The organism is Kitasatospora sp. NPDC058032 (genome assembly GCF_042885845.1).
In the GTDB taxonomy this organism is placed as follows: Bacteria; Actinomycetota; Actinomycetes; order Streptomycetales; family Streptomycetaceae; genus Kitasatospora.
The window spans coordinates 388962-501659 of record NZ_JBHVRK010000002.1 but is presented as its reverse complement, the minus strand read 5'-3'; the positions used below and the strand labels follow the sequence as shown (position 1 = coordinate 501659).

General features: G+C 73.4%; 102 protein-coding genes and 3 riboswitches (1 of these 105 cut by a window edge). Of the genes, 63 read left to right on the top strand and 39 right to left on the bottom strand.

Annotation, left to right across the window (positions count from 1 at the left end; translation table 11 throughout):
• The 6 genes from sucB to cobU all read right to left on the bottom strand — a co-directional run.
• Nucleotides 1–88, bottom strand: the 5' end (the start) of a protein-coding gene (sucB, locus tag ACFVUH_RS05200) for a 2-oxoglutarate dehydrogenase, E2 component, dihydrolipoamide succinyltransferase (RefSeq protein ID WP_387911273.1). It extends 1724 nt beyond the left edge of the window; only the first 88 of its 1812 coding nucleotides appear in the window; its start codon is at nucleotides 86–88; the stop codon falls past the left edge of the window.
• Nucleotides 89–144: 56 nt separating this feature from the next.
• Nucleotides 145–1533, bottom strand: coding sequence for a dihydrolipoyl dehydrogenase (gene lpdA, locus ACFVUH_RS05195; RefSeq protein WP_355361841.1), 1389 nt, complete (start codon nucleotides 1531–1533; stop codon nucleotides 145–147).
• 411 nt (nucleotides 1534–1944) lie between these two features.
• Nucleotides 1945–3453 (bottom strand): leucyl aminopeptidase, encoded by a 1509-nt coding sequence (locus ACFVUH_RS05190; RefSeq protein ID WP_355361839.1) that lies wholly within the window; start codon nucleotides 3451–3453, stop codon nucleotides 1945–1947.
• A 299-nt stretch (nucleotides 3454–3752) separates the two neighbouring features.
• Nucleotides 3753–4526 (bottom strand): adenosylcobinamide-GDP ribazoletransferase, encoded by a 774-nt coding sequence (locus ACFVUH_RS05185; RefSeq protein ID WP_387911272.1) that lies wholly within the window; start codon nucleotides 4524–4526, stop codon nucleotides 3753–3755.
• 72 nt (nucleotides 4527–4598) lie between these two features.
• On the bottom strand, nucleotides 4599–5714 hold the full coding sequence (locus tag ACFVUH_RS05180) for a nicotinate-nucleotide--dimethylbenzimidazole phosphoribosyltransferase (RefSeq protein WP_387911271.1): 1116 nt from the start codon (nucleotides 5712–5714) through the stop codon (nucleotides 4599–4601).
• 28 nt (nucleotides 5715–5742) lie between these two features.
• Nucleotides 5743–6315 carry a bifunctional adenosylcobinamide kinase/adenosylcobinamide-phosphate guanylyltransferase gene (gene cobU / locus ACFVUH_RS05175; RefSeq protein ID WP_387911270.1) on the bottom strand — a complete coding sequence of 191 codons (573 nt, stop codon included), beginning with the start codon at nucleotides 6313–6315 and terminating at the stop codon, nucleotides 5743–5745.
• Nucleotides 6316–6421: 106 nt separating this feature from the next.
• On the opposite strand from cobU, the gene ACFVUH_RS05170 reads away from it, so the two are divergent.
• Nucleotides 6422–6625 (top strand): hypothetical protein, encoded by a 204-nt coding sequence (locus tag ACFVUH_RS05170; protein ID WP_387911269.1) that lies wholly within the window; start codon nucleotides 6422–6424, stop codon nucleotides 6623–6625.
• A 39-nt stretch (nucleotides 6626–6664) separates the two neighbouring features.
• Here ACFVUH_RS05170 and ACFVUH_RS05165 read toward each other — a convergent pair whose 3' ends face one another.
• Nucleotides 6665–7360, bottom strand: coding sequence for a methyltransferase domain-containing protein (locus ACFVUH_RS05165; RefSeq protein WP_355362115.1), 696 nt, complete (start codon nucleotides 7358–7360; stop codon nucleotides 6665–6667).
• A gap of 242 nt (nucleotides 7361–7602) precedes the next feature.
• On the bottom strand, nucleotides 7603–8202 hold the full coding sequence (locus tag ACFVUH_RS05160) for a DUF3043 domain-containing protein (RefSeq protein WP_355361831.1): 600 nt from the start codon (nucleotides 8200–8202) through the stop codon (nucleotides 7603–7605).
• Nucleotides 8203–8502: 300 nt separating this feature from the next.
• Here ACFVUH_RS05160 and ACFVUH_RS05155 point away from each other — a divergent pair, with 300 nt between their 5' ends.
• A complete protein-coding gene (locus ACFVUH_RS05155) occupies nucleotides 8503–9312 on the top strand; it encodes a PspA/IM30 family protein (protein ID WP_387911267.1) in 810 nt (269 codons plus the stop codon).
• 60 nt (nucleotides 9313–9372) lie between these two features.
• Nucleotides 9373–9666, top strand: coding sequence for a hypothetical protein (locus ACFVUH_RS05150; RefSeq protein ID WP_387911265.1), 294 nt, complete (start codon nucleotides 9373–9375; stop codon nucleotides 9664–9666).
• A gap of 93 nt (nucleotides 9667–9759) precedes the next feature.
• On the opposite strand, the gene nadA is transcribed toward ACFVUH_RS05150, so the two are convergent.
• Nucleotides 9760–10944, bottom strand: coding sequence for a quinolinate synthase NadA (gene nadA / locus ACFVUH_RS05145; protein ID WP_387911263.1), 1185 nt, complete (start codon nucleotides 10942–10944; stop codon nucleotides 9760–9762).
• A gap of 201 nt (nucleotides 10945–11145) precedes the next feature.
• Between nadA and ACFVUH_RS05140 the strand changes: the two genes are divergently transcribed.
• From ACFVUH_RS05140 to ACFVUH_RS05130, 3 genes are all read left to right on the top strand, one after another.
• Nucleotides 11146–12069, top strand: coding sequence for an NADP-dependent oxidoreductase (locus ACFVUH_RS05140; RefSeq protein WP_387911261.1), 924 nt, complete (start codon nucleotides 11146–11148; stop codon nucleotides 12067–12069).
• Nucleotides 12070–12220: 151 nt separating this feature from the next.
• Nucleotides 12221–12685 (top strand): Lrp/AsnC family transcriptional regulator, encoded by a 465-nt coding sequence (locus ACFVUH_RS05135; protein ID WP_355361823.1) that lies wholly within the window; start codon nucleotides 12221–12223, stop codon nucleotides 12683–12685.
• A gap of 193 nt (nucleotides 12686–12878) precedes the next feature.
• Nucleotides 12879–14246 (top strand): pyridoxal-dependent decarboxylase, encoded by a 1368-nt coding sequence (locus tag ACFVUH_RS05130; RefSeq protein ID WP_355361821.1) that lies wholly within the window; start codon nucleotides 12879–12881, stop codon nucleotides 14244–14246.
• Between the two features lie 86 nt (nucleotides 14247–14332).
• On the opposite strand, the gene ACFVUH_RS05125 is transcribed toward ACFVUH_RS05130, so the two are convergent.
• On the bottom strand, nucleotides 14333–15202 hold the full coding sequence (locus tag ACFVUH_RS05125; protein ID WP_387911259.1) for a GNAT family N-acetyltransferase: 870 nt from the start codon (nucleotides 15200–15202) through the stop codon (nucleotides 14333–14335).
• Nucleotides 15203–15444: 242 nt separating this feature from the next.
• On the opposite strand from ACFVUH_RS05125, the gene erpA reads away from it, so the two are divergent.
• Nucleotides 15445–15798: an iron-sulfur cluster insertion protein ErpA gene (gene erpA, locus ACFVUH_RS05120; RefSeq protein WP_355361817.1), complete on the top strand. Its 354-nt coding sequence runs from the start codon at nucleotides 15445–15447 to the stop codon at nucleotides 15796–15798.
• 114 nt (nucleotides 15799–15912) lie between these two features.
• Here erpA and ACFVUH_RS05115 read toward each other — a convergent pair whose 3' ends face one another.
• The gene (locus ACFVUH_RS05115) at nucleotides 15913–16611 is read right to left on the bottom strand and encodes a hypothetical protein (RefSeq protein WP_355361815.1); all 699 of its coding nucleotides are present in this window, start codon (nucleotides 16609–16611) and stop codon (nucleotides 15913–15915) included.
• Nucleotides 16612–16726: 115 nt separating this feature from the next.
• Nucleotides 16727–16945 (bottom strand): hypothetical protein, encoded by a 219-nt coding sequence (locus ACFVUH_RS05110; protein ID WP_355361813.1) that lies wholly within the window; start codon nucleotides 16943–16945, stop codon nucleotides 16727–16729.
• A gap of 275 nt (nucleotides 16946–17220) precedes the next feature.
• Here ACFVUH_RS05110 and ACFVUH_RS05105 point away from each other — a divergent pair, with 275 nt between their 5' ends.
• The gene (locus ACFVUH_RS05105) at nucleotides 17221–18198 is read left to right on the top strand and encodes a carbohydrate kinase family protein (RefSeq protein ID WP_355361811.1); all 978 of its coding nucleotides are present in this window, start codon (nucleotides 17221–17223) and stop codon (nucleotides 18196–18198) included.
• Here ACFVUH_RS05105 and ACFVUH_RS05100 read toward each other — a convergent pair.
• Nucleotides 18191–19771, bottom strand: a complete 1581-nt coding sequence (locus ACFVUH_RS05100; protein WP_387911256.1) for a cysteine desulfurase/sulfurtransferase TusA family protein — start codon at nucleotides 19769–19771, stop codon at nucleotides 18191–18193. The genes ACFVUH_RS05105 and ACFVUH_RS05100 overlap by 8 nt on opposite strands.
• Nucleotides 19772–20106: 335 nt before the next feature.
• Here ACFVUH_RS05100 and coxB point away from each other — a divergent pair, with 335 nt between their 5' ends.
• The 4 genes from coxB (at nucleotide 20107) to ACFVUH_RS05080 (ending at nucleotide 24583) form a co-directional block, all read left to right on the top strand.
• Nucleotides 20107–20961 (top strand): cytochrome c oxidase subunit II, encoded by an 855-nt coding sequence (coxB, locus tag ACFVUH_RS05095; RefSeq protein WP_355361807.1) that lies wholly within the window; start codon nucleotides 20107–20109, stop codon nucleotides 20959–20961.
• Nucleotides 20958–22733, top strand: a complete 1776-nt coding sequence (ctaD, locus tag ACFVUH_RS05090; RefSeq protein ID WP_380687175.1) for a cytochrome c oxidase subunit I — start codon at nucleotides 20958–20960, stop codon at nucleotides 22731–22733. Before coxB ends, ctaD begins: the two co-directional genes overlap by 4 nt.
• Nucleotides 22733–23149, top strand: a complete 417-nt coding sequence (locus tag ACFVUH_RS05085) for a cytochrome c oxidase subunit 4 (protein WP_350549522.1) — start codon at nucleotides 22733–22735, stop codon at nucleotides 23147–23149. The genes ctaD and ACFVUH_RS05085 overlap by 1 nt, the downstream gene beginning before the upstream one ends.
• Nucleotides 23150–23320: 171 nt before the next feature.
• Nucleotides 23321–24583: an Ig-like domain-containing protein gene (locus ACFVUH_RS05080; RefSeq protein WP_387911255.1), complete on the top strand. Its 1263-nt coding sequence runs from the start codon at nucleotides 23321–23323 to the stop codon at nucleotides 24581–24583.
• Between the two features lie 9 nt (nucleotides 24584–24592).
• On the opposite strand, the gene ACFVUH_RS05075 is transcribed toward ACFVUH_RS05080, so the two are convergent.
• From ACFVUH_RS05075 to ACFVUH_RS05055, 5 genes are all read right to left on the bottom strand, one after another.
• A complete protein-coding gene (locus tag ACFVUH_RS05075) occupies nucleotides 24593–24976 on the bottom strand; it encodes a GntR family transcriptional regulator (protein ID WP_355361803.1) in 384 nt (127 codons plus the stop codon).
• 130 nt (nucleotides 24977–25106) lie between these two features.
• Nucleotides 25107–26765, bottom strand: coding sequence for a ubiquinol-cytochrome c reductase cytochrome b subunit (locus ACFVUH_RS05070; RefSeq protein WP_355361801.1), 1659 nt, complete (start codon nucleotides 26763–26765; stop codon nucleotides 25107–25109).
• Nucleotides 26762–27832, bottom strand: a complete 1071-nt coding sequence (locus ACFVUH_RS05065) for a Rieske 2Fe-2S domain-containing protein (protein ID WP_380687300.1) — start codon at nucleotides 27830–27832, stop codon at nucleotides 26762–26764. The genes ACFVUH_RS05070 and ACFVUH_RS05065 overlap by 4 nt, the downstream gene beginning before the upstream one ends.
• Nucleotides 27829–28638, bottom strand: a complete 810-nt coding sequence (locus ACFVUH_RS05060) for a c-type cytochrome (protein ID WP_355361797.1) — start codon at nucleotides 28636–28638, stop codon at nucleotides 27829–27831. Before ACFVUH_RS05060 ends, ACFVUH_RS05065 begins: the two co-directional genes overlap by 4 nt.
• Before the next feature lie 187 nt (nucleotides 28639–28825).
• Nucleotides 28826–29446 (bottom strand): heme-copper oxidase subunit III, encoded by a 621-nt coding sequence (locus tag ACFVUH_RS05055; RefSeq protein WP_355361795.1) that lies wholly within the window; start codon nucleotides 29444–29446, stop codon nucleotides 28826–28828.
• Between the two features lie 393 nt (nucleotides 29447–29839).
• Here ACFVUH_RS05055 and ACFVUH_RS05050 point away from each other — a divergent pair, with 393 nt between their 5' ends.
• From ACFVUH_RS05050 to ACFVUH_RS05040, 3 genes are all read left to right on the top strand, one after another.
• Nucleotides 29840–30265, top strand: a complete 426-nt coding sequence (locus tag ACFVUH_RS05050; protein ID WP_355361793.1) for a hypothetical protein — start codon at nucleotides 29840–29842, stop codon at nucleotides 30263–30265.
• Between the two features lie 164 nt (nucleotides 30266–30429).
• Complete coding sequence (gene trpD / locus ACFVUH_RS05045; protein WP_355361792.1) at nucleotides 30430–31506, top strand: anthranilate phosphoribosyltransferase; 1077 nt, start codon at nucleotides 30430–30432, stop codon at nucleotides 31504–31506.
• A 107-nt stretch (nucleotides 31507–31613) separates the two neighbouring features.
• A riboswitch (SAM riboswitch) is annotated at nucleotides 31614–31731 on the top strand.
• Nucleotides 31732–31782: 51 nt separating this feature from the next.
• A complete protein-coding gene (locus tag ACFVUH_RS05040; protein WP_387911251.1) occupies nucleotides 31783–33147 on the top strand; it encodes an aminotransferase class V-fold PLP-dependent enzyme in 1365 nt (454 codons plus the stop codon).
• Nucleotides 33148–33163: 16 nt separating this feature from the next.
• Here ACFVUH_RS05040 and ACFVUH_RS05035 read toward each other — a convergent pair whose 3' ends face one another.
• Together ACFVUH_RS05035 and ACFVUH_RS05030 are read right to left on the bottom strand one after the other, a co-directional pair.
• A complete protein-coding gene (locus ACFVUH_RS05035; RefSeq protein WP_355361788.1) occupies nucleotides 33164–33445 on the bottom strand; it encodes an Lrp/AsnC ligand binding domain-containing protein in 282 nt (93 codons plus the stop codon).
• Nucleotides 33442–34263: a rhomboid family intramembrane serine protease gene (locus ACFVUH_RS05030; RefSeq protein WP_387911250.1), complete on the bottom strand. Its 822-nt coding sequence runs from the start codon at nucleotides 34261–34263 to the stop codon at nucleotides 33442–33444. The genes ACFVUH_RS05035 and ACFVUH_RS05030 overlap by 4 nt, the downstream gene beginning before the upstream one ends.
• Before the next feature lie 202 nt (nucleotides 34264–34465).
• Between ACFVUH_RS05030 and ACFVUH_RS05025 the strand changes: the two genes are divergently transcribed.
• The 6 genes from ACFVUH_RS05025 (at nucleotide 34466) to ACFVUH_RS05000 (ending at nucleotide 41874) form a co-directional block, all read left to right on the top strand.
• Nucleotides 34466–34729 carry a hypothetical protein gene (locus ACFVUH_RS05025; protein ID WP_387911249.1) on the top strand — a complete coding sequence of 88 codons (264 nt, stop codon included), beginning with the start codon at nucleotides 34466–34468 and terminating at the stop codon, nucleotides 34727–34729.
• A 134-nt stretch (nucleotides 34730–34863) separates the two neighbouring features.
• Nucleotides 34864–36381: an NYN domain-containing protein gene (locus tag ACFVUH_RS05020; RefSeq protein ID WP_387911248.1), complete on the top strand. Its 1518-nt coding sequence runs from the start codon at nucleotides 34864–34866 to the stop codon at nucleotides 36379–36381.
• Between the two features lie 210 nt (nucleotides 36382–36591).
• Nucleotides 36592–37635, top strand: a complete 1044-nt coding sequence (locus ACFVUH_RS05015) for an NlpC/P60 family protein (protein WP_387911247.1) — start codon at nucleotides 36592–36594, stop codon at nucleotides 37633–37635.
• A 345-nt stretch (nucleotides 37636–37980) separates the two neighbouring features.
• Nucleotides 37981–38137: riboswitch (cyclic di-AMP (ydaO/yuaA leader) on the top strand.
• A 10-nt stretch (nucleotides 38138–38147) separates the two neighbouring features.
• A complete protein-coding gene (locus ACFVUH_RS05010; protein ID WP_387911246.1) occupies nucleotides 38148–39368 on the top strand; it encodes an NlpC/P60 family protein in 1221 nt (406 codons plus the stop codon).
• A 248-nt stretch (nucleotides 39369–39616) separates the two neighbouring features.
• Nucleotides 39617–40681, top strand: coding sequence for an NlpC/P60 family protein (locus tag ACFVUH_RS05005; protein ID WP_355361778.1), 1065 nt, complete (start codon nucleotides 39617–39619; stop codon nucleotides 40679–40681).
• A 236-nt stretch (nucleotides 40682–40917) separates the two neighbouring features.
• Entirely contained in the window at nucleotides 40918–41874 is a 957-nt protein-coding gene (locus ACFVUH_RS05000; protein ID WP_387911245.1) for a hypothetical protein, read from the top strand.
• On the opposite strand, the gene ACFVUH_RS04995 is transcribed toward ACFVUH_RS05000, so the two are convergent.
• Entirely contained in the window at nucleotides 41875–43314 is a 1440-nt protein-coding gene (locus tag ACFVUH_RS04995; RefSeq protein ID WP_387911243.1) for a glycosyltransferase 87 family protein, read from the bottom strand.
• A gap of 253 nt (nucleotides 43315–43567) precedes the next feature.
• On the opposite strand from ACFVUH_RS04995, the gene ACFVUH_RS04990 reads away from it, so the two are divergent.
• The gene (locus ACFVUH_RS04990) at nucleotides 43568–44704 is read left to right on the top strand and encodes a glycosyltransferase family 4 protein (protein WP_355361772.1); all 1137 of its coding nucleotides are present in this window, start codon (nucleotides 43568–43570) and stop codon (nucleotides 44702–44704) included.
• A gap of 68 nt (nucleotides 44705–44772) precedes the next feature.
• Here the strand turns inward: ACFVUH_RS04990 and ACFVUH_RS04985 are convergent, their stop codons facing one another.
• Nucleotides 44773–46566, bottom strand: a complete 1794-nt coding sequence (locus ACFVUH_RS04985) for an AMP-dependent synthetase/ligase (RefSeq protein WP_387911242.1) — start codon at nucleotides 46564–46566, stop codon at nucleotides 44773–44775.
• 347 nt (nucleotides 46567–46913) lie between these two features.
• Between ACFVUH_RS04985 and ACFVUH_RS04980 the strand changes: the two genes are divergently transcribed.
• The 5 genes from ACFVUH_RS04980 (at nucleotide 46914) to ACFVUH_RS04960 (ending at nucleotide 51103) form a co-directional block, all read left to right on the top strand.
• The gene (locus tag ACFVUH_RS04980) at nucleotides 46914–47369 is read left to right on the top strand and encodes an SRPBCC family protein (RefSeq protein ID WP_355361768.1); all 456 of its coding nucleotides are present in this window, start codon (nucleotides 46914–46916) and stop codon (nucleotides 47367–47369) included.
• A gap of 50 nt (nucleotides 47370–47419) precedes the next feature.
• A complete protein-coding gene (locus ACFVUH_RS04975) occupies nucleotides 47420–48595 on the top strand; it encodes an ArsA family ATPase (RefSeq protein ID WP_387911239.1) in 1176 nt (391 codons plus the stop codon).
• 93 nt (nucleotides 48596–48688) lie between these two features.
• Nucleotides 48689–49063: a DUF5304 family protein gene (locus tag ACFVUH_RS04970; protein ID WP_387911237.1), complete on the top strand. Its 375-nt coding sequence runs from the start codon at nucleotides 48689–48691 to the stop codon at nucleotides 49061–49063.
• A gap of 192 nt (nucleotides 49064–49255) precedes the next feature.
• On the top strand, nucleotides 49256–50200 hold the full coding sequence (locus tag ACFVUH_RS04965; protein WP_355361762.1) for an ROK family glucokinase: 945 nt from the start codon (nucleotides 49256–49258) through the stop codon (nucleotides 50198–50200).
• Nucleotides 50201–50350: 150 nt separating this feature from the next.
• Nucleotides 50351–51103, top strand: a complete 753-nt coding sequence (locus ACFVUH_RS04960) for an endonuclease/exonuclease/phosphatase family protein (protein WP_387911235.1) — start codon at nucleotides 50351–50353, stop codon at nucleotides 51101–51103.
• A gap of 25 nt (nucleotides 51104–51128) precedes the next feature.
• On the opposite strand, the gene ACFVUH_RS04955 is transcribed toward ACFVUH_RS04960, so the two are convergent.
• A complete protein-coding gene (locus ACFVUH_RS04955; protein ID WP_387911234.1) occupies nucleotides 51129–51914 on the bottom strand; it encodes a hypothetical protein in 786 nt (261 codons plus the stop codon).
• 10 nt (nucleotides 51915–51924) lie between these two features.
• Nucleotides 51925–52719: an alpha/beta hydrolase gene (locus tag ACFVUH_RS04950; protein ID WP_387911232.1), complete on the bottom strand. Its 795-nt coding sequence runs from the start codon at nucleotides 52717–52719 to the stop codon at nucleotides 51925–51927.
• Between the two features lie 264 nt (nucleotides 52720–52983).
• Between ACFVUH_RS04950 and ACFVUH_RS04945 the strand changes: the two genes are divergently transcribed.
• The 3 genes from ACFVUH_RS04945 to ACFVUH_RS04935 all read left to right on the top strand — a co-directional run bounded on the left by ACFVUH_RS04945 (nucleotide 52984) and on the right by ACFVUH_RS04935 (nucleotide 55863).
• Nucleotides 52984–53808, top strand: a complete 825-nt coding sequence (locus tag ACFVUH_RS04945; protein WP_387911342.1) for a lysophospholipid acyltransferase family protein — start codon at nucleotides 52984–52986, stop codon at nucleotides 53806–53808.
• A gap of 35 nt (nucleotides 53809–53843) precedes the next feature.
• Nucleotides 53844–55082: a MacS family sensor histidine kinase gene (gene macS, locus ACFVUH_RS04940; protein ID WP_387911231.1), complete on the top strand. Its 1239-nt coding sequence runs from the start codon at nucleotides 53844–53846 to the stop codon at nucleotides 55080–55082.
• 82 nt (nucleotides 55083–55164) lie between these two features.
• Nucleotides 55165–55863: a response regulator transcription factor gene (locus tag ACFVUH_RS04935; protein ID WP_355361753.1), complete on the top strand. Its 699-nt coding sequence runs from the start codon at nucleotides 55165–55167 to the stop codon at nucleotides 55861–55863.
• Nucleotides 55864–55915: 52 nt separating this feature from the next.
• Here the strand turns inward: ACFVUH_RS04935 and ACFVUH_RS04930 are convergent, their stop codons facing one another.
• Nucleotides 55916–57874, bottom strand: coding sequence for an anthranilate synthase family protein (locus ACFVUH_RS04930; protein WP_387911228.1), 1959 nt, complete (start codon nucleotides 57872–57874; stop codon nucleotides 55916–55918).
• Between the two features lie 309 nt (nucleotides 57875–58183).
• Here ACFVUH_RS04930 and ACFVUH_RS04925 point away from each other — a divergent pair, with 309 nt between their 5' ends.
• Together ACFVUH_RS04925 and ACFVUH_RS04920 are read left to right on the top strand one after the other, a co-directional pair.
• Nucleotides 58184–59521 carry a class II 3-deoxy-7-phosphoheptulonate synthase gene (locus ACFVUH_RS04925; protein ID WP_355361749.1) on the top strand — a complete coding sequence of 446 codons (1338 nt, stop codon included), beginning with the start codon at nucleotides 58184–58186 and terminating at the stop codon, nucleotides 59519–59521.
• 189 nt (nucleotides 59522–59710) lie between these two features.
• Nucleotides 59711–59989: a bacterioferritin-associated ferredoxin gene (locus ACFVUH_RS04920; protein ID WP_387911226.1), complete on the top strand. Its 279-nt coding sequence runs from the start codon at nucleotides 59711–59713 to the stop codon at nucleotides 59987–59989.
• A 10-nt stretch (nucleotides 59990–59999) separates the two neighbouring features.
• Here the strand turns inward: ACFVUH_RS04920 and bfr are convergent, their stop codons facing one another.
• Complete coding sequence (gene bfr, locus ACFVUH_RS04915) at nucleotides 60000–60479, bottom strand: bacterioferritin (protein ID WP_355361745.1); 480 nt, start codon at nucleotides 60477–60479, stop codon at nucleotides 60000–60002.
• Between the two features lie 249 nt (nucleotides 60480–60728).
• Between bfr and ACFVUH_RS04910 the strand changes: the two genes are divergently transcribed.
• Nucleotides 60729–61358 (top strand): molybdopterin-dependent oxidoreductase, encoded by a 630-nt coding sequence (locus ACFVUH_RS04910; RefSeq protein WP_355361743.1) that lies wholly within the window; start codon nucleotides 60729–60731, stop codon nucleotides 61356–61358.
• Between the two features lie 58 nt (nucleotides 61359–61416).
• Here the strand turns inward: ACFVUH_RS04910 and pknB are convergent, their stop codons facing one another.
• The 4 genes from pknB to thiO form a co-directional block, all read right to left on the bottom strand.
• The gene (gene pknB, locus ACFVUH_RS04905; protein WP_387911340.1) at nucleotides 61417–63204 is read right to left on the bottom strand and encodes a Stk1 family PASTA domain-containing Ser/Thr kinase; all 1788 of its coding nucleotides are present in this window, start codon (nucleotides 63202–63204) and stop codon (nucleotides 61417–61419) included.
• A 139-nt stretch (nucleotides 63205–63343) separates the two neighbouring features.
• Nucleotides 63344–64141 (bottom strand): thiazole synthase, encoded by a 798-nt coding sequence (locus ACFVUH_RS04900; protein ID WP_355361741.1) that lies wholly within the window; start codon nucleotides 64139–64141, stop codon nucleotides 63344–63346.
• A gap of 3 nt (nucleotides 64142–64144) precedes the next feature.
• Entirely contained in the window at nucleotides 64145–64366 is a 222-nt protein-coding gene (gene thiS / locus ACFVUH_RS04895; protein WP_350549453.1) for a sulfur carrier protein ThiS, read from the bottom strand.
• Nucleotides 64363–65526, bottom strand: a complete 1164-nt coding sequence (gene thiO / locus ACFVUH_RS04890) for a glycine oxidase ThiO (protein ID WP_387911224.1) — start codon at nucleotides 65524–65526, stop codon at nucleotides 64363–64365. Before thiO ends, thiS begins: the two co-directional genes overlap by 4 nt.
• Nucleotides 65521–65627, bottom strand: a riboswitch (TPP riboswitch). It overlaps the preceding gene by 6 nt.
• A 107-nt stretch (nucleotides 65628–65734) precedes the next feature.
• Here thiO and ACFVUH_RS04885 point away from each other — a divergent pair.
• Genes ACFVUH_RS04885 through thiE form a run of 3 tightly spaced genes read left to right on the top strand, consistent with a single transcriptional unit; the run spans nucleotide 65735 to nucleotide 68030 of the window.
• Nucleotides 65735–66964, top strand: coding sequence for an NAD(P)/FAD-dependent oxidoreductase (locus ACFVUH_RS04885; RefSeq protein WP_387911222.1), 1230 nt, complete (start codon nucleotides 65735–65737; stop codon nucleotides 66962–66964).
• Between the two features lie 59 nt (nucleotides 66965–67023).
• Nucleotides 67024–67389: an Rv2175c family DNA-binding protein gene (locus tag ACFVUH_RS04880; protein ID WP_355361735.1), complete on the top strand. Its 366-nt coding sequence runs from the start codon at nucleotides 67024–67026 to the stop codon at nucleotides 67387–67389.
• Nucleotides 67386–68030 (top strand): thiamine phosphate synthase, encoded by a 645-nt coding sequence (thiE, locus tag ACFVUH_RS04875; protein ID WP_387911220.1) that lies wholly within the window; start codon nucleotides 67386–67388, stop codon nucleotides 68028–68030. The genes ACFVUH_RS04880 and thiE overlap by 4 nt, the downstream gene beginning before the upstream one ends.
• A gap of 50 nt (nucleotides 68031–68080) precedes the next feature.
• Here thiE and ACFVUH_RS04870 read toward each other — a convergent pair whose 3' ends face one another.
• Nucleotides 68081–69187, bottom strand: a complete 1107-nt coding sequence (locus ACFVUH_RS04870; RefSeq protein ID WP_355361732.1) for a polyprenyl synthetase family protein — start codon at nucleotides 69185–69187, stop codon at nucleotides 68081–68083.
• 221 nt (nucleotides 69188–69408) lie between these two features.
• Between ACFVUH_RS04870 and metF the strand changes: the two genes are divergently transcribed.
• Both metF and ACFVUH_RS04860 read left to right on the top strand, forming a co-directional pair.
• Nucleotides 69409–70323 carry a methylenetetrahydrofolate reductase [NAD(P)H] gene (gene metF / locus ACFVUH_RS04865; protein WP_387911217.1) on the top strand — a complete coding sequence of 305 codons (915 nt, stop codon included), beginning with the start codon at nucleotides 69409–69411 and terminating at the stop codon, nucleotides 70321–70323.
• Nucleotides 70324–70446: 123 nt separating this feature from the next.
• Entirely contained in the window at nucleotides 70447–71340 is an 894-nt protein-coding gene (locus ACFVUH_RS04860; protein ID WP_387911215.1) for a hypothetical protein, read from the top strand.
• 151 nt (nucleotides 71341–71491) lie between these two features.
• On the opposite strand, the gene ACFVUH_RS04855 is transcribed toward ACFVUH_RS04860, so the two are convergent.
• Together ACFVUH_RS04855 and ACFVUH_RS04850 are read right to left on the bottom strand one after the other, a co-directional pair.
• Nucleotides 71492–72997, bottom strand: coding sequence for a phytoene desaturase family protein (locus tag ACFVUH_RS04855; protein ID WP_387911213.1), 1506 nt, complete (start codon nucleotides 72995–72997; stop codon nucleotides 71492–71494).
• A gap of 10 nt (nucleotides 72998–73007) precedes the next feature.
• Complete coding sequence (locus ACFVUH_RS04850) at nucleotides 73008–73667, bottom strand: DUF4126 domain-containing protein (protein ID WP_355361724.1); 660 nt, start codon at nucleotides 73665–73667, stop codon at nucleotides 73008–73010.
• A 486-nt stretch (nucleotides 73668–74153) separates the two neighbouring features.
• Here ACFVUH_RS04850 and ACFVUH_RS04845 point away from each other — a divergent pair, with 486 nt between their 5' ends.
• The 3 genes from ACFVUH_RS04845 to ACFVUH_RS04835 all read left to right on the top strand — a co-directional run bounded on the left by ACFVUH_RS04845 (nucleotide 74154) and on the right by ACFVUH_RS04835 (nucleotide 76445).
• The gene (locus ACFVUH_RS04845; protein WP_387911211.1) at nucleotides 74154–74771 is read left to right on the top strand and encodes an SAV_6107 family HEPN domain-containing protein; all 618 of its coding nucleotides are present in this window, start codon (nucleotides 74154–74156) and stop codon (nucleotides 74769–74771) included.
• Between the two features lie 89 nt (nucleotides 74772–74860).
• Nucleotides 74861–75613: a methyltransferase domain-containing protein gene (locus ACFVUH_RS04840; RefSeq protein ID WP_355361720.1), complete on the top strand. Its 753-nt coding sequence runs from the start codon at nucleotides 74861–74863 to the stop codon at nucleotides 75611–75613.
• A gap of 442 nt (nucleotides 75614–76055) precedes the next feature.
• A complete protein-coding gene (locus ACFVUH_RS04835) occupies nucleotides 76056–76445 on the top strand; it encodes a DUF3040 domain-containing protein (protein WP_355361718.1) in 390 nt (129 codons plus the stop codon).
• Nucleotides 76446–76581: 136 nt separating this feature from the next.
• Here the strand turns inward: ACFVUH_RS04835 and ACFVUH_RS04830 are convergent, their stop codons facing one another.
• The 4 genes from ACFVUH_RS04830 to ACFVUH_RS04815 form a co-directional block, all read right to left on the bottom strand.
• Nucleotides 76582–79041 (bottom strand): transglutaminaseTgpA domain-containing protein, encoded by a 2460-nt coding sequence (locus tag ACFVUH_RS04830; protein ID WP_387911208.1) that lies wholly within the window; start codon nucleotides 79039–79041, stop codon nucleotides 76582–76584.
• A complete protein-coding gene (locus tag ACFVUH_RS04825; protein ID WP_387911206.1) occupies nucleotides 79038–80360 on the bottom strand; it encodes a DUF58 domain-containing protein in 1323 nt (440 codons plus the stop codon). Before ACFVUH_RS04825 ends, ACFVUH_RS04830 begins: the two co-directional genes overlap by 4 nt.
• Before the next feature lies 1 nt (nucleotide 80361).
• Nucleotides 80362–81330, bottom strand: a complete 969-nt coding sequence (locus ACFVUH_RS04820) for an AAA family ATPase (protein WP_387911338.1) — start codon at nucleotides 81328–81330, stop codon at nucleotides 80362–80364.
• A 391-nt stretch (nucleotides 81331–81721) separates the two neighbouring features.
• Nucleotides 81722–82261: a carbonic anhydrase gene (locus tag ACFVUH_RS04815; protein WP_355361712.1), complete on the bottom strand. Its 540-nt coding sequence runs from the start codon at nucleotides 82259–82261 to the stop codon at nucleotides 81722–81724.
• Between the two features lie 507 nt (nucleotides 82262–82768).
• Between ACFVUH_RS04815 and rsmH the strand changes: the two genes are divergently transcribed.
• The 16 genes from rsmH to ACFVUH_RS04735 all read left to right on the top strand — a co-directional run bounded on the left by rsmH (nucleotide 82769) and on the right by ACFVUH_RS04735 (nucleotide 101244).
• A complete protein-coding gene (gene rsmH, locus ACFVUH_RS04810) occupies nucleotides 82769–83743 on the top strand; it encodes a 16S rRNA (cytosine(1402)-N(4))-methyltransferase RsmH (RefSeq protein ID WP_387911204.1) in 975 nt (324 codons plus the stop codon).
• 154 nt (nucleotides 83744–83897) lie between these two features.
• Nucleotides 83898–84422 (top strand): septum formation initiator family protein, encoded by a 525-nt coding sequence (locus ACFVUH_RS04805; protein ID WP_387911202.1) that lies wholly within the window; start codon nucleotides 83898–83900, stop codon nucleotides 84420–84422.
• Entirely contained in the window at nucleotides 84419–86632 is a 2214-nt protein-coding gene (locus tag ACFVUH_RS04800; RefSeq protein ID WP_387911200.1) for a penicillin-binding transpeptidase domain-containing protein, read from the top strand. The genes ACFVUH_RS04805 and ACFVUH_RS04800 overlap by 4 nt, the downstream gene beginning before the upstream one ends.
• 6 nt (nucleotides 86633–86638) lie before the next feature.
• The gene (locus ACFVUH_RS04795) at nucleotides 86639–88291 is read left to right on the top strand and encodes a UDP-N-acetylmuramoyl-L-alanyl-D-glutamate--2,6-diaminopimelate ligase (RefSeq protein ID WP_387911198.1); all 1653 of its coding nucleotides are present in this window, start codon (nucleotides 86639–86641) and stop codon (nucleotides 88289–88291) included.
• Complete coding sequence (murF, locus tag ACFVUH_RS04790; protein WP_387788496.1) at nucleotides 88288–89688, top strand: UDP-N-acetylmuramoyl-tripeptide--D-alanyl-D-alanine ligase; 1401 nt, start codon at nucleotides 88288–88290, stop codon at nucleotides 89686–89688. The genes ACFVUH_RS04795 and murF overlap by 4 nt, the downstream gene beginning before the upstream one ends.
• The gene (mraY, locus tag ACFVUH_RS04785; protein WP_350544130.1) at nucleotides 89688–90749 is read left to right on the top strand and encodes a phospho-N-acetylmuramoyl-pentapeptide-transferase; all 1062 of its coding nucleotides are present in this window, start codon (nucleotides 89688–89690) and stop codon (nucleotides 90747–90749) included. The genes murF and mraY overlap by 1 nt, the downstream gene beginning before the upstream one ends.
• A complete protein-coding gene (gene murD, locus ACFVUH_RS04780; RefSeq protein ID WP_387911196.1) occupies nucleotides 90746–92194 on the top strand; it encodes a UDP-N-acetylmuramoyl-L-alanine--D-glutamate ligase in 1449 nt (482 codons plus the stop codon). Before mraY ends, murD begins: the two co-directional genes overlap by 4 nt.
• A gap of 46 nt (nucleotides 92195–92240) precedes the next feature.
• Nucleotides 92241–93617, top strand: a complete 1377-nt coding sequence (gene ftsW, locus ACFVUH_RS04775; RefSeq protein WP_387911194.1) for a putative lipid II flippase FtsW — start codon at nucleotides 92241–92243, stop codon at nucleotides 93615–93617.
• A 6-nt stretch (nucleotides 93618–93623) separates the two neighbouring features.
• The gene (gene murG, locus ACFVUH_RS04770; protein ID WP_355361699.1) at nucleotides 93624–94730 is read left to right on the top strand and encodes an undecaprenyldiphospho-muramoylpentapeptide beta-N-acetylglucosaminyltransferase; all 1107 of its coding nucleotides are present in this window, start codon (nucleotides 93624–93626) and stop codon (nucleotides 94728–94730) included.
• On the top strand, nucleotides 94723–95496 hold the full coding sequence (locus tag ACFVUH_RS04765) for a cell division protein FtsQ/DivIB (RefSeq protein ID WP_387911192.1): 774 nt from the start codon (nucleotides 94723–94725) through the stop codon (nucleotides 95494–95496). Before murG ends, ACFVUH_RS04765 begins: the two co-directional genes overlap by 8 nt.
• A gap of 367 nt (nucleotides 95497–95863) precedes the next feature.
• A complete protein-coding gene (gene ftsZ / locus ACFVUH_RS04760) occupies nucleotides 95864–97105 on the top strand; it encodes a cell division protein FtsZ (protein ID WP_387911190.1) in 1242 nt (413 codons plus the stop codon).
• A complete protein-coding gene (pgeF, locus tag ACFVUH_RS04755) occupies nucleotides 97102–97833 on the top strand; it encodes a peptidoglycan editing factor PgeF (RefSeq protein ID WP_355361693.1) in 732 nt (243 codons plus the stop codon). Before ftsZ ends, pgeF begins: the two co-directional genes overlap by 4 nt.
• The gene (locus ACFVUH_RS04750; RefSeq protein ID WP_387911188.1) at nucleotides 97833–98639 is read left to right on the top strand and encodes a YggS family pyridoxal phosphate-dependent enzyme; all 807 of its coding nucleotides are present in this window, start codon (nucleotides 97833–97835) and stop codon (nucleotides 98637–98639) included. The genes pgeF and ACFVUH_RS04750 overlap by 1 nt, the downstream gene beginning before the upstream one ends.
• 228 nt (nucleotides 98640–98867) lie before the next feature.
• Nucleotides 98868–99470, top strand: coding sequence for a cell division protein SepF (locus tag ACFVUH_RS04745; RefSeq protein WP_350544118.1), 603 nt, complete (start codon nucleotides 98868–98870; stop codon nucleotides 99468–99470).
• Nucleotides 99471–99562: 92 nt separating this feature from the next.
• The gene (locus ACFVUH_RS04740) at nucleotides 99563–99844 is read left to right on the top strand and encodes a YggT family protein (protein ID WP_030301231.1); all 282 of its coding nucleotides are present in this window, start codon (nucleotides 99563–99565) and stop codon (nucleotides 99842–99844) included.
• 59 nt (nucleotides 99845–99903) lie between these two features.
• Nucleotides 99904–101244, top strand: a complete 1341-nt coding sequence (locus ACFVUH_RS04735) for a DivIVA domain-containing protein (RefSeq protein ID WP_387911187.1) — start codon at nucleotides 99904–99906, stop codon at nucleotides 101242–101244.
• Nucleotides 101245–101390: 146 nt separating this feature from the next.
• Here ACFVUH_RS04735 and ileS read toward each other — a convergent pair whose 3' ends face one another.
• Nucleotides 101391–104522, bottom strand: a complete 3132-nt coding sequence (gene ileS, locus ACFVUH_RS04730; protein ID WP_387911186.1) for an isoleucine--tRNA ligase — start codon at nucleotides 104520–104522, stop codon at nucleotides 101391–101393.
• Between the two features lie 580 nt (nucleotides 104523–105102).
• Between ileS and ACFVUH_RS04725 the strand changes: the two genes are divergently transcribed.
• The 6 genes from ACFVUH_RS04725 to ACFVUH_RS04700 all read left to right on the top strand — a co-directional run bounded on the left by ACFVUH_RS04725 (nucleotide 105103) and on the right by ACFVUH_RS04700 (nucleotide 111781).
• Nucleotides 105103–105621, top strand: a complete 519-nt coding sequence (locus tag ACFVUH_RS04725) for a TraR/DksA family transcriptional regulator (RefSeq protein ID WP_387911184.1) — start codon at nucleotides 105103–105105, stop codon at nucleotides 105619–105621.
• A gap of 132 nt (nucleotides 105622–105753) precedes the next feature.
• Nucleotides 105754–106473 (top strand): signal peptidase II, encoded by a 720-nt coding sequence (lspA, locus tag ACFVUH_RS04720; RefSeq protein WP_355362097.1) that lies wholly within the window; start codon nucleotides 105754–105756, stop codon nucleotides 106471–106473.
• A 71-nt stretch (nucleotides 106474–106544) separates the two neighbouring features.
• Entirely contained in the window at nucleotides 106545–107483 is a 939-nt protein-coding gene (locus ACFVUH_RS04715) for an RluA family pseudouridine synthase (RefSeq protein WP_355361682.1), read from the top strand.
• Between the two features lie 11 nt (nucleotides 107484–107494).
• The gene (locus tag ACFVUH_RS04710; RefSeq protein ID WP_387911183.1) at nucleotides 107495–107956 is read left to right on the top strand and encodes a GNAT family N-acetyltransferase; all 462 of its coding nucleotides are present in this window, start codon (nucleotides 107495–107497) and stop codon (nucleotides 107954–107956) included.
• Between the two features lie 109 nt (nucleotides 107957–108065).
• The gene (locus ACFVUH_RS04705) at nucleotides 108066–110918 is read left to right on the top strand and encodes an alpha/beta fold hydrolase (RefSeq protein ID WP_387911181.1); all 2853 of its coding nucleotides are present in this window, start codon (nucleotides 108066–108068) and stop codon (nucleotides 110916–110918) included.
• Nucleotides 110919–110935: 17 nt separating this feature from the next.
• Complete coding sequence (locus tag ACFVUH_RS04700; protein WP_355361676.1) at nucleotides 110936–111781, top strand: ABC transporter permease subunit; 846 nt, start codon at nucleotides 110936–110938, stop codon at nucleotides 111779–111781.
• A 104-nt stretch (nucleotides 111782–111885) separates the two neighbouring features.
• Here ACFVUH_RS04700 and ACFVUH_RS04695 read toward each other — a convergent pair.
• Nucleotides 111886–112698 (bottom strand): LPXTG cell wall anchor domain-containing protein (locus ACFVUH_RS04695; protein WP_387911179.1); only part of this gene is annotated, 813 nt, incomplete at its 5' end.

Below are 112698 nucleotides of genomic sequence, written 5' to 3'. Positions count from 1 at the left end.
CGCGCTCACCCTCGGCCTTCAGCCAACGGGTGACGGTGCCCTCGGAAACGCTCTCGCCCAGCGCGGGCAGTGTTACTGAGACCGCCATGGTTTCAGCGACTCCTATCAAGTCTTGCGAACTGGAATGGGGGGTGGGGGGCGCGATCAGTCGTGCGCGTGCAGCGGCTTGCCGGCCAGCGCCAGGTGCGCCTCGCCGAGGGCCTCGGACTGGGTCGGGTGGGCGTGGATGAGCTGCGCGACCTCGGCCGGCAGAGCCTCCCAGTTGTAGATCAGCTGGGCCTCGCCGACCTGCTCGCCCATGCGGGCGCCGACCATGTGGACACCGACGACGGCGCCGTCCTTGACCTGGACGAGCTTGATCTCGCCGGCGGTCTTCAGGATCTTGCTCTTGCCGTTGCCGGCCAGGTTGTACTTGACGGTGACGACCTTCTCCTTGCCGTACAGCTCGACGGCCTTGGCCTCGGAGATGCCGACGGAGGCCACCTCGGGGTTGGAGTAGGTCACGCGCGGGACGCCGTCGTAGTCGATCGGCACCGGCTTGAGGCCGGCCAGGCGCTCGGCGACCAGGATGCCCTCGGCGAAGCCGACGTGCGCCAGCTGCAGGGTCGGGGCGAGGTCGCCGACGGCCGAGACGGTCGGCACGTTGGTGCGCATGTACTCGTCGACGAGGACGTAGCCGCGGTCCATCGCGACGCCGTTCTCCTCGAAGCCCAGGCCGGCCGAGACCGGGCCGCGGCCGATGGCGACGAGCAGCAGGTCGGCGTCGATCTGCTTGCCGTTCTCGGTGGAGACGCGCACACCGGTCTCGGTGTACTCGACGCCCGAGAAGCGGGCCTTCAGTTCGAACTTGATGCCGCGCTTGCGGAAGGCGCGCTCCAGCAGCTTGGAGGAGCCCTCGTCCTCCAGCGGGACCAGGTGCGGCAGGGCCTCGACGATGGTGACGTCGACGCCGAACGACTTCCAGACGGACGCGAACTCGACGCCGATCACGCCGCCGCCGAGGATGACGGCCGACTTCGGGATGCGGTCGAGCTTGAGGGCGTGGTCCGAGGAGATGACGCGGTCGCCGTCGATCTCCAGGCCCGGGATCGAGCGCGGCACGGAGCCGGTGGCCAGCACGATGTGGCGGCCCTCGATGCGCTGGCCGTTGACGTCCACCGAGGTCTGCGAGGAGAGCTTGCCCTCGCCTTGGATGAAGGTGACCTTGCGGGACGCCACCAGGCCCTGCAGGCCCTTGTAGAGGCCGGCGACGACGTCGTTCTTGTACTTGTGGACGCCGTTGATGTCGATGCCCTGGAAGGTGGCCAGCACGCCGAACTCGGCGGCCTCCTTCGTCTCGTCGGCGATCTCGGCCGCGTGCAGCAGGGCCTTGGTCGGGATGCAGCCGCGGTGCAGGCAGGTGCCGCCGAGCTCACCCTTCTCGACCAGGGCGACGCTCAGGCCCAGCTGGGCGCCGCGGAGCGCCGCGGCGTAACCGCCGCTTCCGCCTCCGAGAATGACTACGTCGAAAACGGTGCTGGCGTCGTTCGCCACGTCACGTCCTCCAAGCAAGGGGTGTGGATCGCCGGGCCGGTCGCGGTCCGGTGGGTCGGAAGCCTTTGTGGGGCGCCCAGTCGTGCCGGAAATACATCTTCGCACTTGTTCGCGGCGACTGATGTCCGGGTCCGCCCCGAGGGCGGCCCGAGGGGTGGTGGGAACGCCGGGAACAGTCCATGTCCGGGGCCATCGTCGCAGCTCAGAGCGGGGTTGGCCGGGAGGGCGGCGAGCGGTCGGCGAGCCCTCGGGGCCCCGGGTTCCGCACTGTGGAACAAAGTTTCGCCCGCAGCGAACAGAGGTGCGGTGGCCGCCCCGTGTCCCCTACCGGCAGGTAACCCGCCCCGGATAGCCGGACGGGGCCCGGCGCGGCGTGCGCACCGGACCCCGTCCGTCGGTCGTGCCGGGCCGTCAGGCCTTGCCGCCCGCCGCCTTCTGCTCGGCGAAGCGGACCAGGGTGCGCACCGCGGAGGCGGTGCCGCCCTTGGGGGTGTAGCCGAACGGCGCGCCCTCGTGGAACGCCGGACCGGCGATGTCCAGGTGCGCCCAGTCGATGCCCTCGGCCACGAACTCCTTGAGGAACAGGCCGGCCACCAGGCCGCCGCCCATCCGCTCGCCCATGTTGGCCAGGTCGGCGACGGTCGACTCGGTCATGCCCTTGCGCAGCTCGGCCGGCAGCGGCATCGGCCAGGACTGCTCGCCCACCTCGCCGGCGACCGCGTGCAGGGTGTCGCGCAGCTCGTCGGCGTTGGCCATCACGCCGAAGGTGCGGTTGCCCAGCGCCATCATCATCGCGCCGGTCAGGGTGGCGACGTCGACGATCACGTCCGGGTTCTCCTCGCCGGCGCGCACGATGGCGTCGGCCAGCACCAGGCGGCCCTCGGCGTCGGTGTTCAGCACCTCGACGGTCTTGCCGCCGTACATCCGCAGCACGTCGCCCGGGCGGGTGGCCGAGCCGGACGGCATGTTCTCCGCCAGCGCAAGCCAGGCGGTGACGTTGACCTGCAGGCCGAGACGCTTGGCGGAGACCACGGCGGCGAACACCGCGGCGGCGCCGGCCATGTCGCACTTCATGGTCTCGTTGTGGCCGGCCGGCTTCAGCGAGATGCCGCCCGAGTCGTAGGTGATGCCCTTGCCGACGAACGCCAGGCTGGCCTTGGCCTTCGGGTGGGTGTAGGCCACCTTCACCAGGCGCGGCGGGTTGACCGAGCCGTTGCCGACGCCCAGCAGGCCGCCGAAGCCGCCCTTGAGCAGCGCCTTCTCGTCCAGCACCTCGACCTTGAGGCCGTGCTCCTTGCCGGCCGCCTGGGCGAGCGCGGCGAAGGACTTCGGGTTCAGGTCGTTCGGGGCGGTGTTGACCAGGTCGCGGGCGCGGTTCATCTCCTCGCCGACGACCAGGGCGCGCTCGACCGCGGCCTTGGCGTCCTTGCTGCCCTTGCGGGTCGACAGCAGCACCAGCTCGCCGACCGGCTCCTTGCCGCCGTTGCCGTTGTTCTTGTAGGTGCCGAACGCGTAGGCGCCGAGCAGGGCACCCAGCGCGACCGCCTCGATCTCGTCGGCCGACTCGGCCGGCAGGGCCAGCGCGGCCTTCTTGGCACCGGCCAGGGCGCGGGCAGCCACACCGGCGGCGCGGCGCAGCGCCTCCAGCTCGTACCCGCCCTCGGCGGCGTCACCGAGGCCGACCGCGAGCACGAGCGCGGCCTTGAGACCGGCCGGGGAGGGGACCTTGACGGTCTCGCCCTCGGCGCCGGTGGCGCCCAGCGTGCTGAGAACCTCGGTCAGCTTGCCCTCGAACGCCTCGGCCACGGCCTCGGCGCCGGGGGCCAGCACGATGCCCTTGGGGCCCTTCGCCACGCCGACCACCAGGGCGTCCGCGCGCAGCGAGGCGGCGGAGGAGGTGCTCACAGACAATGCAGTCACGTAAAACGTCCTGTTCTTTCGCGGTCCACGACCGGTCGCGGCGCGTGTGCCGCACCGGCGCAGCCCGGTCCGCCGGCCAGGCCGACCGGCCGGCGTCCGCCGGACCCGGGACCCCTGGCTGCGCGCGCCCACCGCCGCGGCGGTCGCGCACACCAGAGGCCCCGGCGCCTCGACGTGCGCAGGACGGGCAGGACCTGCGGCGGTGCAGGGCTGCGGTGCTCCCCGCATGGTAGTCCGCATGCTGGGATCACGCGCCGCCCGGTGTACCGCCTTTCGGCGCACGGGCCTTGGCGTCCTCCTCAGCGCAGCAGCGCGACTGCCAGCAGGGCGCCGGTCGCGGCGGTCTCCGCCATCGCGCCGAGCACGTCCCCGGTGATCCCGCCGAACCGCCGCACGCAGCGCCGCAGCAGCAGCCAGGATCCACCGAGGCCAAGAACAACGGCCGTCGGCAGCACGGCAGCTGACCATCCGTCCGTCATGCCGGCGAGAGCGAGCAGGGCCGCCGCCGCGCCCGTCGAGACGACGGCCGCACCCGGCGTCACCGTGCTCGCCACCATCGCGCCCAGCCCGCCCGGCCGGGCCGCCGGCACCGACCGCAGACACCCCCAGGCGAGCGCGCACCGCGCGGCCACCGCCGCCGCGAGCACCGCGAGCGCACCGCGCAGCGGGGAGGCGGCGAACTGCCCGGCCAGCGCCGCGACCTGCGCCAGCAGCACCAGGACGAGGGTGAGCACGCCGAACGGGCCGATGTCCGACTGCTTCATGATCCGCAAGGCGTCCTCGGCGGGCTTCCCGCTGCCCAGGCCGTCCGCGACGTCCGCGAGCCCGTCCAGGTGCAGCCCACGGGTCAGCGCCGCGAGCACCCCGACCGCCGCCACCGCCCCGAGCGGCCCGCCCGCCCGCCAGGCGACCAGGGCCCCCGCACCCGCGGCGAGCGCCCCCAGCACCACCCCGACCACCGGAGCGAGCACCATCGCCCGCCCCCCGGCCTCCCGGTCCCACCGCTCGACCCGCACCCGCAGAACCGACAAGGTCCCGAACGCGAACCGCAACCCGTCCCGCACACCGACCACCCACCGACCACTCGGAACAGCCGAAGGGCCCGGACCCGTCGTCACCGACCGGACCCGGGCCCCCGACCCGTCCTACAGCTTCCCCAGCAGCTCCGTCGCCGTCGGCAGCCGCGCCGGCTCCCTCGGCGCCGCCGACACGAACACCTCCGGCACCTCCTCGGCCAGCGTGTCCGCCGCGGCCTGGAGCAGCGGCAGCGCCATCAGCGCGCCGACCCCCTCGCCCATCGTGATGCCCTGCTCCTGCAGCGGCGTCAGCGTCAGCCGGTCGTAGGCCTTCGCCTGCGCCGGCTCACCGCTGGTCTGCCCGGCCCGCCACCACTCCGGCGCCCGGAACGCGATCCGCTGCGCGACCAGCGCGCACGCCGCCGAGACCACCCCGTCCAGCACCACCGGCAGCTTGCGCACCGCGGCCTGCAGCAGGAATCCGGTGATCGCCGCGAAGTCCGCCCCTCCGGTGGCCCCGAGCAGCGCCAGCTGGTCGCCCAGCACCGGGCGGGCCCGGCGCAGCGAGTCCCGCACGGTCGCGCACTTGACCATCCACACCCGGTCGTCGATGCCCGAGCCGCGCCCGGTGACCGCCGCCGCGTCCGTCCCGCAGAGCGCGCCGACCAGCACCGCCGCCACCGTGGTCGAGCCGACCCCGAGGTCGCCCAGCACCACCAGGTCGGTCCCGGCGTCGGCCTCCTCGTCGGCCACCGCCATGCCGGCCCGGAACGCCCTGGCGGTCTCCTCGGGGCTCAGCGCGTCCTCGACGTCGATCCGCCCGGAGCCGCGCCGCACCCGGTGCTCGGTGACCTCGCCGGGGAAGCCGTCGGCGTCGGCGTCGACCGCGACGTCCACCACCCGCACCCCGGCGCCGAAGCGGCGGGCGAGCAGCGCGACCGGCGCGGTGCCGTCGAGCACGGCGCGCACCCGCGCCGCCGTACCGCCCTGCGCGGGCAGTCGGGACACCCCGAGGCGGGCCACCCCGTGGTCGGCGGCGAACAGCACCACCTTGGGCGCCGACAGCGGCCGTACCGGGGAGCGCCCCTGCACGGACGACAGCCAGGCGCCCAGCTCCTCCAGCCTGCCGAGGCCGTTGCGAGGCCGGTCCAGCTCCTGCCACCGTTCCTCGGCGGCGCGCCGGGCGCTCTCGTCGGGGCGCTCGACGAGCGAGGAGAACGTATCGAGATCCACGGTCGTGTCCATCGTCCGGAAGGCTACACGCCGCCGTCGTTCAGTCGGCGGCGGGCTTGACGGTGAGAACCTGCCCCGCGACCACCAGCAGCACACGCTCGGAGGCGTCGGCGATCGCCATGTTGAGCCGGCCCAGGGTGTCGCGGAACCGGCGGCCGGCGGCGGTGGCCGGGACGACGCCCATGCCGACCTCGTTGCTGACCGCCACCGCCTGCCGCGGGGTACCGGCCCAGGCCCGGGCCAGCGCCGCGCAGCGCCGCTGCACCGCGGCCTCGCCGCCGTCCGCCCAGACCGCGTCGTCCCAGGCGCCGCACTCGTCCATGACGGCGGTGAGCCACAGCGCCAGGCAGTCGACCAGCACCGGTGCCGGGTCGGCGGGGTCGGCCAGGACAGCCTCCAGGTCGCAGGTCTCGGCGGTGCGCCAGCCCGCCGGTCGCCGCTCCCGGTGCAGCGCGACCCGCTGCGCCCACTCGGTGTCGCCGTCCCGGGTACCGCCGGTGGCGACGTACAGCACGTCCTCGTGGTGGGCGAGCAGCTGCTCGGCCCTGGTGGACTTGCCGGACCGGGCGCCGCCGAGCAGCAGGGTGCGGGGGAGTGGGGCGTCGGATGTCATGCACCCCATCCTCGCGCACCGCGCATAGCGAAGATCCGGCCGGGCAACCTGAGGGCTTAGGGTGCGCACACAGCGCATCGCTGATCGTCGGCGGGAGGAGCCGGGCATGGTCTGGACATGGCGGTACGAGAAGGCGGACGGCACCGTGGTGGCCACGGACAGCGGCCAGGCGGAGGAGTTCGCCGGCCAGGGGGACGCGGAGACCTGGATCGGGGAGAACTGGAAGCAGCTGGCCGAGGACGGCGTGGACCGCGCGGTGCTGCTGGACGACGGCCGCGAGGTCTACACGATGGGCCTGCACGAGGACTGAGCCGCCGGAGGTGGCCCCGGAGCCGGCCCGGCTCCGGGGCTACTTCATGCCGACGACGTGCAGCAGCGCGGCGACCTGCCGGTACGGGTCGGTGCGCCCGCCGCGCTCCTCGGCCTCCAGCAGCTGGGCGAGCTGCCGGCCGTCGACCGGCGCCGCGTCGTCGGGGGCGTGGTCGGTGAAGACCCGCACGCCGTACCAGCGCCGCAGCGGCACGGACACCTCGGAGAGGGTGACGGCGAGGTCGGCGATCCGGTCGGCGCGGGCCGCCAGCCCGAGCCGGTTGTAGTACCGGTCGCTCTCGAAGGCCTCCAGGGCGGCCCGCCAGTCGCCGGCGGCCGCGGGCCGCAGGGCGAGCGCGTCGCGGTTGCGCACCACCAGGGAGAGCAGTCCGCCGGGGGCGAGCAGCCGGGCCAGCGAGGCGATCATCGGATCGGGGTCGGGCAGGTACATCAGCACACCGTGGCAGAGCACGACGTCGAAGCTGCGCGCCCCGAACCAGCGCCCGCACTGGTGGCCGTCGCCGATCAGCAGCTGGACCCGCTCCCGCACCGCCTCGGACTCCTCGGCGAGTGCGCCCTGGGCGGCGCCGAGCGCGGCCGGGTCGGAGTCGATGCCGGTGACGTAGTGCCCGGCCCGGGCCAGCCGCAGCGCCTGGGTGCCCTGGCCGCAGCCGATGTCGAGGACGCGCTGCGCGTCGCGGCCGGCCAGCTGCTCGGCGAGCTGCCGGGCGACCATCTCCTGCCGGACGAGGTTGCGCAGCGAGCCGGACCGCCCGGCGGACGGGCCGGCGCCGGCGAAGGAGCCGCTGCGCGAAGGCAGCCGCCGCTCGTACCCGGTCAGCTCGTACCCGCCGCGGTCGTACCCGGCGCGCTCCTGGGCGAACCGGTCGTGGCCGCCGCCGCCCTGGCCGGGGAGCGCGTAGAGGCCGGGCCCGTCCCAGACGGGAGGGGCCCAGCCGGAGTCCACCGGTTCGGCGGTCAGGGCTTCTCCCCGCGCCGCACCTGCGGCTTGGGCAGTCGCAGCCGGCGCATCTGCAGGATGCGCATCAGACCGTAGGCGACCGCGCCACGGGTGTTCTGCCCGGCGAAGCGCTCGGCGAGCTGCTTGCGCAGGCCGAAGCCGAGCCGGACGAAGTCCAGCACCACCAGGACGAAGAAGAGCAGGAACAGCAGCGTGGAGAGCAGCTGGAGGGCCGGCACCTTGACGATGCTGAGCACCAGGATCACGACCGCGGCCGGCAGGAAGAACTCGGCCAGCGACCAGCGGGCGTCCACGTAGTCGCGGGTGAACTTGCGCACCGGGCCCTTGTCACGGGCCGGGAGGTGGCGCTCGTCGCCCTCCAGCAGCGCGGTGCGCTGCTTCTCGCGCTCGGCACGCATCCGCTCGCGGGCCTGGCGGGTGGCCTCCTTGCGGTCCTTGGGCACGTTCACCCTGGTCCGCCGGTTGGCCTCGGCCTCACTGCGCTTGGGCGTGGGGCGGCCCTTCTTCGCCTGCGGGTCGCGGGGCTGGGTCGTCTCGTCCTGCTTCTCCAGCACGGCGGCGGAGGCAGCGGCATCATCTGAACGGCGTCGGAACACACCACCAGCCTACGGGGTGCGGGACGGCTTCCTCCGGTCCCCCGGGAACCAAACGCATATCGATCGCGTCCCGGGCGGCCGGCCTCGGGTTTCCCCGGGGTTCCCCGTAGGGGATCACTCCGCTGACCGGCGGGTGGTACGAGAACGGGATCCACCCCGCGGAGGAGGCTTTACGGGACCGACCTGTAGCACTCTTGTTGCAGGCAGGTGCACTGCGGCGACGGGCTCGCTGCACATACACTCGTCGTGTCTGGTAACGAGATAGAGACCGCAGGCCGGAGAAGGGGGCACCCGAGGCCCATGAGCGACGGAATCATGAAGCGTATGGGGCTGATCTTCCGCTCCAAGGCGAACAAGGCCCTGGACCGGGCGGAAGACCCGCGTGAGACGCTGGATTATTCGTACCAGAAGCAGCTGGAGCTGCTGCAGAAGGTACGTCGTGGCGTCGCGGACGTGGCCACCTCGCGCAAGCGCCTGGAGCTGCAGCTGACCCAGCTGCAGCAGCAGTCGTCGAAGTACGAGGACCAGGGACGCAAGGCGCTCTCGCTCGGCCGGGAGGACCTCGCCCGCGAGGCCCTGACCCGCAAGGCGAGCATGCAGTCCCAGATCAACGACCTGCAGGTGCAGTACCAGCAGCTCCAGGCCGAGGAGGAGAAGCTCACGCTCGCCTCCCAGCGGCTGCAGGCCAAGGTCGACGCCTTCCGCACCAAGAAGGAGACCATCAAGGCCACCTACACCGCGGCCCAGGCGCAGACCCGGATCGCCGAGTCCTTCTCCGGAATCTCGGAGGAGATGGGCGACGTGGGCCTCGCGATCCAGCGGGCCGAGGACAAGACCGCGCAGATGCAGGCCCGGGCCGGCGCGATCGACGAGCTGCTGGCCTCCGGCGCGCTCGACGACGCCAGCGGTCTCGGCCGCAAGGACGACATCGAGGCCGAGCTGGAGCGGGTGGCCGGCGGCTCCGACGTCGAGCTGGAGCTGGCCCGCATGAAGGCCGAGCTGACCGGCGGCTCCCCGGCCTCCGGCCCGCAGGCGATCGAGCAGGGCCGCCCGCAGGACGCCGCGCCGCAGCAGCAGCAGGACACCCCGCGGATCAACTACAACAAGTGACCTGAGCTCCACCGAGGAGCAGCTCCGGGAGACATCCCCAGGAACAGGGAGACGCACGGCATGATCATGAGGGTCATGGGTGAGGGGCAGTTCGAGGTGGGCGAGGCCCACCTCAACCGGCTCAACGAGCTCGACGAGGAGCTCCTCACCGCACTGGATTCGGGGGACGAGGAACACTTCCGCCGGGCGCTCGGTGAGCTGCTGGGCGCCGTGAAGAAGTTCGGCACCCCGCTGCCGGACGACTCGCTGGAGCCGTCCGACCTGATCCTGCCGGACGCCGAGGCCTCCATCGAGGAGGTCCGGGTGCTGCTGCGCGACGAGGGCGACGGTCTCATCCCGGGCGTTCCCGAGTAGCCGCCGTCTCGGCCAGACACAGGGGCGGGCCCCCTCCCACCGGGAGGGGGCCCGCCCTTCGTCCGTGCCGCCCGAGCGGCGGACCGCCCCGCGCTACGGCAGGGCCAGCATCCGGTCCAGCGCCGCCTTGGCGTGCTTCTCGGTCTCCGGGTCGACGGTGATCACGTTCGGCACCCGGCCCTCGACCAGCGACTCCAGTGCCCACACCAGGTGCGGCAGGTCGATCCGGTTCATGGTGGAGCAGAAGCAGACCGCCCGGTCCAGGAAGACGATCTCCTTGTCCGGGTGGGCCTTGGCGAGCCGGCGCACCAGGTTCAGCTCGGTGCCGATGGCCCACTTGGAGCCGGGCTCGGCGGCGTCCAGCGCCTTGATGATGTACTCGGTCGAGCCCACCATGTCCGCGGCCGCGACGACCTCGTGCCGGCACTCCGGGTGCACCAGGACGTTGACACCGGGGATCCGCTCGCGCACGTCGTTCACCGAGTCCAGGGTGAACCGGCCGTGCACCGAGCAGTGGCCGCGCCAGAGGATCATCCTGGCGTCCCGCAGCTGCTCGGCGGTCAGGCCGCCGTTCGGCTTGTGCGGGTTGTAGACGACGCAGTCGTCCAGCGAGAAGCCCATGTCGCGCACCGCGGTGTTGCGGCCGAGGTGCTGGTCGGGCAGGAAGAGCACCTTCTGTCCCTGCTCGAACGCCCACTCCAGGGCCCGCTTGGCGTTGGAGGAGGTGCAGATGGTGCCGCCGTGCCGGCCGGTGAAGGCCTTGATGTCGGCGGAGGAGTTCATGTACGAGACCGGGACGGTGACGTCGGCTATGCCGGCGTCGGTCAGTACGTCCCAGCACTCGGCGACCTGCTCGGCGGTGGCCATGTCGGCCATCGAACAGCCGGCCGCGAGGTCCGGAAGGACGACCCGCTGGTCGTCGCCGGTGAGGATGTCGGCCGACTCGGCCATGAAGTGCACACCGCAGAAGACGATGTACTCGGCCTCCGGGCGGGCCGCCGCGTCGCGGGCGAGCTTGAAGGAGTCGCCGGTGACGTCGGCGAACTCGATCACCTCGTCGCGCTGGTAGTGGTGGCCCAGGATGAAGACGCGGTCGCCGAGCGCGGCCTTGGCCGCCCGGGCGCGCTCGACGAGGTCCGGGTCGGAGGCCGGCGGGAGGTCACCGGGGCACTCGACGCCGCGCTCGCTGTTCGGGTCGGCCTCGCGGCCGAGCAGCAGCAGAGCGAGCGGCGTCGGAGTGGGGTCGACGCCGTAGGTCTCGGTGATGGTGGTGGTCACGGGCGGGCGCCCTTCTGTGCGGCCGATCAAGCGGTGCAGCCTTTTCGTCTATCTGACGCAATCTATGATAACCGGTTAGCGTCAGAGTGACGATGGCCATCCTGTCGATGTGACGAGAACCGCTCGCCGGTTCGGAGCCTTCCCGGGCGCTCGCGGCGTGGCCGAAACGGGATCCCGGCGCGTCCGGGTTTCGCTGGTGGCATGAAGGCAATCGCGATCCACCGCTACGGCGGCCCCGAGGTGGTCGAGTACACCGACCTGCCCGACCCGAAGGTCGGTCCCGACTCGGTCCTGGTGCAGGTCAGGGCGGCCGGGGTGAACCCGGTCGACTGGAAGGTGCGGGAGGGCCGGCTGGACGGCCTGCTCGACGCGCACTTCCCGCTGGTGATGGGCTGGGACGCGGCGGGGGTGGTCCGCGCGGTCGGCGGCGGGGTCACCGAGTTCGCCCCCGGTGACGAGGTCTACGGCTACGTGCGCAAGGACGCCGTCGAGCACGGCACCTACGCCGAGCTGGTCGCCGCGCCGGTCCGCACCCTGGCCCGCAGACCCGCCGCGCTGGACTGGGCGCAGGCCGGCGGGCTGCCGCTGGCCGGGCTGACCGCCCTCCAGGGGCTGCGGGCGGTGTGCGTCGGCGCCGGGGACACCGTCCTGGTGCACGCCGCCGCGGGCGGGGTCGGCCACCTGGCCGTCCAGCTCGCCAGGGCCTTCGGGGCCCGGGTGATCGGGACCGCCGGCGAGCGCAACCACGACTACCTGCGCTCCCTCGGGGCCGAGCCGGTCCGGCACGGTGAAGGCCTGGCCGACCGGGTCCGGGCGCTCGCCCCGGAGGGCGTGGACGCCGCGCTGGACCTGGTCGGCGGCGAGGCCGTCGAGGTCTCGGCCGCCCTGGTCGCCGACCCGGCCCGGATCGCCTCGGTCGCCGACTTCGGGGTCAGGGCACGCGGCGGCCGGTACGTCTGGGTCCGTCCGGACGCCGCCGGGCTGGCCGAGCTGGCCGCGCTCGCCGACGAGGGACAGCTGACCGTGACCGTCGCCTCCACCTTCCCGCTCGCCCAGGCCGCCTCGGCCCAGGCGCTCAGCGCGGAGGGCCGCACCCGGGGCAAGATCGTCCTGCTCGTGGACTGACGCCTCCGGGGGCGCGCGGACACCTCCGCGTCATCCGTCAGCGGTGGACTCACTCCTGACATCAGCCAGAATGGTTGCCGAACCGTTTCGGCGGGCCGCCGTCGCCCCGCCGCCGTTCCCGACGCCGCACGACCCGTGGAGCCCCGCACCGATGAGCAGCAGCCGAGCGCACGAGCTGGTCGGGGCCTCCCTGGACGAGACCGACCGCCTCCTCCTCGCCCGGCTGGCCGGGGACGGCCGCGCCTCCTACGCGGAGATCGGCCTCCAGGTGAACCTCTCCGCCACCGCCGTCCGCCGCCGCATCGACCGGCTGCGGGCGCGCGGGGTGGTCCGCGGCTTCACCGTGGTGCTCGACCCCTCGGTGCTCGGCTGGCAGACCGAGGCCTTCGTCGAGGTCTACTGCCGCGAGCGGACCGCCCCCGAGGAGATCCTCGCCAGCCTGCGCCAGTTCCCCGAGGTGATCGCCGCCTGGACGGTCACCGGCGACCCGGACGCGCTGGTCCACCTGCGGGCCGCCGACATGCGGCACCTGGAGGCGGTCATCGAGCGGATCCGCCGAGAGCCGGGCGTCCAGCGCAGCCGCTCCTCCGTCGTCCTCTCCCAGCTCATCGGCTGATCGGCCGGCCGCGTCCCGGGTCGGCGCAGGAATCCTGCGCGCAGCCCGTCGAAGACGCCCGAAAGCTGCCCGACCGGCCGCGTTCCGACGCGCGGACCGGGCCCGTCGCTGCCTACGCTGATCATGTCCGGCCGTGCGGTGCCAACCCCCGCGCCGCCGGACCCCCGACACCCCACAGCCGAGAGGGACACCCGTGTCCGCAGCCCCCGACCGCATGCACCGGCCCGACAGCGACCTGGTCGACCTGGTTTTCGACTACATGCGCGAGCGGCTGCAGTACGACCCCGTCCCGCTCGACCACCCCGGTGACGGCGAGCACCTGCGCACCCAGCTGTCCGGCCTGCTCAACCAGGACGGCAACAACCCGGCCGACGTGCTCAAGCTCTACGACCACGAGCTCTCCCGCGCGGTGATCTCCGCCGACAGCCCGCGCTACCTGTCCTTCATCCCGTGCGCCCCCACCAAGGCCGCGCTGCTCTTCGACATGGTCGTCTCCTGCGCCTCGCTCCAGGGCATCTCCTGGCTGGAGGCGGCGGGCGCGATCGCCGCCGAGAACCAGGTGCTCCGCCTGATAGCGGACCGCGCGGGCCTGCCGGAGTCGGCCGGCGGCACCTTCGTCTCCGGCGGCTCGGCCGGCAACCTCTCCGCGCTGGTGGTCGCCCGCGACACCGCCCGCCGCCGCCTGGGCGTCGGCCCGGAGGCCCGGCTGCGGATCGCCGTCGCCGACCAGGTGCACTCCTCGGTCAAGAACACCTTCAACATCATCGGCGTCGAGGCGTTCAAGGTGCCGACCGTGAACCGCCGCTTCACCGGCGAGGCGCTGCGCGCCGCGCTGGCCGCCGACCCGAACCCGGAGACGGTGATCGGCGTCGTCGGCACCGCCGGCACCACCAACGAGGGCATCGTCGACGACCTCCGGGGCCTGGGCGAGGTCGCCCGCGAGCGCGGGCTCTGGTTCCACGTGGACGGCGCCTACGGCGGCGCGGGCCTGTTCGCCCCCTCCGTCCGGGAGCGCTACAACGGCATCGAGCTCGCCGACTCCTTCGTCGTCGACCCGCACAAGTGGCTCTTCGCGCCGTTCGACTGCGCCGCGCTGGTCTACCGCAACCCCCAGCTCGCCCGCGCCGTGCACACCCAGGACGCCTCCTACCTGGACGTCCTGCACACCGAGGGCGACGAGTGGAACCCCACCGACTACGCCTACCACCTGACCCGGCGCGCCCGCGGCCTGCCGCTCTGGTTCTCGCTCGCCGTGCACGGCGTCCAGGCCTACACCGACGCCATCGAGGCCGGCCTCACGCTCGCCCGGGAGACCGCGCAGCTGATCCGCGACACCGACCACCTGGAGCTGCTGTTCGACCCGCAGCTCTCCGCGGTCTGCTTCAAGCGCACGGGCTGGACCAACGACGACTACTACCGCTGGTCGCAGCAGCTGCTCGCGGACCAGATCGGCTTCGTCACCCCCACCGGCTGGGACGGCGAGACCGTCGCCCGCTTCGCCTTCCTGCACCCCGGCACCACCATGGAGATGGTCAGGGAGATCCTCGACACCATGGTGTGACGCACACCCGACGCGCCCGTGCGCGCACGGACGGACCCCCGCCCGGCCCCGGCCCGGCGGGGGTCCGTCCGTTCCGGCCGCAGCTCCTACAGCAGCCCGCCGTTCGGCACGTACGGCGTCGGCGGGCGCATTCCGCGCAGGCCCACGAAGCCGCGGGTCTCCACCGTCAGGCCCACTTCGAGACCGACGTCCAGGGCCCACTCCTGCTCCGCGGTCAGCGCCTCCACCAGGGCCTCCGCCCCCTCCGGCACCCGGGCCAGCGCCTCGCGCAGCAGCCGGGTGGCGATGCGCTTGGAGGTGGCCGCCAGCAGCTTCACCTCGCCGCCGTCGCGGTAGCAGTAGCCGCTGCCCGCCAGCGCGTCCGCGATCAGCAGCTCCTCGCTGTGGGCGAGCAGCAGCTCGTGGTCCGGGCCGTGCGCGGAGCCGCGCAGCCGGCGGTCCACCGAGTCCAGCAGATGCCGGTGGGTCGCGTTCCCCGGGTGCACCGGGATGTCCCCGGGATCGACCAGCCCGGACCGGTCCACCCGCCCGGTCAGCCGCATCGCCGGGTACAGCGTGAAGCCGGCCAGCCGGTAGCGGCGCACGGCGGCGGGCGACGGCGAGGCGCACAGCATCCCGCGCAGACAGCCGCGCCCGTACGCGAGGGCCCGCTCCAGCAGCAGCCGGCCCACCCCCTTGCCCTGGACCCGGGGCAGCACCACCAGCAGCGCCAGCACCCAGACGCCCTCGCGGCGCAGCGAGAGCACCGCGCCGACCGGCTCGCCGTCGAGTTCGGCGAGCCAGCAGCCCTGCGGATCGGTGCGCGCCAGGTGTCTCGTCCGGGCCAGCTGGTAGACGGCCGGCCGGGGCGGCTCGGTGGCGGGCGGGGCGTCGGGGAGGGAGGCGAACGCTGCACGGGCGACGTACTGGACCACCTCCGCGTCGGCGGCGGTGTCCTGGACCGGGCGCAGGATCATGCCCACCATCCTGGCCGTCCGGGCGCCGCCGCGTGGCCCGTTCACCCGGATCGGCCCCATCGGGCGGTGACCGGGGTCCGCCGGTGTGCGAGCATGGGGAGCGTATGGGGAGCGGGTGCACGCCCGGCCCACGGAATCACGCCGCCACGAATCCTCCGAAAACACCGCCGTCCGGGAAATGAATCCGGGCGACCGTCGGTTGGCACTGGCGGCAGACCGTCGTCAAGACCGGGAGAAAGCAGATGACCGTCCAGGACGAGACCACTGTCGAAAGTGGCATCCTCCTCACCGATGCCGCCGCGGGCAAGGTCAAGGCCCTGCTGGAGCAGGAAGGCCGGGAGGACCTCGCGCTGCGGGTCGCCGTCCAGCCCGGTGGCTGCTCCGGCCTGCGTTACCAGCTGTTCTTCGACGAGCGCTCGCTCGACGGCGATGTGGTCAAGGACTTCAACGGCGTCAAGGTCGTCACCGACCGCATGAGCGCCCCGTACCTGGGCGGCGCCACGGTGGACTTCGTGGACACCATCGAGAAGCAGGGCTTCACGATCGACAACCCGAACGCCACCGGCTCCTGCGCCTGCGGCGACTCGTTCAGCTAACGGCCTGACGCGAAGGCGGCCCCGGATCCCCGGGGCCGCCTTCGTCGTGTCCGGACACCGGCCGTGCCGGTCGTTCCGGTCACACCGGCTGTGCCGACCGCACCGGTCACACCGTCACGGGTTGCCCGGGATGTCCGGGACCACCGGGTCGGGGCCGATCTTCGGGTCCGCCTCCAGCGGCACCTCCTGCCCGGTCGCCAGATCGGTCACCGTCCGGCCCCGCAGCGGCTCCTTCAGGTCGGCCGTCACCGTCTGCCGCTGGGCCACCGCGATGCAGTCCTGCCCGGCGGGCACCGGCGCCGCCGTGGTCACCCGGATGTCCACCCGGCCCGGCTTGGACTCGTCCGCCTTGAGCGCGTACCTCTGGCAGACCCCGCCGTAGAACCAGACCGTCAGACGGTTGCCGTCCGACCGGTAGGTGATCGCGGGGTGCACCTGCGAGCCGGTCCCGGAGCCGTTCGGCGCCGGTTCGCCCACCGCGATGCCGTTGCCGCCCGAACCCGGGGGAGTGGGCGCCGGGGTCGGGGTCAGCGCCGGGCCCGGGCTGGCCGGCCGCGGGTCCGGGGCGGTGGCCGAGGGGTCGGACGGCGGCGTGGTGACCGGAGCCGGCGTGGCCGCGGCGCCGTCGGTGGCCGGGCCGGGAGAGGCGGACGCGCTCGCCGCCGCCGGCTCCGCGGTGGCGGACGTCGCCCCCGAACCCGCCTTCGCCGCGCCGCCGCATCCGGCCAGGACGGTGGCCGCCGCCAGCGCCAGGCCCGCCAGTGCCGTCGCGCGCACCCGGCCGGAACGCCGGGGCATGGTCTCCAGATCCATCTGCACATCCTCCCGAGGGTTCAGCGGTACGCCGTGCCGGCCGCACCGCGCGGATGTGACGTGCCCCGGGCGATTCCGGTTCCCGTCCCGCTTCCCCGGGACCGGACGCCCCGGCTCAGGGTCCGTACTCGGGCATCCCCGCGACCAGCCGCTGAGCCCCGGCGGGGACCCGGAAGCCGGAGCCGGCCGGCGCGCTGTCCTGCCGGCCGGTCGCCAGCAGCGGCCAGAACCGCCGCAGCCGGCGCGAGGAGTCCACCAGCGCGTCCAGCGACTCGCCGTCCGCGTCGCCGCGCAGGGCGGGCGGAACCCGCAGCGGGTGGTGACTGGGCATCATCGGCCATCACTCCGATCCACCGGTGCCGTGGCAGCGTCGCCACGGGCCTGGGCAGGGCCGAAACGGCCCCTCCCTGCCGACCCTAGGCCGGTCGGACCGGAGCCCACCAGAGCTACCGCGGGGTAGTACACCTTCGGGGACGGCGAGTGACAGCGGACGGGGGACCGGTACCCGCTGTCTTGCCGGTGCCCCGCCCCCGCCGGGTACCGTGGGTGGGTTGCACCGCCGTTCCACCCCGCTGTCCCGTGGCCCTGCCGCCATCCTGAGGAGACCTCGTGCGTATCGCCGTCGCCGGCTCGATCGCGACCGACCATCTGATGACCTTCCCCGGCCGGTTCGCCGACCAGCTGGTCGCCGAGCAGCTGCACACCGTGTCGCTGTCCTTCCTGGTCGACACCCTGGACATCCGCCGCGGCGGCGTCGCGCCGAACATCGCCTTCGGCATGGGCGTCCTGGGCCTGCGCCCGGTCCTGGTCGGCGCGGCCGGCGCGGACTTCGCGGAGTACCGCAGCTGGCTGGAGCGCAACAACGTGGACTGCCGCGCCGTCCACATCTCCGAGACCCGCCACACCGCGCGCTTCATGTGCACCACGGACGAGGACCACAACCAGATCGCCTCGTTCTACACCGGTGCCATGGCCGAGGCCCGCAACATCGAGCTCAAGCCGATCGCCGACCGCATCGGCGGCCTCGACCTGGTGCTGATCGGCGCCGACGACCCGCAGGCGATGGTCCGCCACACCCAGGAGTGCCGCACCCGCGGCTACGCCTTCGCCGCCGACCCGTCCCAGCAGCTGGCCCGCCTCGACGGCCACGACATCCGCCAGATCGTCGACGGCGCCGCGTACCTCTTCACCAACGAGTACGAGGCCGCGCTGATCGAGTCCAAGACCGGCTGGGACTCCGAGGAGATCCTCACCCGGGTCGGCACCCGGATCACCACCCTGGGCAGCAAGGGCGTCCGGATCGACCGCAAGGGCGAGGCCCCGGTGGTGGTCGGCTGTGCCCCCGAGACCGCCAAGGTGGACCCGACCGGTGTCGGTGACGCCTTCCGCGCCGGCTTCCTGGCCGGCCTCTCCTGGGACCTGGAGCTGGAGCGCTCCGCCCAGATCGGCTGCATGCTCGCCACCCTGGTGATCGAGACCGTCGGCACCCAGGAGTACGAGCTGCGCCCGCACGACTTCCTGCAGCGCTTCACCGCCGCCTACGGCGACGAGGCCGGCGCCGAGGTCCGCGCGCACCTGGTCAACTGACCCGCCGCACCAGATAGGCCGACCCCCGGTCGCCGCCGTACTCGGCGGCCGGGGCCTCGCCCAGGTACTCCTGGCCGCGCATCCCGCACCAGGCGGGGACGTCCAGCCGGGCCGCCTCGTCGTCGGCCAGCACCGCGACCGTCCCGCCCACCGGCACCTCGCTGATCCGGTTCGCCAGCTCGATCACCGGCAGCGGACACCGCTTGCCCAGCGCGTCGAGCACCAGCAGCCGCCCGGTGATTCGCCCGCTCGCCTCCGGGCGCTCCGACCCGGTGCCGACGCTCCTCGCTCCGGCACTCCCTCCTTCGTCGGTCGCTTGTCGCTCCTCGCCTTCGGCACCGGCGCGCCCTTCGGCTCGGGGCGGGAGGACCTCCCCGGCGGCCGAGGGCGGTGCCAGGTCCAGCCCCAGCGGCGCGCGGACGCCCGCCACCACCTCCGGCAGGACGGCCAGGAACCGCTCGACGTCCGCCTCGGCGGCGCCGAACGGCAGCGAGACCCGGACGTTGCCCTCGGTGAGCACGCCCATCGCCGCCAGCACATGGCTCGGGGTCAGCGTGGAGGAGGTGCACGAGGAACCGGAGGAGACGGCGAACCCGGCCCGGTCCAGCTCGCCCAGCAGCACCTCGCCGTCCACGTACAGGCAGGAGAAGGTGACGAGGTGCGGCAGCCGCCGCACCGGGTCGCCGACCACCTCGACCTCGGGGACCAGCCGCGGCACCCGGGCCCGGATCCGCTCGACCAGCTCGTGCAGCCGGGCGTTCTCCCGCTCCGCCTCGGCCCGCACCGCGCGCAGCGAGGCCGCCGCCGCGACGATCGCCGGCACGTTGACGAACCCCGGCACCCGGCCGCCCTCGCGCTCGTCGGCGGGCAGCGGCGAGGCGTACCGCACGCCCTTGCGCACCGCCAGCACCCCGACCCCGGCCGGGCCGCCCCACTTGTGCGCGCTGGCGGCCAGCAGCGACCAGCCGGCCGGCACGTCCACCCGCCCGGCGCTCTGCGCCGCGTCCACCAGCAGCGGCACCTCCCCGCAGCGCGCGGCCGTCTCGGCGACCGGCTGCACCGTGCCCACCTCGTGGTTGGCGGACTGCAGCACGGCGAGCGCGGTGTCCGGCCGCAGGGAGGCCGCGAACTCCGCCGGGTCGACCCGGCCCTGCCGGTCCACCGGCACCACGGTGACCTCGCCGCCCGCCGTCTGTCCCCCAGCCTCCGGCCGGGGGGACCCCCATCGCTCCGCGGTGTGCAGCACGCTGGAGTGCTCGACGGCGGAGTGCACCAGGTGCCGGCCGCGCCGCCGGTTGCCGTGCAGTGCGCCCAGCACGCCGAGCTGGACGGCCTGGGTGCCGCTGGCGGTGAAGGAGATCTCGTCGGCCCGGCAGCCGAGCACCTCGGCCACGGTCTCCCGGGCCGCGTCCAGCAGCATCCGGGCCTGTCGCCCGGAGCGGTAGAGCCGGGCCGGGTCGGCCCACCCCTCGTCGAGGGCGGCGGTCAGCGCCTGCCGGGCGACGGGGTGGAGCGGTGCGGTGGAGGCCACATCGAAGTACACGGTCACATTTAACGACACTCCCGGGTGCATTCCGGCCTCCGGCGGCGGCTCACCGATCGTCAGTCGATCACCCCGAATGTCCGTATCGTCCGCGTCCGACGGGGCGTCACTCGTGTTGTCCGAGGTCATCCCCCGATCGGGCGTACGGACCCCGAATGCCTAGGATGACCTGCGGCGCAGCCCCTGCCGGGCCTGATCGGGTGCTCGGGCGGCGCGTTACCGGGACCTGCCCGTCAGCAGCGCATAAGGCTGGAGTAGGGTTTGGCCCGCATAAGCATTCAAACCGTGCCCGTGGACGGGTCGCCGAGGAGGGGAAACCTCCCCGGGGCGACGCGAAGGCGGGCGAGACTTCGGGAAGGCGCTACGTGAGTCCCAACGGCTCCGACCGCTCGCCGCGGCGCACGATGCGGCGGAAGCTGCCTCAGGCGCTGGCACTGGGCCTCGTCATCGCGACCGCCACCGGCTGCTCGGCCAACGACCTCCCCAGGCTTGGCCTCCCGAGCCCCGTCACCAAGGAAGGGCCGATGGTCCTCCACATGTGGCAGGGCTCCTGGATCGCGGCGCTGGTGGTCGGCGTACTGATGTGGGGTCTGATCATCTGGAGCGTGATCTTCCACCGGCGCAGCCGCACCGGCGTGCAGGTCCCCCCGCAGACCCGGTACAACGTGCCCATCGAGGCGCTCTACACCGCGGTCCCGATCATCATCGTGTCGGTCCTCTTCTACTTCGTCGCCCGCGACGAGTCGAAGCTGACCGCCGTCTCCGAGAAGCCGCAGCACACCGTCAACGTGGTGGGTTTCCAGTGGAGCTGGGCGTTCAACTACGAGAACACCGAGAACCCGGACCCGGCCAACGAGCAGGCCGCGTACGAGGTGGGTACCCCCGGCCAGCCGCCGACGCTGTACCTGCCGGTCGACGAGACGGTGCAGTTCCGCCTCACCTCTCGTGACGTGATCCACGACTTCTGGCCCATCAACTTCATGATGAAGATGGACGTCGTGCCGGGCGTGGTCAACAAGTTCGAGGTCACCCCGACCGTCAAGGGTGAGTACATGGGCAAGTGCGCCGAGCTCTGCGGCGTCGACCACTCGCGCATGCTGTTCAACGTGAAGGTCGTCGACCGTGCCGAGTACGACCAGCACCTGAAGGACCTGCGGGCCAAGGGTCAGACCGGCGCGGTGCCCTCCGGCATCACGACCATGGGAAGTGAAGAGAAGTGACCATCCTCAACGAGCCCGCCGCGGCCGGCGGGGGCGCCGGGGCCGTCACGGTCGGGGCGCAGCGGACCCGGAAGCCGGGTTCCACCATCATCAAGTGGCTCACCACCACTGACCACAAGACGATCGGCACCCTGTACCTGGGGACGTCGTTCGCCTTCTTCCTGATCGGCGGCATCCTCGCGCTGGTCATGCGTGCCGAGCTGGCTCGTCCCGGGACCCAGATCCTGTCGAACGAGCAGTTCAACCAGGCGTTCACGATGCACGGCACGGTCATGCTGCTGATGTTCGCGACGCCGCTGTTCGCCGGTTTCGCGAACTGGATCATGCCGCTGCAGATCGGCGCGCCGGACGTCGCGTTCCCGCGTCTGAACATGTTCGCCTACTGGCTGTACCTGTTCGGCTCGCTGATCGCCGTCGCCGGCTTCCTCACCCCGCAGGGTGCCGCCGACTTCGGCTGGTTCGCCTACGCGCCGCTGTCGGACGCGGTCCGCTCGCCGGGCATCGGCGCCGACATGTGGATCATGGGTCTGGCCTTCTCCGGCTTCGGCACCATCCTCGGTGCGGTCAACTTCATCACCACGATCATCTGCATGCGGGCCCCCGGCCTGACGATGTTCCGGATGTCGATCTTCACCTGGAACGTCCTGCTGACCGCGGTGCTGATCCTGCTGGCCTTCCCGGTGCTGGCCGCCGCGCTGTTCGCCCTGGAGGCGGACCGCAAGTTCGGGGCACACGTCTTCGATCCGGCCAACGGTGGTGCGCTGCTCTGGCAGCACCTGTTCTGGTTCTTCGGCCATCCCGAGGTGTACATCATCGCGCTGCCGTTCTTCGGCATCGTGTCGGAGATCATCCCGGTCTTCAGCCGCAAGCCGATGTTCGGCTACTCCGGCCTGATCGCGGCCACCATCGCGATCGCCGGTCTGTCGGTGACGGTGTGGGCCCACCACATGTACGTCACCGGCCAGGTGCTGCTGCCGTTCTTCTCCTTCATGACGTTCCTCATCGCCGTCCCGACCGGTGTGAAGTTCTTCAACTGGGTCGGCACCATGTGGAAGGGCTCGCTCAGCTTCGAGACCCCGATGCTGTGGACCGTCGGCTTCCTGGTCACCTTCCTCTTCGGTGGTCTGACCGGTGTGCTGCTGGCCTCCCCGCCGATCGACTTCCACGTCTCGGACTCGTACTTCGTCGTCGCCCACTTCCACTACGTGGTCTTCGGCACCGTCGTCTTCGCGATGTTCGCCGGCTTCCACTTCTGGTGGCCGAAGATGACCGGCAAGATGCTGGACGAGCGCCTCGGCAAGATCACCTTCTGGACGCTGTTCTTCGGCTTCCACACCACCTTCCTGGTGCAGCACTGGCTCGGCGCGGAGGGCATGCCCCGCCGCTACGCCGACTACCTGGCCGCCGACGGGTTCACCACCCTGAACACCGTCTCGACCATCGGCTCGTTCCTGCTCGGTCTGTCGATCCTGCCGTTCCTCTACAACGTCTGGAAGACCGCCAAGTACGGCGAGAAGATCGAGGTCGACGACCCGTGGGGCTACGGCCGCTCGCTGGAGTGGGCGACCTCCTGCCCGCCGCCGCGGCACAACTTCCTCACCCTGCCCCGGATCCGCTCCGAATCCCCGGCCTTCGACCTCCACTACCCGGAGATCGCCGCGCTGGACTACCTGGAGAACCACGGCGAGCCGGCCAAGCACCTCGCCGGTGTGACCCCGGCGAAGTACGACGCGCCGCAGCTGGGCAAGGGCAAGAAGGAGGGTGACGTCTGATGAAGGAACAGGGCAAGATCTTCCTGGGCCTGTCGGTCTTCGTGCTGGCCATGGCGATCACCTACGGCCTGTGGACCAACAGCTCCGACCACGGCATCGAGGCGGCCGGCACCACCGCGCTGTTCCTCGCCTTCGGTCTGTGCGCCTTCATCGGCTACTACCTCGCCTTCACCGCCCGCCGGGTGGACAGCGGCGCGGGTGACAACCCCGAGGCCGAGGTCGCGGACGACTCCGGCGAGCTGGGCTTCTTCGCCCCGCACAGCTGGCAGCCGCTCTCGCTCGCGATCGGCGGCGCGCTCGCCTTCCTCGGTGTGATCTTCGGCTGGTGGCTGATGTTCTGGTCGCTCCCGATCATCCTGATCGGCCTGTTCGGCTGGGTCTTCGAGTTCTACCGGGGCGAGAACCAGAACCAGTAGGCACTGGCTCCCTCGCACAGGGCCGGGCATCCCGCACGGGATGCCCGGCCCTGTTGCGTCCCCGGAGTGACGGCCTCACCCTGCCGGCCCAACGGCGCCCCGTTCGGATGTCGCTCCGCCGGAGGCGGTTCCTACGATCTGACCAATCGTGCGAAACCCCGGGAGGCGGTCATGGCCGACAGACGCGCAGTCGCGGGTCTCGGTGGCATCACCCTGGCCCTCGCCGTGCTGGTCCCGCTGGCGGGCTGCACCGCCGGCGGCGGCGAGGACGTCGCCGAGGCGGTCCGCAAGGTCGACGCCGCCGCGCTGGTGCACCTGTCCGCCACCGACCGGGCGGACCCCTCCCAGCCGGTCACGGTGACCGCCGAGGCGGGCAGCCGGCTGACCGACGTCACCGTGGTCGGCCCGGACGGGCGGACGGTCGCCGGGCGGCTCTCGGACGACCAGCGCAGCTGGCAGACCACCGGCCGGCTCAAGGCCGGCACCTCCTACAGCGTGCGGATCGCCGCCGACGACGGCCGCGGTGGCCGCGGCGAGACCACCGCCGGCTTCTCCACCCTGGCCGCCCAGCACCTGCTGACCGCCAAGCTCGGCCCGGACTCCTCCGGCAGCGGCGTCTACGGCGTGGGCCAGCCGCTCACCGTCCAGCTCTCCGAGGCCGTCAAGGACCCGCAGGCCCGCCAGGAGGTGGAGCGCGCGCTGACGGTGACCTCGCAGCCCGCCGTCACCGGCGGCTGGTACTGGGTGGACGACAAGAACCTGCACTTCCGCCCCGAGGAGTACTGGCCGACCGGCACCACCGTCAGCCTGGCCTTCGAGGCCACCGGCAGCCGGATCTCCGACGGCCTGTACGGCGGCGACCGTGCCGCCCTGGCGCTGCGGATCGGCGAGCGGGTCGAGACCGTGGTCGACGCCGCGGCGCACGAACTGACCCTCAAGCGGGACGGCCGGCCGGTGCGGACGATTCCGGTCACCACCGGCAAGCCCGGCTTCGACACCCGCAACGGCGTCAAGGTGGTGCTCGGCCAGGAGCGCAAGGTCCGGATGAGCGGCGAGACCATCGGCATAGCGGCCGGCAGCCAGGAGTCCTACGACCTCGACGTCGAGTGGGCCACCCGGGTCACCTGGAGCGGCGAGTACGTGCACGCCGCGCCCTGGTCGGTGGGCTCCCAGGGGGTGGACAACGTCAGCCACGGCTGTACCGGGATGAGCACCGAGAACGCCCACTGGTTCTACCAGAACACCAGGGTGGGGGACCTGGTGACGGTGGTGAACAGCGCGGGCAAGTCCATGGAGCCGTTCGGCAACGGCTTCGGCGACTGGAACATCGCCTGGACCGACTGGGTCAAGCACAGCGCCTTCGGCGGACCCGTCAGCACCACCGCCCCGGTCACCCGGGCGCCCGCCACCGGGATGATCGCCCCGCAGCTCTGAGCGGCCCGCTCAGCCCGCCGCGGCGTCGTCCCCGTACGCCACCCGCAGCGCGCCGTCCACGGCGCCCAGGGCGTCCGCCAGCGGCAGCCCGAGCCGCCGGACCCGCTCGGCGTACTCGGCGGCGGCCGCGGCGGCCAGCCGGTGCGCCGAGTCGCCGACCGCGGCGATCAGGGTGCCGCGCCGGCCGTGCGTCTCCACCACCCCGTCGGCCTCCAGCTCCCGGTAGGCGCGGGCGACCGTCCCGGCGGCCAGCCCGAGCTGCTCGGCCAGCGCGCGGACGGTGGGCAGCCGCAGCCCGGTGGCCAGCTCGCCGCTGCGGGCCTGCTCGGCGATCCGGGCGCGGATCTGCTCGTACGGGGGAGTGGCGGAGGCGGGGTCGACGGACAGCTGCACGGTGGACTCCTGACGTTCGCTGCGGACGGGGGACACGGGTGCGGGGGACGCGGGTACGGCAAAGCCCGAGGGCCGCCGACCAGAACTCTGGTCAGCGGCCCTCGGGTGCGACGCGGCGACGCGTACGGGATCAGTGGTGGCCGTGGCCGCTGGTGATCTCGTGGTGCTCCTCGGCGGTCGGCTTGGGGATCTGGCTGCCCTCGCCGTAGAAGCCGCGGGCGAGCTTCGCCCGGGTCCGGCTGACGACGCCGGCCTTGCGGGCCACGCCGTTCTCGTCGGTCCCGGCCGGCAGCTCGTACGGCTGCACCTGCTCGTGCGCGGTGAGCTTGTGCAGGTCCTGCTGTGGCAGCTGGGCGTGCACCTCGATGAACTCGCCGTGCGGCAGGCGCTTGATGACGCCGGTCTCGCGGCCGTGCAGCACCTTCTCCTTGTCGCGGCGCTGGAGGCCGAGGCACCAGCGCTTGGTGACAATGAAGGTCACGACCGGGACGACGAAGAAGCCGACGCGGACGAAGTAGGTGACCGAGTTGATCGACAGGTGCAGGTGGGTGGCGAACAGGTCGTTGCCACCGGCCACCAGGAGGAGCAGGTAGAGGCTGATCCAGGCGGCACCCAGGGCGGTGCGGACCGGGGCGTTGCGCGGACGGTCCAGGATGTGGTGCTCGCGCTTGTCGCCGGTGATCCAGCCCTCGATGAAGGGGTAGAGCGCGATCGAGACCAGCACCAGCGGGAAGATCGCCAGCGGGACCATGACACCCAGGTTCAGGGTGTGGCCCCAGAGGCCGATCTCCCAGCCCGGCATGACACGGATCAGGCCCTCGGAGAAGCCCATGTACCAGTCGGGCTGGGCGTCCGTGGACACCTGGTCCGGACGGTACGGGCCGACCGACCAGATCGGGTTGATCGTGGCGAGCGCCGAGATGGCGGCGATCAGGCCGAACACCAGGAAGAAGAAGCCACCGGCCTTGGCCATGTAGACCGGCATCAGCGGCATGCCGACGACGTTCTTCTCGGTCTTGCCCGGGCCCGCCCACTGGGTGTGCTTGTGGTAGAAGACCAGGATCAGGTGCGCCACCAGCAGGCCGAGCATGATGCCCGGGATCAGCAGCACGTGGATGGTGAAGAACCGCGGCACGATGTCGGTGCCGGGGAACTCGCCCCCGAACAGGAACATCTGGATGTAGGTGCCGACCAGCGGGACCGCGAGGATCGCGCCTTCCATGAACCGGATACCGGTGCCCGAGAGCAGGTCGTCGGGCAGCGAGTAGCCGAAGAAGCCGTCGAACATGCCGAGGACCAGCAGCAGGAAGCCGAAGACCCAGTTGATCTCGCGCGGCTTGCGGAACGCGCCCGTGAAGAAGACGCGCAGCATGTGCACGAGCATCGCCGCGACGAAGACCAGGGCGGCCCAGTGGTGGATCTGGCGGACCAGCAGGCCGCCGCGCACCTCGAAGCTGATGTCGACGGTCGAGGCGTAGGCCTCGGACATCGGGAGGCCCTTGAGCGGCACGTACGAGCCGTCGTAGATGACCTCGCCCATCGAGGGCTTGAAGAACAGCGTCAGGTAGACGCCGGTCAGGATGATGATGACGAAGGTGTAGAGGCAGATCTCGCCCAGCATGAAGGACCAGTGGTCCGGGAAGATCTTCCGCAGGTTGGCCTTGGCGAGGGAGTAGATCCCCAGCCGGCCGTCCGTCCAGTCCGCGGCCTGTTCCCACTTGTTCGCGGGCTTGGCGCGCGTGCTGGCGGGCTTGGCGGCGCCGGAGGTGGTGCTGCTCGCACTGCTCATCGAGCACGCTCCCAGAAGCTCGGGCCGACGGCTTCGTCGAAGTCGCCGTGGGCGACCAGGAAGCCCTTCTCGTCAGTGGTGATCTTCAGCTGCGGCAGGGGGTGGCCGGCCGGGCCGAAGATGACGCGCGCGCCGTCCGCCAGGTCGAAGGTCGACTGGTGGCAGGGGCAGAGCGCGTGGTGGGTCTGCTGCTCGTACAGGCTGATCGGGCAGCCGACGTGGGTGCAGATCTTGGAGTAGGCGAGGATGCCCTCGAAGCCCTTCTCCTTGGACTTCTCGTCCTTGATGTCCTCCGGCGCGATGCGCACCAGCATGAGGGCGTCCTTCGCGATGCGAACCTGGAAGTCCTCGGAGTGCGTGGTCAGGCCTTCGGGCATCGCGAAGGTCAGCGACCCCTGAACGATGTCCTCGGCCTTCATCGGCAGGTTGGTGTTCATGTTGATCAGCTGGAGCGGCTTGGCGTCGGTGGCCTCGTCCCAGCCGGTGTGCTGCAGCTTGTCCTCGGGCAGCGGGCCCAGGTCGCGGAGCAGGACCACGCCGGAGAGCGGGACCAGCGCCATCGAACCGATGAGGGTGTTGCGGATCATCTTGCGGCGGCCGAAGCCGGACTCCGCGGCACCGGTCTTGAACTGCTCGATGACGTCCGCGCGGACCTCGTCGTCGGCCTCGATCGGGTGACGCTCGGCCGGGATCTCGTGGTCCGACATCAGGGTGCGGGCCCAGTGGACCGCGCCCGCGCCGATGAGGAACAGCGCCGCGCCCAGGGTCATGCCGAGCGCGAAGTTCAGCGCGCTGACATGGCCCAGCGGCCAGATGTAGACGATCTTGTCCGGGTCGATGGCCACGTACGAGGCGATGAAGCCGATGGTGGCGAGCATCGAGAGGACGAACATCAGCGACACCTGACGCTCGGCCCGCTTGGCGGCCCGCTCGTCGATGTCGGTGCGGCGCGGCTCGTGGGCCGGCAGACCGGGGTCGGCGAACGGATCGCCGTGGGCAGCCACCTCGTGGTGCCCGGCGGAGCCGTGCGACTCCGGCAGGTTCTCTTCTGACATGTCGTGGCTCATGACTTCTTGGCCTTGGTGGTGTGGGCGGCGACCCAGATCGCGACCAGGATGAGCGCGCCGAGACCGAAGATCCAGCCGAACAGACCCTCGGTCACCGGACCGAGGCTGCCGAGCGTGAGACCGCCGGGGTTGGGCTCATCGTTGGTGGTGTGGCGGACGAAGGCCACGATCTGCTTCTTCTGCTCCTCGGGCATGGTGCTGTCCGGGAACGACGGCATGTTCTGCGGGCCGGTCTGCATGGCCTCGTAGATGTGCTTGGCGTCCACGCCCTCCAGCGACGGGGCGTACTTGCCCTGGGTCAGGGCACCGCCCTGGCCGGAGAAGTTGTGGCACTGGGCGCAGTTGGTGCGGAACAGCTCGCCACCCTTGGACAGATCCTCGGGGTTGGTCGAGGTGTACTGCTCCTCGGTCGGCGTCACCGGACCGGGGCCGAGCGAGGCGACGAAGGCGGCGAGCTGGTCGATCTCCGCCTGCGAGTAGATGTTCGGCTTGCGCGGCACCTGGGCGCCGGGCTGCTGGGCCGGCATGCGGCCGGTGCCCACCTGGAAGTCCACCGCGGCGGAGCCGACGCCGACGAGGCTCGGACCGTCACTGGAACCCTGGCCGTTCAGGCCGTGGCAGGAGGAGCAGCCCACGGCGAAGAGCTTCTTGCCCTCGTCGATCGCGAGCGACTGCGCGGCGACGTCGGCCTGCGCCTTGTCGGCGGGCGCGAACGCGGCGTACAGCCCCCCGGTTGCCGCCAGGGCGAGAAGTAGGACGACCAGCGCCGCCAGTGGGTGGCGCCGTCGTGCGGAGAGCTTTTTCACGGAATAACCCCGGTGTCAGGATCTGGTCGACTGGTGGGTGCACCCGGCGGCCGGTCTGGCCGGCACGAGGCTGCCTGTCTAGGGCTGCGCGCGCGGTCGGTCGGTGGGAGCGTCGGCACCGGCGAAATCGGGCCGTCGCCGGTGAGGGCGGGACCCGAGGCCGGTGGCCAGCGACCTGATCAGCTGGTTACTTGATCAGGTAGATGGTCGCGAACAGGCCGATCCACACGACGTCGACGAAGTGCCAGTAGTACGACACCACGATCGCGGCGGTGGCCTGCTCGTGAGTGAAGCGCTTGGCTGCGTACGTCCGTCCCAGGACCAGCAGGAAGGCGATCAGACCACCCGTCACGTGCAGACCGTGGAAGCCGGTGGTCAGGTAGAACACCGTGCCGTACGGGTCGGAGGACAGCGAGAGGCCGTCCTTCTTGACCAGCTCGGTGTACTCGAAGATCTGGCCGCCGATGAAGATCGCGCCCATCACGAAGGTCAGGGTGAACCACGAGCGGAGCTTCTTCACGTCACCGCGCTCGGCAGCGAAGACGCCGAGCTGGCAGGTGAGCGAGGAGAGCACCAGGATCGTGGTGTTGACCGAGGAGAAGGGCACGTTGAGGGCGTGCGCCTTCTCGGTCCAGAACTCCGGCCCCTTGACGGAGCGGAGCGTGAAGTACATCGCGAAGAGGGCCGCGAAGAACATCAACTCGGAACTGAGCCAGACGATCGTTCCGACGCTGACCATGTTCGGCCGGTTGACCGATCCGTGCGCGTGCCCGGTTTCTACTGCTGTTGCTGTCGCCACGACGGACATTATGTCGGTCCCTTATTCCGTCTTCACGCCGGGGGGTCTCCCTCGGAGTGTCCGGTGCGTGCGGTATGCCCCCCTGGCACCCCGCGGACCGCACCCACCCGTGCTGAGCAGCGGCGTGTCCCTTTTCTGACGGTTCCTCGAAGGCCCTTCCGGGGGCCCTGGCGGCGTGTCGCGGCGGTCCTGCGGGGCCATCGGTAGTAAGGGGAGAGACCACTCGTCCGCCGTACGGGTGGTCCTTGCGGGCGGGGGTGACGCGCCGTGCTCCGCCCGGACCAGTGGCGGGCGGCGGCGGTTCGGGGAGGATCTCGCGGGAAGGGCTCGGCGGCGGGTGATCGGGAGTAGCATCCGGGGAGAGGCGAACGTGGTCCGGATCACACGTGAGGGAGCAGGCCCATGGCGTACACGACCGACGAGACGCTGACCGTTCTCGTCTACAGCCACGACCGCACCACCCGCGAGCAGGTGCTGACCGCTCTCGGCCGGCGGCCCGCGGAGGACCTGCCGGAGCTGGACCACCTGGAGTGCGCGACCACTCCCGCGGTGCTCAAGGCGCTGGAGAAGGGCGGTGTCGACCTCTGCGTCCTGGACGGCGAGGCGGTGCCGGCCGGCGGGCTCGGGCTCGCCCGGCAGCTGAAGGACGAGATCTACGGCTGCCCGCCGCTGCTGGTGCTGATCGGCCGGCCGCAGGACTCCTGGCTGGCCGCCTGGAGCCGGGCCGACGCGGCGATCTCCCAGCCGGTAGACCCGGTGGCGCTGGCCGAGGCCGTCGCCACCCTGCTGCGGGCGCGGGTGGCCAAGCGGGCGCCCGCCTCGCGGTAGGCGGCCCGGCCGTCCGGGGCGGCCGTCCGGGGTGGCCGTCTCACCTCGCGTCTCAGTACAAGAGAAGAAGGGCGAACGGCGGAGCCCCGGCACCCGCCGCTCGATAGGCTGACTCCGTCCCTACGTCCTTCCCCGTCCGCGGGGAGCGAGAGCTGGAGTCAGCCATGGTGAACGCGCACCCTGCGAACGGCGGTAGCGAGCCCGCGCAGGTGGTCCGCACCTGGCCCGACATCCTGTCGGCGCTGCTGAGGGGGGAGGACCTCGACCGCGCGGCCACCGCGTGGGCGATGGACCGGATCATGAGCGGGGAGGCCTCCCCGGTGCAGATCGCCGGCTTCATGGTGGCGCTGCGGGCCAAGGGCGAGACGGTCGACGAGATCTCCGGTCTGGTGGACTCGATGTACTCGCACGCCGAGCCGCTGTCCATCCCCGGTCCGGCGGTGGACATCGTCGGCACCGGCGGCGACCGGGCCAAGACCGTCAACATCTCCACCATGTCGGCGATCGTCGCCGCGGCGGCCGGCGCCAAGGTGGTCAAGCACGGCAACCGGGCCGCCTCCTCGGCGAGCGGCTCCTCGGACGTGCTGGAGAAGCTGGGCATCAGCCTGAACCTGCGCCCGCGCCGGGTCGCCGAGATCGCCGAGGAGGTCGGGCTCACCTTCTGCTTCGCGGCCACCTTCCACCCGTCGATGCGGTACGCCGGTCCGGCCCGCAGCGAGCTCGGGGTGCCGACCGCCTTCAACATCCTCGGCCCGCTCACCAACCCGGCCCGGGTGACCTCGCACGCCATCGGCTGCTTCGACACCCGCCTCGCCGGGCTGATCGCCGGGGTGCTGGCGCAGCGCGGCGCCGCCGCGCTGGTCTTCCGGGGCGACGACGGGCTGGACGAACTCACCATCACCACCACCTCGCGGGTCTGGATCGTCCGGGACGGCGCCGTCACCGAGACCACCTTCGACCCGCGCGAGGTCGGCATCGAGCCGGTCGGCATCGAGGCGTTGCGCGGCGGGGACCCGTCGTACAACGCGGAGGTCGCGCGCCGGCTGCTGGCCGGGGAGCACGGGCCGGTGCGCGACGCGGTGCTGCTGAACTCGGCGGCCGCGCTGGTGGCGCTGGAGCTGACCGACGCGCCGCTCGCCGAGCAGCTCGGGACGGCCATGCGGCGCACCGCGGCGGCCATCGACTCCGGCGCGGCGGGCGATCTGCTGAAGCACTGGTCGGAGGCCACCGCCCGGCCGTGACGCGGGAATCGGGGCCCGGGGGAGCAGCATCCCCCCGGGCCTTCCGGCTGTCCGGGATGCGGACTCCTGTTTGACCGCGGGACGGACGCGACCTAGAGTCTTCGCCAGGTCATGAGCGACAGCGTCAAGCCCCAGCTGGCTGTCCGGCAACCCTCCGTCCGTGGCGGGGTGCCCTGGGTGAGGACCGGGTCGCGTGGCGCATCGTCCGCGTGGCAAGCGCGGACGCCGGACCGACAACACTCCCGGGGTCCCTGACCCGTACAGGAGTGCATCCTCATGTCTGTCCACACCTCTCTCTGCACCCCCCTCGCCGTGCTCGGCCACGACGTGCAGGTCCCGCTGGCCAACGGCGACAGGGTCGGCTACGCGGCGCTCGACTACGCGGCCAGCTCCCCGGCGCTCCAGCGGGTCTGGGACGACGTCGCCGCCTACGCCCCGTACTACGGCAGCGTGCACCGCGGCGCCGGCTACCTGTCGCAGCTCTCCACCGACCTGTTCGAGCAGAGCCGCCGCACCGTCACCGAGTTCCTCGACCTGCGCGAGGGCGACCAGGTGGTCTTCACCCGCGCCACCACCGACTCGCTCAACCTGCTGGCCGGCGCCGTCCCGGCGGGGACGCAGGTGTTCGCCTTCGAGACCGAGCACCACGCCTCGCTGCTGCCCTGGGCGCACGCCGGTCTGGCCGTCACCTACCTGCGCGCCCCCCGCTCGCACGCCGAGGCGGTCGAGGCCTTCGACGCCGCGCTGGCCGCCTCGCCCGAGGGCCCGAAGCTGCTCTGCGTCACCGGCGCCTCCAACGTCACCGGCGAGCTCTGGCCGGTCGCCGAGCTGACCCGCACCGCCCACCGGCACGGTGCCCGGGTGGTGCTGGACGCCGCGCAGCTGGCCCCGCACCACCGGGTCTCGGTGCGCGAGCTGGACGTCGACTGGATCGCCTTCTCCGGCCACAAGCTGTACGCGCCGTTCGGCGCCGGGGTGCTGGCCGGCCGGGCCGACTGGCTGGACGCGGCCGACCCGTACCTGGCCGGCGGCGGCGCCACCCGCACGGTGGCCCGGGAGGCCGACGGCTCGGTGGCCGTGCAGTGGCACACCGGCCCGGCCCGGCACGAGGCCGGCTCGCCCAACGTCATCGGCGCCTACGCCATCGCCTCGGCCTGCCGGGCGCTCACCGAGGCCGGCTTCGACGCGCTGGAGGCCCGTGAGCGGGCGCTGGTCGCGCGGCTGAAGGCCGGGCTGGCCGAGATCCCCGAGGTCCGGGTGCTGAACCTGTTCGGCGCGGACTCGGACCGGGTGGGCGTGCTCTCCTTCGTCGTCCGGGGCTGGAACAGCTCGCACTTCTCGGCCGCACTGTCCGCCGAGTACGGCATCGGGGTGCGCGACGGCCTGTTCTGCGCCCACCCGCTGGTCCGCACGCTGCTCGGCGACGAGGAGGCCGCGCCCTCGGAGTGCGGCGCGCCGGAGCCCTCGCTGCCCGGCGAGCGCAGCCTGAACGCCATCCGGGTGAGCTTCGGTGCGGGTACCCCGGACGAGCACGTGGACCGGTTCCTGACCGCCGTCCGCGAGCTGGTCACGGACGGCGCGGCCTGGACCTACCGCAACGAGGGCGGCCGCTGCGTCGCGGACACCCGCCGGGAGGGCTGAGGCCCCGCCGACGGCGCTACTCGTCCAGACCGATCGAGAAGGCCGCTTCCAGGTCGTGCTGGGAGTAGGTGCGGAAGGCGATCTGGGTCTCGGTGTGGGCGACACCCGGGACCTTGTTGAGCCGGCCGGGAATCACCTCGGCGAGGTCGTCGTGCCGGCCCACCCGCACCATCGCGACCAGGTCGTAGCCGCCGGTCACCGAGTAGACCTCGCTGACGCCCTCGATGGCGGCGATCGCCTCGGCGATCTCCGGGATGCGGTCGACGCTGGTCTTGATCAGGACGATGGCGGTGATCACGGTGGCGTACTCCTTTGTGAGGTGCCGCCAGCGTATCGGGCGGTCCGGGGCCGGCGCCCGGTCAGGGTGCAGGCGTAGAGGAACCCGGCCGCGAAGCCGATCACGTGCACCAGGTACGCCACGCCGGGCCCGGCGGCGTGCACCGACCACCACTGCAGGGCGAACCAGAGCCCGAGCACCAGCCAGGCCGGGAAGCGCAGCGGCAGGAAGAGCAGCAGCGGGACGAGCGTGGTGACCCGGGCCCGCGGGTGGAAGCGCAGGTAGGCGCCGAGCACGGCGGAGATCGCCCCGGAGGCGCCGATCAGCACCCGGGTCGCGTCCGGCGAGTGCGCCTCGGCCAGCGCGAAGCCGTAGGTGGTCAGCGCCCCGGACGCCAGATAGAAGAGGAGGAACCGGGGGCGCCCCAGCCGCCGCTCCACGGTGGGGCCGAAGACGTGCAGGAAGAGCAGGTTGCCCAGCAGGTGCAGCCAGCCGCCGTGCAGGAAGAGCGCGCTGAGCACGGAGAGCGCCGGGTGCTTGCCCGGGGTGGGTGCGGCCGGGCAGCCGGGCACCGGGTCGGGGGCCTCGGCGAGCTGGCCGGCGGTCAGCGGGCGACCGGTCAGCAGTTCGGCGGGGACGGCCCCCCAGCGTTGCTCGTAGCGCTGCTCCGCGCAGACCCGGGCCCGGCCGTGGCCGTAGAGCGGGTTGAGCCCGGCGGCCGGTCCGAGCAGGAAGACCGCGGTGTTGAGCGCGATCAGCGCGTAGCAGACGGCCGGTGCGGCGGCGGCCGGACGGCCGAGGCGCGCGCCGGTGCGGTCGGGGAGGACCGGGAGGGCCATGGGCCCCAGCATCCCTCCGGCACGCGGCGCCCACCGTGCGGTTACGGCAGGTGGGCTACCCGGTGCGGGCCGGTCGGCCGGTGGCCGTGAAGGTTGCCCCAGGCAATAGGCTTGGGGCGGGCAATCCCGCCTCCCGCCGCCGACGCCGGGGCTCCGGGGGGAGCGCCTGAGCCCACCCAGGGACCACCCGAGAGGACCCCCGATGACCGTCCCCGCCCTGACCGCCGAGACGCGCTGGCGCTGCACGCTCTGCGGCAACCTGACCCGCTTCGACGTGACCCGGACCGCCCGGGTGACCGAGTTCCTCCACTTCGACCTGGCCGGCGAGTCGAAGGTCGAGGAGACCCAGGTGCTCAGCGAGACCGTCGAGTCGGTGCGCTGCCGCTGGTGCAACGCGGTGGACCAGGTCGAACTGGTCGCCCGCCCGGGCGCGGCCGACGGCGCCGAGGGCTCCGAGCAGGCCTGACCGCCTGATCCGTGCGGCGGGCGGTGCGGGGCATGGCCGACCGCCGCACAGGACAATACAGAGAGAACGCACGAGTGTGACGGGGGCGGCGGCCGGGGGCCGTACCCCGCTGGACCAGGATCGGAGCCGAGGACGTGGTGGACGCAGCGAAGGAGCCCGGCGGGCCGCAGGGGCGGCAGCCCGCTGTGGACGCGCGGACGCCGGACGCGGCAGGGGCCGCCCCCTCCGGTACCGACGCCCCGGCCGAGGCGGCCGCCGGCGAGGAGTCGGGCGGCGGTGACGAGCCGGCGGCAGCCGTCGACGGGTCGGCCCGGGACGTCGCGGGCAGCGCGACGGGCGGCGCCGAGACCCTGGACCGACCGCTGCCCGAGGGCGTGCGCCGGCGCGTGGTGGGCCTGGCCTCCGACGCGCTCGGCGGGCTGCCGCTCGCGGAACTGCCCCAGTCGCTGCGCCAGTACGCCAAGTTCACCCCCGCGCGCCGGGCCAAGTACGCGGCGACCGCGCTGGCGGCGGCGCTGGAGGCGGAGCCGGCCTTCCGGTCGCGGATAGCGGAGCGGCTGCGACTGGGCCAGCCGGACCTGGTCAGGGCCCTGGAGTCGGGCACCGTGCCGGGCGCCGCGGACCCGATGGACGTCGCGGCGGCCGCCTACCTGGTGCGCTCCGCGGGGTGGAGCCGGCTGGTGGCCGAGGCCGGCGAGGAGGCCGAGCGGGCGGGTGCCGAGGGCGCGGCGGCCGAGGCGGCCCGGCTGGTGGAGAAGCTGCAGGCCGAGCTGGCCGAGGTGCGCTCGGCGGCGCGCGCCGACCTGGACCGCCAGCGGGCCGAATCGGAGGACGTCCGCCGGGAGGCGGATTCGCTGCGCCGCAGGCTGCGGTCGCTGGAGAGCGACACCCGGAGGGCGCAGGCGGAGACCCGCAAGGTGGCCGCCGAGCTGGAGGCGGTCAGGGCGCAGGCGGCGGCCGAGCGGAACACGGCGGAGAGCGAGGCGCGCCGGCTGCGGCACCGGGTCACGGAGCTGGAGAACGCCGCCGAGCAGGGGCGCCGGTCGGCCCGTGAGGGGCGCGGCGTCGAGGACATGCGGCTGCGGCTGCTGCTGGACACCGTGCTGCAGTCGGCGCAGGGGCTCCAGCGGGAGCTGGCGCTGCCGGTGTCCCAGATCCGCCCGGCGGACCTGGTGGAGGCGGTGGAGCCGGGCTCGGCCTCGCCGCACGACGTGGCGCGGCGCGGCCTGGCCGAGGACGATCCGGCGCTGCTGGACCAGCTGCTGGCGATCCCGCAGGTCCATCTGGTGGTGGACGGCTACAACGTGACCAAGACGGGCTATCCGACGCTGCCGCTGGAGCAGCAGCGGATCCGGCTGCTGGGCGGGCTGGCGATGCTGGCGCAGCGCACCCAGGCGGAGGTCACCTGTGTGTTCGACGGCCAGGACCTGGACGTGCCGGTGATCATGGCGCCGCCGCGCGGGGTGCGGGTGCGGTTCAGCCGGACCGGGGAGACGGCGGACGAGCTGATCCGCCGACTGGTCCGGGCGGAGCCGCAGGGGCGCCCGGTGGTGGTGGTCTCCACCGACCGGGAGGTCGCGGAGGGCGTGCGGAAGGCCGGCGCGCGCCCCGTCGCATCGGTCCTGCTGCTGAACCGGCTGGCCCGGCCGTAACCGCCCCCGGGCGCGAGCAGGCCGGCATGACGGCTGGTCAGCGCCCTGATGGCAATGTTGTGCGAGTTCTGTGAAGTCAGATCGGCGGCGCGGGTTCACGCGATCGGGGGAGTGGCGCGAATCGTGGATCTTCACTAGGGTCTGGCGTCAAACCTATTTTCCGGATTCTCACCCGTTCGGGTGAGGCCATTGGAAGAAGGAGCCGGTCCCTTGGCCTCCCACCGCCGTCCCAAGCAGCCGAGCCGCGCGCGGGTCTCCGTGCTCACCGCTGCCGCTGCGACCGCGGTCGCTCTCTCCGCCCAGGTCGCCGCCCACGCCGCGCCCAGCCCGTCGCCCAAGAAGGACGACGTCAAGGCGCAGATCGACCAGCTGCAGGAGGAGGCCGAGCAGGCCACCGAGCGGTACAACGGCGCCAAGGAGCGCGCCGACCAGCTGCGCAAGCAGGCCGACCAGCTGCAGGACCAGGTGGCCCGCGGCCAGGAGCAGATGACCCAGCTTCAGGCCGGGCTGTCCGAGGTGGCGGGCGAGCAGTACCGCACCGGCGGCATCGACCCGTCCGTCCAGCTGATGCTCTCCTCGGACCCGTCCGGCTACCTGGACAAGGCCTCCAGCGTGCAGCAGGCCAGCTCCAGCCAGGCCGAGGCGCTCAAGGGCCTGCAGGACCAGCAGCGCCGGCTCGACCAGCAGAAGACCGAGGCGGCCGCCGTCCTGGCCTCGCTGGACACCACCACCAAGGACCTGAACCAGTCCAAGGCCGAGGTCAACAAGAAGCTCAAGGAAGCCCAGGACCTGCTGAACTCGCTGAGCGCCGCCGACCGCGCCGCGCTGAAGACGGCGCAGCAGCAGGCCGACCGCGCCTCGCGCGGCAACGAGCGCACCGACCTGGGCAGCCTGCCGCAGGCCAGCGGCATGGCCGGCGCCGCGGTCTCCAACGCGATGGGCAAGCAGGGCTCGCCGTACGTCTGGGGTGCCACCGGCCCGAGCAACTTCGACTGCTCCGGCCTGATGGTCTGGGCGTACGGGAAGGCCGGCGTCTCGCTGCCGCGCACCTCGCAGGCGCAGGGCAACTACGGCTCCCGGGTGCCGTCGCTGGCCGAGGCCCAGCCGGGCGACCTGATCATCTACCGCGACGACCGCAGCCACGTCGGCATGTACATCGGCAACGGCATGGTGGTGCACGCGCCGCACACCGGTGACGTGGTGAAGGTGATGAAGGCCGATGCCATGAAGATCAACACGATCCGCCGGGTCTGACGGACCGGCACGACACGCCCGGGGCGCCCGCCGAGGGCCCCTGTGATCAGCGCCACCTCCGCACGGGGGTGGCGTTGGCGTTTCGCCCACCCGTTCGGCCGTCTGACGGAAAATGATCAGCCGGACGTGGATGGTTGGTCACGGTCGGTCATATTCACAAAAGAACTTGGGCATTCTTCCGGCTTTTTTCTGACAAGGATTTGAACGGATCACGGATCTGTTACTAGGGTCGTGACTCGAACCACGCACAGTCGATCACCCAGCCTGGGTGGCGGCGGGGTTCGCCGCCGAGTTCGCGAAGCAGTGGGACGGGGCCTTCGGGTCGCCCGTTCGAGTGAGGACCCAGCAGTCGGGGGGCCCGCTGTGGAGCGGAGCCGGGGAACCACGTTCCTCCGGGGTGAATCGGCGCCAGGCCGGCCGCGCGAGCGGCGGGTGAGGCGTCGTAGGGCACGCTTCCGCCCGAACCCGTCAGCTCACCCGGTAGGCGGATGAGGAAGAAGGAGTCCGCCTTCGTGGCGTCCCATCGTCGTCCCAAGCCCGCCGGCCGCGCCCGTGTCTCGATCCTGACCGGGGTCGCCGCCGCTGCCGTCGCCCTCTCCGCGCAGTCCGGCGCCCACGCCGACCCGGCGCCGACCAAGGACCAGGTCAAGGAGCAGGTCGACCAGCTCAACGAGCAGGCCGAGGTCGCCACCGAGAAGTACAACGGCGCCCAGGCCAAGCAGCAGGAGCTGCAGAAGCAGGTCGCCGAGCTGCAGGACAAGGTGGCCCGTCAGCAGGCCTCGGTGATCGAGGCGCAGGGTGGTCTCTCCGAGATCGCCGGCGAGCAGTACCGCACGGGTGGCATCTCGCAGACCGTCCAGCTGATGCTCTCCGCCAGCCCGGACAACTTCCTCAGCCAGGCCGACGCCCTGAACCAGGCCGGCTCCACCCAGTCCGGCGCGCTGAAGGAGCTCCAGGAGCAGCAGCGCAGGCTCGACCAGGACCGCACCGAGACCCAGGCCAAGCTCGGCGAGCTGGAAGCCACCACCCAGCAGCTGAAGTCCTCCAAGGAGGAGGTCCAGGGCAAGCTGCAGAAGGCCCAGGACCTGCTCAACACGCTCACCGAGCAGGAGCGTCAGGCCATCCGCGCGGCCGAGGAGAAGGCCGCCGCCGAGGCGAAGGCGAAGGCGGACGCCGCCAAGGCCGAGGCCGCCAAGGCCGCCAAGGAGAAGGCCGACGCCGAGCGCGCCTCCCGGGACAACAACCGCAGCAACCTGAGCGCGCCGTCCTCGGGTTCGTCGAGCTCCTCGGGTTCGTCGAGCTCCTCCGGCTCGTCGAGCTCCTCGACCGCGTCGGCCCCGGCCGCCGAGGCCGCCAAGCCGGCCGCGCCCGCCGCCAACGGCTCGCGTGCCGCCGCCGCGATCGCCGCCGCCGAGAGCAAGCTCGGCTCGCCGTACGTCTACGGCGCCACCGGCCCCAACTCCTTCGACTGCTCGGGCCTCACCGGCTGGGCGTACGCCCAGGCGGGCGTGTCGCTGCCGCGCACCTCGCAGGCGCAGGCGACCGCCGGTACCCAGATCGGGTCGGACATCTCCAAGGCCCAGCCCGGAGACCTGGTGATCTTCTACGGCGACCGCCACCACGTGGGCATCTACGTGGGCGGCGGCCAGGTCATCCACGCCCCGAAGCCGGGCGCGTCGGTCCGCTACGAGTCGGCCTCCAACATGCCGGTCAACACCATCGTGCGCCTCTGACCCACGGTCGGCAGGCTCCTCGGGCCCGGTCCCCCGTGCGGGGGACCGGGCCCGAGGCTTTCCCCGGCCCGACGGGGTGCTCGATCCACGAACCGATCTGACGTCCGATTAGTGTCTGAATATTCGGGTTCGGAGGGGTTTGGAATCGGTTGCCCGGACTCGCTAACGTCTGCCACCGGACGCCCGCTTCGACCGCCGCCCGTCCCGGCGCGGCGGCGGGCCGGGCCCAGGATCGGAGCCGACGTCGCATGGCCGTGCACCGCCGTTCCCCGCTGTCAGGTGCGCACGCGCTCGCCCGGGCGCTGGTGTTCACCGCGGCGGCCACCACCGCGCTCGGCGTGGCGACGGGCGGCTGCGCCCAGGCCGCGCCCGGCTCGCCGGACGGCCCGGCCGACCGCAAGGACGTCAAGGCCCAGGTGGAGCAGCTCTACGACGAGGCCGAGCAGGCCTCGGAGCGCTTCAACGCCGCGCAGGAGGCCCAGCAGAAGCTCCAGTACGAGACCGGGACGCTGCAGCAGCAGATCGCCGTCGCCCAGGACGAGCTCAACCGGCTGCGCGGCGACCTCGCCACCGTGGCCGGCGCCGAGTACCGCGGCGGCGGGATGACCCGTACCGTCCAGCTGATGCTCTCCACGGATCCGGAGGGCTACCTCTCCCGGGCCCGCACCCTCGACCAGGCCGCCGAGCGGCAGAACGAGACCCTGCACGAGGTGGTGGGCCGTCAGCGGGTGCTCGACCAGCGCCGGGCCGAGGCCACCGCCAAGCTCGCCGAGCTGGAGCAGACCCGCAAGGCGCTGGCCGAGAGCAAGCAGCAGATCCAGCAGCGGCTCGCCACGGCGCAGCGGCTGCTCAACAGCCTCGGCACCGCCGAGCGCGCCCGGCTCGCCGCGCAGGACGCCCGGGACGCCGAGCAGCGCGTCACCCGCGGCACCGACCGGCTGGACCTCGGCAGCACCCCGCCCGCCTCCGAACGCGGCGCCGCCGCGCTGGCCGCCGCGGTGCGGATGATCGGTTCGCCCTACGTCTACGGATCTGCCGGGCCCAAGGCGTTCGACTGCTCCGGTCTGATGTACTGGAGCTGGCGGCAGGCCGGAGTGACCCTGCCGCGCACCTCGCAGGCCCAGGCGTACGCCGGGCAGCGGGTCAGCCTCTCCGAAGCGCGGCCGGGAGACCTGGTGATCTTCTACCGGGACATGCACCACGTCGGGATGTACGCCGGCGGCGGGGTGGTCGTGCATGCCCCCTACCCGGGTGCCAAGGTCCGCTACGAGAGCGTCGGCACGATGCCGGTCGCGGGGGTGATCCGGCTCTGAGCCGCCCGGATCCCGCCGTCGGCCGCCTGCCGTCGCGGCGCACCGCCCTGCTGCTCGCGGCCGGCGGGCTGGCCCAGCTCTCGCTGCCCGGGGCCGGTCCGGCGCGGCCCGCCGCCGCGGCCTCGGACGAGCACGCCGACGTCCTGGCGCTGCTCGACGGGCGGGCCCGGGCGCTGACCGCGGGACCGCCGGAGCTGCCGCTGCGGGCCGGGTACCGGAACCTGCTGCTCGGCCCGGTGGACCCGGCCGGCCGGTGCGCCGCCACCGCCGAGCTGACCGTCGAGGTGACCGGGTACGACCGCCTGCCGGTGGTCCACCCGCGCCGGCTGGTCCTGGCCCGGTCCGCCGCCGGCTGGCGGGTCGAACGCGAGGAGGGCGCGGGCGGGCCGCCGCCGCTGTGGGACCTCGGCGCCGTGCGGGCCGCGGCCGGCGCCCGCTGTCTGGTGCTCGGTGTGCTCGGGGCGGACGCCTCGGGCGCGTCCGACCCTGCCGCCCTCGCCGGGCTCGCCGCCGTCGGCGACCGGGCGGTGACCGCCGTGGAGGCCCTCTGGGGCACCGCCTGGGCCGGCCGGCTGCTGCTGGAACTGCCCGCCACCGGTGAGCAGTTCACCCGGCTGCTGGCGGAGGAGCGGTCCGGCTGGTCCGGTATGGCCGCGGTCACCGTGGCCGCGCCCGGCGCGCCGCTGAACGCCCCGGCCGACCGGGTCCTGGTCAATCCGGACACCTACCCGGGCCTGAGCGACTTCGGCCGCCAGGTGGTGGTCACCCACGAGGCGGTGCACGTGGCGACCCGGGCCGACACCAGCGCCTGGACGCCGCTCTGGCTCTCCGAGGGCGTCGCCGACTGGACCGGGTACCACGACGCGGGCCGCCCGGCCCGGCAGCTCGCCCCGGAGCTGGCCCGGGACGTCGCCGCCGGGCGGCTGCCCGCCGCGCTGCCCGAGGACGCCGCCTTCACGGCCGGCGGCGAGGGCCTCGCGCAGGTCTACGAGCAGGCCTGGCTGGCCTGCGACCTGATCGCCCGCCGGTACGGGCCGCGGCGGCTGGTGGAGCTCTACCGGGCGGTCGGCGCGGCGGGCCCGGGCGCGGACCGGCGGGCCTGGCTGGACGGGCTGCTCCGGGACCGGCTCGGCCTCGGTCTGACCGAGTTCACCGGCCTCTGGCAGGCCGAGCTCAGGGCGCTGGCGGCCTGACTAGGGCCGCGCTTCCTGGCGCCGCTCGCGGGGCGCGGCGGCCGGCCGCTCGATGCCGTCCAGCAGGTCCTGCTCGTACGCGATGCCCGGGCGGACCGAGAACGCGGCCGCCGGCACCGGCTCCGGGCGGGTCATCACCACGGTCTCCGGGAGCGGCTCGGTGCGCCGGGTGGAGCGCCACAGCCGCACGCAGGACAGCCCGGTGGCGGCCAGCAGCAGCAGGTTGCGCACGGTCAGCACGGCGATCGCGCCCGGCCGGCTGGCGACCACGTCGCCGAAGACCAGCGGGAACTCCACCAGGGTCAGCGGGGTCGCCGCCAGGATCAGCAGCGCCACCGGCCGCTGGCTGGTGCCGCGCACGGTCAGGCAGACCGCCGCCGCGCCGACCAGCCAGACCAGGTACTGCGGGCTGATCACCCGGCTGGTCACGGTGAAGATCAGCAGCGCGGCGAGCGCCGCGTCGTACATGGTGGCCGCGTTGCGCCGCCGGGCGGTGAAGCGCCACAGCAGCAGCCAGCCGAAGCCGAGCACGGTGCCGGCCAGCATCACCTTGCTGACCACCTCGACCCACGGCCCGAGCATCTCCACCGAGCCGTAGTTCATCATCACCTTGCCGTCCCAGACGCCGGCGATCCGGGCGAAGTGGATCGGCAGCGCGCCGACCGACTCCACCTCGATGCCGCGGTCCTTCTGGAACGTCAGGAACTCGAACGCGCCGTTCATCCCGGCCGCCAGCAGGAAGCCGATCGCGGCGGTCGCGGCGGCCGCGGCCGTCCAGGAGCGGCGGGTGCGCCGCCCGGACGGGGTGCCGATGAGGCCGAGCAGCGGCCAGATCTTGACGATGCCGCCGAGACCCAGCAGCAGGCCGCCGATCGCCGGGCGGCGGATCAGCGCCAGCAGACCGGCCACCGCGATCGCGGTGACGATCACGTCGTAGCGGTTGTAGATCATCGGACCGAGCAGCGGGACGCCGGCCACCCAGACCCAGGCACCGGTCAGCGCCCGGCCCTTGCGCAGCCCGGTGCGCACCAGCAGGGCCATCGCGGCCGCGTCGGCGATCCCGCAGATCACCCAGAACGACACCAGGTACGACCAGGGCAGCAGGCCCGGCAGCAGGATCACCAGGGCGGCGCCGGGCGGGTACTGCCAGGTGACGTCGTCGAGCGGGAAGGTGCCGGTCTGCAGGACGCCGTACCAGCCGTGGTAGATCAGCCAGACGTCGGCGGTGATGTCCCCGCCGGGCATCCGCAGCACGCCGGTCACCAGCAGCAGCAGGAGCGTCCGGGTGGCCACCCAGGTCGCGCCGAGCGCCAGCAGCGCGCCCGAACGGCCGGAGGGGCGCGTGGAGCTCTGCACCGGCTCGCGGCGGACGGCGAGCGCCGTGCCGGAGCCCTCGGCGCCGCTGGATGTACCGGACTCGGTGGCCGGGGCCAACTCCACTGCGCTCCCTCGTTCGTCTCGGACGTGCCGCCGGCGGCGCCGCGCGACGGATGCCCGGGGGTCCGGGCAGGTCGGCGCCGGGCCGCCGTCACGGGCCGGACCGGCCGCGCCGACCACCCGGGTACTAGGACAGACCCGGGGGAGGAACGGTTGCCGTGCGCGGATCCGTTCCCGGCGGGTCATGGTGTTGACCTATCGTACGGATCACTGAGCGGTACACCGAGCACCCCCCGACCGAGCGAGCCGTGGCCTGATGCACAAGACCTTGATCGTGACCAACGACTTCCCGCCGAGGCCCGGCGGCATCCAGGCCTTCGTCCACAACATGGCCGTCCGTCAGCCCGCAGGAAGCGTCGTGGTGTACGCCTCCACCTGGCGCGACGGCACCGAGGTGGCGCGTTTCGACGCCGAACAGCCGTTCCCGGTGATCCGCGACCGGACGAAGGTGATGGTTCCCACACCGCGGGTCACCCGGCGTGCCGCCGAGATCCTGCGCGCCGAGCGCTGCGACTCGGTCTGGTTCGGCGCCGCCGCGCCGCTCGGGCTGATGGCCCCCGCGCTGCGCCGGGCCGGCGCCGGGCGGCTGCTCGGCATGACCCACGGCCACGAGGCCGCCTGGGCCCAGCTTCCGGCGGCCCGGCAGCTGCTGCGCCGGATCGGCACCGGCACCGACGTGCTGACCTACCTCGGCGAGTACACCCGCTCCCGGATCGCCGCCGCCGTCGGCCCGGAGGCCGCCGCCCGGATGGTGCAGCTGCCGCCCGGCGTGGACGAGCGGACCTTCCACCCGGACTCCGGCGGCGCCGCGGTGCGCGAGCGGCTCGGGCTGGCCGACCGGCCGGTGGTGGTCTGCGTCTCCCGGCTGGTGCCGCGCAAGGGCCAGGACACCCTCATCGAGGCGATGCCGCAGATCCTCGCCGACGTGCCGGACGCCGTGCTGCTGATCGTCGGCGGCGGCCCCTACCGGGCGGACCTGGAGAAGCTGGTGGACGCCCGCGGCGTGCGCTCCGCCGTCCGGTTCACCGGCTCGGTCCCGTGGGAGGAGCTGCCCGCGCACTACGGCGCCGGGGACGTCTTCGCGATGCCGTGCCGCACCCGGCGCGGCGGGCTGGACGTCGAGGGGCTCGGCATCGTCTACCTGGAGGCCTCGGCGACCGGCCTGCCGGTGGTGGCCGGGGACTCCGGCGGCGCACCGGACGCGGTGCTGGAGGGCGAGACCGGCTACGTGGTGCCGGGCGGCACGCCCGCGGCGGCGGCCGAGCGGATCGTCCGGCTGCTGAAGGACGAGGAGCTGCGCCGGCGGATGGGCGAGGCCGGGCGGCGCTGGGTGGACCGCTCCTGGCGCTGGGACCTGCTGGCCGGGCGGCTGACCTCGCTGCTGGCGGGCTGAGCGCACACGCCGGTGCGGCCCGCCTCCGAACGGTGGGGCTGAGCGCACCGGCGCGTGCGGGGGAGCGGCTACTTCCGGTAGATCGCCTCGACGTCGGCCGCGAAGTCCTTCAGCACGACGTTGCGCTTGAGCTTGAGGGAGGGCGTCAGATGGCCGCTCTCCTCGGAGAAGACGGTGTCGAGCAGGCGGAACTTCTTCACCGCCTCGGCGTGCGAGACGGCCGCGTTGCCGTCGTCCACCGCCGTCTGCAGGGCGGCCAGCAGGTCCGGGTCCTCGCGCAGGTCGGCCACCGTGGCGCCGGCCGGCTTGCCGTTCAGCTCCTTCCACTTGGGGAAGAAGTCCTCGTCGACCGTGATCAGGCAGGCGACGAAGGGCTTGCGGTCGCCGACCACCATGACCTCGCCGACCAGGGCGTGCGCCCGGATCCGGTCCTCGATCACCGCCGGGGCGACGTTCTTGCCGCCCGCGGTGACGATGATCTCCTTCTTGCGGCCGGTGATGGTCAGGTAGCCCTCGTCGTCCAGCGAGCCGAGGTCGCCGGTGGCGATCCAGCCGTCCTTGAGGGTGTCCGCGGTGGCCTGCGGGTTGTTCCAGTAGCCGGTGAAGACGTGCGGGCCCTTGAAGAAGACCTCGCCGTCCTCCGCGATCCGCACCGAGGCGCCGGGCGCCGGCTGGCCGACCGTGCCGATCTTCTGCTTGTCCCACGGGTTGAAGGCGGTGGCCGCGCAGGTCTCGGTCAGGCCGTAGCCCTCCAGCACGGTGAAGCCGATGCCCCGGTAGAAGTGGCCGAGCCGCTCGCCGAGCGGGGCGCCGCCGGAGATCGCGTGGGTGGCCCGGCCGCCGAGGGCCGCCCGCAGCTTGCTGTAGACCAGCTTGTCGAAGACGGCGTGCTTGAGCTTGAGCAGCAGCCCGGCGCCGCCCGCGTCCAGCGCCCGGCTGTAGGCGATCGCGGTGTCGGCGGCCTTGTCGAAGATCCCGCCCTTGCCGTCGGCCTGGGCCTTGGCCCGCGCCGTGTTGTAGACCTTCTCGAAGACCCGGGGCACGCCCAGGATCAGGGTCGGCTTGAAGGCGGCCAGCTCGGTGGTGACGTCCCGGACGTCGGAGACGTGGCCGAGCTTGATCGGGGCCATCGCCGGGGCGATCTCGACGATCCGGGCGAACACGTGGGCCAGCGGCAGGAAGAGCAGCACGGAGCTCTCGCCGGTGCGGAACAGCGGAGCCAGGCGCTCCACCACGTTGCCGCACTCGGCCAGGAAGTTGCCGTGCGTCAGCTGACAGCCCTTCGGGCGGCCGGTGGTGCCCGAGGTGTAGACGATGGTGGCGATCGAGTCGGGGCCGGCCGTCGAGCGGCGCTCGGTGACGGTGGCGTCGGTGACCTCGCGGCCCGACTCGGCCAGCGCGGCGAGCGCGGTGCCCTCGATCTGCCAGGTGTGCTTCAGCTCCGGCAGGCGGCCCCGGACCTCGGCGACCACCGCGCTGTGCGTCGCGGTCTCGGTGAACAGGGCGACCACCCCGGAGTCGCCGAGGATCCACTCGACCTGCTCGGCCGAGGAGGTCTCGTACACCGGGACGGTGATCGCGCCGGCCGTCCAGATCGCGAAGTCCAGCAGCGTCCACTCGTACCGGGTGCGGGACATGATGCCCACCCGGTCGCCCGGCTCGATGCCCGCGGCGATCAGCCCCTTCGCGGCGGCCTGCACCTCGACCAGGAACTGGGCGGCGGTCAACTCCTGCCACCGGCCGTCCACCTTGCGGCTGAGCACCGCGACGTCGGGGTGCCGCTCGGCGTTCTGGACCACGATGTCCGAGAGGTTACCGCCGCTCGGTACCTGGTAGAGGGCCGGAAGGCTGAAGTCGAGCAAGACTGCTCCTCGTTCGCGACGCTGCGGGACGGCAGGACGTTACTGCCCGGTAGGCAGCTTCGACCAGGGGGGGCGGCTCCGGTGTTCGAAGTGTCACACCTTGACCCGTCCGACCAGGTCGGGACCGGGTCGTTCGAATGGCACCCTACGGCAGCCCGCTGGTACCGGCCGGTAGCCGTCGGACGGGTCCCGCGCGGGACCCGTCCGACGCCGCGGCGCCCGGCCCGGCTCCGGGGGTGCACCGAAGGACGGGCCCGGGGGCGGGGCGCGATAGCCTGCTCCGGGCGGCACCCGGCCGAGCAGGCTCGGCCGGACCAGCAGCGAGGGACGACGCGGAGGGCCATTCCATGGCGGAGCACACCAGGTCGAGCATCACCATCGACGCGACCCCGGCGACGGTCATGGCCGTGATCGCCGACTTCGCCGCGTACCCGGCCTGGACCGGAGAGGTCAAGGAGATCGAGGTCCTGGAGACCGCGGAGAACGGCCGCGCCTCCCAGGTCCGGCTGGTGCTCGACGCCGGCGCGATCCGTGACGAGCACGTCCTCGCCTACACCTGGGACGGCGACCGCGAGTGCGGCTGGACCCTGGTGCGCAGCCAGATGCTCCGCTCGCTCGACGGCTCCTACACCCTGGCCCCGCTCGGCGCCGACCGCACCGAGGTCACCTACCAGCTCGCGGTCGACGTCAAGATCCCGATGCTCGGCATGATCAAGCGCAAGGCCGAGAAGGTCATCATCGACCGCGCCCTGGCCGGTCTGAAGAAGCGCGTCGAGGACACCGCCGCCGGCAAGGCGCTCTGAACCGGGCACTCGACAGGACCGACGGCACCGACGAACGGGGGCGGCACGGCATGACGGCGACACGCACCATCCTGGTCAGCGGCGACCACGCGGCGCCCGCGGTGGCCGCCGCCACCGCGCTGCACGCCGCCCGGCGGGGCCGGCGCACCCTGCTGCTGGCGGCCGACGACCCGCACCGCACCCTGGACGCCGCCCTCGGCGTCCGACTGGAGGCCGGGCCGACGGCGTACGCGCCCGGCCTGACCGTCGCCCGCACCGACGAGCAGGCCGCCTTCCGGCGCGCCCTCGACGGGATCGGCGGCCGGCTGAAGCCCGCCCTCGACCTGCTGGGCGCCGACCCGCTCGACGCCGAGGAGCTCACCGCCCTCCCCGGCACCGCCCGGCTCGCCCTGCTGCGCGCGCTGCCCGCGGCCGACGCGGACGTCCTGGTGGTGCTCGCCCCGCCGCCCGCCGACCTCATCGCCACCCTCGCGCTGCCCGAGCAACTGGAGCGCTACCTGGCCCGGCTGGTCCCCGAGCAGCGCCAGGCGGCCCGGGCGCTGCGCCCGCTGCTGGCCGGCCTCGCCGGGGTGCCGATGCCCGCCGACTGGCTGTACGAGACGCGCGCCAAGGCGACCGGCGCGCTCGCCGAGGCGCGCGCCGCCATCACCGCGCCCGGCACCAGCGTCCGGCTGGTCACCGCGGCCGACGCCCATCCCTTCGACGAACTGCGCCGGATCCGCACCGGACTGGCCCTGCACGGCCACCGCCCGGACGCCGTGGTGGTGCACGGCGTGCTGCCGGACGCCGCCGCCGACTCGCCCGACCCCTGGCTGGCCGGTCTGGCCCGCCGCCGCCGCGACGAGCTGGCCGCGCTGGCCGCCGCCTGCGACGGTGTCCCGGTGCTCACCACCGGGCCCGCCGGGACCACCCCGGAGGCCGTCGCCGACCGTCTCTACGGCGCCGGTCCCGGCCCCGAGCCGTACCCGGCCGGGCCGTGGACCGTCGAGGACCGGCTGGCTTCGGAGGGTCTGCTGGTCTGGCACCTCGCCCTGCCGGGTGCCGAGCGCGCCGACCTCGACCTGGTGCGGCGCGGCGACGACCTGGTGGTCGGCCTCGGCGCCCACCGGCGGGTGCTCGCCCTGCCCTCGGCGTTGCGCCGCTGCACGGTCGCCGGCGCGGGCCTGCACGACGGCGTCCTCGCCGTCCGCTTCGCCCCCGACCCCGCGCTCTGGCCCCGGAGTTAGGGCCCGCTCGGCGTCCGGAGGGCCCGTCGTGGTCCGGTAGCGTCGGGGCGGGCGGCCGCGGGTGCGGCCGCCGCTGCTGAGGAGGCCTGCGCGATGACCACCACGGACCGGACCGAGCCCACCGCCGACCAGGACGGCGGCCCGCACCCGTTCGGCCCGGAGCTGGGCCCGCTGGTGGACGAGGTGCGCCGGTTCGCCACCGTCGTCGGGGAGAAGGCCCAGGAGGCGAGCGCCGAGACCCTGCTCTCGCTGGCCGGGCTGGCCGACCGCCTGCGGGACAAGCAGCCCGAGGTGTACGGGCACCTCGCCGCCGCCGGCACCGGTCTGGCCGCCGCCGGCACCGAACTGCTGGCCGCCTACCGGGCCGCCGTCACCGGCCACGAGCGCCGCTGGACCGCCGGCGAGCCGGCCCGCCCGGAGCGGGTGGACCTGGACGACACGCCTGAGGGACCGTCCGACAAGCAGTGAACCCCTGATGCCCGGTGGGCCACGTTCTGGCTTCACTCTGTGATGCGACCGGTGAAAATGTACGACTTTTGAACGGTCTCGGGCGGGTTGGCGCAAGAATGTCTTCGGTTAATGTAGGCGGCGGTGTGTACGGGGGCATGGTTGGGCGGTAGCGTTCCGTCCAGCGGGAACGAGTGAATAGCTGAGGGACACATGGCTCTGACCATCGGCGTCGACGTCGGCGGGACCAAGATCGCGGCAGGCGTGGTCGACGAGGCGGGAGAGATCCTCGCCCGGACCAGGGTGCCCACCCCGGCCGACCCGCAGTGGGCGGTCGACGCGATCGCGCAGGCCGTGCGCGAGCTCAAGGAGCAGTACCCCGACGTGACCGCGGCCGGCATCGGCGCCCCCGGCTTCGTCGACCGCAGCCGCTCGACGGTGATCTTCGCCCCCAACATCGACTGGGAGGACGAGCCCCTGCGCGGCCGGATCGAGGAGCTCACCGGCCTGCCCGCGGTCATCGAGAACGACGCCAACTGCGCCGCCTGGGCCGAGTACCGGTTCGGCGCCGGCGCCGGCCACGAGGACATGGTGCTGATCACCGTCGGCACCGGCATCGGCGGCGGCCTCGTCCTGGACGGCCGGCTGCACCGCGGCCGGTTCGGCGTGGCCGGCGAGATCGGCCACCTCAACATGGTCCCGGACGGCCTGCCCTGCGGCTGCGGCGGCAAGGGCTGCTGGGAGCAGTACGGCTCCGGCCGGGCGCTGCGCCGCTACGGCCGCGAGCGCGCCGCCGCCGACCCGGTGCGCGGCCGACGGATGCTGGAACTCAACGACGGCGTCGCCGAGACGATCCGCGGCATCCACATCACCCAGGCCGCCGAGGAGGGCGACCCGCTCGCCCTGGAGTGCTACGCCGAGCTGGCCGACTGGCTGGGCCGGGGGATGGCGGACCTCGCGGCGCTCTTCGACCCGGGCGTCTTCGTGCTCGGCGGCGGGGTCTCCGACTCCGGCCGGCTGCTGCTCGACCCGGTCGCCAAGGCCTTCGAGCACTACCTGACCGGCGGGGTGCACCGCCCGCGCGCCGAGGTCGTGCTCGCCTCCACCGGCTCGGCCGCCGGCATCGCCGGCGCGGCCGACCTGGCCCGTACGGTCTGACCGGCAGACCCCCGACGCGCGCGGCGCGGCCCGCGCACCACGGCCCGTCCCTCCGCCCGGAGGGGCGGGCCGCGCCGTGTCCGTGTTCACGCCTCGACGCCCCGTCCTGCCGTACGGTCGTCACCGAGGACGCCCAGGGGAGGAACCGCGATGACCACCGAACCGGCCGCACCGGCCGAACTGCCGCCGCCCGCGCCGGGCCGGCTGCGGCTGCTCAGCTACAACGTCCGCTCGCTGCGCGACGACCGGCGCGCCCTGGTCCGGGTGATCCGGGCCTGCGCGCCCGACCTGGTCTGCGTCCAGGAGTCACCGCGCTACTGGCGTCCCCGGGGGCAGGCGGCCTGGCTCGCCCGGCGGACCGGCACCGCGGTGCTCGCCGGCGGCGGACGGGCCGCCGCCGGGCCGCTGCTGCTCGGCCGGCCCGGCGTCCGGGTGGCGGCCGTCCACGACCGGCTGCTGCCGAAGACCCGCGGACTGCACGCGCGCGGCTTCGCCACCGCGCTGGTCGAGGTGCCCGGCGCCGCGCGGTTCACCGTCACCAGCTGTCACCTCAGCCTGGACGCGGACGAGCGGATGCGCCAGTTCGAGCTGCTCACCGGGCAGCTGCGGTACGCCGAACTCGGCGTGATCGCGGGGGACTTCAACGAGCACCCGGACGGCCCGGGCTGGCGCTCGCTGGCCGCACGGCTGCAGGACGGGCACGTGGTGGCGCCCTGGGGCGGCGAGATGACGTCCGTCCCGGAGAACCCCTACCAGCGGCTGGACGCCGTCTTCGCCACGCCGGGCATCGAGGTGCTCGCCTGCGGCGTCCCGCACGGCCTGCCCGGCGTCACCGGGGCCGACCTGCGGGCCGCCACCGACCACCTCCCGGTGCTCGCCGTCCTGCAGCTGCCCGCCGGGTAGTGGCCGGGCCCCCGGGCCGCGGCGGTCAGACGACCGCGCCGCCGTGCGGGTCCTCGGGCTCGTCCTCGTCGCGGTCCTTCATCCGGACCACCAGGGTGGCGAAGCCGCCGAGGAAGGCGGCCACCCCGACCCAGGCGGGCCAGCCGGAGACCTCGCGCCAGACGACCGCGTCGAAGAGCAGCAGCGCGGGCCCGCCGAGCACCGCCAGCCAGGCGAACTTGGCGGTGGTGTCGGCCTCCGGCAGCGGCGGCGGCTCCGGCGGCTCGAAGTGGCCCTCGTCGGTCTCCTCGGCCAGCTCGAAGTCGCGCGGGCCGGAGCCGGCGGCCGGCATGACCGGCCGGCCGGAGCGGGGGCGCGGCTGGGGCGCCAGGTCGGAGAGGTCGCCGGGTTCGCCGGGCAGGCCGTCGGGCTCCTTGAAGCCCTTGAGCTCGCCGCGCGCCCGGAGGTTCTCGATCTCCGGCCAGTTCGGGTTGTTGAGGTCGACCGGGTCGTCGAACTGGGCGACCAGCGCGGCGAAGATCTCGTCCTGCTCGGCCTGGCTGCGCTCGGGCGCGCGCCGGGGGCGGGACTGGCCGGCCGTCGCGCCCGCGCCGGGCGTCGTGCCGCTGCCGGACGTCGTGCCGCCGCCCGCGCCGCCCGTCTCCTCGCCCGCCGCCGGGGCGTCGCCGGAGCCGGCCACCGTCTCACCGGCCGGTCCGCGGCCCGTCTGATCGCCGTCCGTCCGCCCGGCGCCCGGCCGCGCGCCGCCGGTGGCCGCACCCTCCTCGCGGGGCGTCTCGTCCTCGCCGCCCGCCGTGCTGCTCTCGTGCACTTCCGGCCCTTCAGCCTTGGTGGTGGTCGGATTTCACCGAGGTGGCGCCCGCCGCCTGCGCGGGGGCCAACCGTCGGATGAAGTCCTGGGCGGTCGCGAATATTTCCGCCGCGTCGTGGTCCAGCGTCGCGACGTGGTAGCTGCGCTGGCACAGCCGCTCCGTCACATCGGTCGAGGATATCCGGGCCAGCACCAGCTCGGAGTTGGCCGCGGAGACCACGTGGTCCTGCGGGCTGTGGAAGAGCAGCACCGGCTGGGTCACCTCCGGCAGCCGCGCCTGGACCTCCTTCCACAGCCGGGCCAGCGACCAGGCGGCGTGCAACGGCGTCCGGTCGTAGCCCAGCTCGACCGCGCCGGGCCGGGCGATGTCGTTGGCGACCCCGGGCAGGCTCGGCAGGAGGTGCCGCAGCACCGGCAGAATGACACTCGCGGGGTTGTCCGAGCGCACCGACGGGTTGACCAGCACCAGCCCGGCGACCGCGGTCCCGTGCACCGCCGCCAGCCGCAGCGCCAGGCCGCCGCCCATCGACAGCCCGACGACGAACACCCGCTCGCACTCCGCCGCCAGGGCCAGCAGCTCCCGCTCGACCTCGGCGTACCAGTCCTCCCAGCGGGTCACCTGCATGTCCTGCCAGCGGGTGCCGTGGCCCGGCAGCAGCGGCAGCGAGACGGTGTACCCGGCGGCGGCGAGGTCCTCCGCCCACGGCCGCAGCGACTGCGGCGAGCCGGTGAACCCGTGACAGAGCAGGACGCCCACCGGCCCGCCCCGGTGGCGGTACGGTTCGGCGCCGGGCAGCAGCGGCATGGCGGACTCCTTCGCGGGCGAGGACGCTGGAGGTGGCGCTGGACGGACGGGGGCGTGCGGGCGGACCGGTGCGGGCGGCTGCGGAATTCGCATCGTCCCACGGGCCCGCCCGCTCCGTACACCCCCGCCGGGAAGCCGGCCCGACACCCCGTCACCCGGCAGCCCGGACACCCCGTCGGGGCGGGGCGGGGCACGGGCGGACACCGCGGGGCATTAGGATCGACCGGTCCGCAATACAGGAGGCCCGGGTTGTTCTACCGACTGATGAAGATGATCGTCGCGCCGCTGCTGCGGATCTTCTTCCGGCCGTGGATCGAGGGTGAGGAGAACATCCCCACCGAGGGTGCCGCGATCATCGCGAGCAACCACCTGTCCTTCTCGGACTCCTTCTTCTTCCCCGCGCTGATCAAGCGCCGGGTGACCTTCATCGCGAAGGCCGAGTACTTCACCACGCCGGGCATCAAGGGCCGGCTGACCGCCGCCTTCTTCAAGGGCGTCGGCCAGCTCCCGGTGGACCGCTCGGGCGTGCGCGGCGCCGGCGAGGCGGCGATCCGTTCGGCGATCGCCGTGCTGGACCGCGGCGAGCTGTTCGGCGTCTACCCGGAGGGCACCCGCTCGCCCGACGGCAAGCTCTACCGGGGCAAGGTCGGCGGCCTGGCCCGCGTCGCGCTGGCGACCGGCGCGCCGGTCATCCCGGTCGCGATGATCGACACCGAGAAGGTGCAGCCGCCCGGCCAGGTGGTCCCGAACTTCGGCATCCGCCCGGGCATCCGGATCGGCCGCCCGCTGGACTTCTCCCGCTACCAGGGCATGGAGAACGACCGCTTCATCCTCCGCTCGGTGACGGACGAGGTGATGTACGAGATCATGCGGCTGTCCGGCCAGGAGTACGTCGACGTCTACGCGACCGCCGCCAAGCGGCAGATCGCCGAGGACAAGAAGAAGGCCGACGCCGAGCGCAAGGCCGTCCAGAAGGCCGAGCAGGCCGCCGCCAAGGCCGAGAAGGCCGAGGAGAAGGCGGAGGCGGAGAAGGCGGCCGAGGCCGAGAAGGCCGGGCAGGAGCCGCAGCAGGGGACCGGGCCGGCCTGAGCCGGGGCCGGCCGCACGGGGGGAGAACGGCGGGCATGACGGACGGCGGCAGAACCGGGCCCGGCCCGGGCACGGTCGGCGCGGCGGTGGCGGCGGGCGGCATGTCCGTCGAACTGCCGCTCTGGCGGGCCATCTCCTTCTTCCGGGTGCTGGCGCTCTGCTACGCGCTGCTCCGGTACTTCGACTCCTACCTGCAGTTCCTGCACCCGGTCGCCGGCTGGATCTACCTCGGCGCGCTGACCCTGTGGACGCTCGCCTCCACCCGGGCCTTCTCCGGCCCGCACCGCTGCACCTGGTACGTGCTCGCCACCGATCTGGTCCTCGTCGTCACCGGCATCGTGATGAGCGGGGTGATCGACGAGCCGTCCCGGATCAGCCACGGCGCACCGACCCTGCCCACCATCTGGGCGGCCGGCACCGTGCTCGGCTTCGCCGGACGGGGCGGCTGGCGCTGGGCGGCGGCGGCCGGCTCGGTGATCGGGGTGGCCAACATCCTCGGCCACGGCGGCCCGACCGGCGACAACATCCACAACATCGTGCTGCTGATGCTGTCCGGCTGCGCGATCGGCTACGTCATGGAGCTCGCCCGGGCCAGCGAGGCCACGCTCACCCGGGCACTCCAGGTCGAGGCGGCGACCCGGGAGCGCGAGCGGCTCTCCCGGGACATCCACGACGGCGTGCTCCAGGTGCTCGCCCTGGTCCAGCGCCGGGGCTCCGAGGCCCCGTCCGGCGCCGGGTCCGCGGACCGCGCGGACCTCGCCGAGCTGGGCCGGCTGGCCGGCGAGCAGGAGCGCGCCCTGCGCGCGCTGATGAGCGGCGGCCCGCTGCCCGCCCCGCGCGGCGCGCAGGAGCCGGAGCGGCCGCAGGACCTGCGCGCCCTGCTCGCCCCGTACACGGACGAGCGGGTCACGCTCTCCGCCCCCGGCACCCCGGTGCTGCTCGCGGCCCCGGCAGCCGGCGAGCTGGCCGCCGCGGTCGGCGCAGCGGTGGACAACGTCCGCCGGCACGCCGGGCCCGCCGCGCGCGCCTGGATCCTGCTGGAGGACGAGCCGCAGGCCGTCACCGTCTCGATCCGCGACGACGGCCCGGGCTTCGCCCCCGGGCGGCTCGGCGAGGCGGAGCGGGCCGGCCGGCTCGGCGTCTCCCAGTCGATCCGCGGCCGGCTGCGCGACCTCGGAGGCTCGGCCGAGCTGTACTCGGCACCCGGCGAGGGCGTCGAGGTGGAGCTGCGGGTGCCGCGCGCCGGCTCCGGCGCCCCGGCCGCTGCGCTGTGAGAACGCCCGTGCGAGAACCCCCGTGCGAGAACCCCCGTGCGAGAACCCCCGTGCCGACACCTCCCGCGAAAGGGCCCCGAGCATGACGACCCAGCAGCCGATCGACCAGCAGGCGCCCGCGGGGCGACCGGTGCGGGTCATGGTGGTGGACGACCACCCGATGTGGCGCGACGCCGTCTCCCGCGACCTCGCCGAGGCCGGACTGGACGTGGTGGCCACCGCCGGCGACGGCGAGGAGGCCGTGCGCCGGGCCCGCGCCTGCGCCCCGCAGGTGGTGGTGCTCGACCTCAACCTGCCCGGTCTGCCCGGCGCCGAGGTCTGCCGCCAGGTGGTCGCGCACGACCCGACGGTGCGCGTCCTGGTGCTCTCCGCGAGCGGCGAGCACGCGGACGTGCTGGAGGCGGTGAAGTCCGGTGCGACCGGCTACCTGGTCAAGTCGGCCGGGCGGGAGGAGCTGCTGGACGCGGTGCGCCGTACGGCCGTCGGCGACGCGGTGTTCACCCCGGGCCTGGCCGGCCTGGTGCTCGGCGAGTTCCGCCGGCTGGCGGCCGAGCCGCCCGCCGCCGCCGCGCCGGTCGTCCCGCAGCTGACCGCCCGGGAGACCGAGGTGCTGCGGATGGTCGCCAAGGGCCTGTCGTACAAGCAGATCGCCGATCGACTGGTGCTCTCGCACCGCACGGTGCAGAACCACGTCCAGAACACCCTCGGCAAGCTCCAGCTGCACAACCGGGTCGAGCTGGTCCGGTACGCGATCGAGCAGGGGCTGGACGACGAGATCTGACGCCCCACCGGGCGGGGTGCGGTCCGGCACCCCGCCCGGTGCGTGCCCCGGCTCAGCCGGCGGCGGGCACCGCGCCGCGCAGCAGCCCGGCGACGATCTCCACGCCCTCCCGGGTGAGCACCGACTCCGGGTGGAACTGCAGCCCGGCGAAGCCCGGCCCGCGCAGCGCGTGCACGTCCCCGGTCAGCGGGTCGCGGGCCACCTCGACGCCCTCGGCGGCCAGCCGGGCGGCGTCGTCGTCCGTGCAGCGGGCGGTGAAGGCGTTGTAGAAGCCGACCGTGCGCCGCGTCCCGAACAGCTCGATGTCCTCCTGCGCGCCCTGGTACGGCACCGCCTTGCGGACCAGCGGCAGACCGAGCGCGGCGGACAGCAGCTGGTGGCTGAGGCAGACGGCGAGCACCGGGGCGGTGCGCCGGCCGTCGCGGACGGCGGCCAGCGCGTCGGCGACGACCGGGCGCAGCACGGCCATCTTGGGGTCGTCCGCGGCGGCCGGGTCGCCCGGGCCGGGGCCGAGCACCAGCGGGCCGGGGTGGGCGGCGACCCGCTCGCGCAGACCCGGCTCGTCGTAGCGGACCACGGTGACCCGGTGGCCGAGCGAGGTCAGCAGGTGGGCGAGCATCGCGGTGAAGGTGTCCTCGCCGTCGACGACCAGGGTCTCCAGCGCCTCGGTGGCCCGGGCCGGCTGCTGCATCCGCAGCCAGAACGGGGCGAGGCCGGCCCGCCGGGCGTCCAGCGCGGCCTGGACGCGGTGGTCGTCGGCCAGCCGCGGGCCGCTGGGGCCGGCCGGCCGGGCGGGGGCCGGGCGGGCGCCGATCGCGGTGAGCACCCCGGCGGCCTTGGCGTGCGTCTCGGCGACCTCGGAGAGCGGGTCGGAGTGGCGCACCAGGGTGGCGCCGACCCGGACGGCGAGCCGGCCGGTGGCCGGGTCGATGTCGGCGGTGCGGATGCAGATCGGCGAGTCGAGCAGCTGGCCGCCGCTGGCCGAGCGGCCGATCAGCGCGAGGGCGCCGGAGTAGTAGCCGCGTCCGCCGCGCTCGTAGCGCTTGATCACCCGGGTGGCGTTCTGCACCGGGCTGCCGGTGACGGTGGCGGCGAACATCGTCTCCGTGAGCACCTCGCGGACGTCCAGCGAGGTGCGGCCGCGCAGCTCGTACTCGGTGTGCGCGAGGTGGGACATCTCCTTGAGCCGAGGGCCGAGCACCTGGCCGCCGAGGTCGCCGACGGTGCACATCATCTTGAGCTCCTCGTCGACCACCATGGTCAGCTCCTCCAGCTCCTTGGGGTCGTGGAGGAAGTCGAGCAGCGAGTCCAGTCCGGCGCCGGCGGCCGGATAGCGGTAGGTGCCGGAGATCGGGTTCATCACGACCGTCCCGCCGCTCTGCCGGACGTGCACCTCGGGGGAGGCGCCGACCAGGACGCGGTCCCCGGTGTGCACCAGGAAGGTCCAGTAGGCGCCGCGCTCCTGCTCCAGCAGCCGGCCGAACAGGGTGAGGGCGAGGGCGGGGGAGCAGCTTCCACCACCGGCTCCGCCGGGGGCTTCCAGCGTCGCGGTGAAGTCGCGGCGGATGACGAAGTTGGCGCCCTCGCCGCGGCCGATCTCCTCGTCGATCACCCGGCGCACGATCGCCGCGTACTCGGCGTCGTCGATGTCGAAGCCGCCGTCGCTGAGCGTGACCGGCAGCCGGGGGAGTGCGGCGGCGACCTCGGCGAGCGGCAGGGCGTACTGCTCGGTGACGGCCAGGGCCTGGAGCGGGGTGGCGTCGTCGTGCGCCTCGAAGCCGCGCTCGCGGATCTGCCGGTAGGGGACGAGCGCGAGCAGGTCGTGCACGGGGCCGTCGGCGGGGGCGCCGTGCCGGACCGGGAGGTCGGCCAGCCGGTCGTGGACGCCGACGGTGCCGAGCAGCACCTCGACGGTGTCCGGGGCGGTGCGCGGGGTGCGGCGGTGCAGCAGGGCGAAGGCCGGTGCGTCGGCGGCGGTGAGTCGGGCGAGCAGGTCGGCGGCACTGGTCACGGTAACGGCGTTCCTTCCGGGGTGGCTTCTGCGGCGGTGGGGATTCCGCTCCCGGGAGGGCCGTCGACCGGCTGAGAACGCCGACGGCCGCCCCGAGGGGCGGCCGGTCGTCTGCGTCTAGGAACGCGCGGGCTGTGGGCCACCCAGGGGGTCGGCCCACCACCAGGAGAAGGTGTGCGGCGTGTTCACGGGCCCGAGCCTAGCGGATGCCCGGCCGGGAGTGAGGCCCGTCACCCGATTGTCCGCACGGTGTCTCACCCCTCGGGCGGTGGTCACAAATCGGTTGTCGCACCCCGTAGCCTTGGTCGCGTGACCGTGACGAATCTCCACACCTGGCAGACCCTGCCCGCGGCGCAGCAGCCTGAATGGCCGGACCAAGAGGCTCTGCGCAAGACCCTTGCCGAGCTCGCCTCGTATCCGCCGCTCGTCTTCGCAGGCGAGTGCGACCAGCTGCGCGCCCGGCTCGGTGCCGTGGCCCGTGGTGAGGCGTTCCTGCTGCAGGGCGGTGACTGCGCCGAGGCCTTCGACGGTGTCTCGGCGGAGCACATCCGCAACAAGCTCAAGACCCTGCTGCAGATGGCGGCCGTGCTGACGTACGCGGCCTCGGTGCCGGTCGTCAAGGTCGGCCGCATCGCCGGCCAGTACTCCAAGCCGCGCTCCAAGTCGACCGAGACCCGCGACGGCGTGACCCTGCCGGTCTACCGCGGCGACTCGGTGAACGGCTTCGAGTTCACCCCCGAGTCCCGGATCCCGGACCCGGAGCGGCTGAAGCGGATGTACAACGCGTCCGCCGCGACGCTCAACCTGGTGCGCGCCTTCACCACCGGTGGTTACGCCGACCTGCGCCAGGTGCACGCCTGGAACCAGGACTTCGTGCGCAACTCGCCGGCCGGCCAGCGCTACGAGCAGCTCGCCCGCGAGATCGACAACGCGCTGGCGTTCATGAACGCCTGTGGCGTGGCGCCGGAGGAGTTCAGGACGGTCGAGTTCTTCTCGTCCCACGAGGCGCTGATCCTGGACTACGAGACCGCGCTGACCCGCGTGGACTCGCGCACCGGCGAGCTGTACGACGTCTCCGGCCACATGGTGTGGATCGGCGAGCGCACCCGCCAGCTGGACCACGCGCACATCGAGTTCGCCTCGAAGATCCGCAACCCGATCGGCGTGAAGCTCGGCCCGACCACCTCGGTCGACGAGGCGCTGACCCTGATCGAGAAGCTGGACCCGGAGCGCGAGCCCGGCCGGCTCACCTTCATCACCCGGATGGGCGCGGGCAAGGTCCGCGAGCACCTGCCCACCCTGGTGGAGAAGGTCACCGCCTCGGGCGCGCAGCCGGTCTGGATCTGCGACCCGATGCACGGCAACACCTTCGAGGCGTCCAGCGGCCACAAGACCCGCCGCTTCGACGACGTGCTCGACGAGGTCAAGGGCTTCTTCGAGGTGCACCGCGCGCTCGGCACCCACCCGGGCGGCATCCACGTCGAGCTGACCGGTGACGACGTCACCGAGTGCGTCGGCGGCGGCGACGAGGTGCTGGTCGACGACCTGCACCAGCGCTACGAGACGGCCTGCGACCCGCGGCTCAACCGCAGCCAGTCGCTGGACCTGGCGTTCCTGGTCGCCGAGATGTACCGCGGCGGCAACTGAACAGCGCCCCACGGGCGGCGCCCGAGGGTACCGCGCATGTGACAAAAGCCTCTCCGGCCTGGGGGTTTCCCGGGCCGGAGAGGCTTTTGCGTACTCGCTCCACCGGGGTAAGGTGAGGCTCAGTGAACTAAGGCTTGCCTTAGTCAAGATCCAGTCCGCTTCACCGCTTCACTCCCGGGAGAGACCGCGATGTACGTGTGCATGTGCCATGCGGTCACCGAGGACCAGGTGAAGCGGGCGATCGACGGCGGTGCCAACACCCCGCGCCAGATCGCCAAGGGCTGCAAGGCCGGGACCGACTGCGGGTCCTGCGTGCGGCGGATCCAGGCCCTGCTCGGCGAGCACGGCGCCCGGCCCTGCCCGACCGCCCGGCTGGCCGCCAGGCTGGGCCTGGCCGACCCGGCGGCCGAGCCCGCCGTACCCGCCGTCGCGCCCGCCGTCGTGCCGGCGCCGCTGCGCGCCGCCTGACCGGGGGCGCTCAGGACTCCGGCTGCTCGATCAGCTGGGCGATGTAGAGCGCCTCCCCGAGCTTCTCCACCAGGGCGAGCTGGGTGTCGAGGTAGTCGATGTGCTCCTCCTCGTCCGCCAGGATCGACTCGAAGATGTTGGCCGAGGTGACGTCGTTCTTGGCCCGCATCACCACGATCCCACGCTTGAGCCGGTCGATCGCCTCGACCTCGACCTGCCGGTCCGCCTCGAACATCTCCTTGACCGTCTGGCCGATCCGGACGTGGAAGAGCCGCTGGTAGTTGGGCAGCCCGTCGAGGAAGAGGATCCGGTCGGTGAGCACCTCGGCGTGCTTCATCTCGTCGAAGGACTCGTGCCGGGTGTACTTGGCGAGCTTCGTCCAGCCGAAGTTCTCCTGCATCTTGGCGTGCAGGAAGTACTGGTTGATGGCGGTCAGTTCGGCGGTGAGCTGCTCGTTGAGGAACTCGATGACCTCTGCGTCGCCCTTCATGGTGTTGCCTTCCTGCTCTGCGTGCGGGATCGGGGCCGTGTGCCCGTCGGCTCCGGCTGGAGGCATCCTGGCACCGCTTTGGGGGGAAATTCCAGTAAGTTCACACTCACTAGGACATGTGTCGGAATATCCGATTTGCCCAGCGCACGGGAAAACCCTCGCCCCCGTCGTTGGCCCGTACGAGCGGGGCGCGTGGAGTACGGAAGGGGCGCACTTCGGGTGCCGCCCGCCGTCTGTCACCATGGATCCATGGGTCAGTCCGAACAAGAACCGTCGTCGCCGTCTGACCCCAGGCTCCCGCCCGGCCAGCGCGTCCAGCGCGGCTGGCCCGCCCTGCACTACGGCCCGGTGCCCCGCTTCAAGCCGCTGACCTGGGATCTCCAGGTGTTCGGCGCGACCGCCTCGGCCGAGAAGCACAGCTGGGACTTCGAGGGCTTCAACGCCCTGCCGCGCACCACCGTCCGGGCCGACCTGCACTGCGTCACCCGCTTCTCGGTGCTCGACGGCGAGTGGACCGGGGTGGCCGCCGCGGCCCTGCTCGACCTCGCGCCGCCGGACACCGGCGTCACCCACGTCATGGTCTGGGCCGAGTACGGCTACAGCGCCAACCTGCGGCTGGAGGACTTCGCCGCCTCCGACACGCTGCTCGCCACCCACCGCGACGGCGAGGTGCTCACCGCCGAGCACGGTTTCCCGGTCCGGCTGGTCGTCCCGCGGCTGTACGCCTGGAAGGGCCCCAAGTGGGTCCGGGCGGTCGAGTACATGCGGGCCGACCGGCGCGGCTTCTGGGAGGAGCGCGGCTACCACAACCGGGCCGACCCGTGGCGGGAGCAGCGCTACTCCCACCAGGAGGAGCCGGGCGACGGCCCGCTGCGCTGAGCCGGCGGGCGGCGGATCCCGCGGGCGGCGGATCCCGTGGGAACGCCCGCGGGAACGCCTACAGGAACGGGAAGTTGACCGTGACCACGGTGCGCTGCGGGCGGCGCTCGCCCGCCGCCGGGGACTGGCCGGTCACCTTGCCGGTGCCGAACAGGTTGACCCCGCTGCTCTGCATCGTGAATCCGGCCGCCTGGAGCGCCTTCTCGGCGGCCTCCTTGGACATCCCGGTGACGTCCGGGACCGGCACCATGCCCTTGCTGACCACCAGCGCGACCACCGTGTTCTCCGGCACCTGCTGGCCGGCCGCCGGCGAACTGCTGATCACCGAGCCCTCCGGGACGGTGTCGTTGTACGTCTCGGTCACCGTGCCGGCGGTCAGCTGCGCCCCGGTCAGCGTCGAGGAGGCCTGTGCGGACGGGCGGCCGACCACGTCCGGGACGGCGATCCGCTTGGGCCCGCGCGAGACGGTGAGGGTGATCGCGTCGCTCTTCCTGGTCCGGGTGCCCACCCCGGGGGCGGCGGCCATCACCTGGCCGACCGGGACGGACTCGCTGTACACCTCGGAGACCCGCCCGTGCATGCCCGCGGCGTCCAGGATCCGCTCCGCCTCGGTCCGGTCCTTGCCGAGCACGCCCGGCACCGTGCCGTACACCGCGCCGGAGATCGTGTAGGTGGCGCCGCCGACCAGCAGGACCAGGGCGGCGACCACGGCCGTCCAGATCAGCGGCCCGCGCGGCAGCCGGCGGGCGGCGGCGGACCGGGGGCGCCGGGCGCGGCGCGGGGCGCGGGGCGGCGGCGGCTCGTCGTACGGGCGGGGCTCGGTGAGCAGCTGGTCCATGAGGTCCGGCGGCACGTCCAGCACGCTGGTGCGCTCGACCGGGGGCGCCGGCAGCAGCACCGGGGTGAGCACCGAGGTCGCCTCGCCGGTCGGGTAGCGCGGGCTGGGCCGGGTGGAGGCCGGCGGTTCGGCGTCCAGCTGGTCCGGGGTGAGCCCGCGGCGCACCCGCTGGAGCGCGGCGAGCAGCTCGACCGCGTCGTGCGGGCGGTTCGCGCGGTCCCGGGCGCAGGCGCCGGCCACTATGGCGTCCAGCCCGGGCGTCACGCCGGGGACGGCGGCGGACGGCGGCGGGACGTCCTCGTGCAGGTGGCGGTACATCACCTGGACGGGGTTCTCGCCGGTGTGCGGGCGGGCGCCGGTGAGCATCTCGTACAGCAGGATGCCGGCCGCGTAGACGTCCACCCGCTGGTCGGTCTCGGCGCCCGGGCGGATCTGCTCGGGCGCGAGGTAGGAGACGGTGCCGAGCACGGTGCCGGCCGTCGCGGCGGTGGAGGTGGTGGTGCCGTCGGCGGCGTTGAGCACCCGGACCAGGCCGAAGTCGGCGACCTTGACCAGGCCGTCCTCGGTGATCAGCACGTTCTCGGGCTTGACGTCGCGGTGCACCAGTCCGGCCCGGTGGGCGGCGCCGAGGGCGGCGAGCACCGGCTCCAGGATGTCCAGGGCGGCCCGCACGGAGAGCGCGCCGCGGTCGCGCAGCAGGTCGCGCAGGGTGCCGCCGGGCACGTACTCCATGGCGAGGAAGACGTGCGCGCCGTCGGCGCCCTGGTCGAAGACGTTGACCACGTTGGGGTGGGCGAGCCGGGCGACGGCCTTGGCCTCGCGGATGAAGCGGGTGGTGAACGCGGTGTCGCCGGCCAGCGAGGGGTGCATCACCTTGAGCGCCACGACCCGGTCGAGCCGGGTGTCGGTGCCCTGGTAGACGGTGGACATGCCGCCGGTGGCGATCCGCCGCTCGACCCGGTACCGGCCGTCGAGCAGGGTACCGATCAGGGGGTCGCGCAATGCCATGTCCACCCGGCGAGTCTAGGACGTGGGGGTCCGCCGGCCCCGGGAGACACCGCTCCCGGGGCCGCTCTGTGCCCGGTTTGTGACACCGGGATGATGATCGTATTGATTATCCGGAATGTCGGGCGCCCGGAACGGACCGTCAGAACGCCGGGTGCTCGCGGGTGTCCAGGTCGGCACGGCCGGCCATCGCGGACGAGGCCTCGGCGTGGAACCGGCGCGGGATCCGGCCCGCCCGGTGGGCCAGCCGGCCCGCCTCGGCGGCGTGCCGCATCGCGTCGGCCATCAGCACCGGGTCCTGGGCGCGGGTGACGGCCGAGGCCAGCATCACCGCGGCGCAGCCCAGCTCCATCGCCAGCGCGACGTCCGAGGCGGTGCCGGCACCGGCGTCCAGGATCACCGGGACGCCCGCGCCCTCCACGATCAGCTGGAAGTTGTGCGGGTTGCGGATGCCCAGACCGGAGCCGATCGGCGAGCCCAGCGGCATGATCGCCGCGCAGCCGACGTCCTCCAGCTTGCGGGCCAGCACCGGGTCGTCGTTGGTGTACGGCAGCACCGTGAAGCCGTCGTCGACCAGGGTCTCGGCGGCGTCCAGCAGCTCGATCGGGTCCGGCAGCAGGGTCCGCTCGTCGGCGATCACCTCCAGCTTCACCCAGTCGGTGCCGAGCGCCTCGCGGGCCAGCCGGGCGGTCAGCACGGCCTCGCCGGCGGTGAAGCAGCCGGCCGTGTTGGGCAGCACCCGGATGCCGTTGCGGCTCAGCACGTCCAGCACCGAACCCTGGGTGCCGGCGTTCACCCGGCGCATCGCCACGGTGGTCAGCTCGGTGCCGGAGACCCGCAGCGCCTGCTCCAGGACCTCCAGGCTGGGGGCGCCGCCGGTGCCCATGATCAGCCGGGAGGAGAAGGACGTCCCGGCGATGGTGAGAAGGTCGTCGGCCATCGGTCAGCCTCCCTGGACGGCGGTGAGGATCTCGATCCGGTCGCCCGCCGACAGCGGCGTGCGCGGCCACTCGGCGCGCGGCACCACGGCCTCGTTCAGGGCGGCGGCGACGCCGGAGTGCGCCTGGCTGAGGGTGGCGACCACCTCGGCGAGGGTGGTCGCGGCGGGCACCTCGCGGGGCTCGCCGTTGACGCTCAGGGGGATGTCGCTGGTGCGGGGGCTCATGCCGGGACCTTCGTGAATCGGGTGGGGGAGAACGGGTGGGCGAGCTCCGGCAGGGTGCCGGTGGCCAGGTAGTCGGCCAGCAGGTCGCCGGTGACGGGCGTCAGCAGGACGCCGTTGCGGTAGTGGCCGGTGGCGGCGACCAGGCCGGGCAGCGCGGTCGGGCCGAGCAGCGGCGCGTTGTCCGGCGAGCCGGGGCGAAGCCCTGCGCCGGTCTCCACCAGTGGCAGTTCGGTGATGCCGGGGACCAGCTCGTGCGCGTCGCGCAGCAGCTCGTACACCCCGCCGGCGGTGACCGTGGTGTCGTGGCCCTGCTCCTCGGTGGTCGCGCCGACCACCAGCTCGCCGTTCTCGCGCGGCACCAGGTAGAGGTGGCCGCCGCGGACCACGGCCCGCACGTTGCGGGAGAGGAAGGGCCGGTACGCCTCGGGCACCCGCAGCCGCAGCACCTGCCCCTTGACCGGGCGGATCGCCGGCAGCACGCCCGGGGGCAGGCCGGGCAGCAGGTGGCTGCGCGAGCCGGCCGCGAGCACGATCCGGTCGGCGGTGACGCTCTCGCCGGTGGCCAGCCGGGCGCCGGTCGCGCGGTCGTGCTCGACCAGCAGCTCGGTGGCCTCGGTGCGGTGCACCACCACGCCGGCCCGCTCGCACGCGTGCAGCAGGGCCTCGGCCAGCCGGCGGCCGTCCACCTGGTGGTCGTCGGTGACGTGCAGGCCGCCGCGCACGCCCGGGGCGAGCATCGGCTCCAGCCGGCGGGCCTCGCGGCCGGTGAGCCACTGCGAGTCCAGGCCGAGCCGCTGGTGGAAGGCGTGCAGCTCGCGCAGTTCCGCGCGGTCGTCGGAGTCGAGGGCGACGGCGAGGGTGCCGCACTGCCGGTAGCCGATGTCCCGGCCGCCGCTCGCCTCGGTGAGTTCGGCGGCGAAGGACGCGTACCGCTCGTTGGAGGCCATCCCGAGGCGCAGCAGCGGCTCCTCGCCGTACTGGAGTTCGGTGACCGGGGCGAGCATGCCCGCCGCGACCTGGGCGGCACCGTGGCCGGGCCAGGGGTCGATCAGCAGGACGCGCAGCCCGCGCTGGGCCGCCCGCCAGGCGACGACGAGGCCGATGATCCCACCGCCGATGACCAGCACCTCGGCATGGGCGCCCCGTACCAGGCGTGTCAAAGCTGCTCTCCCTTCGCCGGTATGACCCGGATCAGGTTCGGACGGTCGCGGGCCGTGCCAGCCCGCCTCTCAGCCCGGTGCGCCGGGCTCCCGTGATGGTGCCCCCACCTTAACTCCGGGGGGTGCGCCCCCTGAAGGTGCCCGCGAGAGGGGGCGGGGAAGGGCCTAGGACCTCGGACCCGGGACCGGGCTCAGTACAGTGACGGGCGTGGCTGAGCTGAACGGAACGGGACAGACGGATCGGGTGGTCGTCGTGGGCGCCGGGCTGGCCGGGGCGCAGTGCGCCGCGGTGCTGCGGCGCGACGGCTGGCAGGGGCGGATCACGCTGGTCGGCGAGGAGCCGCACGCGCCGTACGACCGGCCGCCGCTCTCCAAGGACGTCCTGCTCGGCAAGGCCGACAGCACCGCCCTCGACCTCGACTTCGCTGAGCTCGGCGTCGAAGTGCTCACCGGCCGCCGCGCCACCGGACTCACCGCCGGCGGCCCCGGCGGCGCGGGCCTGCTGCACACCGACGCCGGGGACGAACCGTACGACGCGCTGGTGATCGCCACCGGCGCCGAGCCGCGCGCCCTGCCCGGCGCCGAGCGCGCCCACCTGCTGCACACCCTGGACGACGCGCTGGCGCTGCGCGCCCTGCTCCGCCCCGGCCTGCGCCTGGTGCTGGTCGGCGCGGGCTGGATCGGCGCCGAGGTGGCCACCGCCGCCCGGGCGGCCGGCTGCGAGGTGACCGTCGTCGAAGCAGGCCCGGCACCCGTCCCCGGCGCGCTGCCCGCCGAGGTCGGCCGGGCGATGGCCGCCTGGTACGCCGAGGCCGGGGTGGACCTGCGCTGCGGCACCGGTGTCGCCGCCGTCGAACCGGGCGCGGTGCTGCTCGCCGACGGCTCGCACCTGCCCGCCGACGAGGTCGTGGTCGGCATCGGCGCCCGCCCGGCCACCGGCTGGCTGGCCGGCACCGGGGTCGCCCTGGACGCGGCCGGCGCCGTGCTGGTGGACGAGCGGCTGCGCACCACCGTGCAGGGCGTCCTCGCGGCCGGCGACTGCGTCAGCTACCCCTCGGCGCGCTCCGGCGCCCGGCTGACCGTCCAGCACTGGGACCACGCGCTGCAGTCCGGCGAGGCCGTCGCCGCCACCCTGCTCGGAACGGACGCGCCGCCGTACGACCCGGTGCAGTACTTCTGGTCCGAGCAGTTCGGCCGGATGGCGCAGTACGCGGGACGGCACGGGGCGGGCGACGAGCTGCTGTGGCGCGGCTCGCCGTCGGACGCCGGCTGGTCGGTGCTCTGGCTGCGCGACGGCGCCCTGCGGGCGCTGCTCGCGGTCGACCGGCCGCGCGACCTGACCCAGGGACGGCGGCTGATCGAGCGCGGCGCCGTGCTCGACCCGGCCCGCGCGGCCGACCCGGCGGTCCCGCTGAAGTCGGCCCTGGCCGCCGGGTAGCGCCGGGCGGCGGACCCGGTTGGTGCGCGGCGGGCCGCCGAGGTGGCAGTCTGGTGCTTGTGAGTGAGATCGAAGCCAAGATTGAAGCCCTGGTCCCCGCGTGGCTGTACCTCCCCGACATCTCCGAGAAGTGGGGTCTGGTGGTCACCGAGGTCCGCAACATGGTCAAGAAGGGTGACCTGATCGCGGTCCGCCGCGGCCCCAACAAGTCGCTGCAGGTCCCGGCGGCGTTCATCGACGAGACCGGCCCGGTGAAGCACCTGGTCGGCACGGTGACGGTGCTGCGCGACAGCGGGTTCAGCGACGAGGAGATCCTCGAGTGGATGTTCAGCGAGGACCCGTCGCTGCCCGGCACCCCCGTCCAGGCGCTCTGGGAGAACCGGGCCACCGAGGTCAAGCGCCGCGCCCAGGCGATGGCGCTGTGACGGACCGACGGGAGCGGCTCGCCGACGCCCGGCTGTACCTGTGCACCGACGCCCGGCGCGAGCGCGGCGACCTCGCCGAGTTCCTGGACGCGGCGCTGGCCGGCGGCGTCGACATCGTCCAGCTCCGGGACAAGGGCCTGGAGGCCCGGCAGGAACTGGCGGCGCTGGAGGTCTTCGCCGACGCCTGCCGCCGGCACGGCAAGCTGCTCGCCGTCAACGACCGCGCCGACGTCGCCCACGCGGCCGGCCCCGACGTGCTGCACCTCGGGCAGGACGACCTGCCGGTGCCCGCCGCCCGGGCGATCATCGGCGAGGACGTGCTGATTGGGCGGTCCTGCCACGCCGAGTCCGAGGTGGACGCGGCCGCCGCCGAGCCCGGCGTCGACTACTTCTGCACCGGTCCGGTCTGGCCGACCCCGACCAAGCCCGGACGCCCCGCGCCGGGCCTGGGCCTGGTCGAGTACGCGGCGAAGCTGGGGACCGACCGCCCGTGGTTCGCCATCGGCGGCATCGACCTCGGCAACCTGGACGAGGTGCTGGCCGCCGGCGCCCGCCGGGTGGTCGTCGTCCGGGCCGTCACCGCCGCGGACGACCCGGGGGCCGCGGCCGCCGAGTTCGCCCGCCGGCTGCGCGCCCACTGACCGACCGGGGCCGCCGCCGTCCGCTCCGCCCCCGCGCCTGTGCGGAGGGGTCAGTACTTGCGGACGGTGGCGGCCTCGGCCAGCGCCAGCAGCGTCTCCCGGGCCCGCGGGTCCGCCAGCGGCGCCTCGTCCAGCGCGGCCAGCGCCTGGCGCAGCAGTTCCTCGATCCGCTGCTCCACCCGCTCCGGCGCGCCGCTGCGGGCCACCAGTTCGCGCAGCCCGGCGACCTCCCCGGCGGTCAGGTCCGGCGCGCCCAGCCGCTCGTCCAGGTGCCGTGCCTCGGCGGCCGGCAGGCCCCGCATCGCGTGCGCGACCAGCAGCGTCCGCTTGCCCTCGCGCAGGTCGTCGCCGGCCGGCTTGCCGGTGACCGCCGGGTCGCCGAACACGCCGAGCAGGTCGTCCCGCAGCTGGAACGCCTCGCCCAGTGGCAGGCCGAACGCCCCGTACGCCTCCACCAGCCGGGGCGGGGCCCCCGCGAGCAGGGCGCCGACCTGGAGCGGCCGTTCGATCGTGTACTTGGCCGACTTGTAGTGCAGGACGGTCTGCGCGCGGTCCAGTGCGCCCTGGTCGGTGGAGTCCCCGGCGACCGGCTCCAGCACGTCCAGGTACTGGCCGACCATCACCTCGGTGCGCATCAGGTCGAACATCGGCTTGGCGGCCAGCACCGCCGCCGGGTCCAGGCCGGAGTTCAGGAACAGCTCGTCGCACCAGATCAGCAGCAGGTCGCCGAGCAGCACCGCCGCCGAGGCGCCGTACTGCTCGCGGTCGCCGCGCCAGCCGCGCTCGCGGTGCATCGCCTCGAAACGGCGGTGCACGGAGGGCAGGCCGCGGCGGGTGTCGCTGCGGTCCATGAGGTCGTCGTGGACGAGCGCGCTGGCCTGGAGCAGTTCCAGGGCCGCTGCCGCACGGGTGATCCCCTCGCCCGCCGCCGGGCCGCCGGCGCCGCGCCAGCCCCAGTAGCAGAACGCCGGGCGCAGCCGCTTGCCGCCGTCCAGCAGGAAGTCGCGCAGCGCCTCGGTGACCGGCTCCAGCTGTGGGGAGACCTTGCCGAGCAGGGCCGACTGGCCGTCCATGAAGCCGACGAGGGCCGCGTTGACGCGCTCGCGCACGTCCTCCACGTCAATCGGGTTGGCCGGCCGGTGGCTGGAGGAGGTCACGATGGGGCTCCGGAGGTAGCTGGGGTGCGCAGCAAGCGTATCCGGGGTGGAGGGGAACAGCCGTACGCGCGAGCTCCGGCCGGGCGTGCGACCCGTCGTCCGCGCGGATCCCGTGCCGGGCCCCGGCGTCGTCCATCCGGCGTCCACCTGTCGTCCATCCGGCGTCTCAAGGGCTGGGACCGAGTTGTCCGCGCCCTTCCACCGGCGGCTAATCTGCCAGCATGGCACTCGGTATCGCTTCGACCAGACCGGACCGCGCGCAGACGGTCCGCGAACTCCTGGCGGCCGGAAAGCGGTCCTTCTCCTTCGAGTTCATGCCGCCGCGCACCGAGGCCGGTGAACAGAAGCTCTGGGACGCCATCCGGCGGCTCGAACCGCTCGACCCCAACTTCGTCTGCATGACGTACGGCGCCGGCGGCTCCTCGCGCGAACGCACGGTGAACATGGTCGGGCGGATCGCCACCGAGACCACGCTCACCCCGGTCGCCCACCTGACCGCCGTCGACCACTCCGTGGCCGAGCTGCGCAACATCATCGGCCAGTACGCCGACCAGGGCGTGCGCAACGTCCTCGCGGTGCGCGGCGACCCGCCCGGCGACCCGCTGGGCGAGTGGGTCAGCCACCCGGAGGGCGTCACCTACGCGTACGAGCTGGTCGAGCTGATCAAGGGCATCGGCGACTTCTGCGTCGGCGTGGCGGCCTCGCCGAACATGCACCCGCGCTCGACCAACTGGGACGACGACATCCGGCACTTCGTGGCGAAGGTCCGCTCCGGGGCCGACTACGCGATCACCCAGATGTTCTTCGAGGTGGACGACTACCTGCGACTGCGCGACCGGGTGACGGCCGCCGGGTGCGAGACGCCGATCATCCCGGAGATCATGCCGGTCACCAACGCCAAGCAGCTGGAGCGCTTCCCGCAGCTGAGCGGCTCGGCCTTCCCACCGGACCTGGAGGCCAGGCTGCGCGCGGCGATCGACGACCCGGCGGCGCTGCGCGCGATCGGCATGGAGCACGCCACCGCGATGTCCGAGCGGCTGCTGGCGGAGGGCGTCCCCGGGCTGCACTTCATCACGCTGAACCACTCGACGGCGACGCTGGAGATCTACCAGAACCTGGGTCTGCACCGGCGCTGAGCTGCGGCGCGTCACGTTCCCACGGGGGACGGGAACGCGATGCGGTACCCGGGCCGTTGAACCGGTACAGTCGCCGCACACGCGCGGCGGGCGCGGGCACGCGACTGGGAGGTAGCGGGCGGGATGGGCATCGGATACCTGCTGCTGTACGTCGCGTTGGCGGTGGTGGCGCTCTGGCTGGTCGCCGAGCTGCTGTTCCAGAACCGGGCCCCGCTGCACTGGCGCGGCCTCGCCCTGGCGGGCTTCCTCGCGGTGGCCGCCGGGATGGCGGCCGGGTCCGTGCCGGTGATCGGCGCGGGCGCCGCGATGTTCGCGGTCGGCCAGACCTTCGTGACGCTCTCGGTGAAGCGCGGGTACGCCTCCGGGTGGTCGCTGCGGGCGGCGGACGGCAGGCTGCCCGGGCCGCTCGCCAAGGTGCCGCTGCTCGGTGCGCTCACCGGTGGGGGCGCGGCGGCGGCCGCCGCGGCGGTCGCGGTGGAGCAGGTCGGCGAGGTGGGCGCGGTCGAGGAGGCCCCGGCCGTGGCGCCGGTGGCGGTGGAGGAGGCGGCCGTCGAGCAGACCGCCGCGTTCGAGATGCAGGAGCTCGCCGCCGACGGCGTGTACGCGCCGGCCTACTACGAGCAGCAGCAGGACGCCGCCGCCTACACCGAGGCCTACCAGGCCGGCTACGACCCGGCGCAGCAGCAGCAACAACAGCAGCAGCAGTACGGCTACGACCAGCAGCAGCAGTGGCAGCAGCAGTACGGCTACGACCAGGGCTACGGCACCTACCAGCAGCAGCCCGACGCGTACGGCAACTACCAGCAGCAGCAGGCCGACCCGTACGCCGGCTACCAACAGCCCCAGCAGCAACAACAGCAGCAGTACGGCTACGACCAGCAGCAGCCGTGGCAGCCCGCCGAACCCCAGCCGCAGCCCGACCAGCCCATCACCGGCATCCCCCACCAGCCGCAGCAGCCCCACTACGACCAGTACGGCTACCAGCAGCAGCACCCCACCTGGCAGCAGCAGCCCTGAGCTGAGCGCGCCCGGGAAGTCGGCCCCGCCGACTTCCCACTCCACCCCCCTCGATCTCCGGTCGCCAGACCGCCTCGCAGCGTGCTCTATGCGCGTAGAAGCGTGGCTGTGCACACAGGAAGTCGGCGGATCCGACTTTCTGCGGCGGGGGTCAGGCGGGGCCGATGAGGTTGGCGACGATGCAGGCGGACATGCCGACGCGGGCGAGGCCGCCGCCGGGGTGGGCGGCGCCGCCGGTGAGGTAGAGGCCGGGGTGGTCCTCGTTCGGGGCCTGGAGGAGGTCGCCGTCGAGGCCGGCGAGGGCGGGGGGCGGGACGGAACCGAAGAAGGAGCCGGTCTCGCGCTCGGTGTGCTCGGGGGTGCGGACCACGCGCCAGAGCAGCCGCTCGCGCAGGTTCAGGCCGGCCGCGTCGACGTGGTCGAGCATCCGGTCGGCGAAGGCGTCCGCGACCCCGGGCGTGCCCCAGTCGAGGTCCAGTGACGGGGTGGTCGCCGTCAGCACCACGGCCTCGTGCCCGGCCGGGTGCAGCGACGGGTCGTCCGGCCGCAGCACCTGCACGGTCGGCCGGTCGGTCGGCGGGGCGCCCGGGGTGAAGACGCCGGCCAGTTCGGCGGCCGGGTCGCCGGCGTGCACCACCGTGCGGTGCGCCGTGCCCTCCGGGCGGGCGCCGCGCAGCGCGAGCAGTACGCTCACCCGCCCCGGCACGCCGTGCAGCCGGCCGGCGGCGGCGGGCCACTCGTCCGAGCTCTCGGCCGGTCCCATCCACTGGGTGTACAGCACCCGGGCGTCGATCGAGGAGACCACCAGATCGGCGTCGATCCGGTCGCCCTTGGTCTGCACGCCGCAGATCCGGCCGTCGCGGACGACCACCTTGGCGACCGGCGTCTCGAAGCGGAACTCCACCTTGCGCTGCTCGCAGCGCCGGTACACCGCGTCGGCCAGCGCTCGCAGGCCGCCCTTGACGTACCAGACGCCGAAGGACTGCTCCATGTACGGCAGCACGGTGGCCCCGGCGGGGGCGGTGCGCGGGTCGAGGCCGAACCGCAGCGCGTGCTCGTGCAGCAGGGCGGTCAGTCCCGGGTGCCCGCCGAGCTGCTCGGCGGCGACGTCGGCGAGCGTCCACTGGCGCGATGGGCGACGCCGGCCGAACAGGCCGCGCCGGGCCGCGCCGGGCACGGGGTACGGGTCGGTGTGCAGCGGCGCCGGGTCGGCCGGCAGCGGCTCCTCCAGCAGCGGGCGGCGGGTGGCCTCCCAGACCGTGCGGCCGTGGTTCAGCACCTCGGCCCACCGCTCGCCCGCGCCCGGGCCGAAGGCCTCGTCGAGGGCCTGGACCACGCCGCCCCGGGAGGCGTTGGGGAGGGACACGGCCGTCCCGTCGGGGAACAGGTGCCGGCTCTCCGGGTCGACCGGGCCGAGCTCGACCAGCTGTTCCAGCGGCTCGCGCCCGGTCTTCAGGGCGAGGTCGCGGTAGACGGCGGGCAGGGTGAGCAGTCCGGGGCCGGTGTCGAACGCGAAGCCGTCGCGCTCGTAGCGGCCGACCATGCCGCCGTAGGTGCCGCGTGCCTCGCAGACCGTCACCTTGTGCCCGAGGGTCGCCAGCCGGGAAGCCGCCGCGAGCCCGCTCATACCTGCGCCGATGATGACGATCCGTGCCATGGTGACGATCCTAGGACCGCCGGACGGATCCCCCGGTCACGGGCTGCCCGGCCCCAGCCGTCCCGGCGGCACCTGCGGTCCCGGCCGCGCGGGCGGCACGGCGTTCGCGACGGCGGGCGCGGAAGGCGCGGATCCGGTTGATCGCGAACCACACCAGCAGGACGCCGGCCAGCAGCAGCACGGCGGCGATCGAGGCGGCCAGCCACGGGTGGAAGATCGCCAGCGTGACCAGCCCGGCCACCGAGACGTCCTCGGCCAGCGAGACCGCGATGTTGCTGGCCGGCTCGGGCGAGGTGTTGACCGCCATCCGCAGCGAGGCCTTCACCAGGTGGCTGACCAGCGCCGTCGTGCCGCCCATCGCGCCCGCCGCGACCTCGCTCAGCGAACCCGGGTCGGTCGAGGCGATCAGCGCGCCGACGGTGGCGCCCGCGATCGGCCGGATCACCGTGTGGGCGACGTCCCAGACGCTGTCCACGTACGGGATCTTGTCGGCCACGGCCTCCAGCAGGAACAGCGCGGCGGCTGCGAGCAGCACGTCGGTGCGCTCCAGGGCGGCCGGCACCGAGTCGGCCCCGGCGAACCGGCCCAGCAGGCCGAGCAGCAGCACCACCGCGTAGGCGTTGATCCCGCTCGCCAGTCCGCTGGTGAAGATCAGCGGGACGATCGTCATCCGTTTCCCCGTCCGTTCCTGCTCGCAGTCCCCGCCGGGATCGGCCCGACTCGCCGTACCGTACCGGGACGCCGCCGGGCCGACCGGTGGTTCCCGTCCCGACCGTCTGAGTACGGATACTCAGACGGCCGATTGAGTACCTGCGCGGATGGCCTTTGACCTGCGTGGACGTCACAGTGGTGGCACCGGGAAGGCGGCGCGTCGGGCGCCCCGCCCCGGAGGAGCGGACGGCCGGTGCGATCGCACGGACCCGTCCGCGCCGGAGCCGGCCGGAGGCCGCGCACCGCCGACACGGGGCGGCGGAGCGGGCCACGGGGGAGCCGGTGCCCGGGGGGACCGGGAAGTGCCGAAGCGCCGTCCGTGGGGGGACGGCGCTTCGGTGGCCGGCCGGGCCGGTCACCGCAGGGCCCGATTGTCAGTGGTGCCGTTCACCATGGAGGGGCACGGGCCACCCGGCCCGGGCGCTGCCTCGGAACGGGGGAGACCATGACCATCAGCCACCCTGAGCCCGTCACCGCCCGCCTCCACTCCGCCGCCTACCGACCGGGGAGCGCGCCGCGCTCCTCCGCCCACCGGCCGTCCGCCGGTGCCGATGTGCACCCGGTGCTGCGCCGGGCCGCCGCCCCGCCCGCCGCGCTCGACCTGCTTGCCGAGGCCCACCGCACCCTCGCCCGGGCCCGCGACCTGGAGGACCCGCTGGAGCGGTACGCCGCCGCGCACCTCGCGGCGCTGCGCACCGTGGCGGCGGTGCTCGCCGTGCGCGGGCGCCCGGAGAAGAGCGAGCGGCGCCGCCGGGCGATCCGCAGCGCCTGGGAGGTGCTGCCCGAGGTGGCGCCCGAACTCGCCGAGTGGGCGCCGTACTTCGCGGCTGGTGCACGCCGCCGGGCGGCCGCCGAGGCGGGCATCCGGGGCGCCGCCTCGGTCCGGGACGCGGACGACCTGGTCCGCAACTCGGCGCTGTTCCTGCGCCTGGTCGAGCGCCTGCTCGGCCTGCACGCCGCCCCGCCCGCCCCGCGGCTGCCGCTGGACGACATCGACGGGCAGCGGGCGGACGGGCGGCGGGCCGACGGACCGGGGGAGGCGGAGGTGCGCGAGGCCGGGTGAGCGAAGGGGCGGCCGAACGGGGCGCCGGGACGGGAGGGCCTAAGGTGGAGACAACCTGATCGACACTGCACGTGCCAAGGAGCCTCGCCTTGTACCCGACGCGTCCCCGCAGCGCCCTGCGTACCGCCGTGGTGTGGGAGGTGGTGCGCGCCGCCCTGGAGAAGCGGGTGGCCGAGCTGGACCAGCCGGTGCTCGACGTGGTCGACACCGGCGGCGGCACCGGCAACTTCGCGGTGCCGGTGGCCCGGCTCGGTCACCGGGTCACCGTGGTCGACCCGAGCCCGGACGCGCTGTTCGCGCTGGAGCGGCGGGCCGCCGAGGCCGGCGTGACCGACCTGGTCCGCGCCGTGCAGGGCGACACCCAGACGCTGCCCGAGCTGGTCGCGCCCGGCACCGTCGACGCGGTGCTCTGCCACGGCGTGCTGGAGGTCGTCGACGACCCGGCCGAGGCGCTCGCCAGCCTGGCCGGCACCCTGCGCCGGGGTGGTTTCGTGAGCCTGCTGGCGGCCAACCGCAACGGCGCCGTGCTCGCCCGCGCGCTCGGCGGCCACTTCGACGACGCCCGCGCGGTGCTGAGTGCCGCCGACGGCCGCTGGGGCGCGAACGACCCGATGCCGCGCCGCTTCACGGGCGAGGAGCTGGACCGGCTGGCGGCCGGCGCCGGGCTGCGGGTGGAGTCGGTGCACGGTGTGCGGGTCTTCGCCGACCTGGTGCCGGGCGTCCTGGTGGACACCGAGCCGGGCGCGCTGGACGCGCTGCTGAAGCTGGAGGAGGCCGCCGCCGGGCAGCCGGCCTTCCACGCGGTGGCGACCCAGCTCCACCTGCTGGCCACCCTGGGCTGACCGGACGGTCCACCGCCGGTCCACCGCCGGTCCACTGTCGGCCCACCGCCGTTCGCCGACGGACTTCCCACCGTTCGCCGGCCGACCGTCGGTGCGCCTTCCACCCCGTCTCCGCGCCCTCTCCTCGGGATCTCCCCAGGTCCGGGCCGATTCCAATGGATCGGGCACTTGTCCGCCCCCTGCCGCGTTGAGGAGGGTGCGGCGAGGAGCCGCCGAAGTGGCCGGGCCCACGCGTGGTCGACCACTCCGCGACGGGCCCGTGGACCGTATGATCTGGGTAAAGCCGGAAAGCATGACCGCCGGATGCTCGGGGCATATGGACGACACGGGCCCGGGCCCCCGCACAGGCGTCCGACCGCGTGTTCTTAAGGCTGATTGGACTTGCCACCCCGACCGGGGCGGCGGACCGGTCGCACCCGCGACCGACGAGTAGGAGGACTCCGTGCCGCTCTCGGAGCACGAGCAGCGACTGCTCGACCAGATGGAGCGAGCGCTGTATGCCGAAGATCCCAAATTCGCGTCGGCGCTTGAGGGAACCGGCCTGCGCACCTACACCCGCCGGCGGGTGTATCTGGCCATCGGCGGCTTCGTGGTCGGCATCGGCCTGCTGATGGGCGGCATGGTCGTCGACCAGATCTGGGTCAGTGTGGTGGGCTTCCTGGTGATGCTCGGGTGCGCGGTCTTCGCCGTGACGGGCTGGCGCCGCGGGCCCGCGGGCCAGGCGCAGCGCTCCGGCGGTCAGGCCGCCGCGCCCCGCCGCAAGGCCGGGATGATGGACCGGGTTGAGCAGCGCTGGCAGCGTCGGCGCGACGAGCAGACCGGCGGCTTCTGAGCGACGGATTCCGAGGGACCGCACCGCCCCTACCGGCGGACGGTACGGATACAACAGCAGCAGCAACAGCACGGATGCGACGAGGGCGGGCAGTCGAACGACTGCCCGCCCTCGTCGCATCCCGACGCCGTCAGGACTACTTGCCGCCGCCCCCGCGGCGCGACCGGCGCCGGCCCAGCACCCGGCGGACCGGTCCGGTGACCGTCCCGACCGCCCCGCCCGCGCGCGCCAGCAGGGCGCCGACCCCCAGCCGGGCGGTCAGCAGCGCGTCCGAGATCCGCCACCGCAGCTGGGCGGAGGACGGCGGCAGCAGCAGTGCCCTGATCCGCTCCCACCGTCCGAGCCGGGCCCGCAGGCCGTCCCGGGCGGTCCGGACGTCCGCCGCCAGCGGCTCGCCGACCTGCGCGGACCGGGCGTAGAGCACCCGCTCGGTGGCCAGCGCCACCCGGCCCGCGGCCGCCGCCGACGCCTCGTCCAGCTCGCCGGTCTCGGTGATCCGGCGGACGGCGGCGCGCGGGGTGCGCGACTCGTCCGGCGGGATGCCGAGGTCCCAGGCGGAGTCGATCAGTTCGTCCCAGGCGGCCAGCACCTGCGCGTCGGTCAGCCCGCCGGGACCCGGTCCGCCGGGGCGCCGGCGCCCGCCGGTGCCGAGCCGGCGCCGGCGCAGCAGCGTGCGCCAGACCATCGGGGTGAGCAGCAGCACCAGCAGCAGCACGGCGACGGCCAGGGCGGCCAGTGTCTTCCCGGAGGGCCAGACGGACTGCCCGCCGCCGCCGGCCGCCTGGTCGCGCCGGTCGTCGCAGTCGCCGGTGCGGCGCAGCTTCGCGTCGCAGTCGGCGTTGGCGGACGGCACCTGGACCGGTGCGGTGGCCTGCGGCTGCGGGGCGGGCGCGGTGGTCGGCTGGGTGGCCGGCGAGGAGATCGGGTCCGAGTAGTCGGGCTGGACGCCGCGGTTCGGGGTGGGCTCGAAGCGTAGCCAGCCGTAGCCCTCGAAGTAGAGCTCGGGCCAGGCGTGGTACATCGAGTCGGTCACCGAGTAGACGTTGCCGCCCTTGGTGTTGCCGGGGGTGAAGCCGAGCGCGACCCGGGCGGGGACGCCCAGGGTGCGGGCCATCACCGCCATGGTGGAGGCGAAGTGGACGCAGTAGCCGCGGCGGCGGGCCAGGAAGTCCGCCATCGCGTCGCCGCCGTTGTCGGGCTTGATGGTGGTGTCGTAGGTGAAGTCCGGCCCGGTGAACCAGGTCCGCAGGGCGTCCATCTTGTCGTACGGGGTCGGCGCGTTCCTGGTGATGTCGGCCGCCGTCCGCCGGACCACGTCGGGCAGGTCGGAGGGCACGGCCAGGTACTGCCGGGTGATCCGCTCGGGCGGCTTGGGCGCGCTGCGCAGGCTGGTGGCGGTGGGCTGGACGTCCATGCCGGTGGCCGTGTACTTGAGCCCCTTGATCGCCTTTTCCTTGGCGGGGAGCACGCTGGCGGTGGCCCGGTCGAGCTGCCAGGCGGAGTTGTCGCGCAGGTTGACGTTCCGCGCCGGGTAGGGCAGCGGCAGCCAGGCGTCCTCCAGCCGGTTGCCGATCATGACCTCGGTCTTGGCCTCGGGCACGTCGACCGACCCCAGCCCCTCGGGCGCGGGCAGGGCGCCGGTGAACGGCTCGGTGTCCGAGGAACCGCGCTTCCAGGCGGTGCCGTCGAAGGCGTCCAGCGCGCCGGTGCGCAGGTAGGTGGAGCCGGCGGAGGGGCTCTCCGTCGAGTACGTGAACAGCTCGACGTTGCGCGGGTTGGGCAGCGACCCGGTCAGCGCGACCATCGGGTCGAGGCTGCTGACGCCGCCCGCGCCGCCGTGCCGCCCGGAGGCCGTGCCGGGGCCGGTGTGCAGCAGTCCGGTGCTCCAGCGCGGCAGGAAGGCGGGCAGCAGCAGGGCGAGCACGAGGGCCGCCACGCCGACCTGACGGCCGTTCTGGCCGAGCGCGCCGAGGCCGCTGCCGCCCTCGCCGCGTTCGGCGCCGCGGAAGACCCGGCCCCAGCGGGAGACCCGGTCCTGGCCCTCGGCGAAGAGCAGCACCAGGTAGCCGGTGGCGGCGGTGGCGAACCAGAGCCAGCTGCCCTGGCCGCCGGCCAGCCCGTTGCCGACCGAGTAGAGCGCGAGCAGCGGCAGTCCGGCCAGGGCCGAGCGGCGGTAGGTGACCGCGACGGTGTCCACGGCGACGGCGATCAGACCGACCGAGGCGACCAGGATCAGCCGCAGGCCCGGGTTGGGCGGGGCGGGGATGGCGTAGTCGCGGACGTCGGCGAACCCCTGGCCGAGGATCCGGCCGAGGGCGCGGACCGACTCGGTGCCCGGTACGACGCCGCCGAAGACCGCCGAGGAGGAGGCGAAGCCGAGCAGCAGCACGACGAACAGCACCAGCAGCTGGCCGAGCGGGACGGTCCACCGGTAGAACGGCGTGCGCCGCAGCCCGGCACCGACGGCCGCGACCACCGCCACCACGAGGAGGGCGTGGCCGATCCAGCCCTTGGAGGTCAGCAGCGGGGTCAGGCAGAGCGCGGCCAGGAGGGTGGCCAGCGCCGAGTACACGGTCAGTTTGGCCCGGGTGGTCACGCGCCGGCCTCTTCTCGGTAGGGGGAGGACGACTCGGTCCCCTCGGCGGCCCGCCACAGGTCGGGGACGGAGTCGCCGGCGCGGACGGTGAGCACCGTCCAGCCGGCCTCGCGCAGCCGGCGCGCCCGGTCGCGGAACTCCTCGCCGCCGGTGTCCGGGGCGAGCATGCGCAGGCCGGCCCAGGTGCCGGTGTCGAGCAGGAAGACGACGGCGCCGCCGGTGCGGCTGCGCAGCCGGGCGAGCCGGGCGGTCTGCTCCTCGTCGAGCTCGCCGAGGACGGCCACCAGCAGGCCCTCGCCGCCGGCCCGCAGCGGGTCCTCGGCGCGGGAGAGCCCGGCCCCGTCGGAGAGGTCGACGACGGCGAGGGCGTCCAGGATGACGCCGGAGGTGTCGGCGGCGCCGTGCCCGCCGTCCACGCCGAGGCCGGGGACGGTGTGGCCGGTGTCGGTGAGCAGGCGGGTCTGGTAGCCGCGCTCCAGCAGGTGCGCGGCGACGGATGCGGCGCAGCTCACGGCCCATTCGAAGGAGGAGGCCGGGCCGCTGCCCCGGTGGGCGATCTCGCGGGTGTCCAGCAGCACCGTGGCGCGGGCCCTGCGGGGCTGCTCCTCGCGCCGGACCATCAGTTCGCCGTAGCGCGCGGTGGACTTCCAGTGCACCCGGCGCAGGTCGTCGCCGGCCCGGTACTCGCGCAGGATGACGTCGTCGTCGCCGGCCAGCGCGAGGGAGCGGGTGTGGCTGTCGCCCTGCCCGGCCCATTCGCCGCTGAGCCGCACGTGCGGCAGCGCCAGCACCTGCGGGACGACGGTGAGCACGTCGGAGGCGGCGAAGGAGCGGTTCAGCTCGCACATCCCGAACGGGTCGGAGAGCCGCAGCTGGAGCGGGCCCAGCGGGTAGCGCCCGCGCAGGTCGGAGCGGACCCGGTAGGAGACCTCGCGGTGGCCGCGCGGCTCGACCCGGTCCAGGACGAACCGCGGGCGCGGCCCGAGCACGTACGGGACCTTGTCCTCCAGCAGCAGCAGACCGGTGGGGACCCGCGAGACGTTGTCCACCCGCAGGTGCACCCGGGCCTCCTGGCCGGCCACCGCCCGGCGCGGGGAGAGCCGGCGGCCGCTGGCGACCCGGTAGCGGGTGTTGGCCAGCAGCAGCGCGGCGGCCAGCGGCAGCACGGCGAGCAGCACGCCGACGCGCAGCAGCGCGTCCTGGCCGAGCAGGTAGGCGCAGACCACCGCGGTCAGTCCGGCGGCGAGGAAGGAGCGGCCGCGGGTGGTGAGGCCGCGCAGGCCGGCGCGCAGGCCCGACGGTTCGTCGGACGGGCCCACCTCAGCCCCTCCGGACGGCCGTGCTGCCCTGCTGCGGGCGCGGCAGCGGCAGGCGGGCGACCAGGTCGGTGACGATCTGTTCGGCGGTGCGGCGGCTGAGCTGGGTCTCGGCGGTGGGCATCAGACGGTGGGCGAGCACCGGGACGGCGAGGCGCTGGACGTCGTCCGGGGTGACGTAGTCGCGGCCGTCCAGGGCGGCGGCGGCGCGGGCGGCCCGGACCAGGTGCAGGGTGGCGCGCGGCGAGGCGCCGAGCCGCAGCTCGTGGCTGCTGCGGGTGGCGGCGACCAGGTCGACGACGTAGCGGCGGACCGGGTCGGCGACGTGCACGGTGCGGACCAGCTCGACCAGCTTGAGGATGTCGGCGGCGTGCGCGACCGGCTGCAGGTCGTCCAGCGGGCTGGCGCCGGCGTGCACGTCGAGCATGGCGAACTCGGCCTCGGGGCTGGGGTAGCCCATCGAGATCCGGGCCATGAAGCGGTCCCGCTGGGCCTCCGGGAGGGGGTAGGTGCCCTCCATCTCGACCGGGTTCTGGGTGGCGACCACCATGAACGGCGAGGGCAGCACGTAGCTGGTGCCGTCGATGGTGACCTGGCGCTCCTCCATCGACTCCAGCAGCGCGGACTGGGTCTTGGGCGAGGCCCGGTTGATCTCGTCGCCGACCACGATCTGGGCGAAGATCGCGCCGGGGCGGAACTCGAAGTCGCGCCGCTGCTGGTCGAAGATGTTGGTGCCGGTGACGTCCGAGGGCAGCAGGTCCGGGGTGAACTGGATGCGCCGCACGGTGCAGTCGACGGACCGGGCGAGCGCCTTGGCCAGCATGGTCTTGCCGACGCCGGGCACGTCCTCCAGTAGCAGGTGGCCCTCGGCGAGCAGCACGGTCAGGGCGATCCGCACGGCCTCCGGCTTGCCCTCGATCACGCTCTCGATGTTGGCCCGGACCCGGTCGACGACGGCGGCGAGTTCCGACAGGCCGACCGGGCCGTACCCGGCTGCGCCCTGGTCGCTCCCCGCACGACCGTCGAGACCGGCCTGATCGCTGTAGCTCGTCACCCGTTCGCTCCCTGGCACACCACGACCGGCTCCGTCCGAGCCCGGCCCCACCCCATGCTGGACGCGGCCCCTCCGGGAGCGGTTCCGTGTGCGGGAGCCGGTGCCGGGGTACGGCCTGCGGCTGGCCGCCCCAGGTGGTTCGAGGTCAGACCGGCAGGCGCATTCTCCCCCCTGGGGAGGCCAGAAGTCACCACTTGGAAGGGCTGCCCAGGTCGGAAGGGGCGCCGGGAGTGCCCGCGGCGGGCCCGGACGGCGTCGGCCGGGCCGCTCGGGCGGGCTGCTCGGCCGGGCCGTTCGGCGGGGCGGGAGATCAGTCGATCTCGCGCAGCAGGCCGGTGTGGACGTCGAAGACGAATCCGCGCACGTCGTCGGTGTGGAGCAGGAAGGGGGAGGTGCGCACCCGCTGCATCGACTGCCGGACGTCGCCGTCCAGGTCGACGAAGGCTTCGACCGCCCACTGCGGGCGCTGGCCGACCTCGGCCTCCAGCTCGCGCCGGAAGTCCTCGGTGAGCCCGAGCAGGCCGCAGCCGGTGTGGTGGATCAGCGCGATCGAGCGGGTGCCCAGGGCGCGCTGGCTGATGGTCAGGGAGCGGATCGTGTCGTCGGTGACCACGCCGCCCGCGTTGCGGATGACGTGGGCGTCGCCGAGTTCGAGGCCGAGCGCGGCGAACAGGTCGAGACGGGCGTCCATGCACGCGACCACGGCGATCCTCTGCACCGGGCGGGCGTCCATGCCGCCGTCGCGGAAGGTCAGCGCGTACTCGCGGTTGGCGGCGACGAAGCGGTCGATGATGGTCGGGGTGGGGTCGGCAGCGGCGGTCGGCGTGGGCCGGTCGGGAGTCACTGTCATGGGGAAGACGTTAGTGCGATTCACCCGTTCGCGGTGGGGCTGTTTGCGACAGAGCGGACGCCTGTGGCCGAAGGCGTTCCCACAAGGCGGGAGTGGGCGGGCGATCGGCCGTCCGGGTGCCCCGCCGGGCCCCTGGCATGTGCCACGAGCACCGTCGCGACCTGCGGTGATCCTTTCCGCCGCCCGGGTGGTGCGCCGGAGCGGGCCATTGACTGACGGGGCGTGCGCGATAGAGTTGCGGCGCAGTGGAGCACACCCGCCGGGGCCCGTCAACCGGGCCTTTCCGGCCGTGCGGTGACCGACGCGGCCCGTGGCCTCCACCCGCTCTCCGTGCCACCTGGCGCACCTTCCCCGGCGCCGGGCGGTCACGACCTTCCCCAGGAGCGGGCGGGGACCACGGGCCGCGCGGCCCGGCCCGCGGGACGGCTGCGCGGCCTGGTGGGAGAGAATGGTCGGAGCTCCCCGGACGTCGGGCGGCTTTCGCACCGAGGAAGGGCGCCACAGCGCATGACCACCAACGATCCGGCACCCAAGCACGTCCCGGTGATGCTGCAGCGGTGCATGGACGCGCTGGCCCCGGCGATCTCCCGGCCCGGCGCGGTGGTGGTGGACGCCACCCTCGGCCTCGGCGGCCACAGCGAGGCCCTGCTCACCCAGTTCCCGGACGTCCGGCTGATCGCGGTGGACCGCGACCCGGCGGCGCTCAAGCTCTCCGGCGAGCGGCTGGCCCGCTTCGGCGACCGGGCCACCCTGGTGCACGCCGTCTACGACGAGATCCCCGAGGTGCTGGAGCGCCTGGGTGTCCCCAGGATCGACGGCGTCCTGTTCGACCTCGGCGTCTCCTCGATGCAGCTGGACGAGGCCGACCGCGGCTTCGCCTACGCCCAGGACGCGCCGCTGGACATGCGGATGGACCAGACCCGGGGGATCAGCGCGGCCGAGGTGCTGAACACCTACAGCCACGGCGATCTGGCCCGGATCCTCAAGTTCTACGGCGAGGAGCGGTTCGCCGGCAAGATCGCCTCGGTCATCCTCCGGGAGCGCGAGAAGGAACCGTTCACCACCAGCGCGCGTCTGGTCGATCTGGTGCGCAACGCCATCCCGGCCGCCACCCGCCGCACCGGCGGGAACCCGGCCAAGCGGACCTTCCAGGCGCTGCGGATCGAGGTCAACGGCGAGCTGGAGGTCCTGGACCGGGCGATCCCCGGAGCGCTGGACGTGCTGGCGCTCGGCGGGCGGATCGTCGTGATGTCCTACCAGTCGCTGGAGGACCGTCTGGTCAAGCAGTACTTCGCGGCCGGTGCGACCAGCACCGCCCCTCCGGGGCTGCCGTTCGTACCCGAGGAGCACCAGCCCTGGCTGAAGCTGATCACTCGCGGTGCCGAACTGGCCACGGAGGAGGAGATCGAGGAGAACCGGCGCGCCGCGCCCGTGCGGCTGCGGGTGGCGGAGAGGATCAGGGACCGAAGCACCCGGCGCTGACCGGCACCGGGGCGGTCCGAAGGGCGGAGGAACAACAGTGGTGGGGCCGGTGGCCGGAGGCGGGGCGGGGAGTCGTTTGCTCCCCGGGCAGAGCGGCAGGGCGCGGATCACCGTGCGTCCGGGGCGGCCGGTACGGGGGCGGACACCGTTCGCCGTGCTGGTGGTGGTGCTGCTCGGAGCCGGGCTGCTCGGGCTGCTGGCGCTGAACACCGCGCTCAACGAGGGCTCCTTCGAGCTGTCCAGGCTGCAGCGGCAGACCACCGTGCTGACCGACGAGCAGCAGGGGCTGCAGCGCCAGATCGACCAGAACTCCGCTCCGGACGCGCTGGCCCGCCGGGCCGCCGAGCTGGGCATGGTGCCGGGCGGCGGGATGGCCTTCCTCGACCTGCCGAACGGCGGCGCCGTGGTCGGCACGCCCAAGGCGGCGCAGGACAGCCCTCCGGTGAAACGGTCCACCGCGGAACCGTGGCCCGCGAAGCAGCCCGCGCCGGGCACCCAGCCGACCACCCAGCCGACCGCCCAGCCGACCGCGGGCGGGACCACTCCGGCCGCCCCGCCGCCGCCGTCCACCGCCGCCGCCTCGCCGACCGGTCCGGTGTCGGGCGGCGACGTCACCGTCCAGGTCAACCCGGGCACGGCGCAGCCGTCGCCGCACGCGGGCGGGGGTACCGGCCGATGAGCACGCCCCGCCAGCCCTCCGGCGGCGCCGGCGCGGGCGGTCGCCGCCCCGTCAAGGGCGCCGCGCCGCGTCCGGCCGTCGCGCGCGGGCAGTCCGCCAGCCGCGCCCAGAGTCCCAAGGCGCAGAGTCCCAAGGCACAGAGCCCGAAGCCGCAGAGCCCGAAGGCCCAGCCCGCCAAGCCGTCGGCCGCCAAGGCCCAGGGCGCCAAGGAGCAGCCCGGCCGTCCGCGCCCGGCGCGCGCCCCCCAGCAGCGCCGTTCCGACGGGCGCCCCCCGGCACCCCGGCCACGCCCCCAGCGCCGCCCGCCGACCCGTCGCCCCGCCTCCCGCGGGCTCCGGCTGGCCGACCCGCGCCGCCGGCTGCGGGTGATCACCATCACGCTCTCGGTGGTGTTCTCGATCTTCGCCGGACGGCTGGTCCAGCTCCAGCTGCTGGATTCCGACGCGCTGGCCGCCGACGCCAACACCAACCGCTACCTGAACATCCCGATCACCGCCGAACGGGGCTCGATAACGTCCTCCGACGGGGTGTCCCTGGCCACCACCGTCGACGCCTACGACATCACCGCCGACCCGGCGATGTTCACCCCCGAGGCGACCGGTCTGCCCGACGCCCCCGAGCAGGCCGCCGCGCTGCTGGCGCCGATCCTCGGCGTGCCCAAGGAGAAGATCGCGGCCGACCTGCACACCCCCAAGACCCGCTACAAGCGGCTGGCCGCCCAGCAGAGCCCGGACGTCAAGAACCAGATCAGCGACCTCAAGTCCGGTCTGGAGAAGCAGGCGGGATCGCGTGCCTGCCAGGCCCAGAAGCGGCTGCTGAACAAGCCCGCCGAGGAGGGCGGCCGCACCCGGCTGGACAACGAGTGCGTCAACCCGCTGGCCGGCGTCTTCAACCGGGACACCCAGAAGCGGGTCTACCCGTCCGACGGGCTGGCCGCCAACCTGGTCGGCTTCGTCAACGCCGAGGGCGAGGGCGCCGGCGGGCTGGAGCAGCAGTACCAGAAGCTGCTGGCCGGCAAGGACGGCCACAGCAGCTACGCGCAGGCCGGCGGCCGTCTGGTGCCGACCGCGGGCGGCTCGCTGGACCCCGCCGTGCCCGGCACCGACCTGCGGCTGACCATCAACCGCGACATCCAGTGGGCCGCCCAGCGGGCCATCACCGACCAGGTCACCAACGCCGGGGCGGAGAAGGGCTACGTGATCGTCCAGGACGTGCGGAACGGCCAGGTGCTGGCGATGGCCACCTCGCCCGGCTTCAACCCGAACGACCTGAGCACCGCCAAGAACTCGCAGCTCGGCAACGCTGCCCTGCAGGACGCCTACGAGCCCGGCTCCACCGCCAAGCTGATGACCATGGCGGCCGTCCTGGACACCGGCAAGGCCACCTGGGACACCAAGGTCACCGTGCCGTACCCGCTGGTCCGCGGCGACGTCGCGTTCAAGGACGACATCGAGCACGACACCTGGTACCTCACCCTGGCCGGCGTGCTCGCCAAGTCCTCCAACATCGGCACCATCGAGGCCGCCCAGACCCTCGGCGACACCCAGCCCGAGGCCAACCGGGTGCTCTACGACTACCTGCGGAAGTTCGGCATCGGCCAGCAGACCGGCCTCGGCTTCCCCGGCGAGACCGCGGGGCTGCTCGACAAGCCGGAGGACTGGAAGGCGTCCAAGCAGTACACCATCCCGTTCGGCCAGGGCCTGTCGGTCAACGCGCTGCAGGCGACCTCGGTCTTCTCGACCATCGCCAACGGCGGGGTCCGGGTGGCGCCCAGCGTCGTCCAGGGCACCACCGCGCCGGACGGCAAGTACAGCGCGGCCCCGGCCTCGGAGCAGTCCCGGGTGGTCAGCGAGCAGACCGCCAAGACCCTCACCGAGATGCTGGAGTCGGTCGTCTCCGACGAGCAGGGCACCGGCGGCAGGGCCGCGATCCCGGGCTACCGGGTCGCCGGCAAGACCGGCACCGCCAACCGGGTGGACCCGAAGGCCGGCGGCTACCGCGGGTACACCGCCTCCTTCATCGGGTTCGCCCCGGCCGACCAGCCCCGGGTCACCGTCTCCTGCGTGATCCAGGACCCGGTCAACGGCCACTTCGGCGGCCAGCTGTGCGGCCCGGTGTTCAAGCAGGTGATGGAGTTCACCCTCAAGACCCTCCAGGTCCCGCCGAGCGGCAGCGAGGCGCCCAACCTGCCCGTCGAGTGGAAGCCGTGATCGACCATGAGCAACGACCTGGCGGGTGCGGCCGCCGGTGCGGAAAAGGGCCGGTTTGGCCCTGGACGCCCTTCGGCGGATAGCCTCTCCGCCGTGCCGAAACCCGATCAAATCACCGTGAGCCCGCCCCGCCCCGCCCGGACCGGCGCCCGGCCGCTCGCCGAGGTCGCCCGCCTGCTGGGCCTGGACCCCGTCGAGGGACCCGAGGTCACCGGCGTCACCCACAACGCCCGCGAGGTCCGCCCCGGCGACGTGTACGTGGCGTTCCCGGGCGCCAACCACCACGGCGCCTCCTTCGCCGGGCAGGCCGCCGCGGCCGGCGCGGTCGCGGTGCTCACCGACCCGGCCGGCGCCGAACTGGCGGCGGGCACCGGCCTGCCGCTGCTGGTCGTCGACCGGCCCCGGGCCCGGATGGGCGAGCTCGCGGCCGCCGTCTACGACCGGCCCTCCGAGCGGCTGCTGATGATCGGGCTCACCGGCACCAACGGCAAGACCACCACCTCCTACCTGGTCGAGGGCGGCCTGCGCGGCGCCGACCGCCACCCCGGGGTGATCGGCACCGTCGAGATGCGGGTCGGCGACGAGCGGATCAAGAGCGAGCGCACCACCCCCGAGGCCACCGACCTGCACGCGATCCTCGCCGTGATGGGCGAGCGCGGCGCCGACGCGGTGACCATGGAGGTCTCCAGCCACGCCCTGGTCTACGGCCGCACCGACGGCGTGGCCTACGACGTCGCGCTGTTCAACAACCTCACCCCCGAGCACCTCGACTTCCACCCGGACATGGAGGACTACTTCCAGGCGAAGGCCCGGCTCTTCCAGCCCGGCAAGTCCCGCGCCGGCGTGGTCAACGCGGACGACGCCTACGGCCGCCGGCTCGCCGCCGAGGCGAAGATCCCGGTCGCCACCTTCTCCGCCACCGGCGCCCCGGAGGCGGACTGGCGCGCGGTGGACGTCCAGCTCGGCCCGATCGGCTCGACCTTCCGGGTGCTCGGCCCCGGCGGCGCCGAGGCGGACGCCTCCGTCCCGCTGCCCGGCCCGTTCAACGTCGCCAACGCGCTGGCCGCGATCGTCGTGCTCGCCACCGCCGGGATCCCGCTGGAGCGGGCGGTGGCCGGCGTCGCCGCCGTCCCCGGCGTGCCCGGCCGGCTGGAGCGGGTGGACGCCGGCCAGCCGTACGTCGCGGTGGTCGACTACGCGCACAAGCCGGACGCCCTGGAGGCCGTCCTCGGCTCGCTGCGCGAGGTCACCAAGGGCCGGCTGCACGTGGTGATCGGCTGCGGCGGCGACCGCGACCCGCACAAGCGGGCCCCGATGGGCGGCATCGCCGCCCGGCTGGCCGACACCGCCCTGCTGACCAGCGACAACCCGCGCAGCGAGGACCCGCTGACGATCCTCGCCACCATGCTGAACGGCGCCGCCGCGGTGCCCGAGGCCGAGCGCGGCGCCGTCCTGGTCGTGCCCGACCGCGCCGAGGCGATCGAGCTGGTGGTCGCCCGCGCCCAGGCCGGCGACACCGTGCTGGTGGCCGGCAAGGGCCACGAGCTCGGCCAGTACGTACGAGACGAGATCCGCCCCTTCGACGACCGGGAGGTGCTGCGCGAATCCATCGCGCGGACCACGGCCGCCCGGGGCACCGGAGGAGTAGAGCAGCCGTGATCGCACTGACCCTCGCCGAGGTGGCCGCCGCAGTCGGGGGAACCCTGGCCGGCGCCGACCCCGACGCCCTGGTGACCGCCCCGGTCGAGGTCGACTCCCGCAAGGTCCGCCCCGGCGGCCTGTTCGCGGCCTTCGTCGGCGAGCACGTGGACGGCCACGACTACGCGGTCACCGCCGTCGAGGCCGGCGCCGTCGCGGTGCTGGCCTCCCGCCCGGTCGGCGTGCCCGCCGTGCTGGTCGACAGCGTGGTGGACGCGCTCGGCAAGCTGGCCCGCACCGTCGTGGGCCGCTCCGACGCCGCCGTGGTCGCGCTGACCGGCTCGGCCGGCAAGACCAGCACCAAGGACCTCATCGCCCAGCTGCTCCAGCGCCTGGGCGACACCGTCTACCCGCCGGGCTCGCTCAACAACGAGATCGGCCACCCGATGACCGCCCTGCGGGTCGAGGACGCCACCCGGCACCTGGTGCTGGAGATGGGTGCCCGGCACAAGGGCGACATCGAGTACCTCACCTCGATCACCCCGCCGCGGATCGGCCTGGTGCTCAACGTCGGCACCGCGCACGTCGGCGAGTTCGGCTCCCAGGAGGCGATCGCCGAGGCCAAGGGCGAGCTGGTCGAGGCCCTGCCGGCCGACGGCGCGGCGATCCTCAACGCGGACGACCGGCTGGTGCGCGCCATGGCCGCGCGCACCAAGGCCAAGGTGGTCTACTTCGGCGAGTCCGCGCAGGCCGATGTCCGGGCACAGGACGTTCGTCTGGACTCCACCGGACGTCCATCCTTCACGCTGAGCACCCCGGCCGGTTCCGCACCGGTGCAGCTGCGCCTGTACGGTGAGCACCACGTCTCGAACGCACTCGCCGCCGCCGCGGTGGCGATGGAGCTCGGGATGACCGTCGACGACACCGCCGAAGCGCTGAGCCAGGCGGGTGCGCTGTCCCGCTGGCGCATGGAGGTCGTCGACCGGGCCGATGGTGTCACCGTCGTCAACGACGCCTACAACGCGAACCCCGACTCGATGCGGGCCGCGCTGCGGGCGCTCATCTCGATGGGGGGTCGCGGCCCGGAGCGCCGTCGCACCTGGGCGGTGCTCGGCGAGATGCGGGAGCTCGGCGAGGACAGCCTGGCCGAGCACGACGCCATCGGGCGGCTCGCCGTCCGACTGGACGTCACCAAGCTGGTGGCGGTCGGCGGACGCGAGGCGGCCTGCATGGAACTGGGCGCGAGGAACGAAGGTTCGTGGGGTGAGGAGTCGGTGCTGGTGTCCGACGCGGACGCGGCGGTCGAGCTGCTGCGCAGTCAGCTGCGGCCGGGGGATGTGGTGCTGGTGAAGGCCTCCCGTTCGGTGGGGCTGGAGAAGGTGGCCGAGGCCCTCCTCGCGGACGGTGCGGCCGAGTAATGAAGCAGATCCTCTTCTCCGGCATGATCGGCCTGATCCTGTCGCTGGCCGGCACCCCCGCGCTGATCAAGCTGCTGGCCCGGCAGGGCTACGGCCAGTACATCCGCGACGACGGCCCCAAGGCGCACCACAGCAAGAAGGGCACGCCCACCATGGGCGGCATCGCCTTCATCCTGGCGACCCTGGTGGCCTACTTCGCGACCAAGGCGATAACGGGCGAGAGCCCGACCGCCTCCGGGCTGCTGGTGCTGTTCCTGACCACCGGTCTGGGCCTGGTGGGCTTCCTCGACGACTACATCAAGGTCGTCAAGCGCCGCTCCCTGGGCCTGCGGGCCAAGGCCAAGCTGGCCGGCCAGTCCATCGTCGGCCTGGCCTTCGCGGTCCTGGCCCTGCAGTTCCCCGACAACGCCGGCCGCCGCCCGGCCTCCGAGCACCTGTCCTTCGTCCGGGACTTCGAGTGGGCGATCGGCCCGGTGCTGTTCGTCATCTTCGCGTACTTCCTGATCGCCGCCACCTCCAACGGCGTCAACCTGACGGACGGTCTGGACGGCCTGGCCACCGGTGCCTCGGTGATGGCCTTCGGCGCCTACACCTTCATCGGCGTCTGGGAGTACGGCCAGAGCTGCGCCTACGTGGCCTCGGCCACCTCCAACTGCTACGACGTCCGCGACCCGCTGGACCTCGCGGTGGTCGCGGCCGCCCTGATGGGCTCCTGCTTCGGCTTCCTCTGGTGGAACACCTCGCCCGCCAAGATCTTCATGGGCGACACCGGCTCGCTGGCCCTCGGCGGCGCGCTGGCCGGTCTGGCGATCTGCTCGCGCACCGAGATCCTGCTCGTCCTGCTGGGCGGCCTCTTCGTGATCATCACCCTCTCGGTGATCATCCAGGTCGGCTCGTTCCGGATGACCGGCAAGCGCGTCTTCAAAATGGCCCCGCTGCAGCACCACTTCGAACTCAAGGGCTGGAGCGAGGTCCTGGTCGTGGTCCGGTTCTGGATCATCCAGGGCCTGTGCGTGGCCGTCGGCCTCGGCCTCTTCTACGCGGGATGGGTGACCGGATGACCGCCCCCGGACCGACCGGACCCGACTGGGCCGGACTCCAGGTCGCGGTCGCCGGGCTCGGCGTCTCCGGCATCAGCGCCGCCCGCGTCCTGCGCGGCCTCGGCGCCGAGGTCACCGTCGTGGACGGCGGCTCCGGCGAGGGCCTGCGGGCCCGCGCCGCCGAACTGGAGGCGCTGGGCGTCACCGTCCGCCTCGGCGACGGCGCCACCCTGCCCGAGGGCACCCGGCTGGTCGTCACCTCGCCCGGCTGGCCGCCGAGCAGCCCGCTGTTCGCCGCCGCCGCCGAGGCCGGCGTCGAGGTCTGGGGCGACGTCGAGCTGGCCTGGCGCCTGCGCCGGCCGCTGCCCGCCACCGGCGAGCCGGCCCCCTGGCTGGCCGTCACCGGCACCAACGGCAAGACCACCACCGTCCAGATGCTCGCCTCGATCCTCACCGCCGCCGGCCGGCGCACCGCCGCCGTCGGCAACGTCGGGGTCTCGGTGCTGGACGCGGTGCTCGACGAGGAGCCGTACGACGTGCTCGCCGTCGAGCTCTCCAGCTACCAGCTGCACTGGGCGCCCTCGCTGCGCCCGTACGCGGCCGCCGTGCTCAACCTGGCGCCCGACCACCTCGACTGGCACGGCTCGATGGAGGCGTACGCCGCCGACAAGGGCCGGATCTACGAGGGCAACGTCGTCGCCTGCGTGTACAACCTGGCCGACCCGGCCACCGAGGCGCTGGTCCGCGAGGCCGACGTCGAGGAGGGCTGCCGGGCGATCGGCTTCGGCCTCGGCGCGCCCGGCCCGTCGAACTTCGGCGTGGTCGACGGCCTGCTGGTGGACCGCGCGTTCGTGCCCGACCGGGCCAAGAACGCCGCCGAGCTGGGCTCGGTCGAGGACGTTTCCCCGCCGGCCCCGCACAACATCACCAACGCCCTGGCGGCCGCCGCGCTGGCCCGCGCCTACGGCGTGGAGCCGAAGGCCGTCCGGGAGGGCCTGCGGGCCTTCCGCCCGGACGCGCACCGGATCGCCGAGGTCGCGGTGGTCGACGGCGTCACGTACGTCGACGACTCCAAGGCGACCAACACCCACGCCGCCGCGGCCTCGCTCGCGGCGTACCGGCCGGTCGTCTGGATCGCCGGCGGCCTGGCCAAGGGCGCGACCTTCGACGAGCTGGTCGGGGGCGCGGCCGAGCGGCTGCGGGCCGCCGTGCTGATCGGCGAGGACCGCGCGCTGATCCGCGAGGCGCTGGCGCGACACGCCCCGGATGTCCCGGTGATCGAGGCGGCCGAGGGCCAGACTGGCGCGGTGGCGATGACCGAGGTGGTCCGCGCGGCCGCGTCGCTCGCCCGAACGGGTGACACGGTACTGCTGGCCCCGGCCTGCGCCTCGATGGACATGTTCACCAACTACGGCGAGCGCGGCGACCTCTTCGCCGCGGCCGTGCGGGAGCTGGCGGACCGGTAGCGGACATGGACGGGCTCCGGCCCTGAAGCACGAAAAGGGGAGCGGTGTGGCCGGGCAGGGCAGGGCGGGTGGTTCGAGCACGCCGGAGAGAGGCGGCCCGGCCGAGTCCCTGCGGGTGATCTCGGCCACCACCACCGCCTACAAGTCGGCCGGTCCGGTCGCCCGTCTGCAGGCCTTCCGGGGCCGCGTGCGGTACGCCCTGGACCGGCCGCTCACGCCCTACCTGCTGATCGCCGGAACGGCGCTGCTGCTGGTCGTGCTCGGGCTGATGATGGTCTTCTCGGCCTCCCAGATCCTGGCGCTGGGCCAGCACCGCTCCACCCAGTTCTACTTCTTCAAGCAGCTGCTCGCGGTGGTGCTCGGCCTCGTGCTGCTGCTCGGCTTCGCCCTGGTGCCGGTGGCCGTGCTGCGGGTGATCGTCTACCCGGTGATGCTCATCGTGATCGGCGCCCTGGTCCTGGTCGCGATCCCGGGCATCGGCATGGAGGTCAACGGCAACCGGAACTGGCTGGATTTCGGCGTGTTCCAGTTCCAGCCGTCGGAGTTCGCCAAGCTGGCCCTGGTGCTCTGGGGCGCCGACCTGCTGGCCCGCAAGCAGAAGGCCGGCACGCTCGACCAGTGGAAGCACCTGCTGGTCCCGCTGGTGCCCGGCGCCCTGCTGCTGCTCGCGCTGATCATGCTCGGCGGCGACATGGGCACCTCGATGATCCTGGTCGCGATGCTGTTCGGCCTGCTGTGGATGGTCGGCGCGCCGCTGCGGCTGTTCGTCGCCACCCTCGGCGTGGCCGTGGTGGTCTGCACCGCCCTGGTGGTCACCGTCCCGCACCGGGCCGAGCGGCTCTCCTGCATCGGCGTGACCAAGCTCGACGCCGCCGGCAGCTGCTTCCAGGCCCTGCACGGCGTGTACTCGTTCGGCCTCGGCGGCCTCTTCGGCTCCGGACTCGGCGCCGGCGTGGAGAAGTGGGGCCAGCTCCCGGAGGCGCACACCGACTTCATCTTCGCCACCACGGGCGAGGAACTCGGTCTGGTGGGGACGCTGTCGGTGATCGGTCTCTTCGCGGCACTAGGCTACGCGGGTATCCGTGTGGCCATCGGCACGAAGGATCCCTTCGTCAGGTACGCCGCGGGAGCCGCCACCACCTGGATCATGGCGCAGGCCGTGATCAACCTGGGGTCGGCGCTGGGACTGCTGCCCATCGCGGGCGTCCCGCTCCCGCTGTTCTCCTACGGCGGTTCCGCCATGCTGTCGGCCATGTCCGCGATCGGGGTGCTGCTCTGCCTGGCACGCAGCAGCTCGGGCGCGAAGGCGGCCCTGGCCGCCCGGAGCAAGAACTCCCGGATCAGGAAGCAGCTGGCCCGGGTGCTGCCACGACGACGAACCACAGCGCGCCCGGCCAGCGGGCCGGCACGCAGGGAGCGGTGAATTTCGGTGCATGTCGTACTCGCCGGCGGGGGGACCGCCGGTCACATCGAGCCGGCCATGGCCCTCGCGGACGCCCTCCGCAGGCACGACCCGTCCATCGGGATCACCGCCCTCGGCACCGAGCGCGGCCTGGAGACCCGACTGGTGCCCGAGCGCGGCTACCAGCTGGAGCTGATCCCGGCCGTCCCGCTGCCCCGCAAGCCCACCCCCGAGCTGATCACCGTCCCGGGCCGGCTGCGCGGCACCGTCCGGGCCGCCCAGGAGATCATCGAGCGGGTCAAGGCGGACGCCGTGGTCGGCTTCGGCGGCTACGTCGCGATGCCCGCCTACCTGGCCGCCAAGCGGGCCGGTGTGCCGATCGTGGTGCACGAGGCCAACGCCCGGCCCGGCCTGGCCAACAAGATCGGCGCCCGGTACAGCGACTTCGTCGCCGTCTCCACGCCGGACAGCAAGCTGCGCGACTCCCGGTACATCGGCATCCCGCTGCGCCGGACCATCGCGACCCTGGACCGGGGCGCCGCCCGCCCGGACGCCCGGCACTACTTCGGCCTCGACCAGCGGTTGCCCACCCTGCTGGTCACCGGCGGCTCGCAGGGCGCCCGCCGGCTGAACGAGACGATCACCGCGATCGCCCCCCGGCTCCAGCAGTACGGGGTGCAGATCCTGCACGCGGTCGGCCCGAAGAACGAGCTGCCGCAGGTGGACGAGATCCCCGGGATGCCGCCGTACCGCCCGGTGCCGTACCTGGACCGGATGGACCTCGCGTACGCCGCGGCCGACATGATGCTCTGCCGGGCCGGCGCCATGACGGTGGCCGAGCTGGCCGCGGTCGGTCTGCCCGCCGCCTTCGTACCGCTGCCGATCGGCAACGGCGAGCAGCGGCTGAACGCCCAGCCGATGGTCAAGGCCGGCGGCGGCCTGCTGGTCGACGACGCCGAGCTGAGCCCGGACTGGGTGCTGCAGAACGTGCTGCCGGTGCTCACCGACCCGCAGCGGCTCTGGGACATGAGCCGGGCCGCCGCCGAGTTCGGCCGCCGGGACGCCGACGAGCTGCTGGTCGGCATGGTCTACGAGGCCATCGAGGCCGCCCGGGGCGGCCGCCGCCGTGGCTGACGCCCGGCTCGCCGATCCCCTCGACGAGGAGTTCGAGGCCGAGGAGTACGCTCCTCGGCTCCGGCTCTCCCGACGGGGGGTGCTGGTGCTGGGCGGTCTGACCGCGGTACTCCTGGGCGTCCTGTCCTGGCTGGTGTTCTTCTCCTCGGTGCTGGAGGTGCGTTCGGTCTCCGTGCAGGGGATGCGGGACGACCGGCTGACGGCCGACGAGGTCCGCTCGGCGATCGGCGGGGTCGGTTCCGGCCCGCTGGCCCGGGTGGACCTCGACGACGCCCGGCGACGGGTGGAGGCGATCCCCCGGGTGGCGAAGGCGGAGGTCTGGCGGGGCTGGCCGAACACCCTGCGGGTGAAGGTCACCCAGCGCACGGCGGTCGCCGCCGTCAAGGGCGATGACGGCCAGTTCACCCAGGTCGACGCCGGCGGCGTGAGCTTCGCCACCGAGCCGGCCGCCCCGGAGGGGGTGCCGGTGGTGGAGCTGAAGCTCAGCCAGCAGGCCCTCGACGTGGAGTCGGTGATCGGCCGTGGGCAGCTGGTGCAGGGCGCGGTGGCGGTGGCCGCCGGCCTGCCGGCGGACGTCCGGCAGCGGGCCGGGGCCGTGCTGGTGCACTCGTACGACGACATCCAGTTGCAGCTCGACGGGGGAGTGACGGTGCGCTGGGGGAGCTCCGAGCAGACCGATCGAAAAGCCCGGGTGCTGGTGGCGCTGCTGAATCAGAAGGGTACGAACTTCGACGTGAGCGCCCCGGACTCGCCTGCGGTGTCGTGATGATCCGGTAGGTTTTCTACGACAAGGTGGGCTTGACGCGGTTTCGCCTCGGGCCGACCCTTGATGGTCACCCCGGTTTCATCCGGTGGTCGATGATCACATAGGCTCAAAAGAAAAAGGGAAGCTCGGCGTGTTCGTTGAAACGCGTGCCCGGAGCCACCTAGTGTCCTGTGTCACCAGACTGTGTTCCCTGGTGATGTGACAGAGGCACAGCACTAACCCTAAAGGTCAAGTTTAGGGTTGGGGTCGGCGGTCGGCATTTCGGACATTACGTCAGAAACCAGGCTCCCTACCCATCGACATCCGTCGGTTCGGCCCGCACCGGGCATCGGGCCGACCCGGAAATTCGAGGCGAGAGGCCTTCGACGTGGCAGCACCGCAGAACTACCTCGCAGTCATCAAGGTCGTCGGTATCGGCGGCGGTGGTGTCAACGCCATCAACCGGATGATCGAGGTCGGTCTCAAGGGCGTCGAGTTCATCGCGATCAACACCGATGCGCAGGCCCTCCTCATGAGCGACGCCGACGTCAAGCTCGATGTGGGCCGTGAACTCACCCGGGGCCTCGGCGCCGGCGCCAACCCCGAGGTCGGCCGCAAGGCCGCCGAGGACCACCGCGAGGAGATCGAGGAGGTCCTCAAGGGGGCCGACATGGTCTTCGTCACCGCCGGTGAGGGCGGCGGCACCGGCACGGGCGGCGCGCCGGTCGTCGCCAACATCGCCCGCTCGCTGGGCGCGCTCACCATCGGCGTGGTCACCCGCCCGTTCACCTTCGAGGGCCGGCGCCGCGCCAACCAGGCCGAGGACGGCATCGCCTCCCTGCGCGAAGAGGTCGACACCCTCATCGTGATCCCCAACGACCGGCTGCTGTCCATTTCGGACCGCCAGGTCAGCGTTCTGGACGCGTTCCGCTCGGCCGACCAGGTCCTGCTCTCCGGTGTCCAGGGCATCACCGACCTGATCACCACCCCGGGTCTGATCAACCTCGACTTCGCCGACGTCAAGTCCGTCATGTCGGACGCCGGCTCGGCGCTCATGGGCATCGGCTCGGCCCGCGGTGAGGACCGCGCCAAGGCCGCCGCCGTGATGGCGATCTCCTCGCCGCTGCTGGAGGCCTCGATCGACGGCGCCCGCGGCGTCCTGCTCTCCATCTCCGGTGGCTCGGACCTCGGTCTGTTCGAGATCAACGAGTCCGCCCAGCTGGTCAGCGAGGCGGCCCACCCCGAGGCCAACATCATCTTCGGCGCCGTCATCGACGACGCCCTCGGCGACGAGGTCCGGGTCACCGTCATCGCGGCCGGCTTCGACGGCGGTCAGCCGCCGGCCATCGTCCGCGAGCCGGTGGTCAAGGCGAGCGCGGCCCCGGCCGGCTCGTCGTCCTCCTCGGCGTCCGGCGGCAGCGCCCCCGAGCGTCCGGCCGGCCGGCCGTCGTACGGCGGCATCGGCTCGGTGACCTCCCGTCCGGAGGGCGAGGGCGCCGCCCCGGCCCGCCCGACCGAGGCCCCGGCCACCGCGACCGCCGCCCCGGTGCCGCCGCAGGTGCAGCCGGCCCGCCAGCCGTTCGTGGAGAGCCCGGCCGAGGAGCTCGACGTTCCGGACTTCCTTAAGTGATCGACCACGCGGTCCGCGACGGTGCTCACTTCGCCTTCACCACCCGGTGGGGCGGGGTGAGCACTTCGCCGTACGGGGAGCTGAACCTCGGCGGCGCGGTGGGGGACGACCCGGTGGCCGTCCGGGAGAACCGGGCGATCGCGGCCCGCGCGCTCGGCCTCGACCCGGCCGACGTGGTCTGGATGAACCAGGTGCACGGGGCCGAGGTGGCCGTGGTGACGGAGCGGCAGCCGGCCGGGCAGGCCCCGACCGTCGACGCCGTGGTCACCGACCGGCCGCTGGCGCTGGCGGTGCTCACCGCCGACTGCACGCCGGTATTGCTGGCCGACCCGGTCGCGGGTGTGGCGGGCGCCGCCCACGCCGGACGGCCCGGCCTCGCCGCCGGGGTGGTCCCCGCGGTGGTCCGGGCGATGGTGGAGCTCGGCGCCGAGCCCGGGCGGATCGTCGCCGCCACCGGCCCGGCCGTCTGCGGCCGCTGCTACGAGGTGCCCGCGCAGTTGCGCGCCGAGGTCGCCGACCGGGTGCCGGCCGCGTACGCGCAGACCTCCTGGGGGACCCCGGCGCTGGACGTGCCGGAGGGAGTCGCGGCCCAGCTGGCCGCCGTGGGTGTCACCGAGCTGGTGCGATCACCGGTCTGCACCCTCGAATCCGCCGATCACTACTCCTACCGCCGCGAGCAGCGCACGGGCCGGCTCGCGAGCTACGTCTGGTTGGGCTCTGAACACTGATGACGAACGACATCTACGGACCGTTCCCGAGTGGTTCCGATCGGTTTCCGGACAAGGACTGGCTGGACGCGCTGACGGAGGGGCAGCGTGCCCGGTACGAGGAACTGGGCACCAACCTGGAGGTCGTCGAGCGCCGGATCGCCGACGCCTGCGCCGCCGCCGGCCGGGCGCGTGACGAGGTCCGGCTGATCGTGGTCACCAAGACCTACCCCGCCGAGGACACCGCGCTGCTGGCCGGTCTGGGCGTCACCGACGTCGCGGAGAACCGTGACCAGGACGCCGCGCCCAAGGCGGAGCAGTGCAGAAACCTTCCGCTGGCCTGGCACTTCGTCGGCCAGCTGCAGACCAACAAGGTCCGCTCGGTCGTCCGCTACTCCGACCACGTCCACTCGGTGGACCGGCCGCGGCTGGTGGAGTCGCTCGGCGCGGCGGTCCGCAAGGCCGAGCGCGCCGACCTCGGCTGCCTGGTGCAGATCGCGCTCGACAAGGAGCACGGCGAGGGTGAGCACCGCGCCGGCGTCGCCCCGGCGGACGTCGCGGCGCTGGCCGACGCGATCGCCGACACGCCCGGGCTGCGCCTGGACGGTGTGATGACCGTCGCTCCGCTGGCCGGTCCGCTGGCCGGCGACCCGGCGGCGGCCTTCGATCGGCTGGCGGAAATCGCAACCGCCGTACGGACCGCCCATCCGGCTGCCACCATGGTGTCGGCAGGGATGAGCGGTGACCTTGAGCAGGCCATTGCCGCCGGAGCGACACATGTGCGCGTCGGAACGGCGGTACTCGGAGTGCGGTCACCCCTCGGGTAACGTCACCGGGTAGTAGATCAGACTGCAGGACAAAATAGGACAGAAGCTAGCAGCTTATCTGAGCGCTAGCCAACCGTGGATCGCAGCTCCGCGGCCCTCATCCACGAACTTTGACCGGCCGTCGGCCTGACGAAGCGTCGTGGGCGGACCGCGGAATCCGCAAGGCGGGGCCGCTCGGCCCGGCCGCCGGGACGGAGCCGGTCCACCACAAGCGGAGGAGACAGGAGCATGGCCGGCGCGATGCGCAAGATGGCGGTCTACCTCGGCCTCGTGGAGGACGAGACGTACGACGGCCAGGGGTACGACCCCGATGACGACTACGACGCGGACCCCGAGCCGATCCGGACCGGACGGACCGAGGACATCCCCCGGCCGGCCGCGCCGGCGCCCGCGCCGGTCTCCTCGATCACCCCGCAGCCGGTGCCGGCCGCCGTCCCGATCCGTCAGGAGACCCCGAGGATGGCCCCAGTGTCGTCCATCACACCCGAACGCCGCCACAACCTGGAGAAGAGCGCCCCGGTGATCATGCCCAAGGTCGTGAACGAACGAGAGCCCTACCGCATCACCACGCTGCACCCTAGGACCTACAACGAGGCCCGTACCATCGGCGAACAGTTCCGTGGCGGGACCCCCGTGATCATGAATCTCACGGAGATGGACGACACCGACGCGAAGCGGCTCGTAGACTTCGCCGCTGGACTCGTCTTCGGTCTGCACGGCAGTATCGAGCGCGTGACGCAGAAGGTGTTCCTCCTGTCTCCTGCTAACGTCGATGTCACGGCGGAGGACAAGGCTCGGATCGCCGAGGGTGGGTTCTTCAACCAGAGCTGACCCGGCCACGACTTTACGTGTGGATCTGATCGACAGTGAGTTAGCGACAGGCGAGCGGCCCCAGGGCCGGGAATCGGGGAGAGAGAAGCGCGATGGAGATCGTGTGGGCAGTGCTCTATTACGCACTGACCGTCTTCCTGGTGTTCCTGCTCGTGCGGCTGGTGATGGACTGGGTGTTCCAGTTCGCGCGTTCGTGGCGGCCCGGCAAGGCCATGGTTCTGGTCCTGGAGGCCACGTACACTGTCACGGATCCGCCGCTCAAGCTTCTGCGGCGGTTCATTCCGCCGCTGCGTCTCGGGGGCGTGGCGCTCGACCTGTCCTTCTTCGTACTGATGATCATTGTGTATGTCCTGATCTCGCTTGTGCGGCCCTAGTCGTAGGTGAGCGATGCGACAGGATGCCGGTGTGCCGACGATCACGTTGAGGTGAAGAGATGCCATTGACCCCCGAGGACGTTCGGAACAAGCAGTTCACGACCGTCCGCCTGCGCGAAGGCTATGACGAGGACGAGGTCGATGCCTTCCTCGACGAGGTCGAGGCGGAGCTGACCCGTCTCCTCCGCGAGAACGAGGACCTGCGCGCCAAGCTGGCCGCCGCGACCCGGGCCGCCGCGCAGAACCAGGCCAACATGCGCAAGGAGCCGCCGCAGGACGCGCGCCCCGGCGCCCCGGTGCCGGCGGCCATATCCGGCCCGCCGGTCCCCGGGCAGCAGGGTGGCCCCGGTGGCCCGCAGCAGATGGGCCCGGGCGGTCCGCAGCAGCAGATGGGCCCCGGCCCGCAGCAGCAGATGGGCAACCAGCCGCTCGGCCTGCCGTCCGGCGCCCCGCAGCTGCCCGCCGGTCAGGGCGGCCCGATGGGCCCCGGCCCGCAGCAGCAGCAGATGGGCCAGACCATGGGCGGCCAGCAGCAGCTGGTCCAGCCGATGGGCGGTCAGATGCTCCAGCCGATGGGCGGCCCCGGCGGCCCGCAGGGCATGGGCAACCCCATGGGCCAGGGCATGGGCCAGCAGCAGATGCAGCAGATGGGCGGCCCCATGGGCGGTCCGCAGCAGCAGATGGGCGGCCCGCTCGGCGCTCCGATGCAGCAGCAGGGCCCCGGTGGCGACAGCGCCGCCCGCGTGCTGGCGCTCGCTCAGCAGACCGCCGACCAGGCGATCTCCGAGGCGCGTTCCGAGGCCAACAAGATCGTCGGCGAGGCACGCAGCCGTGCCGAGGGTCTGGAGCGCGACGCCCGTGCCAAGGCCGACGCGCTGGAGCGGGACGCCCAGGAGAAGCACCGGGTCGCGATGGGCTCGCTGGAGTCCGCCCGCGCCACGCTGGAGCGCAAGGTCGAGGACCTGCGGGCGTTCGAGCGTGAGTACCGGACGCGCCTGAAGTCCTACCTGGAGACCCAGCTGCGCCAGCTGGAGTCGCAGGCGGACGACTCGCTCGCCCCGCCGCGGATCCCGGCCACCGCTTCGCTGCCGCCGGCCGCGTCGTCGATGGCTCCGGCCGGTGCCGGTGCGATGAGCAGCCCGTCGCCGAGCTTCGGTGGCAGCCAGCCCTCGTTCGGCGGGAACCAGCCCTCCTTCGGCGGGCAGAGCTCCTTCGGCGGGAACTCGGGTGCGCAGGGCTTCGGCGGGCAGGCCTCGGGAGGGAACTCGGGCGCGCCGCAGATGCAGCCGGCCGGGATGACCCAGCCGATGGCGGCGGTCCGGCCGCAGCCGCCGCAGCCGATGCAGCAGGCTCCCGCGCCGATGCGGGGCTTCCTGATCGACGAGGACGGCGACAACTAGCGGTAGCCGTTCGGCGGAGCGCCCCCTTCTCGACCCTTCGGGGTCGGGGAGGGGGCGCTTCTTTCTGCGCCGTGAACGGAAGGACGGGAGCAGAAGGGGAACCGCCGCCGCCTCCGGGGAGGCGACGGCGGTCACCGGGGGGTCGGTCAGGCCTTGCGGAGCTGGAAGGCGAGGCCGAGCGAGTCGTCGGAGAAGGTGTCGGACTGCCAGTCGGCGGCGCCGGCGGCGAAGTCGGTGGCGAGGACCTCCTCGGCGACGAGGGCACCGTGCTCGGCGATGGCCTCCGCGGTCTCGTCGCCGGTGGCCCGCCAGCGCAGGACGATGCGGTCGGCGACGTCCAGGCCGGAGTTCTTGCGGGCCTCCTGGATCTGGCGGATCGCGTCGCGGGCGATGCCGAGGCGCTTCAGCTCGGGGGTGATCGCCAGGTCGAGGGCCACGGTGGCGCCGGACTCGTTGGCGACGGCCCAGCCCTCGCGCGGCGTCTCGGTGATGATCACCTCGTCGGGGGAGAGGACGACGCTCTCGCCGTTCAGCTCCACCGAGGTGGTGCCCTGGGCCCGCAGTTCGGTGGCGAGCCTGGCGGCGTCCGCGGCGGCGACCGCCTTGGCGACGTCCTGCACGCCCTTGCCGAAGCGCTTGCCCAGCGCGCGGAAGTTGGCCTTGGCGGTGGTGTCGACCAGCGAGCCGCCGACCTTGGCCAGCGACTCCAGGCCGGAGACGTTGAGCTCCTCGGCGATCTGCGCGCGCAGGTCGGCGGGCAGCTCGTCCCAGCCCTGGGCGGCGACCAGCGCGCGGGACAGCGGCTGACGGGTCTTCACCCCGGACTCGGCGCGGGTGGCCCGGCCCAGTTCGACCAGGCGGCGGACCAGCGCCATGTGGCGGGAGAGCTCGGCGTCGATCAGCGACTCGTCGGCCTGCGGCCAGCTCGCCAGGTGGACCGAGGCCGGCGCGTCCGGGACGACCGGGACGACCAGGTCCTGCCAGACCCGCTCGGTGATGAACGGGGTGAGCGGGGCCATCAGCCGGGTGACGGTCTCCAGCGCCTCGTGCAGGGTGGCGAGCGCGGCGGCGTCGCCCTGCCAGAAGCGGCGGCGGCCGCGGCGGACGTACCAATTGGAGAGGTCGTCGACGAAGCCGGAGAGCAGCTTGCCGGCGCGCTGGGTGTCGTACGCCTCGAAGGCCGCGTCGACCTCGCGGACCAGGGTGTTCAGCTCGGAGAGCACCCAGCGGTCCAGCTGCGGACGGTCGGCCGGGGCCGGGTCGGCCGCGGACGGCGCCCAGCCGGAGGTGCGGGCGTAGAGGGCCTGGAAGGCGACGGTGTTCCAGTAGGTGAGGAGGGTCTTGCGGACCACCTCCTGGATGGTGCCGTGGCCGACCCGGCGGGCCGACCAGGGCGAGCCGCCGGCGGCCATGAACCAGCGGACGGCGTCGGCTCCGTGCTGGTCCATCAGCGGGATGGGCTGCAGGATGTTGCCCAGGTGCTTGGACATCTTGCGGCCGTCCTCGGCCAGGATGTGGCCCAGGCAGACGACGTTCTCGTAGCTGTTCCTGTCGAACACCAGGGTGCCGACGGCCATCAGGGTGTAGAACCAGCCGCGGGTCTGGTCGATCGCCTCGGAGATGAACTGCGCCGGGTAGCGCTTCTCGAACAGCTCCTTGTTCTCGTACGGGTAGCCGTACTGGGCGAAGGGCATCGAGCCCGAGTCGTACCAGGCGTCGATGACCTCGGGGACCCGGGTGGCGGTGCCGCCGCAGTCGCGGCAGGCGAAGGTGACCTCGTCGATGTACGGGCGGTGCGGGTCGAGGTCGCTCTGGTCGGTGCCGGTCAGCTCGGTGAGCTCGGCCAGCGAGCCGACGCAGGTGAGGTGGCCCTCCTCGCAGCGCCAGATCGGCAGCGGGGTGCCCCAGTAGCGGTTGCGGCTGAGCGCCCAGTCGATGTTGTTGTTCAGCCAGTCGCCGAAGCGGCCGTGCTTGACGTTCTCGGGGAACCAGTTGGTGGCCTCGTTCTCCCGGATCAGGGCGTCCTTGACCGCGGTGGTGCGGATGTACCAGGACGGCTGCGCGTAGTAGAGCAGCGCGGTGTGGCAGCGCCAGCAGTGCGGGTAGCTGTGCTCGTACGGCAGGTGGCGGAAGAGCAGGTCGCGCGCCTGGAGGTCCTTGACCAGGGCCTCGTCGGCCTTCTTGAAGAACTGGCCGCCGACCAGCGGGACCCCGGGGGCGAAGGTGCCGTCGGCCAGCACCGGGTTGACCACCGGCAGGCCGTACCTGCGGCAGGTCGCGAGGTCGTCGGCGCCGAAGGCGGGCGACTGGTGGACGATGCCGGTGCCGTCCTCGGTGGTGACGTAGTCGGCGTTGAGGACGTAGTGCGCGTTCTCGATCTCGACCAGGTCGAACGGGCGGCGGTAGGCCCAGCGCTCCATCTCGGCGCCGGTGAAGGACTCGCCGGTCGGCTCCCAGCCCTCGCCGAGGGCCTTGGCCAGCAGGGGCTCGGCGACCACCAGCTGCTCGGTGCCGTCGGTGGCCACCACGTAGGTGACCTCGGGGTGCACGGCGGCGGCGGTGTTGGAGACCAGGGTCCACGGGGTGGTGGTCCACACCAGCAGGGCGGCGCGGCCGGCCAGCGGGCCGCTGGTCAGCGGGAAGCGGACGAAGACCGAGGGGTCGACGACGGTCTCGTAGCCCTGGGCCAGCTCGTGGTCCGAGAGGCCGGTGCCGCAGCGCGGGCACCAGGGGGCGACCCGGTGGTCCTGGACCAGCAGGCCCTTGTCGAAGATCTGCTTGAGCGACCACCAGACGGACTGCACGTAGGACGGGTCCATGGTGCGGTAGGCCTCGTCGAGGTCGACCCAGTAGCCCATCCGGGTGGTCAGCTCGGTGAAGGCGTCGGTGTGGCGGGTCACCGACTCCCGGCACTTGGCGTTGAACTCGGCGATGCCGAACGCCTCGATGTCCTGCTTGCCGGAGAAGCCCAGCTCCTTCTCGACGGCCAGCTCGACCGGGAGGCCGTGGCAGTCCCAGCCGGCCTTGCGGGCGACGTGGAAGCCCTTCATCGTCCGGTAGCGGGGGAAGACGTCCTTGAAGACGCGGGCCTCGATGTGGTGGGCGCCGGGCATGCCGTTGGCGGTCGGCGGGCCCTCGTAGAAGACCCACTCCGGGCGGCCCTCGGACTGCTCCAGGCTGCGCTGGAAGACCTTGTTGTCCTGCCAGAAGGACAGGATCTGGTGTTCGAGGGCGGGCAGGTCGACCTGCGCGGGGACGGGGTTGTAGGTGGTGGCCATCGCGGGCGTCTACCTCCGGCGGATGCGTGGACGGGATCCGACGGAGGGACGAGACGGCGTGCCGTCCCGCGGTACCACCCTCCTTGGCCGCGGTCCTGACTGCGGCCCTCTTGTTTGGGCTTGCGGCCGGGTCTACTGGGCCGACGAGTGTCGTCGCGGACCGTTCTTCCGGCGGCTCCGGGGTGATCTTCGCGCGGTGCACACCCCCGGGCTCGCACCGTCCCCGGGTCGCTGGTGGCTGCGTACTGCGGTACTCGTCCCCATCTGTGCCTTGCAGGCCCAGTGTATCGGCCGTCGCAAGTCGGTTTCGGCGCGCCGGGGCGAGGGGCACAACTCTGTTCGGCGTGCTGGGCGTGGCGGCTGTGACGTCTGCCCGGGTGGGATCATTGTGGGGCGTCGGTATGTCATGTTGTGACCGTTTTTGATCGGGATTATCGTTCCGGCACTGGAGGCCGCCGGGAACCGGCGGCTCGATTCGTTCGTAGATGGGGTCGAAGCCATGGCTGAGAAGGCAACCGTCGCGGGTACCGCCACCAAGCGGGCACGCAAGGCCGTGGCAGGCGACCCAGGGGAGGGGACCGTGACCACTACCGCACGGCGCAAGAACACCACCGACACCGCCCTCGTGGCCCCGGGCCTTACCCGTACCCCGGCCGCGGCCGGGACCGCCGCCCGGTCCGCCGGGGGCGCCGAATCGGTCGACCCGGCCGAGCTACCGGTCCGACCCGGCGAGGATCCGTGGACCTCCGCGGAGGTCCACGAGCTGCACGCCGAGCTGATCAGCGAACTGGAACGGCTCCAGCACGAGATCGGCGCGGCCGAGGCCGCCATCACCGGTCTGATGCGCGACTCCAACGACGGGGCCGGCGACGACCAGGTGGACGCCGGGACGAAGAACATCTCGCGGGAGAGCGAGCTCGCGCTGGCCAACAACGCCCGGGACAGCCTCGCCCAGACCGAGCACGCGCTGGCCCGGCTGGAGGGCGTCGGCTTCGGCACGTGCGAGTCCTGCGGCCAGGCCATCGGCAAGGCGCGGATGCAGGCCTTCCCGCGGGCGACGCTCTGTGTCCAGTGCAAGGCCAAGCAGGAACGCCGCTGACGACTCCGGGCGACCCACCGGGGCGACGCGGGGGGTCGGGCTTGCCGTAGGCTCGACCCCGTAACGTCGCCCGATCCCTCGCTGGACCGGGCTTCCACCGGCCCTCGGCCCCACGTCACGGCAGCGGAGCGGATCATCAGTACGCAAGGTTCCCCCCAGACCCGGGACGACGCCGTCCCGACGCCCGCCGATGTCGTGGCCGGGACCCCGGAGAACGGGGAGGCGCCCGCCGCTCAGCCGCAGGCGCCCGCGCAGCCGGAGGCACCCGTGCAGACCGAGCGTCCGGCCCCGACCGGGGAACCCGCGCAGACCGAGGAGCCCAAGGGGCCCCGGCGGGTCGGCGTGCTGATGGCCGTCGCCCTGCTCGCCTTCCTGATCGACCTCAGCAGCAAGCTGCTGGTCGTGGCCCGGCTGGAGAACCACGCGGCGATCAAGGTGATCGGCGACGTGGTGACCTTCCAGGTGATCCGCAACTCCGGCGCCGCCTTCGGCATGGGGCAGGCGCTGACCGTCGTCTTCACCGTGATCGCCTCGTCCGTCATCGTGGTGATCTGGCGGATCGCCCGGCGGCTGTACAGCCTGCCCTGGGCGATCGCGCTCGGCCTGCTGCTCGGCGGGGCGCTCGGCAACCTCACCGACCGGCTGTTCCGCTCGCCCGACGTCTTCCGCGGGCACGTGGTGGACTTCATCTCCGTCCAGCACTTCGCGGTCTTCAACCTCGCCGACTCGGCGATCGTCTGCGGCGGCATCCTCGTCGTCCTGCTCTCCTTCCGCGGCAGCAACCCGGACGGCACCGTGCACCAGCAGGCGGAGAAGGGCGAGAAGGGCGAGAAGGCCGACAAGGCCGAGTAGCGCCCGCCCGGGCCTCGGGCCCGGGACGGCAGCGGGCGGTGGGGCGGCCCGCGTCCGGCATACTCGTACGGGTGAGTACCGCAGCGCAGATCCGCAGCCTCCCCGTTCCCGACGGCCTGGAGGGCGAGCGCCTCGACGCCGCCCTGGCCCGGATGTTCGGCTTCTCCCGGACCAAGGCCGCCGAGCTGGCCGCCGACGGGAAGGTGACGCTCGACGGCGCCGTCGCCGGCAAGTCCGACCGGGTCACCGCCGGCTCCTGGCTGGAGGTCGAGATCCCGGCGCCCGCCGCGCCGGTGCAGATCGTCGCCGAGCCGGTCGAGGGCATGCGCATCGTCCACGACGACGAGGACATCGTGCTCGTCGACAAGCCGGTCGGCGTCGCCGCCCACCCCAGCCCCGGCTGGACCGGCCCCACCGTGATCGGCGGGCTCGCCGCGGCCGGCTACCGGATCTCCACCTCCGGCGCCGCCGAGCGCCAGGGCGTCGTGCACCGGCTCGACGTCGGCACCTCCGGGCTGATGGTGGTGGCCAAGTCGGAGCGCGCCTACACCGACCTCAAGCGGCAGTTCCACGACCGGGTGACCGAGAAGAAGTACCACACGCTGGTCCAGGGCCACCCGGACCCGCTCAGCGGCACCGTCGACGCGCCGATCGGGCGGCACCCCAGCTCCGACTGGAAGTGGGCCGTCACCCGCGAGGGCAAGCCGTCGGTCACCCACTACGACCTCATCGAGGCCTACCGGGCCGCCTCGCTGCTGGACATCAAGCTGGAGACCGGCCGCACCCACCAGATCCGCGTCCACATGTCGGCGCTGCGCCACCCCTGCGTCGGCGACCTCACCTACGGGGCCGACCCGACGCTCGCCAAGCGGCTCGGCCTGACCCGGCAGTGGCTGCACGCCGTGTCGCTCGGCTTCGAGCACCCGGCGGACGGCGAGTGGGTGCAGTTCGCCAGTGAGTACCCCGCGGACCTGCGGAAGGCGCTCGACATCATCGCTTCGGAGAGCTGAGGGCGACGGGGATGGCGGCGATGATCCGGGTGGCGCGCGGCGAGGCCGACCTCGCGCTGGTGCACGGGGTCCGGCGGGACGTCTTCATCGTCGAGCAGGGGATCGCCGAGGAGGAGGAGTGGGACGACCTCGACTCCACCTCGGAGCACCTGCTGGCGATCGGCCCGGACGGTGAGCCGGTCGGGACCGTGCGGCTGATCTTCGGCGAGCAGGCGCTGAAGGTCACCGGCGGGATCGAGGGCCGGGTGCTGCTCGGCCGGCTCGCGGTGCTGGCGGCGGCCCGGGGGACCGGGCTCGGCGCGGAGCTGGTACGGGCGGTGGAGGCCGCCGGGCTGGCGCGCGGGGCGCGCGAGGTGGAGTTGCACGCGCAGGTGCAGGCGCTCGGGTTCTACGAGCGCCTGGGGTACCTGGCCGAGGGGCCGGTGTACGACGACGCCGGGATCCCGCACCGGACGATGACCCGGGTGCTGTAACCGGGCCGCTGCGGCCGGGCCGACCGGCCGGCCCGGCCGCAGCGGTCGGCCCGGTGGGCAGCGGTGGTTTTATCGGACGCCTACTCCGCATGCGGCTACGATCACCGCCATGGAGCTCGGTGGGGCGTGGCGCCGGTGGCGAGGCCGTGGGACGGCCGCCGGACGGAGACTGGTGGCCGGGGCGGTGGCCCTGGTGGCCGTGGCCGGGGTCGGGACGGCGGTGGCCGTCGCGGCCGGGGGCGAGCAGTCCGTCCATCAGGAGGATCGTTTCCTCGCGATGCCCGAGACGCCCGGCAGCGCCCAGGTCGTCCAACTGGACACCTCCTTCTTCACCACCGGGGACAGCCCGCGACCGGCGGTGCTGCTCGGGCACGGCTTCGGCGGCTCCAAGGAGGGCGAGCGGGAACGCGCCCGGGAACTGGCCCGGCAGGGGTACGCGGTGCTGACCTGGTCGGCGCGCGGCTTCGGGCGGTCCGGCGGCAGGATCGGGCTGAACGCCCCGGACCGCGAGGTCGAGGACGTCAAGCACCTGGTCGACTGGCTGGCGCAGCGCCCCGAAGTACAGCTGGACGGCCCCGGCGACCCCCGGGTGGGGATCACCGGGGCCTCGTACGGCGGCGCGGTGGCGCTGCTCGGCTCGGCCTACGACAGCCGGATCGACGCCGTGGCCAGCGCGATCACCTGGTGGAACCTGGCCGACGCGCTGTTCCCGCAGGGGGTGCGCGGCTCGGGCGCCGTGGACGGCGTGTTCAAGAAGCTGTGGGCCGGGATCTTCTTCACCACCGGCTCGGTGGGCGAGCTCGGACCCTCCGGCGGCGCGGCGCGGCCGGCCCTGGCACCCGACCAGGGCGGCGGGCAGGTCGGCTGCGGCCGGTTCCTGGACGAGCTGTGCCGGATGTACGACCGGGTGGCGGCCTCCGGGCACGCCGACCCCGAGGCCGTCGCGCTGCTCGAACGTTCCAGCCCGTCCTCGGTCGCCGCGCGGCTGAAGGCGCCCACCCTGGTGATCCAGGGTCAGCAGGACTCGCTGTTCCCGCTCGACCAGGGCGACGCGATCGCCCGGGCGGTGGCCGCCAACGGCGCCCCGGTGGCGGTGGACTGGTTCGCCGGCGGGCACGACGGCGCGACCGACACCAGTGACCGGGTGGACACCCGGACGACGGAGTGGTTCGACCGCTTCCTGAAGGGCGACGGCCCCAAGGGTGCCGCCGCCGAGGGCGATGCCGCGAAGGCCGGGGGGAGCGGCCCGGCGTTCCGGGTGACCCGGACCGGCGGGGTCGACTCGACGGGCTTCCAGGCGGTGCTGCGCGGGGCCAGCGCGGACGCCTACCCGGGCCTCGGCGGCACCGGCTCCCGGCAGGTCGAGCTGAAGGCACCCACCGGCGAGCCGGAGCAGGCCTTCGCCAACCCGCCGGGCGGGGCGCCGCCCAACATCTCCGCGCTGCCGGGCTTCGGCGGCGCGCTCAGCCAGGCCTCCTCGCTGGGCGCCGGACTGTCGCTGGACTTCCCCGGCCAGTTCGCCGCCTTCGAGTCGGCGCCGCTGGACTCCTCGGTGCACCTGACCGGACAGCCGACCGTGCCGGTCCGGGTGCGGGCCGACCGGCCGGACGCGGTGCTCTTCGCCAAGCTGTACGACGTCGCCCCGGACGGCAAGCAGAGCCTGCCGCAGCAGCTGTCCGCGCCGCTGCGGGTGACCGGTGCCGACGCACCCGAGGGCAGGAACGTCACGGTGGCGCTGCCCACCGTCGACCACACCTTCGACGCCGGACACCGGCTGCGGCTGGTGCTCGCCTCCACCGACCTCGCGTACGCCTCGCCCGTCGAGCCCGCCACCTACCGGGCGGCCGTCACCGGACCGGTGACCCTGCCGACCGTGGACGGGCTGGTCACCGAGGCGGCGCCGCTGCCGTCCCGGACCTGGGTGCTGCCGCTGGTCGCGCTCGCGCTGGCCGCCGCGCTGGTGCTGGTGCCGAGGCTGCGCGCGGCCAGGAGCACGCGCCGGGCGCACGGACCGGCGTACGACCCGGCGCTCGCCGGGGTTCCGCTGCAGATCACCGGTTTGAGCAAGCGCTACAAGGGCGCCGCCGACCGCTACGCCGTCCGCGACCTGGGCTTCCGGGTGGAGCAGGGCCAGGTGCTCGGCCTGCTGGGACCCAACGGCGCGGGCAAGACCACCACGCTGCGGATGCTGATGGGCCTGATCCGGCCGGACGCCGGTGAGATCCGGATCTTCGGCCACCTGGTGCGGCCCGGCGCGCCGGTGCTCTCCCGGGTCGGCGCGTTCGTCGAGGGCGCGGGCTTCCTGCCGCACCTCACCGGGCGGGCCAACCTGCGGCTGTACTGGCAGGCCACCGGCCGCCCGGAGCAGGACGCGCACCTGGAGGAGGCGCTGGCCATCGCCGGGCTGGGCGAGGCGCTGGACCGGGCGGTGCGCACCTACTCGCAGGGCATGCGGCAGCGTCTGGCGATCGCCCAGGCCATGCTCGGCCTGCCGGACCTGCTGATCCTCGACGAGCCGACCAACGGGCTCGACCCGCCGCAGATCCGCGAGATGCGCGAGGTGATGATCCGGTACGCGGCGGCCGGGAGGACCGTCATCGTCTCCAGCCACCTGCTGGCCGAGGTCGAGCAGAGCTGCACCGACCTGGTGGTGATGGACCGGGGCCGGCTGGTCACCACCGGCGCGGTCGCGGAGATCGTCGGCGCGGGCGCGCAGCTGCTGGTCGGTACCGACGCCTCGTTCGGGGCGGCGGAGCTGGCGGCGGCGGCCGACAAGGTGGCCGCGCTGGCCGGGGTCGGCTCGGCCGAGGCCGTCGAGGGCGGGCTGCTCGTCCGGCTGGACGGCATGGCGGGCAGTCAGCTGCTCGCCGAGCTGGTGCGGCTCGGTGTGCCGGTGGAGTCGGCCGGGCCGCAGCGCCGGCTGGAGGACGCGTTCCTGTCGCTGATCGGAGGTGCGGCGTGAGCGCCGTGGGTGCTGAGGTGTCGGCCGATCACGCGGCCGGCTACCGGGCCGGGCGGACGCTGCCGTTCCGGGTCGAGGTGGTCCGTCAGCTGCGGCGGCGCCGGACGCTGGTGATCGGCGGGGTGCTGGCCGCGATGCCGCTGCTGGTGCTGGCGGCGTTCGCGGTCGCGGGTACCCCCCGGCGGACCGACCGGACGACGTTCATCGAGCTCGCCACCTCCTCCGGGCCGAACTTCGCGGCGACCATGCTCTTCATGGGCACCGGCTTCCTGCTGGTGATCCCGGTCGCGCTGTTCTGCGGGGACACGGTGGCCTCGGAGGCGAGCTGGTCCTCGCTGCGCTACCTGCTGGCGGCGCCGGTGCCGCGGGCGCGGCTGCTGGTGCGCAAGTTCCTGGTGGGGCTGCTCTTCTCGGCGGTGGCCGTGACGCTGCTGCCGCTGGTCGGGCTGCTGGTCGGCACCGCCGCGTACGGCTGGGGGGACCTCCAGCTGCCGGCCGGGGCCAGTCTGACCGCCGGGGAGGCGCTGCCGCGGCTGGCGGTCGCGGTGGTCTACGTGTTCCTGAGCGAGATCGTGATCGCCGCGATGGCGTTCTGGCTCTCCACCGCCACGGACGCGCCGCTGGGGGCGGTCGGCGGGGCGGTGTTCGGCTCGATCATCACCGGGGTGCTGGACGCCATCACGGCGCTCGGGGACCTGCGGGCCTGGCTTCCGGCGCACTGGCAGTACGCGTGGGCGGACGCCCTGCAGCCGCGGATGGAGTGGGGCGGCATGGTGCAGGGCGTCTCGCTGTCGCTGTCCTACGCGGTGGTGCTGCTGGCGCTGGCCTTCCGGGGGTTCACCCGCAAGGACGTGGTGTCGTAGGCGCGGTGTCGTAGGCGTGGCGCGGTACCGGTTCGTGTGACGGCCCCGCCCCCCGGCGTCCCTCGCGGGGGCCGGGGGCGGGGCCGATCGGCTCCGGTACGCGGTCAGTTCTCGTACGGGGCGGTGGGGGTGGCGGCCGTCGCGCGGCGCCGGGTCCGCAGGATCAGGAGGCCGCCCGCGGCGACCAGCAGGCCGCCGGTCGCGAGCAGACCGCCGACCGGTGCGCCGGTCTCGGGCAGGTGGCCGCCGTTGTGCGGCGGCTCCGGGTGCGGGCCGGGGCCGTTGGCCGGCGGCTTGCCGTGGTCGCCGCCGTCGCCCGGCGGCTTTCCGTGGTCACCGCCGTGGCCCGGGTGCTTGGGGCAGCCCTTGTGGTCGTGCTCCTTCGGGGGGCAGAGCAGGACGGTGACGCGGAGCTTCACGTCGGGGCTGCGGACCTCGCCGCCCTGGGGGTCGGTGGCGGTGGCGTGGGCGGTGTTGGTCACCTGGCCGGCTTTGGCGTCGGCTTCGGTGACGGTGTAGTCGGCGTGGCAGGTGGTGCTCTCGCCGGGGTTGAGGGTGGTGCGGTCGCAGGTGACCTTGGTGGCGCGGTCGTCGGTGACGGTGAGGTTCTTCAGCGTGGCCGTGCCGCTGTTGGTGACCGTGTAGGTGTACGTGATGGTCTCGCCGACGTGCAACAAGCCGGAGGGGTTGGCCTTCTTGGTGATGGTCAGCGCGGTTGCCCCGGTGGTGACGGGCAGGGTGACCTGTGCGTCGGGGCTGCGGACCTCGCCGCCCTGGGGGTCGGTGGCGGTGGCGTGGGCGGTGTTGGTCACCTGGCCGGTCTTGGCGTCGGCTTCGGTGACGGTGTAGTCGGCGTGGCAGGTGGTGCTCTCGCCGGGGTTGAGGGTGGTGCGGTCGCAGGTGACCTTGGTGGCGCG

Excerpts from the sequence above, each read along its gene's own strand:
- ACFVUH_RS05180 (WP_387911271.1), bottom strand. The coding sequence starts at position 5,714 with ATGGACACGACCGTGGATCTCGATACGTTCTCCTCGCTCGTCGAGCGC.
- cobU (WP_387911270.1), bottom strand. The coding sequence starts at position 6,315 with ATGACATCCGACGCCCCACTCCCCCGCACCCTGCTGCTCGGCGGCGCC.
- ACFVUH_RS05170 (WP_387911269.1), top strand. The coding sequence starts at position 6,422 with ATGGTCTGGACATGGCGGTACGAGAAGGCGGACGGCACCGTGGTGGCC.
- ACFVUH_RS05165 (WP_355362115.1), bottom strand. The coding sequence starts at position 7,360 with ATGGTCGCCCGGCAGCTCGCCGAGCAGCTGGCCGGCCGCGACGCGCAG.
- ACFVUH_RS05155 (WP_387911267.1), top strand. The coding sequence starts at position 8,503 with ATGAGCGACGGAATCATGAAGCGTATGGGGCTGATCTTCCGCTCCAAG.
- ACFVUH_RS05150 (WP_387911265.1), top strand. The coding sequence starts at position 9,373 with ATGATCATGAGGGTCATGGGTGAGGGGCAGTTCGAGGTGGGCGAGGCC.
- ACFVUH_RS05140 (WP_387911261.1), top strand. The coding sequence starts at position 11,146 with ATGAAGGCAATCGCGATCCACCGCTACGGCGGCCCCGAGGTGGTCGAG.
- ACFVUH_RS05135 (WP_355361823.1), top strand. The coding sequence starts at position 12,221 with ATGAGCAGCAGCCGAGCGCACGAGCTGGTCGGGGCCTCCCTGGACGAG.
- ACFVUH_RS05125 (WP_387911259.1), bottom strand. The coding sequence starts at position 15,202 with ATGATCCTGCGCCCGGTCCAGGACACCGCCGCCGACGCGGAGGTGGTC.
- erpA (WP_355361817.1), top strand. The coding sequence starts at position 15,445 with ATGACCGTCCAGGACGAGACCACTGTCGAAAGTGGCATCCTCCTCACC.
- ACFVUH_RS05115 (WP_355361815.1), bottom strand. The coding sequence starts at position 16,611 with ATGGATCTGGAGACCATGCCCCGGCGTTCCGGCCGGGTGCGCGCGACG.
- ACFVUH_RS05110 (WP_355361813.1), bottom strand. The coding sequence starts at position 16,945 with ATGATGCCCAGTCACCACCCGCTGCGGGTTCCGCCCGCCCTGCGCGGC.
- ACFVUH_RS05100 (WP_387911256.1), bottom strand. The coding sequence starts at position 19,771 with ATGCACCCGGGAGTGTCGTTAAATGTGACCGTGTACTTCGATGTGGCC.
- ACFVUH_RS05085 (WP_350549522.1), top strand. The coding sequence starts at position 22,733 with ATGAAGGAACAGGGCAAGATCTTCCTGGGCCTGTCGGTCTTCGTGCTG.
- ACFVUH_RS05080 (WP_387911255.1), top strand. The coding sequence starts at position 23,321 with ATGGCCGACAGACGCGCAGTCGCGGGTCTCGGTGGCATCACCCTGGCC.
- ACFVUH_RS05070 (WP_355361801.1), bottom strand. The coding sequence starts at position 26,765 with ATGAGCAGTGCGAGCAGCACCACCTCCGGCGCCGCCAAGCCCGCCAGC.
- ACFVUH_RS05065 (WP_380687300.1), bottom strand. The coding sequence starts at position 27,832 with ATGAGCCACGACATGTCAGAAGAGAACCTGCCGGAGTCGCACGGCTCC.
- ACFVUH_RS05055 (WP_355361795.1), bottom strand. The coding sequence starts at position 29,446 with ATGTCCGTCGTGGCGACAGCAACAGCAGTAGAAACCGGGCACGCGCAC.
- ACFVUH_RS05050 (WP_355361793.1), top strand. The coding sequence starts at position 29,840 with ATGGCGTACACGACCGACGAGACGCTGACCGTTCTCGTCTACAGCCAC.
- trpD (WP_355361792.1), top strand. The coding sequence starts at position 30,430 with ATGGTGAACGCGCACCCTGCGAACGGCGGTAGCGAGCCCGCGCAGGTG.
- ACFVUH_RS05040 (WP_387911251.1), top strand. The coding sequence starts at position 31,783 with ATGTCTGTCCACACCTCTCTCTGCACCCCCCTCGCCGTGCTCGGCCAC.
- ACFVUH_RS05030 (WP_387911250.1), bottom strand. The coding sequence starts at position 34,263 with ATGGCCCTCCCGGTCCTCCCCGACCGCACCGGCGCGCGCCTCGGCCGT.
- ACFVUH_RS05025 (WP_387911249.1), top strand. The coding sequence starts at position 34,466 with ATGACCGTCCCCGCCCTGACCGCCGAGACGCGCTGGCGCTGCACGCTC.
- ACFVUH_RS05005 (WP_355361778.1), top strand. The coding sequence starts at position 39,617 with ATGGCCGTGCACCGCCGTTCCCCGCTGTCAGGTGCGCACGCGCTCGCC.
- ACFVUH_RS04990 (WP_355361772.1), top strand. The coding sequence starts at position 43,568 with ATGCACAAGACCTTGATCGTGACCAACGACTTCCCGCCGAGGCCCGGC.
- ACFVUH_RS04980 (WP_355361768.1), top strand. The coding sequence starts at position 46,914 with ATGGCGGAGCACACCAGGTCGAGCATCACCATCGACGCGACCCCGGCG.
- ACFVUH_RS04975 (WP_387911239.1), top strand. The coding sequence starts at position 47,420 with ATGACGGCGACACGCACCATCCTGGTCAGCGGCGACCACGCGGCGCCC.
- ACFVUH_RS04970 (WP_387911237.1), top strand. The coding sequence starts at position 48,689 with ATGACCACCACGGACCGGACCGAGCCCACCGCCGACCAGGACGGCGGC.
- ACFVUH_RS04965 (WP_355361762.1), top strand. The coding sequence starts at position 49,256 with ATGGCTCTGACCATCGGCGTCGACGTCGGCGGGACCAAGATCGCGGCA.
- ACFVUH_RS04960 (WP_387911235.1), top strand. The coding sequence starts at position 50,351 with ATGACCACCGAACCGGCCGCACCGGCCGAACTGCCGCCGCCCGCGCCG.
- ACFVUH_RS04950 (WP_387911232.1), bottom strand. The coding sequence starts at position 52,719 with ATGCCGCTGCTGCCCGGCGCCGAACCGTACCGCCACCGGGGCGGGCCG.
- ACFVUH_RS04945 (WP_387911342.1), top strand. The coding sequence starts at position 52,984 with ATGAAGATGATCGTCGCGCCGCTGCTGCGGATCTTCTTCCGGCCGTGG.
- macS (WP_387911231.1), top strand. The coding sequence starts at position 53,844 with ATGACGGACGGCGGCAGAACCGGGCCCGGCCCGGGCACGGTCGGCGCG.
- ACFVUH_RS04935 (WP_355361753.1), top strand. The coding sequence starts at position 55,165 with ATGACGACCCAGCAGCCGATCGACCAGCAGGCGCCCGCGGGGCGACCG.
- ACFVUH_RS04920 (WP_387911226.1), top strand. The coding sequence starts at position 59,711 with ATGTACGTGTGCATGTGCCATGCGGTCACCGAGGACCAGGTGAAGCGG.
- bfr (WP_355361745.1), bottom strand. The coding sequence starts at position 60,479 with ATGAAGGGCGACGCAGAGGTCATCGAGTTCCTCAACGAGCAGCTCACC.
- ACFVUH_RS04910 (WP_355361743.1), top strand. The coding sequence starts at position 60,729 with ATGGGTCAGTCCGAACAAGAACCGTCGTCGCCGTCTGACCCCAGGCTC.
- pknB (WP_387911340.1), bottom strand. The coding sequence starts at position 63,204 with ATGGCATTGCGCGACCCCCTGATCGGTACCCTGCTCGACGGCCGGTAC.
- ACFVUH_RS04900 (WP_355361741.1), bottom strand. The coding sequence starts at position 64,141 with ATGGCCGACGACCTTCTCACCATCGCCGGGACGTCCTTCTCCTCCCGG.
- thiS (WP_350549453.1), bottom strand. The coding sequence starts at position 64,366 with ATGAGCCCCCGCACCAGCGACATCCCCCTGAGCGTCAACGGCGAGCCC.
- metF (WP_387911217.1), top strand. The coding sequence starts at position 69,409 with ATGGCACTCGGTATCGCTTCGACCAGACCGGACCGCGCGCAGACGGTC.
- ACFVUH_RS04860 (WP_387911215.1), top strand. The coding sequence starts at position 70,447 with ATGGGCATCGGATACCTGCTGCTGTACGTCGCGTTGGCGGTGGTGGCG.
- ACFVUH_RS04855 (WP_387911213.1), bottom strand. The coding sequence starts at position 72,997 with ATGGCACGGATCGTCATCATCGGCGCAGGTATGAGCGGGCTCGCGGCG.
- ACFVUH_RS04850 (WP_355361724.1), bottom strand. The coding sequence starts at position 73,667 with ATGACGATCGTCCCGCTGATCTTCACCAGCGGACTGGCGAGCGGGATC.
- ACFVUH_RS04845 (WP_387911211.1), top strand. The coding sequence starts at position 74,154 with ATGACCATCAGCCACCCTGAGCCCGTCACCGCCCGCCTCCACTCCGCC.
- ACFVUH_RS04815 (WP_355361712.1), bottom strand. The coding sequence starts at position 82,261 with ATGACAGTGACTCCCGACCGGCCCACGCCGACCGCCGCTGCCGACCCC.
- rsmH (WP_387911204.1), top strand. The coding sequence starts at position 82,769 with ATGACCACCAACGATCCGGCACCCAAGCACGTCCCGGTGATGCTGCAG.
- ACFVUH_RS04800 (WP_387911200.1), top strand. The coding sequence starts at position 84,419 with ATGAGCACGCCCCGCCAGCCCTCCGGCGGCGCCGGCGCGGGCGGTCGC.
- ACFVUH_RS04795 (WP_387911198.1), top strand. The coding sequence starts at position 86,639 with ATGAGCAACGACCTGGCGGGTGCGGCCGCCGGTGCGGAAAAGGGCCGG.
- mraY (WP_350544130.1), top strand. The coding sequence starts at position 89,688 with ATGAAGCAGATCCTCTTCTCCGGCATGATCGGCCTGATCCTGTCGCTG.
- murD (WP_387911196.1), top strand. The coding sequence starts at position 90,746 with ATGACCGCCCCCGGACCGACCGGACCCGACTGGGCCGGACTCCAGGTC.
- ACFVUH_RS04750 (WP_387911188.1), top strand. The coding sequence starts at position 97,833 with ATGACGAACGACATCTACGGACCGTTCCCGAGTGGTTCCGATCGGTTT.
- ACFVUH_RS04745 (WP_350544118.1), top strand. The coding sequence starts at position 98,868 with ATGGCCGGCGCGATGCGCAAGATGGCGGTCTACCTCGGCCTCGTGGAG.
- ACFVUH_RS04740 (WP_030301231.1), top strand. The coding sequence starts at position 99,563 with ATGGAGATCGTGTGGGCAGTGCTCTATTACGCACTGACCGTCTTCCTG.
- ACFVUH_RS04735 (WP_387911187.1), top strand. The coding sequence starts at position 99,904 with ATGCCATTGACCCCCGAGGACGTTCGGAACAAGCAGTTCACGACCGTC.
- ileS (WP_387911186.1), bottom strand. The coding sequence starts at position 104,522 with ATGGCCACCACCTACAACCCCGTCCCCGCGCAGGTCGACCTGCCCGCC.
- ACFVUH_RS04710 (WP_387911183.1), top strand. The coding sequence starts at position 107,495 with ATGGCGGCGATGATCCGGGTGGCGCGCGGCGAGGCCGACCTCGCGCTG.
- ACFVUH_RS04705 (WP_387911181.1), top strand. The coding sequence starts at position 108,066 with ATGGAGCTCGGTGGGGCGTGGCGCCGGTGGCGAGGCCGTGGGACGGCC.